The following is a 115,343-nucleotide window of genomic DNA, read 5'->3' as shown; positions in this document are numbered from 1 at the left end:
CATGTGCCCGTTAAGATGTTTTCGGCTACAGAGGATAAGGATATTTCCATGCGTTATATTCACAAGGAATGCGGAAGTCCGCTCAGTTATGTACGAAAGTGTCCCGTTTGTGACAAGGAGGTCGAATGGGAGGAAATTGGAAAAGGCTATGAATACGAAAAAGGGAAGTTTGTCATGTTCGATAAGGAGGAACTGGAGCAAATCAGCGGACAAGCGGATAAAAATATCGTTATTTTGGATTTTGTGGACTTGCAGGAGATTGATCCGATTTATTTTCAAAAAACGTATTATTTGTCCCCGGATCAGGCAGGCTCCAATGCTTACAAGCTTCTTATGAATGCGATGAAGGATACCGGAAAAATTGGCATTGCTCAAATCTCGATCCGATCCAAAAGCAGTCTGGCGGCTATTCGTGTGCTGGATGAATGCTTGGCGGTGGAGACGATGTTTTACCCGGATGAAATTCGCCCAGTGTCCCAGGTTCCTAATCTGCCGGGGCAGGAGGAAGTTAAAGAGAAGGAACTGACCATGGCAAAAATGCTCATTGAGCAGCTATCTACACCTTTTGATGCAGCAAAATATACGGACCAGTACCGCGAGCGGCTGCTGGATCTCATTCAGCATAAAGTGGCTGGAGAAGAGATCCGAATCGCCCCGTCGCAGCCGCAGACCAATGTCGTGGACCTGATGGCTGCACTTCAGGCCAGCATCGAGGCAGTGAAGCCTGTCGTTACTGATCCCGGCCCTGACGTAAAAAAACGCCCTGCGCGTAAAACAGCAGCCACAACAACACAACAAGCAGTGGCAGGAGATGTCGTTTCCCCAACCCCAATCAAAAAGAAAAGAAGCACGGCCAAACGCAAGGAAACCTGAGACTGTGCCCATTCCATATCCAGTAGGGAGCTAAGCATGGTCAACAGAACAGGCAGCTATGGGGTGGAGATCACACTGCTTTGGTATGACAGCAGTTGACTGAACGCCCCACGCTCCTCCTGCACCAATTGACGGTAATTCCCCTGCTGTATAATCTCGCCCTGCTCCATAACGACAATCTGATCGGCATGACGGATGGTCGACAGTCGATGGGCAATGACGATCAGCGTCATTTGGCCTTTCATCCGCTCCAGCGCCGCCTGAATATCGGCTTCATGCTCTCCATCCAGCGCACTTGTTGCCTCATCCAGAATGAGAACCGGAGGGCGATGCAGGACAGCCCTTGCCAACACTAGCCGCTGACGTTCCCCTCCTGACAAACGAATGCCGCGATCCCCGATTACCGTGTCCAGCCCTTTGGGCAATCTGGCAACAAACCCGTCTGCGGCTGCAAAATGTAACGCTTCCCATAACTGCTGCTCACTCGCATCCGCATCCGCCAGCTTTAAATTTTCACGGACGGTGGCATGGAATAAAAAAGGGTCCTGTGACACATAGCCAAACGATTGCCGCCACTGTGGCAACAGCTCGTCGTCCAGTACATGTCCGTCTATTTTAATCTGGCCCTGAGTTGATCGTAAAAATCCCATCAGAACGTCAACCATTGTACTTTTGCCTGCGCCCGATTTCCCCACAATAGCCGTCATTCCCCGAGCAGGGATAAACAGATTTATTTGGTGTAATGCAAGCGCTGCTGTACCCTCATACCGATAATCCAGACCACTGCATTCAATGCCCGTACGTAGATACAAGGGTTGGCGTACAGATGCTGATACAGCTTCATGGGTTGCCGATAAATCGCTTGAAACGCGAGTCTCAAAGGTTGTAAGTGCCGTTAGCGACGGATCTGAGAAAGCTTCGCATTCCTGCTGTACCTTGGTCACACTTTCAAAGGCAGACAGCATGGACATGATATATTCCAGACTCGCTTGAATTAGGGCAAACCTTGGCCATAAGCGGGAAAATATAAGGATGAGCACAATCAGCTTTTCAGGAGAGACATGTAGCCATTGCAGTGACACAAACATGATGCAAGCAACAAATACGGCAGCCGCTGTGCGATGAAAAAATTGTGTGGTTGCATTTTGCCGGACAAACTGGGTTGTATTGTCCTCCATCCGTTGGGTCAAGGAGCGAAACCAGTCTATATTCGCGGCTTCCAGCAGATTGCTTTTAATATCCTTCATCCCGTTCATATGGTCGGTAATTCCGGCAAAATAAACCTGCGAAAGCTCGGTGGTACGGTCGCCCAGTTGTTTAGCATTTTGAATGGATCTGCGAAACACGACAAACAGCCCCAATCCGCACAGAAACACCAGTCCGGTTAAAGAAGGAGACAGCCAAAAAGCCAGTGCAATCTGGATCAGCGTAAAAATAACGGCTGTGGTCAGCTGGAGAAGCAGGTTGGTTCCCTGACTGACACGCGCCAGCTCGGTTGTCATCACATGGCTGAAATCAGACTTCCGCTGACGCAAATAAAAAGTCCATTGGGCCTTCATAAAGGAGGTATATACCTCTATTCGAAGGGAACGCATGAACCGTTGCTGAATCCGCGAATTCAGAATGGACTGGTAACGCTGAAGCAGAGCCTGCCCTATGAGCAGCAACGCAAAAAGCAGCAGCATTCCCGGCAACAGCCAGCTTTTAGGGATGTTTAACAAGAAATGATCCAATCCGCCTGACAGGATGGCCATCCCTGCATGACCGCCAAATATGCCGATAGCCGCCAGCATGGGAACAAGCATGTAAATACCCAGCCCCTCCAGTACGCTGACGATGATCATACATCCAATATTGAGAAATAACGCACCGCCGTTCACGGCGTACAGCTTAGTCATATACAATCGCAGGTGGTACATAATGCACGCTCCTTATCAGGTCAGTGCTTTGAGAATCGCCGTTTTAGCCAGAAAAATGGACGTAGAGGGATGTACAGAAAATGAAGCTGGCGAGGCAGCGGTAAAACCGCCGGATCGCCCGTAGAAGGAAGCAAGCGGCTGATCAGGTACATCAATCGATGGCTCGGCCCCTTTAGGGAGAGCAAATAGGATCGACTGGTTGGCTGGTGGGTAGCTGGTTCGGCTACCGGGTACGCCGTGGGTACGCTGGCCTGAATGAAGTCCAGCGCGCTCAGCGCGAGCCTGTGCGCCAGCCGTGTAGCCGCTACCTGACGCAGCGGCTCCGGTATCGAGGTGCCCAGCAGCGCAGCGGCGAGCGCCCAAGCCTGCCCGCCCGCAGGCAGGCCCCCATATCGGCGCATCATCGGCAGAAGCGCCTCCCAATCGACGGCGCGTACCGCAAGCCTGTCGATGTCCACCAGCCAGCGCAGCCTGAACCAGCCGTGACGCGCCCCGTGTGCGCTAAGGTACAGAAACTGGTGCTCGCTGCCAAGCGTGTACACACAGGGTACTCCTGTGGCTGTGTCTTCACCGATTTGCCTGTGTTTCCACAGGTCCTCAAAAGAAGGTTCTCCGCCTGCATCCGGGTGGAGCCGCCAATGCAGCTCTATCTCTACCCGCTTATGCGGATGAAGAAAGGATGCATGATGGTCCTTCCATTTCCAACTGCCCAGGACACGCGCTTCTCCGCTTTTGGGTACATACCCGGCTTCCTGCATCCATTGCTCCGCCTGATCCATGTCGTCCGGGGCAATGAGTAAATCTACGTCCTTGGAGGTACGCAGGGAAACATCCCCGTACAATTGCTGCGCCAAGGCAGGACCCTTGAGCATAAGTACACGGATGCCTTGACTCATGAGTAGCCCGGTCACCCGCCCAGCTTCCGCTTGCAGGTGCAGCATACGTAAGGTGTTGCGGTGATATTGCGCTTGGAGGTTGCGCAGCAATTCAGCGGGGATGGCCGGATGATGTATTCTTTTCAGCTGGAGATATACCGCAGGTACCACCCGATGGTGTTCTGCCAGCCGCAGCAAGCGGGCCCAATCCAATCCATACAGATCAGCAGCAATGACTGTATCCAGCCTTGGCGTGGCGTCTTTTCGCAGTAAAAAGAGCAGCAGCGTTAATTCCTGATCCTCATTCCAGCGGTCAGGCTTCAGAACAGTATAGGTGGACTTGCTTTCAGCAATCTTCGTATTTGGGTCCGTCACAGCACGCCTGCCGAAGGTGCCCACCACGGTAAACGCCCCCATCTCCCGTTCGCCCGTAACATAAATCGATCCGCTCCGCACCCAGGCATGTGCCGCCAAACGTCCCGCAGCATTCTTGGCTGTGCCAAGATACAGTGTGCAGTCCAGCTTTCTGCGACCCAGCAATGTCATTGCGGCAGCAGCCTGCACAAGACAGCTACTGCGCCAAGGGGTATACCGGCTTGCCAGCTCCACCGCATGTGAAATATGCCGAACGGCTTGCTTCTGCCGGGCATCACACTCCCAAGAGGTTTCTTCCATCCGTATTCCCCAGCCGCGTGCATAATCTTCAAACGGACGATGCTGGTGAAGACGTGCCCAGCCCAGTTGCAGCCAGGCTTCCGGCAGGAGTCTCCTGACCTCCGGGGATAGACGACGAAGGCGTTGAAGCCACATTTTAAACCGTCTCCCGCAAAAGCTTGAGCAATCCTTCCCGCTCCAGTTCGGCCACAAAGGTATGTACCTGCTGTCTGCACCATTCCTCGTCCACTTCATATTCATCCGTCAGAGTAGCCACGATCTCCCCGAGTGAAGGGCAGGATTCCGCCAGCTCCCAGATTCGTCCTCCCGTGAAGCCGAGATTATAATATTTTCCTGTGTTGATGCTCATCATGACCTTTTCCCCGTCCATGTCACTGACATAGACTTCCTCACCGTGAATGACACGGTCATGATCCTTCATCGAATGAGTAGCTGCCATAGCTGTTTTCCTCCTTACGAATGATATCAAGTACCTGGTCTACAACCTCGGACGCGGTAAAAGCCGAGCTATCCCTCAGTAGTCGCCAGCCCTCCACCTGCCGGGCCATCCGGGCTGCCGTTCCAAAATGCCATTCACCCAGACTCATTCGCGGAATGATCACCCTGCGATATGTATGAAGCAATAACGTATGCAAGCACTCCAGCATGTTCAAAGGTTGCTCCGTAACCGCCGCCAACTCCCCTTGACGTTGGAACTCGCGATTTGGAGACTCTACCACCAACTCGAATATACCTCCTAAGGGAAGCGGTGTGTTGTGGAAGTAGTCCACTCTCGGCACGGCATATTTATTCAGCTCACCTGTAAGCTTACGCAAGTGTCCATATTGGAGCATCGCAGGATTGCCGTCCATTAAAACAAGCCCGTGATTGCTTTTGTGTGCATGCCTATTACCCTGTAAAGCCTCCAGTTGGAGCAAGCTTTCCAGACCCAATTTTTGCTGCGGGTAAGCCGGATAAACTATGGTTTCGGAAGCCGTAGCTTGCATAGCAATAACATCATCACTGACCATCCTATAGCCTGCCTGCGTAAAAGCAGCAGCCAGCGTCGATTTACCTGCTCCGGATTCGCCCACGAAAGCATAGGCCCTGCCTCCGATCACTATCGCACTCCCGTGAATAGGCAGTATCCGTCTCTGCATCAGAAGGACACCCATACATGTGCCCAGCACATACAACCGCACCGTGTCCGGATCAGCGCCAGAGTAAGAACATACTTCAATTTCCCTGCCTCCCCTGACGGCGTAAATGGCTGTGTCCGGTATATGGAACATAAAGCATTCATCCTGCATCACAAAATTAGTCTGCTCCAGCTGATCGCTCCATGCCGTCAAATCAGCCTGACGAATGACCACATCCTCCACCGCTCCCGGCGCTGCGGGTATCAATTCAGGCAGGTACAGCTCGCTGGCAAGCTTGAGTCCAAAGGCTGTATACATCGTCAGGTTAACATGGGTACTCCTGTCATGCACGATAGGACTCACTCCCTCTGCCCTTTAAAAATCCCGTCTTTATTTCTTCGAGCGAAGCCTCCAAGCCCCAAGAAATAAAGACGGCTGTGTATTGAATAATTACCATTTTCTAGCTTGGATTATACAGATCGGCATCGTGGTCAGATACCCAGTCAATCTGTTTCCAGCCCTTACCTGCCATCGTCTGGTTAATATCCAGCACCTCTATGGTTGGCTCTTGCCATTCTTTTTTACTCATGTCATCACCTCCCCTCCAACGAGCGACGTATCTGTCTGACCGGATAGGCTGGATCAGTTAAATCTGCGTATAAAACGATACACAATCAGACTGTGCATTAGCAGCCGTAGGCTGGGATCAGACGCCTGCTCCGGTCGCGGTTGACGAAACTTCGCCATGGCCGTTTTAATGACATCAATATTCAGAAATTCGGCGGCATGTAAATCATGGCACAGCAGCTGAAGCTCCCCCATAAACGTCTCCCAGCAGGGGAGCATACGGTGCAGCCAATCCGCAGGCTGTACACCGCGTACACGCTGGTTCAACCGGACATCATCGGGCAAATAATCCAGCATGGCTCCGCGAATGAGAGCGCGATCCCGACCCTTTTGTACGTATTGCTCAAAGGGCACCGACAGGCAAAAGCGGATCACCCGACTGTCTCCGGTCGGATCACGTTCCCACAGTCCGTAACGCAGCGACAGTTTGGTCGCAACCACACCATTTTTGTTCGCAATCGCCAAGTTCGTGAACTTCTCTTTTCTCGCCTGATCTGCATTCTTCATCCACCCGGTTCCACTCAAAGTCGGAATGTCCTCTACATTCATCCGTTTGGCAAACTCCGGGTGAATGAGGGAAGGAACCGGACTCCGATTACCGCCGCGTAACCAGGAACGAGAATCGAGCGAGGTCGCTTTTTTCAGCATCACGGGTAATAAATGCGATACTCGCCTTCCGGTTAGCTTGCTGTACTGCCACAATCCCTGAAAGGATTGCAGCCAGTGCATACGACGAAGCTGACGGGCATAATAGTCCAGCGCAGGCCCCCACGAAATGGTAAAATTCCCTCGCGCTCCGGTTAGCAGCACACCCACATTTTGTTCCTGTGCTTTTTCATAAAAGCCTCTGATCCAGAACGAGTTTTCAAAGTATTTATAGGGAGCTTCCATCAATTCCAGCCAGATATCAATTTCTGAAAATGGGCTTTTCCCTTCAAAATCCAGGTAATTTTCGTGAATATTGCCCACATATCGAGCCGTGGATTGGATATAAGCCCGTTCATTTGCCAGCAGTGTCGATGGTGTCCAATCCGTAAAATCCTGAACGGGCACATAGCTGTACGCATGAAGAGGCTTTTGCTGCAAACGCAGCGACGGTGCGGCAAAGCTGGCAACCGCACCGGAATCCAGACCGCCACTCAAGGCCGCTCCCACGCCACGATGCGTGCGCAATCTGGCATTCACCGCCTGTGAGAATACCTCGCGAAAAGCCTCCACGTACTCGCCGCCGGTTTTGAGCCGCAACGGCTCCACATCATCCAAAGAAGCATATTTATGGATGATTGACTTTCCCTCCTCCATGGTGAACCAATGGGCGGGCGGGAGCTGGTTTATATGCTTGTAGCCAGTCGTCCCAATATCGACGGATTCCTGCATGGCGCGGATCGACAGAAATTCCGCCAGCCACGGCTCATGCAATTCTTTTCGCAGGGAAGACAGCGTCAGAAGAGGGGCTACTACTGTACTGAATGCAAACCCTCGGTCATGTTGGTATGTATACAGCGTGCGGCTTCCTGCCATATCACGAGCGCCATATAATCTGTGCCGCCCGGCATCCCAAATGACAAAGGCAAAATCGCCTATCAGATAGCGGGCCGCGTCGAGCGCCCATTTGTCGTATGCCAGCAAAATCAACTCGCTGTCCGTGATGTCTTGCCGCCGTTCCTGTCCCACCCCCAGCCGTTCAAACAGCTCGGTACGATTGTCAATAATCGCATCCGCCGTGATTGCCAAATTCCGTTCCTCGTCATAGAAAGGGAGACGCTCATGGACGGATTCCGGTGTCACATGCTGCGCGTGGCAGCCCAAGAATATGGCCCCCTCACACCAGGCGCAAACGCGGTCGGCGGGATATTTTCGCAGAGCTTGCATCATTTTACCGCCTTCTTCGGTGCATACGGGCTCATGTCCGAAGCTGTATATTCCGGCAATCGCACTCACGTTTTCCCCCCTTTTTCTTTTTCCATACCCGATAACGCTACGGATGCCCAGCGACCCAGCTGACGGGCAAAGGGAATACGAGATCGGAGCCGTCTATCATTTACAACCTGTACAGCATCATTCTGTCGAGAATCTTGAAGTACAGGAAGCTGTCCTACTTTTATTATAAATCCCCTGTTATCCGAATCCTGCTTTTCCAGCATCCTGTAAGCGTCCTTCCACTCAAAGTGATTCCAGTTCCCTCATAGGGATGTGCTTGCGACTGGGGAAGATCATACAGGCTGAACAGAAACCACATTTCCTGCGTGGCGAACAGGCGGGTGTGGCTTTGCAAAATGGTAGTCACTAGCGAGCTTCCACTTCGGGGGACACTAAGCAGGAAAACCAGTCCCTCGCCTTGCTTATCAATCAAGGAAACTCCTCCCCTATCTCTGCTCAATACATTTAATAGATACATTACGTATTTTATTATAAATTTATGATACATATTGTATCTTGTCAATCCCTAAGACGGATAATTTCTGCACATGACGCTCATGTTAATCCATAACTACATCTACAGGTGCACCATTCCGTCTACTCCGTTTCCAAGTGCATTTTTTCGAGTTCAGCTTATAAGAGGTTAAAAGAAGGAGCGTAACACTATGGGACAAGCTGTTAAAGGCATCATTACCATCGAAGGTCTGGAAATTCCTATCACCAATCCGGATAAACCGCTGTGGCCCGAAGCTGGTATCACCAAAGCGCTGTATCTTCGCAAGCTTGCGGTGCTGGCCCCATTTCTGCTCAAATATAGCCACAACCGTTTGCTGACCGTCATCCGTTGGCCGCACGGCATTCACGGGGATTTTTTTTACCAGAAAAATGCCCCGCAGCCTCGGCCGGACTACATCGAAACCTTCCAGCATGACGGCATTGAATATATGGTGCTTGGTGCGCTACCGCAACTGCTATGGCTCGGCAATCAGGCGGCGCTGGAGTTTCACCCATCCCTGCATCAAGCGGGCAGCACGCTACCGTGTGAATGGATGATTGACCTTGATCCTTCTAGAGAAGTGGACCCACGCATTATGGAGGCGGCATCCATCGTCGGTGAAGTGCTGTCTTCGCTTGGTTTGGAATCTGTACCCAAAACGTCCGGGGCCACGGGTGTACAAATTATCGTCCCGATCCGCACAGGCATCACCTTCGACGAGCTTCGCAGCATCGGTCTGCTGGTGGGAAAGTTCGTGACCGAAAAGCACCCTCACCTGTTCACACTGGAACGGTTAAAAAAGGATCGGGGAACCGCTATCTATTTTGATTATTTGCAGCATTATCAAGGAAAAACCCTGGCCGCTCCCTATACCCCGCGGGCACGCCCCGGCGCTACGGTATCCACCCCACTGACATGGAACGAGGTACGAGAAGATGTATCACCGCTTAACTATCATTTGCTGAATATTGAGGAACGGCTAAATCAGATGGGCGACTTGATCGCCATGGTCCCTCCACAGCCCATTGAGGATGTTCTCAAGCATATGCGCGCCAAATAAAAAAGGGGACGAACTCCACAGCCGTAAAATCGGCCGAGGAATCGTCCCCTTGCGCTAGTGTATTCCTTTTTTCTTAAAGCGTCCGCCCTTCACATCATGAATGTTACCAATTGCCACAAAGGCTTGCGGGTCCCAATCCTCAACGATGTTCTTCAGCTTCGCTTCTTCCAGACGGGTGATGACGACGAAAATGACCTTCTTGCTTTCGCCTGTAAAGCCGCCCTCACCTTCCAGATAGGTTACGCCCCGTCCAAGACGGTCCGTCAGGGCATCCCCGATGTCGCGGTATTTTTCACTAATAATCCAGACCGATTTGGACTGATCCAGACCTTCGATGGTAATATCAATCATTTTCATCGCAATATAATAAGCAATCATGGAATACAGGGCATTCGGCCAACCGAATACAAAGCCTGCGCTGCCCAGAATGAAGATGTTAACAAAAAGTACGATCTCACCGACCGAAAAAGGAGTTTTTTCACTGACGAGAATAGCTACGATCTCTGTTCCATCCAGCGAGCCGCCGGACCGGATGACGAGACCTACCCCAACGCCGAGAATGACACCGCCAAAGATCGCGCCGAGCAGCGGTTCGCCAGGGGTCAACGCATTCACACTGTGAAGTAACGTGGTTCCGATGGACATCACGATAATGCCGAATAATGTGGATAAAGCGAAGGTTTTACCGATTTGCTTGTAACCGATAACCAAAAAGGGAAGGTTCAACAGGGTCAGGAAAATGCCGAGCGGGTAGCCAGTAATCTTGGAGGCCATAATGGAAATACCTGTGACCCCACCGTCGATAACGCCGTTAGGAACCAGGAATATTTCGAGGCCCACTGCCATAAGCGCCGCACCGAAAATAATCATGGCCGCACGCTGAAACAGGCGTTTTGCTTTGTTTTTAGGATTGGCTGGAATTTTGCTGATCTTGGTCAACTCTCCGGTCACATCTGTGATCTCAGACAGATTGTGGACTTCCTTGCTTACTACACTCATATATAAATCCCCCCGGTACAGTATGGTATTATTGGACCGAAAAAGGGGCTGCGATCCGCAGTCCCTTCTTCTTTACCGCGCTTGTGTTATATGAATACTATACCATAAAACTGTGATTTTGCGCAAAAAAGTTAGCAAAAAGCACATAAATCTCAATAAAGCGGGATTATATTGATAAAAACGGCGAAAACCGCCTTTAAAGGAGCGGAGAGAGCATACGAGCCAGAATTTCAGCTGTTTTCTGTGATCGTGGCCGTCTGCAGAACACCTTTAAATCAATGTGCGAGGAGTTGGACAGGTCCTCTTCAAAATCGGCTGAAAGGTGTTCCAGCGCTGACCGTGCAAAGAGTACAGCGGTCAACTCAAAATTATAGAAAAAGCTGCGCATGTCCATATTGGCGGTCCCGACCGAGCCGAGTAAATCATCCACAATGATGACTTTAGCGTGAATAAATCCTTTACGGTATTGATAGAACTCCACACCCGCCTCCAGCAGCTCTTGCACATAGGACAGGGACGCCAGATGTACCAGCTTAGAATCCGATTTGTATGGAATAATAATTCGCACATCTACGCCGCTGACCGCCGCCAGCTTAAGCGCTTCATAAATCCCCAAATCGGGAATAAAATACGGTGTGGTTATCCAAATCCGCTTCTTGGCAACCGCCAGCGCACCAAAGCACATTTCCTGAATCGTATCCCATACCTGATCGGGACCGCTGCTCAAAATCTGTACTTCCTCATCCCCTTCACAGGAATGCGGTGGAAATAAATTCTCATCCATCAGCCGTTCCCCAGAGGCCAGCTTCCAGTCGCTCAAAAAAGCATTTTGCAGAAAATAGACGCTATCTCCCTCAATCTGCAAATGCGTATCCCGCCAAAATCCCACCTTGGGGTATTTGCCGAGATAATCGTCGCCCACATTGATTCCTCCAACAAACCCGAGCAGTCCGTCCACCACTACGATTTTACGGTGGTTACGGTAGTTAATCCGGCGATCCAGCGTCGCGAAAAACGGGGGCAGAAAATAATGAAACTCTACACCTGCCTCACTACAGGCACGAATAAAAGAATAGGGCAGATTGTAGCTCCCCACGCCGTCCAACACGAATCGAACCTTCACACCCTCGCGCGCCTTGCGGATCATGACCTCCTGAAGCCGGGTACCGATGTCGTCCGCCCGGAATATGTAAAACTCTACATGGATATGATGCTGCGCCCGTTCCAGCGCTGTCAGCATCGCCTCGAAGGTTTCCTCCCCATTCGTTAGCACGCGTGTGCGATTGCAACCGGTCAACGGATTTTCCGACATACGGATGAGCTGGTTAAAGAGACGCTCTTGTTGCTTGAAATGAGGATTATGCATTTGTTCCACATTCTCAATCACCCTCGATTGCGACCATAGGCGCTCGCGGAATTCACGAAACAGCTGTGATCCCCCTTTTCGCACCATTTTGCGCTTCTTATAATCCTGAGCAACAAAGTAGTACACGACAAAGCCGATCAGCGGGAAGCAGAACAAAATAAATAGCCAGGCTACCGCCTTGGACGGCTTGCGAAATTCAAAGAGCAGGATCGTCCCGGTCTGAAAAATAAAAACAATTAAAACCAACAGCAACCACAGCATGTTTAAGCCTCCTTATACATCTACGTTTTATACCAAGCTCCAATATTTTTGACATGTTTGCCCCTAAATCTGAATAGATAGTAACCAAGCACTATAGGATAGGAGCGATGTCCAGAAAGGAGCGATTATGAAAAAAGGAAGCCTAAATCGCCGGATGACCTTGCTCGTCATTCGAGATGCACAGCAACCGCCCAAGCAGCTACAATGTTCTACAGCCGCTGTCATTCTCGTCCCGACCCTTGTGATCGCGTCCATCTCTACACTCGTGATCGGGCTGCAAATCCGTTCTTCCCATATGATCTCCCAAATGGAAACGAATCTTGCTGTCCAGAGCTTGCAGATGGAGGTTACGGTAGCAGACAAGGATGCGGCAATCGGGCGACTGCGCCGCGAAGTCATGGAGCTGACGAATCAGGCCACCAGTATTCGCGAACGCCTCCAGCGTGTAACGGAGCTGGAGCAGCAAATGCAACAATTTATCCGTAAATACGGAAAATCCTCTGCCACCAGTAGCAGCAAAGCAGCCGTGACCCCACTCTCCTGGGATGCCTCTGGCTATACCGGGGGCGAATTGATTACAGTACATGAAAATACAGCCATGCTTACTCGTCAAGCCATGGATGATTTTCAGGAAATCGAATCCCTGCTGGACACGGTAGAGCGCACGGTTCCCCGCTCTATTCAGCAGGCGAACGCCATACAGCAGAACCTTGAGCAGAAGCAAGCCGCACAGTTGCTCCAGACCCGCAGACTGGCACTTGCCGAGCAAGGCAAGCCTTCAGCGTGGCCTGTCAGCTCACGTCAGTTGACCTCCAGCTTCGGCTATCGCAGTGATCCGTTTACGGGCAAATCGGCTTTCCATTCGGGCATGGATATTGCCGGACAAACGGGTGATTCCGTTTATGCGGCAGGAGCGGGCACCGTGCTGGAGGCTGCCTCCAGCGGGGCACGGGGCAAGTGTATTATCATCCAGCATCCTGATGGATTCCAGTCCTGGTATATGCACCTGAGCGGTATGCAGGTGACTCCGGGGGAACGAGTCCGTAAAGGACAGACCATCGGCCTTCTGGGAAGTACGGGAAGAAGCACGGGGCCTCATCTTCATTTTCAAATTGTCAAGCATAGTCAGCCTGTCGATCCATTACTGTATGTACAATAAAGGATTGGAGGAAAACAACATGTTCAAGGACTCCAAAAAAAAGCTGGCCGCTCCTACGACCGATACGCTGTTGGCTAACGGCACCAGCTTTGAAGGTACAATTGAGGCTGAGGCCAATATTCGGATTGATGGCCATTTTCAGGGCGATATCCGCAGTACTCGCGCCGTCGTGATCGGGGAATCTGCTGTTGTGCGTTCGGATATCATCGCACAAGACGTCATCCTGGCCGGCAAGGTATTCGGCAGCATCACCACAGAGGGACGGCTGACGATCACGCCTACGGGCGAACTGTACGGCAAAGTAGTCGCCGCCGCGCTGGTCATCTCCGAAGGCGGCTTACTGGACGGTACGAGTCAGATGATCCGCACGAAAGACGCGGAATCGTCTGCATCAACTGACGTTTCTGATCTTAAAACACAATCAGAGACGGGATAATTCCATTTACTCCATCCTATCACTGCTATCTACCTCTTTAAACGCAAACGGTCCCTATTGATTGATTTTTGCTGAAAACAGGCTGCAATATACCCCGGCACGCAGAATCTGTCGTGGTCATTGTATAGTTACAGCGCCCAACAGCGCAAAAAGGACGTGCAAATGGGTAGCCATTTAACACGTCCTCTTTGTTGCTTTTAGTATATTGTAAAATCCTCATGTTATAAAAATCAGATCAAAGCAGAATGCTTGGGTTTAGGTTGAAACATCACGTTTTACAAAAACCACCCAGGCAATCGCGATAAAAACTACATAATAGATGGCCAACACGGTGAGCGAAAAGGTCAAATCGGAGCTTACTGTACCCGGCGGCATATCGAGATATTTTTTCAGGTCCATATGCGTAAACAGCACGTATTTGGTCCATTCATAACGATCTGTACTAAACAAACCGATGGAATTATAGATTGTTTTGGTGAACATCATGAACAGAGACAGGCCGATCGCCAAGGCGCTGGAACGAAAAACAGCGGACAGCATAAAAGCAAAGGCCATGGTCACGAATAAAGCAATATAACTGTACAAGAAATTCAGCGTTACATAAGATATCGGATCACTGAACGGTGGAATCGAACCAGCTGGCGCAGCTTTGGATAACATCAACCAAGAGGACAGCGTAACCATCGCAACTAAAATGAACGTTCCGAGCAGACTGAACAGAATGACCGATATATATTTGGACAACAGAATTTTGCTACGAGTCCAAGGTCGGATAAGCAAAAGCTTAATCGTTCCCCATGTAAATTCACCCGCCACTGAATCAGCCGCTACAATGACCGTAAACGTCGTGTTGAGAAAAAATGTAAACATCACTGTCAACACGATACCATCCCACACGCTGACCTGATCGGAAACCAGAGCAATCAGCATCGGAATCACAGCCGTAATGACCGCCAGCATTCCTAGCATAATCCACGTCCGTACGCGCAAATAAATTTTAAGATTTTCGTTATGTACCAGCTTGAAGAAGTCAGTCAATGAACCCGCCTCCCGTCACTTCCAAGAATTGATCTTCCAACGTACGGGCCACCGGGCGAATCGCATATACCTTGACTCCGTTTGCAGCCAGAAGGCTGTTCATCTCTGCTATTTGCTCTCGCTCCAGATGCAGCAGCAGTTGGTTGCCTTCGACGCGCCCTGCACCGGCAAGCGCATAGGCTTGCTGGGCATCATTCACTTCAAAAGCAATTTCCGCCGTCTGGGCTTCTTCACCTGTGCTCTTCAGCTGCTTGATGTCAATCAGCCGTCCGCTTTGGATAATGGCGACACGGTCGCACATCAGCTCCATTTCAGACAACAAATGACTCGATACGAATACTGTAATTCCCTCGCTCCGGCTCAACTGTCGCAAATAATCCCGCAGTTCGCGGATACCCTGCGGATCCAGACCGTTGGTCGGCTCGTCCAGCACGAGCAGCTTCGGCCGATGCAAGATCGCCTGTGCTACCCCGAGTCTCTGCCGCATTCCGAGCGAGTAGGTTTTGACTTTATCGTGAATCCGGTTTCCGAGTCCTACCAGGCGTATCGCTTCATCTATGCGCTCCTTCGTCACCCCCGGTGACATTCTCGCAAAATGCTGCAAATTTTGATAGCCGGTCAGAAACTTGTACATTTCCGGGTTCTCCACAATCGCACCGACGTGGGAAACCGCCTTTTCAAAATCGGTTTTGATGCTGTCTCCACAAATATGGATATCGCCCTTGCTGATCGAAATTAGGCCAACTATCATACGGATGGTGGTTGTTTTTCCCGCACCGTTCGGTCCGAGGAATCCAAATACCTGCCCCGCTGGAACCTCCAGCGTCAGATCATCCACAATCGCTTTTGAGGAAATGATTTTACTCACACCCTCCATACGTATGACGGGAAGCTGTCCTGTCGCTTGCTGCATGCTATGAAACTCCTTCCATCCGGAGTGAAGCTCTATTCTATTTTTCTGTTCATTTCCGGTTTTGGAAGTATTGTACCATATTTAACCTGTTAGAAACACCGCGTCCTATCTATTCCTTATCCTTGTATATCCAGAGCACCCGCCACTCTTCACTTTCCTGCGTCACATAACAAGGCTGTACGATATCAAAATGACCAAACCGGGTCTTATAATGCTGGGTAACCGTAATACGGTAAACCTTCCCCAGCTCGTCTCCACTCTGCTCTGTGCGAATATCATATTCAGCCTGCGGCTCTCCCAGCTCGAATGTGAATGTATCTGTCCCCATATCCTGCATAAACACATGCGCACGCTGCTGCACATACGTGGATTTTTCGAATTTCTTCTTCATTTGCGAATGAAAAAGCTCCCAGGAGCCTCCAAAATTACCTGACTGCTCCATCGTATAGAACTCATTCAGCGCTTCAACCGCCTGATCGCCCTCACCCGTAGACGTCACCCCACGCAGACCCAGCCACAGCAACCATAACAGCCCACATATCAATGCAAAATACAGCAGCTTGCGGACGAACGCGGAAGCCGCTCTTCTTCTGAACAGCACAAATCGCTCCTCCCCTCAGTTGCACCTTCTACTGGATACTACAGATGTATGTGGGACAAGCCTAAGGTGATATGGCTGTGGTGAGCAAATGCTTCTCCATCAGTCCACGGATACGCTGGCGTTCCTGATCATCCACGATGTAATAATACACTCCGTTAATTTTGGTTCCATGGCCCCTCAACTCAACCATATCCGTCTGCCGTAGAGACGGGCCGATCCGGGTCAGAAAGGTCGTCATATCGTCAAAGGTCATATCCGTGCGGATCTGCTCCCCCGCTGCCTGCAATATCGGTTTTACCTTTAACAGTCCTTCCTTGCTGATCCCCTGTGCGACAATTTGCTTGAGCAGCTCCCGCTGACGGGCATTTCTTCCGAGGTCCCCGCGCGGATCATCAAAACGCATCCGGGCATTGGCCAACGCCTCAGTCCCGTTCAGCTTCAAGCTGCCCTGTGTAAAATGATGTCCTTCATATTGAAAATCGAGCGGATTGTTAACCGCGACTCCCCCCAAAAGATCTACCATTTTCGCAAACCCTTCCATGTTCATTTGCACATAGTAATCCATCGGATGATTCAAGAAATGCTCTACCGAACGAATCGACATGTCCACCCCGCCAAAGGCAAAGGCAAAGGCATGATTGATTTTGTCCTCACGTCCCCTGCCGATCAGCTCCGTTCGCGTATCGCGCGGAATGTTGAACATCAATACAGAGCCTTCGGCGGGATTAACGGACAGGACGATCATCGTATCCGAACGCCCTCGATCATGGGGACGCTGGTCCACCCCCAACACAAGCACGGTGAACGGCTTGAATTGGGATATGGCCGCCGGATTGGGCATACCCGAACCGTTGCCTATAACTGCCGGGCGTCCCGCTCCGCCTGTTGCAAGGGTAGAAATCGCGGCGGGCTGCACGATACTGCGTGGATGGTACATGGCATTTGCCGCCGTTTGAACCGAATGATATACATAAGCGGTGTAAGCACCAGCACCTACCATCAATAATGCAGCGGCCCCTAATGTCATTTTCAGCCATCGTTTCATACAGAGCCTCCCCTTTACGGGTTCATTACAGACCGTTGACGAACCATATCCATATTGTTCATCTGCGGCCTGCCGACAGAATAGTATGCAAAGGCGGACTGTCTGATCTGCTCCTCACGGTACACATTGCGTCCGTCGATCATAATGGGATACTTCATAAGCTCGTTTAGCTCATCTAGCCCCACCTCACCAAATTCCTCCCACTCTGTCAGCAGACACAGCGCGTCGCATCCTTCTGCCGCTTCTCGTGCGCTATCCGCCCACGTTATTTCCGAGCTGTCCAGCATTCTGCGGAAGTTGGCGGTGGCGACTGGGTCATATGCACGTATTTGCGCCCCCGCTTCCAGAAGCGACTGCATAATATCCAGCGCTGGAGCATCTCTTACATCATCTGTATTTGGCTTGAACGCCAGCCCCCATATGCCTATCGTGGCTCCTTCCAGATCACCCAGCGCTTCTTCCAGCTTGCGTAGCACATTAAAGCGCTGCCCCTGATTCACTTCCACCACCGATTTCAGCAGCTTGAATTCATAATCCACATTGCCCGCAATCTGGATTAGCGCCTGTGTATCCTTAGGAAAACAAGATCCGCCATAGCCGATGCCTGCGGACAAAAAAGAAGAACCGATCCGCTGATCCAGCCCCATGCCGTGTGCCACGCGCGTAACGTCTGCACCCACTTTTTCACAGATATTTGCAATCTCATTAATAAACGAAATTTTAGTCGCCAAAAAAGCGTTCGACGCGTACTTGATCATCTCCGCTGAACGGATATCTGTGGTCAAAATATTTGTCGTCAGCGGCTCATGCAGCTTACATAGCACAGCGGCGACATGAGGGTCGGATGCCCCGATCACGATACGGTCCGGCTGGAGCGTATCTGCTACCGCCGAGCCTTCACGTAAAAATTCAGGAACCGAAGCCACGCCAAAAGAGTAGCTTGTGCGGCTCGCGATCAGGCTGTGAATACGATCATTGGTCCCGACAGGCACCGTGCTTTTGGTGACAATCACTTTGTAGCCGTTCATGGCGTCTGCCACCTCGCGTGCGGCTCCCTCAATATAGGACAGGTTCGCTTCCCCGCCCGGTAACGAAGGCGTTCCGACCGCCAAAATAACAATTTCCGCTCCCTCTACCGCAGATGCAGTATCTGTTGTAAAGGTCAGCCGACCTTGCTCGACATTATCCTGGATCAAGCCTTTTAAGCCCGGCTCATAAATCGGTACTTTTCCTTCATGAAGCTGGCTAATTTTGTCCTCATTCTGGTCAACACAGACGACCGTATTCCCGAGCGCGGCAAAACAGACTCCCGATACCAGTCCAACATACCCTGCACCAATTACACATAGCTTCAAAGCGGCTCCCCCTTTTACATACTGTCTCGCTGAATTACGCTTTTACCAGCTTCACTTCTCTATGCCTCTCCCTGCATGCCGACTATGATGGAGCGTAAGCCGTTTGTTCCGCCGATAGGATTTGAGAAATCGGTATACATACACCGGATTGTTATAGGCGTATCTCTTCCATAACCGTTTTGGCTCACTAATCAGGCGGTACAGCCATTCCAGCCCCAGCCTTTGTATCATTAGCGGCGGTCTGCGAACCTTTCCGGTGATATAATCAAAGGCCGCTCCTACACCAATCATCACGCCACGGATGCGGTCTTTGTTACGATACATCCATATTTCCTGCTTCGGGCAGCCCAAGCTGACAAAGATGATATGCGCGCCTGACGCATTGATGTCATGAACAATCTGCTCCTCCTCAGCGGGCCGAAGCTCCCGAAATGGCGGTGAAAACCCACCTGCAATTCGGATTCCTGGGTAGTCCTGCTTCATTCTTTCCTTCAGGCTGTCCAGCGCATCCGGCGTGCTGCCGTAAAAATAGATACTTAATCCTGTCTGCGGCGCGCGTTCGCACAGCTTGAGCATCAGACTGGGGCCGTCCACCCGGTCCTGATGCTCAAATCCATACAGCTTGAGCGCCCATACCAGCGGCATACCATCCGGGGTACACAAATCTGCACGCGCAAGTGCTTCATGGAACTCGGATTGATTTCCGGCTGTAACAATAGAATGCGTGTTGCAGATACATACATAGCTGTCCTTGCGTCCGACTGCCCATTGCTCCACCGTGTGTACGGTTTCCTGAAACGTAAGCGCCGCAATATCTGCGTCTGCAATCCTTCCGACTCTATACTGGGGCAGCTGCTTCATAATCACGCTCCTCTATCGCCTCGCTGTATATGGCCATCAGCTGCTCGTAATTCACTTCTTCCGTGTAGCGTGCAGCATATATTTCCGATACCTTCTGTCTCATAGCTGGATATTTTTCATAGGCTGTCGCACGACGGATTACGGCACTGATATGTTCCATATCATCCTGTTGAAAATGGAACCCGGTTACTCCATCCTCCACCACTTCCTCCAGCGCCCCGAGCCGACTGCACAACACCGGGGTTCCCACGGAATAGGACTCTACGATGGTCATGGGAAAGCCTTCATACCAAATGGAAGGAACCATGACATACATGGCCCGGCTCATGCAATCCAGCACCGTGTCTCCATCCTGCTTGCCGAGAAAACGGATGTCCTCCTGCGGATACGCGGCAGCCAGTTCAGCCTTTTCCGGGCCATCCCCGATGATGACCAGTCTCAAGTCGCCCCGATCTTCCACCTGTGTCCAGGCTTTCAGCAGATTACGCACCCCTTTTTCAGCCGAGATCCGCCCCACAAACAGCAAGTAACGATCATCCGGGTCATACACGGCTTTCACCTCTTTACGTTGGATGAAATTTGGCTTCACTGAGATACGATCCGGTGGAATGCCACTTTCAGCAAATTTCTCCCGCGCAAACTCGGTTAGCGCAATATAGCGACTTACTTTGTGCTGCCATGTGCCGATCAGATCGTTAAACTTGATCATCGCCGCCACTGGAATCGTCTGTAGCGGTGAGCCCCGGTAACACCCGTGGCGAATGGAATGCAGCAAGGTGCCATGCAGGCATTTTTCACAAACCTCATTCCCTCGCATAAAGGTCGCCGCCGGACAAATCAGCCTGTAGTTATGCAGCGTCTGGACGACCGGAATCCCCAGCCGTTCACAGGCATGATAGACGGAAGGAGAAATAACCGGAAAAAAGTTATGCACATGCACCACATCCGGCTTCACCCGCAGAAGCAGCTTTTTGATTCTTTTGAACTCCGGCAGGGACCAAGCCGCCTCCACCGCCAGCTTTGCCATGTTAGCCAGCCCTTTGCTTTGGATACTGTCGTTATGCACATAATAGTGTTCTGTCTCTATCCCTCTGGAGCGCAGCATAGCCAATTCCTGCTCGACAACCTTGTCTTCTCCCCCGCTTTGCTGATAAAAGTTGTGGATGACCAGCACCTTGCCCACCGTTTTTTGGTTATATTCACGTCGATGGACATGACTTGCTGTATCCGATGATGGTGATGATAGGTCGGACTGAGGGGCCTCTTTTTGAACATGATGATGATCTAGGTTTGAAGCCTGTAGATGTACTGGAGACCCCGACTGTATGTTGATCTGTTTGCTCACGTGGCGGTCCCTCGTTCCTGCGTAGATTGCATGGGGTGGTGCATGAGCTGCATCGGTTGTATCCGTGAGTGGCTTAGCATTTCCTCCGCAATACGATCCCACGACATACGCTCAACTGTAAGAAACGCCTGCTCCGCCATACTTTGTCTCAGCTCAGCATTGTCCAACAATTCAGAGACTCGACTCACCCATTCCTCCTCCGAAAAACTGCTCAGGATCACTCCGTTCACCCCGTCCTCGATCAAGGTAACCGAGCCGCCATTTACCGAAGAGATAATCGGGACGCGAAACAGCATACTTTCCAGCAGCACCATACCGAAAATATCGTAATGAGTCGGAAACAGCATCGCATCCGCTGCTCCGTAAACCTGCCATAGATGCCGCTGCTCCACTCTTGTAAAATGCAAAATACTGTCCGTCAGCCCAAGCTCACGGGCATAGGCCCAATAGCGATCCGTATCCGCCTTACGTCCATCCCCGACCATTAACAAAAGGCAACTGGGATGCTTTTGAAGTACCTTTTTGAACACGCCTAGCATAAAACGTATATTTCTCCGCTCCTCCAGCACGCCGACATACAGTAGCACCGGACGACCCCCAAGCCGCCTCAGCTCATCCGTGACCTCAGGATTTTTCTCCCGGCCTTCGCTTGCGTCGTTGCCCCGGTTGCCGCTGTTGTCATTGTTGAACGTTCCCTCCACCTTGCTGCGGTCCAGTCCGACTCCAAGGGTGACGACGTTGTGAAAGCCTTTATCCTCCAGATAGCGCTTGGCAAGATCGGATTTGACAAAGGTACAGCGTTGAGACTTTGTCACCTTCGGCAGTAGCAGGGTATCGTACAATCTTCGGATCAGCGCGTGTGTATCATCGCGGTACGGGCCGTGATACAGCACCAGCTTTTCCGGACATTTGCGAGAAAGCAGATAAGTCATGATCTGGTTGTATTCTGTGGAAATGACCCAATCATAAGCAGCCAAAAACGAATCCTCAAGGACATCCCTGTAGATGCTGTTGCTCAGGAACTTCAATCCGTGGAGCCAGATGATGCGCAATGTGCAGCCTTCGTGACGGTATACCTGCTCCAGATGGGTTTCCTTGTGGTCGTTGTAGTAGACAATGTCGCAATCGAAGCCTTTCCGAACGAGTGCCTTGCCCAAGCCGACTTCCTGCAAATTGTATGAGTCCCCGTTCACCTTGCTAGCAAAATTGCGAAGATACAATATTTTTTGAATCATCATTAGGCTCCTGCCATTTCATATTGGGTGAGTTATGGCGGGCGGAGGGTTTAGAGACCGCTGCGCGTTCCATTTGATCTTCCGATCGCTGTTGCCACTGAATTTTTGGATTAATATAAAACCTAATAAGGTTAAAATTCAGTGGCAAAGGCGAACGCTAGCGCTTCTTCAGATTCAAATGGACCGCTTCGCTGCTGACCGCCGTTTCCATAAAGTCACCCTAATTTTAAAAAAGAGAACTCAGGGCATGAAGTGCCCCGCTGCGCGGGTTACGCGGGCGGATGCACGCAGCCGTAGACTACGCTGGGATGCGTGTCCGAGAGAAGTTCACGGCGATAGGCGAAGCTATCGCCGGGCGGGCTCTACCTTCCCCCACCCTATGGGCTGGGGGAAATTCCTTTTGGCGGCGGCGGGAAGTAGCGGAGGATAGGATTTGAATCTGTAGAAGCGAAGCGTTCGCCTTTGACGTGGGATTCCGCCCCCTATAGGGGCTTATTCAATCAGGGAATCCCGCGTCAACAGCGATCGGAGGATCAAATCCGTCCCGAAGCGGCCTCCCCCCTCCAAACCGAATGCTCCCCCTGCCTCTGCTTTTCTTCCATCATCTGCATATTAAAATGATCTGCTCCTTTAAGCTGGGCAGCCGCCATATCCGCCACCAAGGTCACGCTCGACTCCATCGGGACAAAGCGGTATTTATAAGCCGTAAGCCGATGGTCCGTTTCGTGAAATAAAATATCCTGCGCGTAGTTGCCCCAACGATCCTTGGGCATCAAGTCAATCGTCATGCCGGCATGTGCGGAGGGCAGCAGCATATTGGAGCCGTGAATGCCGATCACCAATCGGCTGGCTGCATACACCTCGCATACCAGCAGCTCACTTTCCCGGTCGAAGCGTGCGACACGTTCGTCCGTAATCCATGCCGGGAAGCTCCCAGTGCGACCCAATCCGGCAACCGTAAAACGGTAATCCGGAAAGGATTCCTGCAACCTGCGGAACAACCGGATGATTTTGCGACGCTGATGATAAATCAGCGGTTTAAGCCAACGCTTGAGCTGCGGAAATTTCTGTACCGCTCGTGCGATATGATGGCTGCCGCTCCACAAGCGGTCTTCCCTCCATACGAAGGTAATGCGCGGCTCCGACTCACGGCCATCCTCATAACGCGGGACACCCGTAAACTGCTCAATATCGAACTGACTAGGGTGTGAATACGCCGGACTGACATAGACCTCATCAAAGCGTACCAGTTCCTCTATCATTCGATGATGCAGCACCGGATAAAAGTTGCGGGCCTTGCTGAATGGCACATCGACTGTCCAGATTTCAGCCACACCTGCGGGAACCATCCACTCCAGCGATTTTTGCACAATAACGACGATGCCCAGCTCCGGCAATTGTTTGTATTCCCGCTGCACATTCAGCAGCTTAAGCAAAGCGTGACCATACAAATAATCAATCGTATTGACGATGATGATGCGCTTAAAGGGTTTCATTTTATGCACAGTCATGCCAACTGCCAAATCATAGGAAGGACTGAGCAACGCTTGCCGCAAGGGCTCTCCGAGCCATTTTATCGATTTCGCATCTCCGGTTAGTGTATAGTTAGGCATTTCTACCCGATAGGGTGAATACGTGGCATGCCCGACCCGCATATCCTCGATATATTCACGTCCACAGCCCTCACACCAAGTGCTGACACATACATGAATTCCCTGCCACAGCACCTCTCCGCCCCGTACCTTACCTCCACAATGCGGACATTGTCCCTCATGCTGAACAAACGGTTTAATGGGTATCATGATTGTTCTCTCCAACTTTCGGTACTGTAATATGAACACGCCAGAAGGTCAGGATCGACTTCATCATCCAGCTCAAATTGGCTTTGACTTCCTTAAACAGCAAATCTAATAAAAATACAGATATCGTAAAAGACAAGATGGTCGCCACCAGCGAGCCTCGAACACCAAATAACGGGATAAGCGCATAATTTAAAGCCACATTCGTCACTGCACCTACGATTGAGGTCAACAGCGTATATTTAAACAAATTTTCATTCGTGATAAACAAGCTTTTAGCAACACTGAAATTAGTAAAAAACAGACGAATCGCAAACAGCGACAGCAACGAGCCTGCCTCGGTAAATTCCCGCCCATACAGCACGACCACCACCCATTGGGACAGAAAAAATAACGGTATTGAGGTCACCAGAAAGCAAATAAACATTAGCCGATATACGTTGGACAACGTCTGTCTGTATTCATCGCTCCCTTTCATCTTGGAACGGGTCACCACTGGGGCATATGCTGTGGTAAGAACGACCGGAATGAAGCCCAGCACTTCAATAAGACGGAGCGCAACAGAATATTGCCCCACCGCCGCATCCCCCAGCATCTCGCCGATAATGACCTGATCAATCCGTGCCTGTACATATACAGCGGAGGATGACAAAATAAGCGGCCAGCTGTGATTCATGATTCGTCGTGCTGTGGTTAGGCTGAACGTCCACTTGTGCATACGCCGTCCTTCCTTACGGAAGAAATACAGCAGAATCAGACTTCCGAGCAGAAACTCGCCATGAGCGCACAGCGCCACCACCCAGATGGGGACACCGGACAGCAATAAAATGATTTTAATGGTGGAGCTGAGGACAAAGGCTGTGTTCTTGGCAATGACGGTGTATTTGGACAACATTTGCGCCCGGAACCAGTAGTCGATGATATCAAACAACTGAAACACTGAGGCCATTGCCAGGATCAGATTGATCAATCGTACGGAACTATCCTCCGGTCTAAGCAGCGAAATGAAGGAGCATGACAAGACAATGGCTACCAAAGTACCCGCCAGCTTCAGCAGAATCGCCGTACCCAATAACTCCTGCTCATCCTTGGGGTCCTTGACGAGATCGCGCACCAATATGGAATCAAAGCCAAGCGTCGTGAAAATCAGAAACATTCCGAAAAAAGATTCCGCATAATTCCACTTCCCCAGTTCCTCCGGTCCGAGCACTCTCGCCATGATAATGCTGACCGCCAGACCAAACACCATGCGGATCATTTTGTCGCCGAATAGCCAAGACGTATTCACCAGCAGACTTCTGCGCGATTTGGCGTGATTTTTGACTAATGTCATAAGCTCTACTCCATCTTGAAAAATGACCTTTCGCACGGCTCCATAGCATGCTGTTCTGCCGATGCGACTACAATAATGTACAGCGAAGAGACCTCCCGGCAAGCGGGTGGCCCCTCCATGTCTTATACGACGACGGAAGCTTCGACCGCAGCCTGCCTTTTTACCCGCTCCAAGTCTGTGTCCACCATCATATGAATGAGCTGTTCGAAGCCTACTTCTACTTGCCAGTCCAGCTTTTCCTTCGCCTTGGCGCAATCGCCGAGCAGTAAATCCACCTCTGCCGGACGGACGAACTGAGGATCAATGACGACATAATCCTCATAGTTCAGACCTACATGGGAAAAGGCGATTTGCAGCAGTTCGCGGACGGAATGCATTTCTCCCGTAGAAATGACGTAATCATCCGGTTGATCCTGCTGGAGCATCATCCACATCGCCTTCACGTAATCCCCCGCAAAACCCCAATCCCGCAGCGAATCCAGATTCCCCATGCGCAGCTCCTGCTGCAAACCCAGCTTGATACGGGCTACAGCGTCCGTCACTTTGCGTGTTACAAACTCCAGCCCACGGCGGGGCGATTCATGATTGAACAAAATGCCGGAGCATGCAAACATATCAAAGCTCTCACGGTAGTTCACCGTGATCCAATGACCATACACTTTGGCGACACCGTAAGGGCTGCGCGGGTAAAATGGGGTCGTTTCTGTCTGTGGCGTCTCCAACACCTTGCCGAACATCTCACTACTCGACGCCTGATAAAAGCGCGTGTTCGGCTTGGCAATCCGAACCGCCTCCAGCATATTGGTGACGGATAGCGCTGTAATCTGCCCAGTAGCCAAGGGCTGCGGCCATGAGGCCGCGACGAAGGATTGGGCAGCCAGGTTATAGACCTCATCCGGGTCAGACTGACGCACGGCTTCGATGAGCGAGGCCAGATCGGTCATATCGCCGGAAAGCCAATGAATGTCATTCTGGATATGTGCCACATTTTCAAAGTTCGGCGTACTGGTGCGTCTGCGTACCCCGTACACCTCATAATCTTTGGACAGCAGCAACTCGGCCAGATAAGATCCGTCCTGTCCAGTAATCCCTGTGATCAGCGCTTTTTTCATTCCTATTCCCCCACCGTTTTTTATTGTTCAACCAGATCCAGACCTTGAAATGCCTGATACACAGACGTTAATCCCTCTTCCAGTGAAATGCGCGCCGACCAGCCCAGCCCGGAAATTCGGGACACATCCACCAGCTTGCGCGGTGTGCCATCGGGAGCGGACGTATTAAAGGTAATTTCCCCCTCATAACCGACGACTTCCTTCACCCGTTCAGCCAGCTCCCGGATGGAAATATCCTCCCCAACGCCGATGTTCACAATCTCATTTCCCTCATAGCTATTCATCAGGAACAGACAGGCTTCCGCCAAATCATCCGAATGAAGAAATTCACGACGTGGTGTGCCGGAGCCCCATACTTCGACTGTCGGGGACTGATTCAGCTTGGCTTCGTGAAACTTGCGGATGAGCGCAGGCAGCACATGAGAGGTCTGGAGATCAAAATTATCGCCTGGACCGTACAAATTCGTAGGCATCACCGAAATATAACGGGTTCCATATTGACGGTTGTAGGACTGGCACATTTTAATCCCGGCGATTTTAGCGATAGCATAGGCTTCATTCGTAGGCTCCAGCTCACCTGTAAGCAGATATTCCTCCCGCAATGGCTGTGGGGCAAATTTGGGATAAATACAGGTGGACCCAAGGAATAGCAGCTTGCTTATATTCGCCCGGTATGCCGCGTCTATCACATTCGTCTGGATGAGCAGGTTGTCACGGATAAAATCGGCCGGGTAATCGTTGTTCGCCAGAATCCCACCAACCTTGGCTGCTGCCAAAAATACATAGTCCACCGACTCAGTTTCGAAAAAGCGGTCTACAGCCTCCTTGTTGCGCAGATCCAGCTCGCTGCTTGTGCGGGTGATCAGGTTACGGTAGCCTTCTTTGCTCAACGCCCGAACAATGGCGGAACCCACCAGTCCGTTGTGTCCTGCTACATATATGTTGGAATGAAGATCCATGCTTTCCCCTACCCTTCCTGTTGGAGTGAATTTAATATGCATCGTTGGAGCCCAATAGCACCCGGAACGTTTTCAGCATGATGATAATATCCGTGCGTAAACTGCGTCTGGATATGTACTCCAGATCCAGCTCTACCATCTGGTTAAAGCTCAGATGATTACGACCGCTGACCTGCCATAGGCCGGTGCAGCCTGGCGTAACCGTCAGACGCAGCTTATCCCTAACCGTATAATCATCGACTTCTCTGGGCAGCGGGGGTCTGGGCCCTACCAGACTCATCTGCCCACGTAGTACATTCAGCAGTTGCGGCAGCTCATCAATGCTCGTTCTGCGGAGGAGGCGCCCAATACGGGTGATGCGTGGATCATCCCGCATTTTGAACATCGCACCTTCGATTTCATTTTCCAACAGCAGCGTGGACAATCTGTCCTCGGCATCGGACACCATGGAGCGAAATTTGATCATGCGAAACGGCCGTTCATTTTTACCAATACGAACTTGATAAAATAAAGCGCTTCCTCTCGGGTCTTCCAGCTTAATCAGCAAAATCACGAGCAGAAATACCGGGCACAGCACGATTAAACCAATGAACGACAGCACGATGTCCATACTTCGCTTCACGAACGGATATACGCTCAATCCTTGCCGGCGTTCAAGCCCATGAGCGGCCGAATACACTTCCACTGATGTACTCAAAGCTTCAGCCTCGTTCGAGTGGGAAGAAGACACTGCTCATCACCTCAGCTTCCGATTGATAAGTATTATTTATTCATTGTTAAGAGAATTTTTTTTAACTCCCATTTCCCTCCTTTCTGTTCATGTCAGGTTGCGTTCCTCCATGCCGCGCTCCGCACGAGTATCCGACCGTTTCACGTTGTTGAGCACCACGCCCAAAATACGTGCCTTTACTCTTTCCAAATTGGCTTTCGCTTTCTTGACGAGATCCTTTTTGACCTTCCCTGCCTGCACCACCAAAATCACTCCGTCACACATGGCGCTTATAATGAGGCCATCTGGAAAGGACAACAATGGCGGCGTATCCATTAAAATCACATCATAATGCTCCTTCAGCTCAGACATTAGAGCGTTCATTCTGCGGGAGCTGAGCATCTCGGACGGATTCGGCGGAGTCGGTCCGGCTGTAATGGCATACAGATGATCGATCCCTGTTTCCTGAACCACTTCCTGCCATGGCTGCTGGTTGGCAAGGACACGTGTCAGACCCGTATGATTACGCAAGCCGAACATGTGGTGCAAGGAAGAGCGGCGCAAATCCATGTCCATAACCAGCACCTTCTTCCCCTCTTGCGCATACGTTACAGCCAAATTGCTAATCGTGACCGTCCTACCTTCACCCGCCTGAGCTGATGCTACCATCATAACCTCAATCGGCTCATCTATAGAAGAAAACTGGATGTTCGTGCGAAGCATACGGTACTCCTCCGAGACAGGAGATTGGGCATGCAGGGATGTGACGAGCTGGTTATTGATTAGTCGCGGCATATTGGCCTTCACCTACCTGTTTGGGAGTTGTAGCTGAACCGTCGGAGCGTTTGTCTTCTTTTTTCATTTTCGTAATCAGGGACAGGGTAGGCAGGCCGAGTTCTTTTTCAACATCCTCTTCATTTTTAAAGGTATCATCCAGCACTTCCAGCAAAAACGCCAAGCCTATACCCAGCAACAAGGAGGTGAAAAAAGCAATAAGCATCTGTATAGCGGGATTACTGTTCACAGGAACAGCCGGTTCAGTCAGACTGGCTTCGCTTAGAATCGTGACGTTGTCCATTTTCATGATAGAGGGAATTTGTCGTTTGAATACTTTAGCTATCGCATTTACGGTTTTGACAGCCTTCGTATACGATAAATCACGGATTGTTAAATCCATGACCTGTGAATCACCTGCGGTGTTTACTCTTAGTTTTTGCGCCAGAACTGACGGAGTGACCTTGAGATCGGGGAAGCTGGCGACCACCTGGTCCATAATTGCCGAGGACATCATAATTTGCTTATAGGAGTTCGTTAAAGCTATATTCGTTTGAACGACACTGTAATCGACGACACCCGCACGATCCGGCCTTGGCGTTTGGTTGATAATAAGCTTCGCTGTCGCTTCATAAATCTGAAGGGTAAAATATACATTTTTCACGCCTACCACAGCACATACCAACAATACGATACCGCTAATCAACCATATTCTTTTTCGGATCATACGGATGTACTCTTTCAACTGCACAAGACCAGTCCTCTCTGATTGACTTGTTTTCGATGCAATGACGCTTGTACTGATCCTCTGCATAGCATGACCATATAATCTATAGTAAAATGTTGTATAATAGCGCATAGAAGGTCTAGCCAGCGAATTTGCACAAGTGCTAAACCATCCGTGGCCTCCCAGGGTATATGAACGATAGCATCTGGATAAAACTATAAAATAACGATACGTTATGTATCCTACATAACTAATTTATGATACAACTCGTATCTTGTCAAGCTTAAAATTGCTTTTTTTTACTTTCTCAACCTTGCATTCAGGAGGAAAATCAGATGAATTATGGCACCCGCATCGCTGAATTACGGGAATATAAGGGATTAAAACAAGAGGAACTAGCGCAATCCCTCGGAATTACGCGGGCGGCTCTTTCTCACTATGAAAAAAACCGGCGCAAGCCAGATTTTGAGATACTGACCAAACTTGCAGACATTTTCGGGGTATCCATTGATTACTTGGTAGGACGCACTAGCCATCCGGCAGCAATTTTGGATTCAGATGTGAGGGAATTTGTGGACCAGTTGGAGCTGTCCGATGAAGATATCCTGCAACGTTTTAATTTGACCATTGATGGACGAACTTTGTCTGAGGAAGAAGCCAAGCGTTTTATCGCGTTTGTCCGCATGGAACGAATGATGGAATAAAGAAGGGTGGGAGCCGGTTCACTCCTAATTTTAAGCAGTGCCGGCAACCGATATTTTACAAGCTCTTATCCTTTCGGTCCTTGGTTCCGTCAGCTTCGCTCTGTAGACAATGTGGCATCACAATGCCACATTGAAGCAAAATATCCCGGATGTCCAGGTGGACGACAGGTTTGTCTGCTTTCCGTTCGTTGTTTCGTAGAAGAGAGTTGTCCATCCCTGATTCAGTCTCCTTGTTCATTCGGCACTTACCTCACTTTATCATTCTTGGTCACCGGAAAGAGAATCTCCACAAACCATGTATGTATAGTTATGAGCAAAACCATTATATATGAATACATACCTGTAATGTTGTCGTCTTATGGCGAGGAAATTAAAGGATTTTTGGATTTTCTTCTGAAATATACGCAATGAACTGCCAAATCAGAACCATTTACAGATAAAAAAGAACCTGTCAGGTCCTAATTTCTCCTGATAGGTTCTTTGGCATTCTATTTTCGGTTGCATGTAAGGTATTCTTCAACGCTGGTCCTACTCTGTATCTGTCCTCATTAAGCGACCTCGGCTGCCGGGGACACTTGAGTGCCCCCAGTCGCTCGGACTTTGTAGGCGTAGTGACTTCCTGCCTTCACCGTGTGGTCCGTATACGTGCTTCCCGCTACTTCCGAGGCAATCACCTGATACGCCCCGTTTGTCCCGTCCGCACGCAGTACATCATAGGCGGATACGCCTTCTGCCTGAAGCCAATTGATCTTTACCGCGTCTTCCTGAACAGAGGCGGCCTTCACCTCTGTAGGGGCCGAAGCTGCGGTCTGATCTGTACTTTTCAGTTCCAGAATGTATTGTACCGACTCGCCAGGACCCAGCTTTTCTTCAAAATCAAGGGCAGGCGAAGCCTTGAGTCCGGATATGGAACGCTGTGCCTGGCTGTACGTAGAGCCAGCTCCGAAGCGTTCACCCGTGTACAAACCGGCTTTCGGCATCGTCACCCGTACGCGGATCGTCTGTGCTGTGGATTCGAAATTCACCAGATTCACCAGCAATTTGTCCGAGGTGGCCCCACTGCCAGCCAGCGGTTTCAGTTTAGCCGTATCCACTGCACGGACATAGACCATCTTATCCTTCGTTTCCTCCGGATTCAGGACCGTATAAGTCAATGGTTTCCCGTGTGTGGCATAAGCCAGACTCAAGCGTCTCATGATGTTTACACGGCTGTCCTGCCCTTGTCCGAACGGATACATTTCCGTATTCGCCGGATTGTGATTTTGCAGGTCAAAGCCGGTTTTAAACAGCGTGTAGTCCTTATAGAAAGCAGCATGCTGAATAAACATATCGGCAAAACCAATCTGCGAACGCATAATCCGGTCGAATGCGGCTGCCTGTGGCTGACTGGCCCCGTACTCAGGGTTGTCCCGATGCGTATCGTTCGTACCAAACTCCGTATTCAGCATCTTCTTCTCCAGCCCGTTACTTGAACCGCCGAACGTTTTCAGATTTTGAACAAAGCTGCCTCCTCCCTCTTCGTTATACGATTCGCCATAGGCATGTCCATTGGTCAGGTCAGTGACATCCTCCAGCTGTTTACGTTGTGCCGGGTCCCGCTCCCATCCATCCGGATCGCCGCATTTGGGCGTACCTCCGGTTTGGTTTTTGCATGCCTTGGTTGAATATGTCGGCCAGTAGGCCCAACCCGGCGCAACCGTTTTGAGATGCGGCGCCAATTGCTTACCTTCCGTATTCAGCCATTTGGCGACGGCCAAATTGACCGCTTTTGAGCGGTTAAACAATCCAGGTTCATTATCTACTTCGTAATAATGCAGGTATGAACCATATTTTTTTACATAATCGCGCAATTTCTGCTTAGCCGTCTCCGGCAGGGAGCCGTCTTTTTGCAGCTTGATATCGCCTGTATACAAATACAAAGCTGACGATTGCATATTATACTGCTTCAATGTTTGGTAGTAATCTCCCACGTCTGTGCAGGCCTTGTTTACATTACTGGCACAAGTGACTCTCATGACATTGCCGCTATACGCAATTCCCAGCCATTTGAGAACATATGGTAAATGTTTAACTGCACCCTCATCATAATAAAATTCTTTATTATTGACATTCGTTCCGGTCAATATATATTTACCGTGTATCGGCTCGGTTGCAGGTGAAGCTAACGTCTCCAAGCTCAAGTCATCCCAAGTCCACCACACATTTTTATCTTCAACAGAGGAGCAGTATAGGCAGCGCGCTGTCTTTAGCTTGAGTACGTTAACACCGCTTTGCAATTGCTCTTTGGGGATATATAGCTCGTAATTGCTTTTGAAATTATATGCACTGCCTGTGCCGGCAACCCCGGCAATCTGGATGATACCGGACAGCTGATGATTTGAAAATACAGCCATCTGGGGAACGGCTTTGCCCGCATCCAAAATTCGTACACGGAATATCATCCCGTTGGGAGGAACCTGATCCAGCTTGTACTGGAGGGACAGTTCAGGATTCGTGGACGCATTTAATCCGGAAGGGATATCTCCACTGCTGAGCAATATCGGAGCCGTTGTACTCCCCGCTATGGACATCGCTGACGATGTTCCTTTAGCAGACGACTCGGTAGAGGCCACCGAAATATTGATATTGTCCTTACCGACCACACCTCTAAATTCTACTGAAGAGTCATCCCGCTGACCAAGCTTCCATACCGGACTCGCCGCCGCTACTTTAATCGTCTGAAGTTCTTCACTCTTGGGAGGCGTATGAATAAACCAGGCAATCAGCGCTATAGCTGCGACCCCTAGCAGCCCGGCCAATACCACTATATACTTTTGGGTCAACCATTTTTTCATCATTGTGCTCCACCCTCTCTCTCCTCAAAATTTTTGGCGGGGAAAGAGTATATATCAAGGAAGAAACAAAGCGTTGCCGGGAATTACCGCTTTCGCTTCATGCTGACTTTCCCACATCAGACGTGCCATTGCGTCGCCCTTTTCATCATAATATTCAACCTTCAAATCTGCCATTTTGCCTGCTTGCAAGGAAATGCTGCCCTTGCGTTCTGTCCAGCTTTGTTTGAACCAGCTATCAATAATCAGCTTGCCATCTACCCATACACGAATGCCATCATCGGATATCGTGGTAAACGTATAGGCCTCACTATATTGCGGCTTGATTTTGCCCGTCCAACGGACTGAGAACTGATCAGCCTCCACCTTTGGATCAGGCGTGGCGGCACGCCAGTTATAATCCAGCTTACTGTCTGTGCGAACCAAAACAGCAGTGCCATCCAGATTCATGTCGTTAAAATATTCGCCCCGCAGCCCGTTTGCGTAGACCATATCCGGAACGGAAGGCGGGACTGGTTTACTTACCACTGGCGGAGCTGGAGTCGAGCCATTTTGTCCCGTGTCCGGTACGGTTGGTAGCTCCGTGTCAGGTTTTTTCATCGCAGCCAGCCCTTTTTTCACATCATCCCGCGTCAAGCTTGTCGAATCATTCATATAATCATGAATCTGATCCGTCGTGTTATTTTCGGTCAGCATCTTGCCCCAGGTCATGGAATACACCCATTTAGGCTGAGCCTTCATCACCTCGGGACTGGGCACCTCACCATGTTCCCCAATGGCAATCGGTTTATTTCGTGCCAGTCCGAGCAATCCTTCGTAATGGCTTTGCTTAAAATCATGGTTGTAAATGTCTACAGCCAAAATATCCACTTTGTCATCCCCCGGATATTTCGGGGTATATGGAGCAGTGTACGAATTAGGCGCATTCGGACTCCATACCCACAGCAGATTGTTCAGCTGATGCGTATTTACAAAACGGTCATACATGATATTCCATAGCTGATTGCAATTGTTTTTGTTTCCCCACCAGAACCAGTCGCCGTTCATTTCGTGGTAAGGTCTCCATAATACTGGAACCCCCGCATCACGAAGCTGCTTTAACGATACAGCGACCTTATCCAGATCGGCAATGAGAAGATTATACTGCGCAGTACCCGGCGTCACATATTTATTGAACTCCGCCTGGCTTACTTTCGCCTGCACATTGGCCCAAGTCAGTGGTTTACCCGGCAACGGTTCATGATAAGTCATCGTAACCATGCCGCCAGCTCTACTCCAACGTATCGCGCTATCGACGACATTTTTACGTTGTGCTGCCTCCGTAGCGGCGGACTGGCCGGAGATGGCTCCCATCTCGTAGCCATGTACACCAGCATACGCCTTACTGATTTTTTGGACCTTGTTGCTTAATTCATCCGGACTTTCCAAATAATCATGTTGACCTGTGACCATCTTTTTTCCCGAGATGCTGATCAAATAGTTGTATAGTTCACGGGCCTCAGCAGAAGCGTCCGAATTAACAGGCTGTAGTGTGGCAGCATTCGCCACGGACAGAGATTCACCAAAACCGACGGGCAACAAAGAAAAAAGCATAACAACGGGGAGTACACTGCGTATCCATCGATTCACAGGGGTAAAATAGGGACTCACTCTCGCTCTTCCTTTCGGTAGCCAGGCTGCCATCCTCACGGAAGGCCCTTTAGCTTTGCGTACCTGCCTTTCAACAGGGCTGCGTTTATCGTGGAAGGAGTTTGGATTCCTTCTTACCCTAAGTATCGACTTTTTTTTACCAAAATTTAATAGGTCATGTTCATGAATTTACAGATTTTCGCGTATTTTCGACAGTTCGGGATAAAAACTTCATAAATGAGTCATTTTTCATCCTTCAGGAATGTTGCATGATGCTCATTTATGAAATAAACTGGTGACGGGAAATTTCATCCCAATCCATGCAAAAACGGACAATATCCTCTTCGATCAACTCAGAACCTGTCTGTACCTCGATCAATTCCACATCGGTCACGGCCAAAATGCTATGCTTCGTCCCTTCTGGAATGCGAACCACATCACCCGCCTTCACCTTATGCAGCTTTTCATTCAAAATAATTTCCGCTTCACCGCTAATAATGGTCCAAATTTCACTCCGTTTGAAATGAAGCTGGTAGCTGATATTTTTGCCTTGCAGCACACGGATTCGCTTGGTCAATACCTCGTTGCCCTCGTCATACTTTACATAATCCACTACCCGATAATGCCCCCAACGTCGCTCTTCGTACATTGGACGCTGATTATGAGCCTTGAGCACTTCCTTGATGCGCGGACTTTCCGCCTTATTGGTCACAAGGATGCCATCCGGGCTGACAGCTACGATCAGATCATTCGTTCCAATGATTGCCACGGGGATATCCAGTTCGTTGATAAGGCTTGTATTGACGCAATCCTCCGTTACTACGCCTCTGCCCACTTGCTGATGGGACATTTCTTCCGTTAAGGTGTTCCAGGTACCTAAATCCTTCCAGAATCCATCATACGGAAGAACAACGATGTCCTGCTCCTTCTCGACTACCTCATAGTCAAAGCTGATTTTTTCCAGAGAAGAATATTGCTTTTGCATTTCTTCATAGTTCAGCGGCAAACCTTTGGATGCCAAGATATCGAGCAAGTAACCCAATTGGAATGCAAAAACCCCGCAGTTCCATAGAGCATTGCGTTCCATCAGACGCTCCGCCTGCTCCCGGTCGGGTTTCTCTTGAAAATGGCTCACTTCGCGGTAGCCTGTGCTACCTTGTGTGGCATCATTTTTCGGTATAATGTAACCATATTTCTCAGAAGGATAGGAAGGGACAACTCCGATTAACGCAAGCTTGCCTTCACTCTCCTGAAGAGTATGTTCCAACTGGGCAACTGTAGCAAAGAAAGCATCCTCTACATAGGGATCTACCGGCAATATTGCAACGATTTCATCGGGGGAAACTCCAACAATGGAATATAGATAAGTCGCTGTCAGCGCAATGGCAGGAAACGTATCTCTTCGTTCCGGCTCAACAATGATGCGCGTATCCTGCCCAACCTGACTCTGAATCATTTCAACCTGCGCTCTCCCTGTTGCAATAAACGAGGATTCGGACAAGCCGTTATCCCCCAGTTGTCTCCACACCCGCTGCACCATAGATTCCGAATTCCCCTCCGGACTCTCCAGCACCTTCAAAAATTGTTTGGAACGGGAATCGTTGGACAAAGGCCATAATCTCTTACCGGAACCACCAGACAAAAGTACGAGCTTCATAACTCTCCACTTCCTCTCTAATTTGGGTAGGTGATCGGATGGAGCACGGTTGAGTAGCCCGCTACGGGATGGATTTGATCTTACGATCGCTGTTGGACCGGGATTCACTCGATTGTATAAAATCGTGTAAAGGTTTGAATCCCGTTCCAAAGGCGAGCGCTATCGCTTCTCCAGATTCAAATCCATCCCTGCGCTACTCAAAAATGCATCATGCCGATCATACCGTGTATTGCAAAAGGCACGACCGGACGATTCATGTCCGGTCAGCCTGTAAAGGTGCTCGCGCGCCCGGCGCATGGCGCTTTGATCCGAAGGAGCGGTATCACCGCGCCGCTCCTTCCGATACGCCCTTCCTACCTCCCCCCATGAGGTGGGAGGTTAAAAATCGTGACTCCACGGCGGAAAGCAGCGGAGCGGGCAGAATTGTTCTGAAGAAGCGTCAGCGTTTGCCTTTATCCCCGGATTTTAACCTTTGAATGTTTTATACAATCAAGAAAATCCGGGGGTAACAGCAATCGGAAGAACAATCTGCACGCGTAGCGCCTCCACCACCACCACAGTCACTCTTTTAAGCTTCCACCTTATCCCGATTCCACCCACTCATCCGCGGACGACCCACGGAATAGTATTCCAACCCCGAGCCTTGAATCTGCTCCTCCGTAAATACGTTACGACCGTCAATCAGGACTGGCTTGTGCAGAATGGAAGACAATTGTAAGAGATTGACGTTTTTGAACTCTTCCCAATCGGTCAGCAGGCAGACCGCGTCGCTTCCCTCGGCAGCTTGCTGCGGGGATGAGCACCATACAATATTCGGATGATCCACGCGCTCCTTGAATTTTTCCATTGCAATCGGATCATACAGCTTCACAATAGCACCTGCCTGAACCAGCGTTTCAACGATTTCCAGTGCCGGAGCCTCGCGGATATCGTCTGTATTCGGCTTGAAGGCCAAGCCCCAAATGCCAATCGGCACGCCGTGCAGCTGACCCAGCGATTCGCGCAGCTTGGATACGATCATGAAACGCTGGTCGGTGTTCACCTCGACCACCGATTTTAACAGCTTAAATTCATAGTCCACATTACCCGCAATTTGGATGAGCGCATTCGTGTCTTTCGGGAAGCAAGAACCACCGTACCCGATCCCAGCTTGCAGAAAATAGGACCCGATTCGTTTGTCCATCCCCATACCGTCAGCCACACAGGTAACGTCCGCGCCTACCTTTTCGCAAATATTGGCGATTTCGTTGATAAACGAGATTTTGGTCGCCAGAAATGCGTTGGACGCGTATTTGATCATCTCTGCACTGCGGATATCCGTTACATAAATTTTATCCGTGAACACCTGATGCAGCGAAACCATCGTTTCACGCAGCCCTGTGTTGTCCAAGCCGATAATGATGCGATCTGGATGGAGTGTATCATTGATAGCAGAGCCTTCTCTCAGAAATTCCGGAGCGGATACAATATCGAAGGACAAACTCGTATGATGAGCCAGCACGTCCTTGATCTTTTCGTTCGTTCCGACAGGCACCGTGCTCTTGGTCATTATAATTTTATACCCGTTCATGGCCTTCCCGACATCAGCAGCAGCCTGCTCAATGTAGGACAGATTCGCTTCACCGTTAGCCAGAGACGGCGTACCCACCGCCAAAATAATGATATCCGAGCGGCGAACTGCGTCGGCCAAATCCGAAGTAAACTCCAAACGACCCGCTTCCAGATTTAGCGCGATCAGTTCCTCAATGCCAGGCTCATAAATAGGAGATTCCGCCCGGTTCAGCATATCGATTTTATGCTGCTCCAGATCGACACAAATCACCTCATTACCTTTATGTGCAAAACACACGCCCGAGACGAGTCCAACGTATCCAGTACCGATTACAGCCAGCTTCATTCCGTTCATCCTCCTTTTAGAAAGTTCACATAGGCTTGCTCTATATACTTTTTGAAATGATCCTTGAATGTATCTTCATCAAATTTGCGTGCATGGCTAATGATACCGTCCACATCCCATGCATGCTGCTCGACCTTGGCAACCGCCTCCAGCACATCCTCTACCTGATGTCTGCGGAAAAATACACCATTCACATGAGGAACGATGGTATCCAGCGCTCCCCCGCCCTGATAAGCGATAACAGGCCGTCCGGCTGCGTTCGCCTCCAGAGGCGTGATACCGAAATCCTCTTCCCCCGGAAAAACGAGCGCCCGGCATTCTGCCATCAGCTTGTTGACCTCTTCGTCTTCAAGTCTGCCAAGAAACTCAATGTTCGGGGAGGCCATGCCTTCCAGTCTTTTACGATCCGGTCCTTCACCGACAATGCGCAGCTTGAGACCATTGCGCTTGAATGCTTCAATCGCCAGATCCACGCGCTTGTAGGACACTAACCGGGATACGATCAGGTAATAGTCTCCGATGCTTGTAGCGCGTTGGAAACGGGAGGTATTCACAGGAGGGAAAATGACATCCGACTCCCGTTGGTAATAGTGCAGAATTCTCCGTTGGACGACCGAGGAATTGGCAACAAATTGGTTTACATTGCGAGAAGTTTTGGCATCCCATGTTTTCAACCGATTCATGTACAGCTTTAGCATGCTTTTGAGCAGGTTGGATTTGGACTGCCGGGCCATATATGTATCGTAATCCCAGGCAAACCGCATCGGTGTGTGACAGTAACAAATGTGAAACGTATGTTTAGGTACCTGGATGCTTTTCATAAATGCGCTGCTAGAGCTTAAAACAATGTCGAAATCCCTAAAATCAAAATCACGGATAGCGATGGGGTACAGCGGAAGCACTCCTTTGAAATTGTCCTTCACTCCCGGGATGTGCTGTAGCCAGGTGGCTCTAATATCTGCATCCTTCAAGTTATTCGACAGGCGGTCGTCGCTGAACACCGTTGTGAAGATTGGAGCCTCCGGGTACATATCGTGGAATACCTCTACCACCCTTTCCGCTCCGCCCATTTGGATTAAGTAATCGTGTGCTATCGCTATTTTCATCTGAATCATCCTTTAACGCGAATGTCGGTCAGACTCCTGCCAACAAACCCTTATAGTAATGAACTATATCCTTAACCGTGTTCTCGATAACAAAATGCTTCCTGACCCGTTCCATTCCTTTATCGCCCATGTGCTGGCGTTCCTGCGGATGCTCCAGCATCCAGCGGATGGCTTCTTCCAGCTTGGCCGGATCACCCGGTTCAATAAGTAGTCCGGTTTCGTTCGGTACGACGGTTTCCCTGGGTCCACCCTCATTCGAAGCAATCACCGGCAGCCCTGCGGCCATGCCTTCAATAATGACCTGCCCGAACGGCTCCGGTGTGATGGAGGTGTGAATCAGCAGATCACAACGCTGCATCAGGCCCTGAATGTCATCGACGTGTCCAAGTAAATTGACGTTGTCTAATCCGTATTCGCGCATCGTGGATTCCAGACGGCGTTTGTATTCCTCTTCGCCGAAGAGCGCATCTCCAGCCAGCCAAAATTTCACACGCTTATCCGGTAAAAAAGAGCGCGCCGCTTCCAGTAAAATGTGCTGTCCCTTCCACTCTGCCAGTCTGCCGACCAACACGACATTAAACGAGTCATCGTCACGTGAATTTGCGGTCACATCACGAGCCGTAATCGCTTTGGCAAATGCCGAGTAGACGACGAGTGTCTTTTTGTCCGGGGGCAGCTCCAGCGCACTCAGCGTGGACTTGGAATTGGCAATGACGCCGTTAGGCAAAAAGCGGGACATCAGCCGTATGCCTTTGGCCACAATCGGCTTCAGGTACGGCGGACCGATATGGTCACGGATATGCCAGATCAATGGCACCTTCGCTGACTTCGCGGCTACTGCGCCGTAGAACGCCGACTTGAGCGAGTTTGTGTGAACACACACGACCTTTTCCTCGCGCAGCAAAGGCGCAAGCTTTTTCCCATAAGCCAACAGCCGGTAGGCTGCCGCAGGCGCACCCAGATTGACGGCATTCCGCCCCCGATTGCGAATGGAATCATCCAGCGGAACGATACGCACATCAATGTTGCGCTGCCGAAGACGATCGGCCAAATCGCCTTCCTCCGCCAAAATCACGAGCGGGTCGATATGTTCCCCGATGTTCGTCAGTATGTTATACAACGCGACTTCGCCACCGCTCCATCTTGCCGTGTGGTCAATATAAGCTATTCTCAGCATTTTGCAGCCGCCTTTCTGTCAAGGACCTGCCGGAACACATCTTCCACCTGCTCCGCCACATGTCCCCACGTATATTTGCTCAGGACATGGTCCCTGCATTCCCGTGCGTCGGGAAGGGCTTCGCGGTTATCCAGCACACGCAGCAGTCCTTCCGCAATGGCTTCGCTGTCCGTTCCCCGGAACAACAGCTCCGGACGGAATCCACTTAAAATTTCCCTGTTGCCGCCTACACGAGTCGCCATCACTGGCAAACCCGAGGCCATCGCCTCCACCGTAATCAGGCCGAAGCCCTCCAGTGCCTGTGTCGGCACCACGAACATATTCGATGCCTGATGATACAGGGGGAGTTCCTCATCCGATACATATCCAAGCAATCTTACATGATTATGAAGATTGTATTCTACCACCTTGGAAGCCAGTTCCTCCATTAGAGGTCCCTTCCCCCCGATCAGCAGCAGATGATCAGGATGACGATCAATTACCCGCCGCCATGCTTCCAGCAGCTGTAGCAGTCCCATTCGGTTAACAAGACGACGGACGGTCAGCACAATCGTCGCATTCTGTGGCAAATTCAGCCGTTCCCGCACCGTCCCCCGATCCTCTGCCGGATGGAACCTCTCTACATTCGCCGCACCGGGAATGATATGGATTTTGCTGAGTGGAACCTTATAATGCTCATGCAGAATATCCCGAAAGGTTTCGCTCAGCACTACAAATTTGTCCGCCAGACCATAAGCCTTCATTTCAATGGATTTGGCCAACGTTGTTTTCAGCAGATGCTTGAGGCCTTGCCCTTCAATCTTCATTTCCTCCGTCCATGGGCCGTGGAAGGTGGTGACTACCGGAATTCCCCGTTTTTTCGCCTCCAGCGCCGGGCCGACACCATAGGGGGCAAAATGGGAGTACAGCACATCTATCGGCTGCTTGTCGAACAGCGTTGCTGCATATTTTTGCATCAGCTCTCGACGCTTCCAGATGGATTGCTGCTTGCTGCCAATCGAATGAATTCGGATATTTTCAGGTACTTGCGGCTTCTCATCGCTACAGATTAAAGCATCCAGCGTATTTTGTTCCGCCAGTTGCTCACAGATGGATTTGAAGTACGTGTTTAATCCGCCGGGCTGCAAGGACGGCCAGCTAAGCCCTGTTGCTGCAATGCGAAATCCGTTATTGTACGACATAGCTGGTTTCTCCTTTCTGCTCGGTCTGTCCGTCTTCCACAATTTCTATTTTTTTTCGCCGCTTCGTCAGCTCATAATGCTTGAAGCAGACCAGAAACTCGTACATCACCCAAAAGACGGCTACTGCAAAACCGGCCAAGCCCTTACGGTATAAGCCTTGGACAAAATACTTCTGCACAAAGCGGGCTGGAGGGCGCAACAACAGCCTGGAAATCCGAAAGGATCTGCCTTTATTAAAGGCCGTCTCTGCTTCAAGGTCCGTATACTTGTTAAAACGGGTCATATGATCACTGATACTGCGGAAGCCGTAGTGCCATAACACACCCTCCAGTTTAATGATCTGGGAAGAGGCTACATCCGGCATTTCATGAACAAGACTATTCGTAATGCCGTAAATACGCCGATTGTACAGACGAACCAAATGCTCGCCTTTGTTCATCCATTTGCCCAAAAAATCACCAATTCGAAACACAGAATATGCTTTGGCCGGATCATGGAGTGCTTCCTTGACCTTCAACAAATCTCCAAGAAGCTCCGCATCTACCACCTCGTCCGTATCAATCAGGAAAATCCAATCAAATTCGGCTTGTTCAACACCAAACATGCGCTGCTTCGCATAGCCGGGCCATGGGTTGGAAAACACCCGACAGCCCAATGATTCAGCTACCTGAATCGTATTGTCCTTGCTCCCTCCGTCAATGACGACGATATCGTCCGCAAAGGGCTTGCAGGATTTAATGGCGGCTGTGATTCGAGTGCCATCATCCTGAGCGATAATAACTACGGATATCCGGTTGTCCGCGGGAACGCTAGACATGTGGTTCATTAGGGGGTGCCTCCTTCTTTATCTAACCGTTAGCTGGCTTTTTCCGGATGTAGTGTGACATCGTTGATCGGAGCCATTGAATATCTTGTTTGGAAATAAGCAGTCTCGGAATTTTCATTTTCAGAACGAATTTAACATTGCATAAAATGAAAACGAACCGTAGAATCCCCGAAGACAGCATTGCTATCCCTGCACCCGTCAAGCCATACTTCGGAACGAGTATAGACAACAATGGTACGACGAGCGCCAATCCGACACCCTGTAGGATGGTAACCAGCTTGGGCTTACCCAGCGCCATGAATTGCTGTGCCAGCACCATGGTTCCTCCGCTGATAGCAACCTCAAGCACCAATAACCGGAACACCGTAAGCGCTTGTTTAAACTCCTGACCATATAGCAATGTAAATACGAACGGAGCAATCAGCATCAGCATCATGGCAGCCAGAATCGTTGCTGTTGAAGTCACTCGAAACGCCCGGAATGTTATTGCAACCGCGTCCTCCTTGTTTAACCCAGAGGCTTTGGGAAAGAGCACGACGATAATCGAGGTTGAAAATACATTCACCATCCGGGCCAAGCTGACCGCTACTGCATATAAACCGAGATCAGCCGGTCTGAGCAGACCCGCAATCAGGATCTGATCAATGTAAGTAGAAACCTGCCCCATGAGATCGTTGCCGTATGAACCCATACCGTAGGTAAAGAGATTTTTGAATTGCGTCCAGCTGTTCTTCACCTTCGGTTTGTACAGCCGAACCATTCGAATCGTGACACCGATATAAATCGGCAAGCCTGGCAGCAAATAGGCCAGGGCTGAGGTGTACGGATTCATATGACCCGTCAGGATCAGGATCGCCAGACCCAGCAGCGTACTTAGCGGCACCAGATACCGGAACAAATTGTACTGCTTGTATTCCGACCGGACCTGAAGCAATGCATTATTGATCTGCGAGATCGCGATAAGCGGACACATCATCATGGAGCATTGCGCGAACAGTATGACCGATGAAGAAAAGGAACGCAGCCAATAAGGAATCAGGAACACGCCGATGAGTGTCGCCAAGCCCCCGAACATCGTCGCCAGTAGCAAGGCGAGGCCATACAGCTTGCCTGTTTCCTCCGGGTTCTTTTTCGCATTGTAAATCAACGCAGACGGGACACCGAAGCTCATGCAGAAGGCGAGAAATTGGGACCAGTTCACCATCGCGGTCTGTTCCCCGCGTCCGGTAGGACCCAGGAATCGGGCCGTGAGCACGCCAGTCAGCATGTTCACGACGAGAATCAGCATGCTGAATATCATCGTTTTGACTGCTGCCGAGCTGCTATCCTTGCTTTTGGCAAAGCGAACCACCGTGGACCATAGTGTCCGGACAGGTGCGGATAATGTTTGTAAGTTTTGCACAGCCTTTACCTTCTTTCCACGATGACATCTTTCGCCCACAGTCCTATACCGATCATCATCCAGATCAGATAGCCGCGCATACCGGGAAAACCGTTATCCGATATGAGACTGGCTACAGCTCCGGCCCACGTAGCCAACGCCAGTCTAATATAAGGCTGGCTGGAATCTCGCTCGGCAATGCGGACAAGGAGGCGCTTGACGATAACGAACAGACCACCGAAGAAAAAGAATGCTCCGAAAATACCGAAGGTGAGAAAAATGGCAATATAGCCATTATCCATAATCCCAAGTTCACCGAGATCGCCGCCGTTATCTAGCTTGGTTCCAATTCCTACACTCCCGATCCCCTGCCCTACCGGATTACCGACAATGGCCGGAAGCATCGTATGCAACAGATCCAGGCGTTCATTGTACGAATGATCCTGTTGAATATCCGTCAACGTTTGCATACGGGCCACCAGACCTTCTGCTCCCGGCAGCTTCGGAACAATGATGTAGAGAAGGAGGCCAACGACAGCAAGTTGAAACAAGGTTTTCCACTTTCCCTTGGAGGATGAAGTGAGGATATATGCCAGTAGCATAACGAATGCAATCAACCAGGCTGAACGTACCAGCGTGATCAAAAGACAAACGACCGTCAGCAGGATTCCGATCCATCCCAAGGTGCCGCGCCACCGTTTTTCCATCAGCATGGGTACAAGCGCCATTGCCAGGAAAATAGCACAGGGACCAGGCGAGTTCATCAATGAGAAAACTCTGATTTGAAGCGGCTCTGGTATACCAATGGAATTCATCTCTACGTTATTCATCCAAAACGCATCCCATGGAGGCACCGTCAAATACTGAATAATGCCGTAAATCGCCACGAGAACGGCAATGTTGGCATAGGAATACAGCAGACGGTCCAGCTCCTTCGCTTTCATGGGCTTAATCGCAAAATAAGGCAGCAATAGCAAAGGAATCACATAGTTGGCCAAATCATAAGCAAAAACGATACCATTTTTGAACAAGCCGACTACACTTCCGTAGGCCAATTCAATACCAAAAAAAACAGCAATTCGGGTTAATGGCTTTTCCGCCTGATGAATGCCACGCAGCACGGGAATAATCAACATGCTGCTGACCAGCAACGGTGCCAAGCTCAATAAGGACACCGAGTGATATGTTCCCTCCAGCCAGTCTGCAATGCGCCGGATTTCCGGTCCTACTGCCCACACCATCAGTGTGTACGGAATCAGCATCCGCGATTGGATGATCGCCAGCAAAAAGGCTGGAAAAACGAGTGCCAGCAATATGGCTCCCTGCTGGCTCATGGTGGGATTCATCTTGGCGCTGACAAATCCGATGGCGAGTGGTAGCATACAAGCCAGCACTCCCATGCCGATCATGCCGATTCCACGCCGATTTCCTAACCAAACGGAAATCTGCTGATCTGCCAGCCGAGTCATATTTCTCACCCCTGACCTCCCTTCACCCGGTTCCGCTTGAATATTTCCTTAAACAGCAGAACGAGAAACTGGGAATCCTCAATCAAGTACCTTTTCCACAAACGTTTAGGCTCCTGAGACAACCGCCAAAACCATTCAAATCCCGTCTTCTGCATCAGCTCCGGGGCACGTTTCACATTTCCCGACAGAAAATCAAACGTAGCTCCTACCCCTATCGAAATCGGAGCGCGATATGTCTCGTAATATCTGTAAATCCATTTTTCCTGTTTAGGTGCGCCTACGCCGACAAAAACGATGTCCGGACGAGCCTCTTGCAGCAATTGGACAATGTGTCTGTTCTCTTCCTCATTTTTCTCAAAGCCATAGGAAGGAGAGTAGCAGCCCACTATATTCATGTTTGGGTACAACTCCTGAAGATTGAGCATCGCCTTCTCGGGAATACCGTCCGCCGCCCCCAGAAAAAACAACCGATAGCCTCGATCCTCAAAAGCCTCCCCCAGCCGGGTGAACAGATCGGAGCCTGACACCTTTTGCTTGAGGGGCTTTTTCAGCAATCTGGACGCCCATATAATGGGCATTCCATCGGCCACCACAGCTCCTGCATCGGAATATACCTTGCGGAATTCATCATCCTTGCGAAGCTTGATCACATGATCGACATTACAGGTTAAAATGTAGGAATGACGCTGATGCTCAATAGAAGTATCTATAAATTCGAGTAGATCGTTAAAATCATAATTATCAAAGTTGACATCGAACATGTTCACTCTGCTCATCGTATCACTTCTCTTTGCGAAAATCGGTTTGAGTAGATGTCTGGTATAAAGCGTTCAAATACCAGCAAAATGGAATAATCATCTGAACCGTCGACAACGTGTTATCTGAAAACGAATAAATCAGAAAGCCCGCAATCAAGCTTGCAAAATAAGGTTTGATTGGCTTGGCAAGCGACCGGTAAATGAGAACGAACACGACCAGCAATGAAAGCATCAATAACCCACAGCCGATATATCCCGTGTCAAAATAAAAGCGAATATACTCGTTATGCGGCACGACAAAGCCTTTGAATAACGTCCCGTCGTTCGCAACCGTCACCGCGCCAAGACCCCTGCCTGACCACGGATAATCCTGTACTCTGTTTAAGAAATATTCCCATGCCTCCGAGCGTCCCGACAGGTCAATTCCCGTATCGGTCTCCCGCTCGAAGGAGCGTTTTTTTAAATTGTTCCATTGCAGGGCCACCGCCCCCAGAGCAATCAAAAACGATCCGGCCAGCGGTAGCAAATAATTGACTTTCCCCTTGAGATACTGCCTGGCGATATCGAACAGATACACAGCAAACATGAGCAACAGTGCCAGAATCGGGCCGCGTGTGCCGGTGGCAATCAGAATCAAAAAATTCAGCGCCAGCACTGTATAATAAAAGGCAGCTTGCTGCGGCTTGCGTTTGACCTCAATCAGCGAGACGGCAATCCCGAGAAAGGAGAGCATCGCCAGATGCGGCGGAATGTTCGCCCCCTGTACTCTCACTGCTCCCGTAAATTCCACATCGGTAAACGAATGCAGCCCTACGACCTGTAAACCGAGTCCAACGACCACACTAATGATCGGCAGCAGGCTGATCAACCGGATATGCTTTTCCGCCACCTCCTTCTTCCACTGGATCAGTAAAAAAAAGAAGGGCAACGATAGTCCGACGAACGCCTTCACTGCAATCGAGTTCGTCAGCGTAGGCAGCCATGCTGAAAATCCAAATGTAATCCCCAGCATGATCACCAATGCCCAGATCGGATAGCTAAATTTAAGGCGTATGCCGTAAACGAGCATGCACGGTACCAGCAAGGCCAAAATCCCCAATTTGTATAATGACAAAATCTCGATACCGAATACGCCACCCTGATACAAGGAATCCACCGATACCGCCGTGCTCAGCAGAACTGCGTAGCTGATGCGCTCCGGATGATGGATAGAAACGGCCAGCAGAAGCAGTAAGCATACCGCCGCAATGCTGGCCACCGGCTGATAAGTAGCCGCAATTCCTACAGCAAGAGCGCCCAGAAGAAAAATGAAAACATGCTGTATTGTGTTTATTCTCGAAGTCCAAGGATAGTTGCTCATGATCAATCTTCACCCCGCAGCTGACTCGCTTTTCCGGTTGCGCAGCGTATCCAGGGTTCCCCGTATACTTTCAAATCTGCACCGGTTTAACAGCTTTCTGCCCTCAGTACGTGCCAGCAGGGAGTCCACCGTGTTGTATAGCCATTTGGCTGCCGTCTTCGCCATCAGCATCACGTTGCCGTGCAGGCCTGCGGCCTGAACTGCGTGAGACATGCCCTGACAGTAGTAACGATTCATGATCCATTCCTTCGTCAACCGTGCAGCCGGAACAAAATGCTTCACAGCCATGTGAGGATGATACATGATCGTTCCGCCATTTTTACGAATCTGCTCGAATACCCACGACTCTTCACCAGATAAGAGAATGTCTCCCTTTCTTCCCAAATGAAGCGGGAACATCACGGCAGCAAAAGCCGTTTTGCGCATGGCCATATTCGCTCCGAACGGATTCAGTCCCGCCGGATATTCGCGGATGGCTTTTCCCAAGTCAATAATCGTGTAAGGCAGCTCAAGCGGCCCTGTCAGCCAGCCCGGTCGTTCCGTTTCAAACAAAGGATCTATCTTCCCGCCCATGGCCGTCAGCTCGGGATTGTTCCCGAAGGTCGACATAATCGTTTGCAGCCATGTAACACACGGGATCGCATCATCATCCAGAAAAGCAATGACTTCTGCCCTCGATAACGTAATGCCCGCATTACGAGCGGCTGATAACCCTTGCTCGCGCTCAAAATGATACCGAAGGTGAATATCCTGACCGTGCTCGACATTAAATCTTTTGATCGTCGCCGCCGTATGATCGGTGGAGCGATTATCGACCACAATGATCTCAGCCAGCGCAAGGTCGTTCAGCTCCAGCAGGGACATTAGCGTTTTTTCCAGCAGGTCCGCCCGGTTATAGGTGCAAATAACGACGGACACTGCGGGACACCGCTTGAATGCATCCATCAGTAAGCATCCTTGGAGAACAGCATTTTAATGCCTGTTTTCATGATGATTTTCAGATCGAGCCACGTATTCCGAACATGGATATACTTCAAATCCATCTGCACCATTTCTTCGAAGCCTACACTGTTACGTGCGCTCACCTGCCAGTAGCCGGTACATCCCGGTGTGACAATCAGGCGTTGCTTGTCATAATCGGAGTATTGCTCAACCTCGCTCGGCAATGGCGGACGCGGACCCACTAACGTCATATCCCCGACCAGCACATTCCACAGCTGCGGAATCTCATCAATACTCGTCTTGCGCAAAAAGCTGCCAATCTTCGTAATCCGCGGATCGTTTTTAATTTTGAACATGGCGCCGCTCACTTCATTCAGCTCCATCAAGTCCTTTTTTAGCTCCTCGGCATTGGACACCATCGAACGGAATTTATACATGTTGAATAGCTTCTCGTTCTTGCCCACCCGAATTTGCTTGAAAAACACGCTTCCCTTCGGATCCTCGAGCCTGATCAAAACACCCACCACGATAAAAAGCGGCAGTAATACGATCAAACCCACGAAAGACAGCAACATGTCGAGCAATCGCTTGGTTACCAGGTAAGACGTTTTATCCTGAATTTGTGTATTTCCGTATGGCATGTAAAACGCTTTACCTGACATGACAGCCTCGCCGTCCTCCGGTAAATTTTCCATGCTCATGCTGACGTACCCCCTCTCAACCTGCCGTGGTTGCTTTCTCGGTCTTTTTCAGCCACTCGTGCATGGCCTCTATAACCGGATACTTCAAATCATCGCTAGCAAGTGCAAATTCAAGTGTGGTCAAAATATAACCAAGACGCTCACCCACGTCGTAGCGTGTTCCTTCAAAATCGTAGGCGTACACGCGCTCGCTTTGATTCAGCTTTTGGATGGCATCGGTCAACTGGATTTCGCCGCCCGCCCCTTTTTCCTGAAGATCAAGATATTTGAAAATTTTAGGTGAGAATACATAACGGCCCATAATAGCCAGATCGGAAGGCGCTGTGCCTGGAGCCGGTTTTTCTATAAAATTATTTACCCGATACAGACGTCCGTCCTGTTGATCCGGTTCAATGATGCCGTAGCGATTCGTGAATTCCTGCGGTACCCGCTGTACACCGATGACGGAATTTTGAGTTTCCTCATACTGATCCATCAGCTGACGCAGGCAAGGCTTCTGACCTGTTACGATATCATCACCCAGCAGTACGCCAAACGGCTCGTCCCCGATAAAGCGCCTTGCGCACCATACCGCATGTCCCAGACCTTTGGGTTCTTTCTGGCGAATGTAGTGAATTTCTACTCCCGAAGAACGCTGAACCTCTTCCAGAAGCTTCAGCTTGCCGTCCTCCAGCAGCTTCGATTCCAACTCAAATGCGTTGTCAAAGTGATCCTCAATCGCACGCTTGCCTTTGCCCGTTACGATAATAATGTCCTCAATACCGGAAGCAATTGCTTCTTCCACGATATATTGAATTGTGGGCTTATTGATAATCGGAAGCATTTCCTTAGGCATTGCCTTGGTCGCAGGAAGGAAGCGCGTACCCAACCCTGCTGCTGGAATAATGGCCTTTTTCACTCTTTTCGTCATCGCACTCATTCTCCTTGCTTCATCGAATTTTGGTGTTGCTTACTTCACCTGATTCATCACAATTCCAACCAGTGTCGCACCGGCCTGATCCATGAGTTGCTTTGTTTTGCGTAAATCTTCCCGTTTGGTCCGGGCGTGTCTGGCGACGAGAATCACACCATCCGTCAAGCTTGCGACCAGCCGGGCATCCGTGTAGTTCAGCGCCGGAGCCGAGTCGAGCAGTATGATGTCATATTCGCGTTTTAGCTCCTCAAGCAGCTCCACCATGCGTTCACTGCCGAGCAAGTCAGCCGCATTGTACAAGGTGTCTCCGCCGGGAATAATAGACAGCTCCGGCACGCCATGTCTGACGATGGACTTGGAAGCAGCTCCACCGCGCAAATAAGCCGTTAAACCTCCGGTATTCTCCAATCCGAATATCTCGTGCAACGCTGGTGTATGGAGATTGCAATCCACCAGAGCCACCCTCCTGCCTTCTTGTGCAAAGGAAACGCCGATGTTGGCGAGCAGCGTTGTTTTGCCCGCTCCACTTTCTGGCGAGGTCAGCAGCAGAACCGTCCCGCGGTCCGTCTGCGTGATGACCTGCTGCCGAATGTATGTACGGAGGGAACGGAAGGATTCCGAGACATACGATGAAGGGTTGCTTTCTGTAATCAACATGTCATTCAATCGCAGCATATTTACGCTCCCCTACCCGTTCTTTGGAATTTCCGGCTGCGCCGTCGATGTCCTTCTTACGAATGACCGGGATGGATGCAATCACCGGAATACCGATGTCCGCATCTGCCTCTTTATCCGTGCGCAGCGTACCGTTGATGCTTTCCAGAAACACAATCGTGCCCAGTGCAATCATCAGCGATACGAGAAAGCTAATCGCAATATTCATGAGCGGATTGCCATTGATCGGGTCAGGATTGGCCCGCGGGTCCGCCTCATTCAAGATTTTCACATTATTCAATTCCATCAGTCCCGGAACCGTCTGCACGAATTTCTGGGTTACCGCATTGACAACAGCGGCGGCCTGTGGATAACTCCCTGCCTCAAACGTCAAGCCGATGACCTGACTTTTATCCGAGGTTTTGACCTGTAGCTTTTCTGCCAGCTTTTGCTGCGTCAAGCCGAATTCGGGATGAGCCGTTACGACAGCCTCCATAATTTTGGGTGAAGTGAGAATTTGCTTGTAGCTTTCCACCAAATTAAGACTTGTGTTGACGTCGTTCAGATTGTTGCTTCCCTGCTTACCGGAAATATGGTTAACCAGCAGCTGACTTGAGGCGGAATAGACCGGTTTCACGACATTGTCGCTCACAAAGTAAGTCGTTACGCATGAGAGAATGACAAAAATCGCAATCAGCCACAATCTTTTTTTGATTAGGACCAGATAATCCAAAATGGTTTTCTCCACAAAAATCCTCCCTCCCATACTATTTTTCTTCTTATTTTAATGATGATCTAATTGTAACAAGCTGCTGTGGGAACGACATGGAACCGGACGGCACTTTCTCCATCACTACAGGGGGATGAGTTTGTATACTTTTGGCTACGGCATGGTATACTTTTGTACCAGTCTTAGTTGATTATGGAAAAATAAATCGAAAAAAAGCCCCAAAACCACCGAAGCTGGTGATTTTGAGGCTTCTTCTGTTACTCGGTATATAAACTGAACTGGAAAGCTACATGGGCGCACTGTCCAGTCGGACAGGCATTCCATCGCCACCTCCTTCAGCGGTTCACACGCTAGATGTCCTTGGCTCGTACTTCGCCAGCCCAATCGCATTGGCATACAACGCTGCCTGCGTCCGATCCGCCAGCCGCAGCTTGGCCAAAATCTGACTGACATGCTTTTTGACTGTAAATTCGCTGATGAATAACCGGGATGCAATTTCACGGTTGCAGGCTCCCTGTCCCAGCTCGACCAATACTTCCTTTTCCTTAGGTGTCAGGTCGTCTGTCAGATTGCCAGCATCCTCCCGCAGCTTGTTCTCCAGAATAGCAGGATCATAATATTTGCGTCCTTTGTTGACAAGATGAATCGCGTAAATTAGTTCCTCAGGCAAAGCCTCCTTGAGTACGTAGCCGTCCACAGAAGCTTCCTCCGCTTTCAGGAAGTCTTCTCGTGTGGCCGAGGATGTCAGCAAGATAAATTTGCTTCTGAACCCGCGTCCGCGTGCTATTTTGATAATATCCAGACCTGATTCGTCGGCAAGCTTCAAGTCCAGCAGCACCAGATCCGGGTCGGTTTCCTCGATAACCAGAAGTGCTTCCTGTTGATTCTGGGCCTCTCCCGCAAACTGAACATTGGGCTGCATGGATATAACCGCAGCGAGTCCTTTCCGTACTAAAGGATGATCATCGACAATGACAATTTTCATGATTCGGCCTCCTGTCTACAGTTCAGGATTTGCATAATCCCTATGTATCCGATTGTTACCGCAGATTTTTTGTATTGCAGGATGTTCACACATCTTTATTCATAAGCATTTACCGGAATGGACAATCGGATCTGTGTTCCCTCACCGATTCGACTAGAAATATCAAATTCACCTCCCATTGATTGAGCTAAATATTCCATATTCATCATGCCCAGGCCACTGCCTGCGCTGACCACCTCACCCCCTGCAACCATTCTCCCCGTCTCGAACCCTACACCATCATCATGAATAGACAGTCTAATCACTTGGGGCGTCAATTTTAACTTTACATCAATCCGTTTCGCCAGCCCATGCCGGATTGCGTTACCTGCGGCTTCGGATATGATACGAAATAAAGCCTTTTGATACAAGTACGGCAGTGAAAAATGATCCCCATGAATATCAAAGTCAATCTGTACATGATTCAGCTTGGACAGCGTATGCAGATGGCTTTTCACTGTTCCTAACCAAGTCGGGCCCCCGCTCTTTTTCGAGCTTAAGCTATGAATGGCCCCTTTTAGCTCTCTTACTGCCTGATTGGCGGATTGCTGAATCAGCTCAATTTGTTCCTCCACCTGCTCCTTCGACTGATCATGCCATGTCTGCCGAAGTGAATGCGTCGCGTACACAATGCCAAAAAGACTCTGTGATACATTATCATGCATTTCATTCGCAATCCGGTTCTGCTCATTCGTCACAATCAACTGATTTTCGATACGCTCCAGCTCATAGCGCTCCAAAAACACGGCGCTCAGCTCAGCGAGGAATATCAGTTGCTGAACGAGCCAGCGCCTTCCCGTCAGACTTTGATCCGGGCCCAGCTTGAGTCCGATGGTCGCTACAAAACGAGTCGTCATCGGTACCGTGATCATGAGAAAATCGCCCCATTCCGGCAGATGCCTGAAAAATGGCTCCCGCTCTTCCCTGAATTCCTCACGATAATTCCCCAGCTCCTCGAATAGCTGCTCCTCTTCCTCCACCGTCCAACCTGTCTGACTGCTCTCCGGCGCATCCTCCTCCTGACTGTCCAACCAGAAAAACGCGCGGCTCTGCTTCGTCAGCTTAACCGTGTAGTCCGAGATGACCTGCCCCAGATTCAATGCCTCGTTGTGGCTGGTCGTCTCCATGATGTGGTAAATCGACTTAATATGCTCCATCGTCTCATTAGCTTGCTCCTTCGCCATCTTCAACTCATTCTTCATGACACCGATCACCTGCATCGCCATCGTGGTCACAATCAGCACCAGAAATAAATTCGCATTTTGTAACACCATATCCCACAAAAAATATTGACCTGGTGTAAAAAAGATATAACAAAATGTGAGTACCAGGCCGATATAGGAAAGAAGGAGCGTCCAACTGTACCTCATAGAAAGATGAGCACAAGCCACCAACATAGGAGTAATCACATACCATTTGAACGGACTATCCATCCCTCCCGTCGGGAGCAGCAACAAAATGATCCCTGCGGTTTCCAGAGCAATGCAACATTTCAGTACCATATCATGAAGTCTGTACTTGCGGTAAATCCACGTAAATAATGTAACAGATAAAAATAGAAACACAATGAGTAATAACTTCTGCCACACGATTAATCCGGATGATTCGAACAGAAATACAAGCGACGTTAAAGATACTGATACATACCTGTACAAAAAAATCATTTGGTCTTCTGCTGACTTCTTCAACTTCATCCTGTCACCCTATTCTGTGTTTTGAAGTGACGATGGGCATACTAGATTTGCATGTGTACTCTAAAAAAATCATAACCAATCCAAAAATAAATAACAAGACATAAACTCTAACGTAAACGGTTACATTCCAAAAAAAATGACACTTTTTATAACATATTTACCGTTTCAGGAAAACATTTTGGGGGTAATGTCAGAAACTATAACGTTTGTCAAGGACATAAATCATGTTTTCAAGGAACTAAAAAAGGGACTTGCTGGTACTACCGTGATCTTAACAACGGTATTCAGCAAGTCCTTTTTTAGTGAATTTGGTGAGGGGCTTCATTAACCCCCGGCACGCGCCAGTTCACGCATATTGGCTTCAAATGCAGCCAGCAGAGCCTCATCCCCGCTCAAGCCGGTCGCCTCTTCTTTTTGTATCTGTTCTACCATACGCTTGTAATCCTTTGGAATCACCCGTACAAACTGCTGAATCGCAGTCTGCCAGTCATCCAAAATACGTTGTCCAGCTTCACTGCCTGTGTACGTGACGTGGCGCTGAATCAGACCGCGCAGATCCGCTGCTTCCGCAGGGTCTTCCACGCCTTCCAGCAACACCATTTCCAGGTTACAACGGCTCAGGAACGTCCCCTGAGGGTCATAGACGTATGCAATGCCTCCAGACATCCCGGCTCCAAAATTACGTCCAGTCTCGCCAAGTACAGCTACACGTCCGCCTGTCATATACTCACAGCCATGATCGCCGACACCCTCGACGACGATACGTGCGCCGGAGTTCCGAACGGCAAAGCGCTCTCCTGCAATTCCGCTAATATAAGCTTCCCCGCTGGTCGCTCCATACAAAGCCGTATTTCCGATAATAATGTTCTCTTCTGCCTTAAAGGTCGCTTTGTGAGATTTCTTCACAATAACCTTACCACCGGATAGCCCTTTACCTACATAGTCATTGCTGTCGCCTTCAACGCTCAGCGTGATGCCCTTCGGAATAAAAGCTCCGAAGCTCTGACCTGCTGATCCGATGAAGTTAAAGCGAATCGTATCCTCAGGCAAACCCGCCGCTCCGTACTTGCGGGTGACCTCGCTGCCCAGAATCGTGCCTACGGCCCGATTCACGTTCGTTATAGGCATGGTGGCCTCTACAGCTGTTCCGTTCTCCAACGCCCCAGCAGCCATCGGTACGAGCCTCTGCATATCGAGTGTTTCTTCCAGCCCGTGGTTTTGGCGTTGTACGCGGTAACGTACACTGCCGTCTTCCAGCTCAGGAACATGCAGCAGCAAGCTCAGATCGACGCCTTTCTTCTTCCAGTGCGAATCGGCGTTCACGGTATCCAGACAGTCCGTACGTCCGATCATTTCCTGAATCGTGCGGAAGCCCAGCTCCGCCATAATTTCGCGGACATCTTCTGCGATGAAACGCATAAAATTCACCACATGGGCAGGATCGCCCATATAATTTTTGCGCAGCTCCGGATTCTGTGTAGCCACACCAACCGGACAGGTGTCCATTTGGCATACCCGCATCATAATACAGCCTAACGCCACAAGCGGCGCTGTAGAGAAGCCATATTCTTCTGCACCCAGCAGGGCAGCTACCACCAGATCGCGGCCGGACAGCATCTTGCCGTCTGTCTCCAGCACTACACGGTCGCGCAGGTTGTTCAGCATCAGCGTCTGATGCGTTTCGGCCAGACCCAGCTCCCAAGGCATACCCGCATGGCGAATGGAGCCTTGCGGAGAAGCCCCTGTACCTCCGTCATAGCCGCTGACCAGAATAATGTCAGCACGGCCTTTAGCCACTCCTGTTGCAATCGTACCTACGCCCACCTCTGACACCAGCTTCACGTTAATGTCAGCACGCGGGTTGGCGTTTTTGAGATCGTAGATCAGCTCTGCCAAATCCTCGATAGAATAAATATCGTGATGCGGTGGCGGCGAAATCAGTCCCACGCCCGGCGTAGAACCACGTACCTCAGCCACCCAAGGATACACCTTGCGTCCTGGCAGCTGTCCGCCTTCGCCCGGCTTCGCGCCTTGCGCCATTTTGATCTGAATTTCGTCAGCGTTCACCAAATAATTCGACGTTACACCAAATCGACCTGATGCCACCTGCTTGATCGAGCTGCGGCGAGAATCGCCATTGGCATCCGGAATGAAACGTGCAGGGTTTTCCCCACCTTCACCTGTGTTGCTCTTGCCGCCGATACGGTTCATCGCAATCGCCATATCCTCATGCGCTTCCTGACTGATTGAGCCGAAGGACATAGCCCCCGTCTTAAAACGACGCATAATCGATGCAGCAGATTCCACTTCTTCCAGTGGCACAGACTTACCCGCAGGCTTCAACTGAAGCATGGAGCGGATCGTCAAATGCTGTTCCGTTTCACCCTGCACCAGCTTGGCGTATTTCTTGTACAGCTTATAGTCCCCCGAGCGAACCGACTGCTGGAGCAAATGTACCGTCTGCGGATTAAACAAATGCTCTTCTCCATCGTTACGCCATTGATATTCGCCACCTGAATCCAGCACCTTGTCGTTACCGTCCTTGTCAGTAAAAGCACGATTGTGGTGAGCCAGCGCTTCCACCGTGACTTCCTCCAGACCGATACCGCCAATGCGGGAAGGTGTCCAGGTGAAGTAGCGATCAACGAAATCCTGTTGGAGACCTACGGCCTCAAAAATTTGTGCTCCACGGTACGACTGAATCGTGGAAATACCCATTTTGGACAATATTTTAACGACACCCTTAGTGGCCGCTTTAATATAATTTTTAATTGCTTTTTCATGCGAGACACCGCGCAGCAAGCCCTGCTGAATCATGACATCCAGCGTTTCGAAAGCCAGATACGGATTAACCGCACTCACGCCGTAACCAAGCAGCACCGCGTAATGATGAATATCCCTCGGCTCACCGGACTCCAGCAAAATACTTACACGTGTGCGTGTACCCTGCTTGATCAAGTGGTGATGCAGGCTGGAGACAGCCAGCAACGCCGGAATGGCTGCATTCTCTGCATCCACTCCACGGTCGGACAGAATCAGGATGTTATGACCCTTGTCAATGACACGATCAGCCGCCTCAAACAGTCCTTCGAGTGCCTTACGCAAGCCTTCTGCGCCCTCCTTCGCTTCAAAGAAGATCGGAATCGTCATCGACTTAAAGCCTGGACGGTGTACGTGACGAATTTTGGCAAATTCCTCATTCGACAGCACCGGTGAATCCAGACGAATCTGACGGCAGCTTTCCGGTTCTGGATGCAGCAGATTGCGCTCAGGTCCAATCGTAGTTGCCGTGGACGTTACAATCTCTTCCCGAATGGCATCAATCGGCGGATTCGTGACTTGCGCAAACATTTGTTTAAAATAGTTGTACAAACGCTGCGGACGGTCAGACAGCACCGCCAGTGGAGCGTCATACCCCATCGAGCCAATCGGTTCCGCACCTGTGAGCGCCATCGGCTCCAGTATCTTGCGCAGCTCTTCAAACGTATAGCCAAAAGCGAGCTGAAGCTGGTTCACATTCTCATGCTTTGGCTCCGGCTGCTCCAGCGCTTCCGGCAACTCATCCAGATTGACCAGATGCTCATCCAGCCATTCCTGGTAAGGCTCCTCGGAAGCGATACGCTCCTTCAACTCTTCGTCGGAAATGATGCGGCCCTCCTGGGTATCGACCAGCAGCATCCGTCCCGGACGAAGACGATCCTTGTACAGTACATTTTCAGGAGCAATATCGAGTACACCCGCTTCTGAAGACAACGCGATCAGGTCATCCTTGGTTACATAGTAACGTGCAGGACGCAGGCCATTACGATCCAGAATCGCCCCGATCTGAACACCGTCTGTAAACGCCATCGCAGCCGGTCCGTCCCATGGCTCCATCATCGTGCTGTGATACTCATAAAATGCCCGTTTCTTCCCGTCCATCGTCTCGTGCTTGTTCCAAGGCTCCGGCACCATCATCATGGCTACATGAGGCAGGGAACGTCCACTTAGATACAGAAATTCCAGCGTATTATCAAACATGGCTGTATCTGAGCCATCCGGGTTAATGACCGGTTTTACCTTGCCGATATCTTCGCCAAACGCTTCACTTTCAAACTGGGCCTGACGTGCATGCATCCAGTTCACGTTGCCGCGCATCGTGTTAATTTCACCGTTGTGAATCATAAAACGATAAGGATGCGCACGATCCCAGCTCGGGAACGTGTTGGTACTGAAACGGGAATGGATCAGCGCAATCGCCGATGTCACCCGCTCATCCTGCAAATCCAGATAAAATTTGCCTACCTGCTCGGTTGTAAGCATACCCTTGTACACCACTTTGCGGCATGACAAACTTGGGATATAAAACGACTCACGGTTCTGGTCCTCTTCGTTATAGCGAATGGCAAGCTCCGCCCGTTTGCGAATAACATACAGTTTCCGTTCAAAATCCAGCTCTTCGTTCAAATCGCTGCTGCGACCGATGAACACCTGACGTACGCCCGGTTTGGCCGCTTTCGCCGATTTGCCCAGCATTTCGTCATAGGTCGGAACATCACGGAAGCCCAGACAGTTCTGACCCTCATCTACGATAATATCTCTCAGCTTCTGCTCATGAACTTCACGAACCTTTGGATCATTGGATACAAAAAGCATACCCACGCCGTAATGTCCGGCCTTTGGCAGCTTGAAGCCCAGTCGCTCCGCTTCCTCTTGAAAAAACTGATGCGGCACCTGAATCATAATCCCCGCTCCGTCACCGGAGTTCGGTTCACTTCCCTGACCGCCCCGGTGCTCCATATTGACGAGCATGGTCAAAGCCTGACTTACGATATCGTGCGATGGTTTTCCCTTGATGTGAGCAACAAAGCCCATGCCGCAGGCGTCTTTCTCGAATTGGGGATCGTATAATCCCTGTTTGGGTGGTAAACCTGTCTGTCTCATGGAACGCAACCTTTCTGTTATAAAGTCATGCTGGCCTGAAATACAGGCGACCGAATAGAAGACAGTGGCAACAAGAGGTAACTCAAAGAAAAAACTACGAGGATTGGAGGACAAAACATGTGACGTATTCAAGGCGGTACGGTCCGCCGAATGCGAATGCTTTTCAATAATTATGCACTAGCTTGACTTGAAAAACACGTCGGATCTACTGATGAATCTAATTAGTTCTATCATTTTATCATCGACCTACCATGTTAGCAATTCAAAGTTTTTATGATTGTGATAATAAATCTTTTACATTACAGCTTCAACGTGAAGTTGCAAGAATATACCGTTTTTGTGTATAAATATTCACTTCAAAAAAATCCAGCCTTTCCCATTCCCAAAGGAATAGAAAAGGCTGACAGAGGATATCTATTGAACATTCTGGCGCTCCGACATTTGCTCGCAATTTGGCAATGCGGGTTAAAATTCGAGGCTTTCGCCGGGATTCAGGGCTGTTCCCTTAATCCCTTCTTTGTTAAGACGGTCACAGAAGGCGTTACCGTCCTGCTCGATCCCCGGAAATGTATTGTAATGCACAGGTATTACGCGGCTTGCCCGGAGCCATTTGGCTGCCAGCAGTGCATCCTCCGGTCCCATGGTATAGCCGTCACCAATCGGTAATACCGCAGCATCTATCGAGTTGGTTTCACCAATGAGACGCATATCGCCAAACAGGGCCGTATCGCCAGCATGGAAAAATGTTTTGCCACCTATGGTCAATAAAATGCCCGCAGGCTCACCCATATATATCGTTTGTCCATCCACCGTTAAAGAGGAGCTGTGGAACGCAAGTGTGAATTTTACATGGAAGCCGTCAAATTGGTGACCGCCGCCCAGGTTCATACCGTGAGCCTTGGCTCCCTGAGATGAACAATAGTTAGCCAATTCCGCCACCGCGATTACAGGGCAATCGTTGTGCTTGGCAATTTCGATAGCATCACCAAAATGATCCGCATGACCATGCGTCAACAGCACTGCATCCACCTGAATATCCTCAGCTTTTACTACCGCTTTAGGATTCCCGGTCAAAAAAGGATCAATAATAATCCGTCTGCCCTCTTCCTCCACCAGCACAGCTGAATGCCCGTAATATGTGATTTTCATATCATCTGCCACCTCCATTTTCACTTTCAGAACCTAGGTACCTTTCCATTACCCATTATACCTCTTTTTGCATACAAGCTTCACCTGTACACGAAAAAATACGTTCACCAAGCTGAACCCAGTTGTTAGAAAGGGCTGTTATTCGTAGAAGTATTCCTTTATTTGTAAAAGGTATGATGACCGATTGTTTTCACCTTGGTACGCGAATGATGAACCGTAAGATCCTGAGCCAACGTCAGCGACAGGAAAAAACAGGTATTATCAGGCACGGCTTTATGGCCATTCAAAGCAGCCGTAACCGCACGAATGCTGTCCTGATTGGGCTGAACACGACGAAGACGCCCGTTCGCAACCGGACTAAATTGTGCTTTTTGATAAATCACTGCCTGAATCGTATCGGGAAATGGGGCTGACCGCAGCCGGTTTAAGACAACATTGGCAACTGCCACTTTGCCTTCGTACGGTTCGCCTTCTGCTTCTGCCATGACTATTTTTTGTAGCAGAAGCAGTTCTTTAGCGGAGACAGGGTAGCTCCAGGTAGACAACGCCTTGTCATCCTGAGAGAGCATCTGTGTCTTCGTAAAGTAGATGGTTGTAGGAGGGGTAAGAATTGCGGACTTGCTATGCTGGACTTCAGGCTTTTTCACACCGGTTGCAACATTGCTCCGGGCTTGTCCCGCCTGCTTCATCTGGGAAGCGGGTAACGGAGTCGGCATGATTTGTTTCCAGCTCGGCTGTCCATGAGCCTCAACAAAGATGGGACTTGTCCTGTTTGACCCCTTATGGGTCCCCATCCTGTCCCCGTGTGAAGAAGCCGAAAAATTCCCTGACCAGCTCAGAGATTGCATAGGTGCATTTTTATGATTTTTTTGTGTTTGTTGAACCTCAGCGTAGAGGCCTACCCCCAATATACAAACAAGCAGCACACTCAAAAGAGGTGCAAACCAACGATGTTCTTTAACAATTTCCATAATGTTCCTCCTGTTAACTTTAGGCACATTCTCAGATATGTAACCCAAAACGCGCCTTTTGAATAGCGCTGAAATACTATATCACTAAATTTGCTGATAGATCAAGGGTTTCACCTTAATAATGGGATCGTTTGAATTATTTGGTACATCGGTTTTTGGCCCATTCGGGTCGCGTACAAAACAAATTCTCCCACTTCCCACGGCTCGCCTATCCGGTCATTGGACTGAAACATAGACGCCGGAATAGGCTCCTGCCCTGTATACGAACGTGCTACTGTGATATGGGGCCTGTAAGGCCGTTCCTCGGGCTTAAAACCAAGTGGTTCGGTAGCCTCAACTATGGATTGATGGAGCTGGTTCAAAGAATCCTTCTGCCCCGTAACTCCCCTCCATAGCACACGCGGAAATCCATCTCGTCCAAAAGTCCCCGGTTCGCCAATGCCGAGAGTGAACGCGGAATGTGCAGCCGCCGCCTGAAATAAAGCCTGTTCCAGTTCCGATATATCTTTGGTCGCCACATCCCCCAGGAACTGAAGTGTCACGTGGTAATCCCTGAAATCGGTCCATTTGCGAAAAGAAAGCTCGTTAATATCCTGTTCCACCCAGCGGCTCAGCTCCTTCTTATGCTCGCTCGGGAGAGCAATCGCGGTAAAAAGTCTCTGTGTTTGTGCTATTTGTGGTACTACCGGCGGTACTCCATTCATCGTCATCGTCTTCCTTTCTCCCTAATCAGAGCTATAGTCATTTGTTGTTATCTATGGTGACACAGCAAACTCGTCTTTGCCCACATTTATGCAATCTTTCCGCCAATCTGTTATCCTTGAAGGGATGATTCATCAGAATATATTGGAAAGCTCCAAAGAATCAAAAGCCGAGGAGGTAATGAATCATGGGAAACATCGTCAGTTTACACCAGCTTACCGCAGAGCAAGAAAGGCAAGTTCGTGCAGCGGCTCCGGGCTATGAGCTGATCATTGGTAAAGCCCAAGAGCTGGAGCCTGAACAAATCCGACAGGCAGAGGTCATTTTAGGCTGGTCCAAGCATATTTCCGAAGCGGCTTTGCAGCCAGACAGCAAGCTGAAATGGATACAGACCTGGTCGGCGGGTATTGATAAGCTGCCACTAGCAGAGCTGGAAAAGCGTCATATTTTACTCACCAATACAAGCGGCGTTCATGCCATTCCGATTACGGAGCAAATCTTTGGGATGCTGCTGTCGCATACACGGTATTTGCAGCAAGCAGCTCTCTTGCAGCGTCAGAAAACATGGCAGCCACCGGAAGGCGACCTGACGGAATTACGCGGAAAAACGCTGCTGATTACGGGCGTGGGTGAAATCGGACGTGAAACGGCGCGGATTGCAGAAGCCTTCGGCATGCGAGTGATCGGGGTCCGGCGTACCGGCAAGGATGCCCCTCATGTGAAGCGCATGTATACAACTGAGCAATTACATGAAGCGCTGGGAGCAGCGGATATCGTGGTGAATATTTTGCCGTTCACCGAGGAAACCCGTCATTTCTTTGACGAAAAGGCATTTGCAGCCATGCGTAAGGGAGCCTTCTTCATTAATGTAGGTCGTGGCGGCACTGTCCATACGGATGCACTTGTACGCTCTCTGGAGCAAAAGCATATTGCCTTTGCCGGACTGGATGTATTCGAGGAAGAACCGCTACCCGTGTCGCACCCCCTGTGGAGTCTGGAAAATGTCCTGATCACGCCGCATATTGCAGGCGACACGGACCGCTACGCTGAACGGGCGGTAGATATTTTCCTCACCAATTTGAAAGCCTATGCAGCCGATCAGGAGCTGCCGCTGAATTTGGTCAACTATAAAACTCAGTATTAATAAACCAATTACTCACAGATCCATATTTCCCGGCTCATACCTGTCTTGTGTATACGGCATTGCTCCGTGAGGGTCCAGCCTGACTCGGACAGCAATGCTGCCATCGGCTCCGTGCTTACGACTACCACTCGTGCGGCCAAGCGCCTCAGGCTGCGCAGCATCTGCTTTTGCTCATCGGCAGGGAGCACGGAGCACAGGTTATAGGGCATATCCAATATGGCCGCATCATAGGTTCCCTCCAGCAGATTCATATCTCCCAGCTTCACCAGATCCTCTTCATATCCAAAATGACGCAAATTCACGCGTGCCCCGCGTACCGCCAGCGGATTGATATCACAACCGCGAATATCTTTTCCCATGCTCAATGCTTCAATCATCACATTACCCATGCCACAGCACGGGTCCAGCAACTTCAATCGGCCCCCATCTATATCCTGTGCTGCTATGTCATTCACTGCTAAATTCACAAGCGCTTTGGCTACCAGCACGGGGAGTCCGGTGGAATAGTTTTGCGGCTTATGACGGCGCTCCAGCCACGATCTGTCGCTGTATATGCACTTGCCGAGCAGCCACCGCTCTCCTACCCGTATGACACCCAGGGTGACATCCGGTTCTTTCATTTGCGCCTGTCCTCGAATACGTGCGCCAATGCGTCTTTCTATACCGCGACGCTCGTCATAGTCGACCACGTTGTCGCCTTCCTTGAGGCACAGGACCTTGAAGGTCTTCCCTTCTTCAAGATGAATTGCGGAAGCTGCTTCGCATAGCTCATCCAACGTACCCGCATCTGCGGTCACATCCAGCCGAAGATGGATGAACGGGCTGGTGCCCGGCTCCAACCGCCGATGGGACAGCAGCATGGAATCATGTGCAGGCGGCTGGCCGAACAAGCTTTTCAACTCCAAAAGACACAGCTCTCGCTCGGTTTCATGACACGCGTAGGTATATATGTATCTTTGCATATTCATAGCAGAACTATTTATTTCATATTTGTTCATGTCAGATCTCTTTTCATTTGGAATCACAGCTAGATTTTACGGCCTCCGCTATAAGACGGTAGGATTGAAGCCGTTGCTCATAATCGGGAATGGGTGTGACCAACAAAAATTCATCATTATCGTACTCAACCTGCAAGCCGCGCAACCGTTCGGCAACATCCGATGGTGTTCCCACCAGCCAATTAGCCCGCATCGTCGGGTCACCCATCGTAATCTGTGCAGCCCACCGCTGCGCCTGTTCATCCGTAGGGGCACATATGGCCCCTACAGCAACCATCGTACGAGGCTTATTCATTCGTTTGGACGACTGAAAGTCGGAACGGTACATGCTCAGCATTTCACCTGTATCCTGCTCACTCATAAATTGACCGAACACATAACCAGTTGAATACCGGGCGGCGTATTCGGCACTTTTACGATTTGTACCCAGCATCCACAGCGCAGGTGGCTGTTCAGGCATCGGGCGGGCAAACACGCGCACCTGCTCATACTCGTAGGTACCTTCCAGCAAAGCCAGCAGCGCTTCCATCGTCTGTGGCAGTTCAGCCACATGCTGGAGAAAGTTGCCGCTCAGCGCCATCGAAGCATGTGGTCCTCCACCGGGTGCTCTCCCGAGACCCAGCTCGACTCTGCCCGGATATAGAGCCGCCAGCAGATGAAACCATTCTGCGACCTTGGCCGGACTATAATGCGGAAGCAAAATAGCCCCTGCCCCCAGCTTGATTTTCCGGGTCACTGCCCCGATGTGAGCTAGCAGCACTTCCGGACTGGAGGAAGACAGCCCCTCCATATCATGATGCTCCGAGGTCCAGTAGCGCGTATAGCCCCACGCTTCCGCACGTCTCGCCAGCTCTCTCGCCCATTGAACGGCCTGCTCCGGTCGGTTTCCGGGCAATAACGGCACCATATCCAGTACCCCCAAATTCAGTGATTGGGCAGATACAGACTGAAAACCCATAGATATTCCCCCCTTCTTTTCCATACTTAAAAACCAGTTTCTTCTACTATATAGGGTTATGCATGAAATGTTAGTCCAGATCGTAAATGGAACCCACCTTCAAACCATACAGCTCATTATAGATTTTCTCGGCAAAAGCATCGGTCATCCCTGCAATATAATCAATGACCATATGCTCCCATGTCCAGATCGGCTTTGCCTTGCCCTGATCACGTTCAAAGCGTTGAAGCCAATCACTCGGAATAATGGACTTGGATGTCACTGGATCTAGAAAAGCCAGCCACAGCCGTCTGAGCATCCATTCACTCCGTTTTTGCAGCCGCTGCACGCGCAGATCACGAATCATCGTGACCCAGGCAAAGCTTTTCAGCACACTCACAGTGCGAAGCATGTCGAGATCCTCGCTTCCATCCCGTACAAAAGTAACCTTTTTCCAATTGCCTACATCAATTACACCCAGGCTGCTGACGAACAAACTAACCCAGTATGCTTTCACCTCACGCCGGGTGCGGGAATAATCGTGTTCACACATCGGCATCTTTCCATTCCATACCTTCAAAAATTCGCTAAGCACAGCCGCCACCTTCTGTTCGATCTGAGCCAGCTGCCAGCCTTGCCAGAAGCTATCCTCCAACGTGGTGATTTTTTCTGTAATTAGACGGATCAAGTACGGATCATACAAAAAATGCTCGTGCACCTCAATTTTCCCTGCCTTAATTCCGTCCTCCAGATCATGCGCGGAATAGGCAATATCGTCGCACAGGTCCATAAGCTGGGCCTCCAGCGTCTTTTGACCATCAGGAATTCCCCAATCCTCGCGAATGGAACGAATGTATTCCCACTCATGCAGATACATCCCTTTTTTATTCCAAATCCCCGGATACGGGTACTTGTTGATCCCCAGTAAAACAGCGTCCGACAAATTCAAGCCATCTACGTTCTCACGCTTCTCCAAAAACATAATGAGTCGGAAATTGTGTGCGTTCCCCTCAAAATGCTCATAGATTTGCCGCTCGCGTGCATATGCCTCCAGCCCCTGCTTGGAATCAGGCGTGAAGCCTCCAGCGGCCGCTATCTTTTCCACCTTCGTCTTAATCAACTGATCCAAAATGCCGTCCAGCACCTCTTCGCCCTTGTGTCCGAACGGTGGATGACCAAAATCATGTGCAATGGATGCACATTCCACCACCTCGGGATCAATAATCAGCCCGGCGTTATCCGCCTGCTCCAGCTCAACCTCGGGATGCCGCCGCAGTAAGCTGCGTGCCGCTTCCCGTGCAATCTGCGCCACCTCCAGCGAATGCGTCAGCCGTGTGCGATAATAATCGCCCGTGCCTGCGCCAAATACCTGAGATTTGCCTTGCAGCCGACGAAAGGTCGGTGAATGGATCAATCGGGAGTAATCCCGTTCATATGCTGCCCGTGAAGCGTCGCTTCGTATCTGTTCCGGAAACTGCCGATGCTCTCTCTTGTTTTGCCGTGTCATAAAGCCCACTCCCAACGTACTCAATTGGAGTGATTATACATTTTTTTCACGTCTTAGGAAAGGTGACATGATTTTAATGGAAAATATTGTATGTGATAGTTGAATGAATCGAGTTCATAACACGAAAAATGTCATATGAAAAAGGTGTTCCTCCAGCCATTAGGATTCAGGCCGGGGAACACCTTTTTTATTAATATTAGAAGCATATAAGCTAAACTACTTTTGTTCTAACGCTTCGCCCTCGGGTCCAGCACATCGCGCAAGCCGTCCCCCATCAGGTTAAAGCCCAATACGGTCAGCATAATGGATATACCGGGAAAAATAACAGTCCATGGCGCGTTCTGAATATATTGGCGTGAATCCGACAGCATTTTCCCCCACTCCGGCTGAGGAGGCTGTGCGCCCAAGCCGAGAAATCCAAGCGCTGCCGCTTCAATGATCGCCGTTCCAATTCCCAGCGTGCCCTGTACGATGATTGGTGTCAGGCTGTTCGGCAAAATATACCGGAGTATGATTCGCACATTATTCGCCCCAAGCGCTCTGGCAGAAGTGATGTATTCCTCGGTTTTGACACTAAGCACTTTGGAGCGGACCAACCGTCCGTATGTCGGCACGTTGACGATAGCAATAGCATACAGTGCATTTTCCAGGGAAGGTCCTAAAATAGCAACGATAGCAATCGCCAGCAGAATCCCCGGAAACGCCAGTAAAATGTCGAACAGCCGCGAGATGATCATATCTGCCCATTTTCCATAAAATCCCGCAACTAAACCTAAAGCCGTTCCTACGATCATCGAACCAATGACGGACAAAAAACCGACCCACAACGAGATTCTGGCCCCATACAGCGTACGAGTCAGCAGATCCCGGCCGAGATCGTCCGTCCCGAACCAATGCTCTGCGGAAGGAGGCTGCAAGCGCCCCACTAAATTCTGCGCTTTATAGTCAAACGGAGCAATCCACGGCGCGATCAAAGCGATAATGACAAAGAAGATAATAATGCTGAGGCCGACAAGCGCCATTTTATTGTGTTGGAAAGCCCTCCACGCGTCTCTCCAAGGGCCGGAAACGACAGGAACATGCGCCAGCGTATGGCGTGTCGTCGGTATATTGTTGGGTTCCATCGAAAATTGTGACATCGGACAAGCTCCCCCTTGACCCATTGACGACTTGATTACTGATAACGGATACGCCGATCCAGAACCGCGTACAGCAAATCGACAATCAGATTAATGATGACGAACAGGAACGCAATGATCAGAATCCCGCTTTGAATGACAGGATAGTCACGCGAGCTGATCGCTTCAAAAATGTACCGTCCGATGCCGGGCCATGCAAAAATGGTCTCTGTCAGCACCGCGCCACCCAGTAGCGAGCCGGTCTGAAGACCGATGACGGTAAGCACGGGGATGGCGGCATTTTTAAGTGCATGCTTGTACACGACTTGAAAAGATGCCAATCCCTTCGCCCGCGCCGTAAGGATATAATCCGAATCCATAACCTCCAGCATGCTGGAACGGGTAATACGCGCAATGACCGCCATCGGGATGGTTCCCAGTGCGATGCTGGGCAAAATTAAATGCTTGATGACCGTCCATACCTGCTCCATACGTCCACCAATCATTGCATCAATAACCGCCAAATGTGTCACCGCCTCCACCGGATCACGGGAATTCATGCGCCCGATGGAAGGTAGCCAATGCAGCTTATTGGCAAAAATCCACTGCTCCATCAAGCCCAGCCAAAAAATCGGCATCGACACCCCGACAAGGGCAATGACCATGCTGACATAGTCGAACCAGGAATTTCGCTTCCAGGCGCTCACGATACCCGCGTTCATTCCAACAACAATGGCAAAAAACATACTCGCCACCGTCAATTCCAATGTAGCCGCCAGATAAGGCAGCATTTCCCGGGCAATCGGTTGTCTGGTACGGATCGAATCACCCAAATCGCCATGGGCCAGCTCGCCCAGGTAAGTTCCATATTGCTGCAACCACGGCTTGTCCAGACCCAACTGCTCACGTAGGGCCTGCTTGGACTGCTCTGTGGCCTTGTCTCCCAGTATCGTTTCCGCCGGATCACCCGGAATGGCATGAATAATCGAAAAAACGATGAGCGTCATGCCCAGCAATACCGGAATCAATACGACCAGTCTTTTTACAATATATGAGTTCATACCAGAATCACCGCCTGCTTGCGCTTGAGCTATTTGGACTATTCAAAATAAACGCTGCTATACGATTCAATACCTCCCGGAGCAGGCACGAAGCCCTTGAGATTTACTTTACCTGCCATCAACGGTGTACTGTGAACCAGTGGAATCCATGGCGCATCCTGTTTAATAATGACCTGCGCTTGCTTGTACAGCTCAGCACGCTTGTCCTGATCGACCTCAACCTGTGCTTTTACCAATACTCTGTGCAGCTCCTCATTGACATAAAAGCTACGGTTATTGCCCGGAATCGTATCCTTGTCCAGCAGGGTGTACAGGAAGTTATCCGGGTCGCCATTATCCCCGTTCCATCCCAGCATATACAAATCATCTTTCTGGCCCGCCTTGACATCATCCAGATAAGTGGCCCATTCCGGCGATTGGATGTTCACTTTCACACCTATTTTTTCAAAATCAGCTTGAATGGCCTCCGCTACCTTTTTACCGTCAGGCATATACGGACGAGATACAGGCATCGCGTAAAAAGTTAACGGCTCGGTAAGTCCGTTAGGGTAGCCCGCTTCTGCCAGCAAGGATTTAGCCTTATCCAGATCGTAGGTATAATCCTGAATGCTATCGTTATACCCCCATAATGTAGGCGGCATTGGATTGACCGCAGGCTTGGCCTCTCCCGCAAACAATGCATCAATAATGGCCTGCTTGTTCACCGCATGATTAAGCGCCTGCCGCACCTTGGGATTATTGAATACCTTTTTCTTCAAATTAAATCCGATATACGCCACATTAAAGGATGGGCGTTCTATTTTTTGCAGTTCATTATTGCCTTCCAGCTGCTTCGCATCGTCCGGGTTCAGATCCTCCATCAGGTCAATTTCTCCATTTTGCAAAGCATTAAATCGCGCGGTATTGTCGGGAATAGAACGAACAATGATCTTGGCCAGCTTCGGCTGTCCCTCTTTCCAATAGTTTGGATTTTTCTCCAGCGTGATGGTATCGTTCCGCTTCCATTCCTTAAATATAAAGGGTCCCGTACCGACCGGATTGCTCTTGAAATCAGCCTTTTTTTCCTGAATAGCCTTAGGGCTGGCGATACTAAAGGATGGCATAGCGATATTTTGTAAAAAAGGCGCCTGCGGCTTGGTCAGTGTAAATTGAACCGTATTCGCATCTACCGCTTTGACCTCCTTGATCACCCGACTCCCTTCTGGGCCGAACATGGAATCATAATAATCATACGAGTCCCCTTCAAATTTGTATGGACTTTTCGGATCAGACCAACGGTTAAAGTTAAATGCAACGGCTTCTGCATTAAAGTCGCTTCCATCATGGAATTTTACACCTTGACGCAGCTTGAACGTATAAACTAGTCCGTCCGGTGATACTTCCCAGCTCTCTGCAAGCCCCGGCTGAATCTCCGTAGTGCTCTCCTTGTATTCCAGCAGGGTATCGAACACCTGCATCCCGATTTTTAGCGATTCACTTTCGGTCACAATCGCAGGGTCCAGCGCCACGGAATCGCCACCGCGTCCATAAATTAATGTATCCTGCGCGCCCTCTCCTGCGCCGCCTGGCGTTTTTCCTGCCTCCGGTTTTGCGCCTTCATTGGAACCTCCACAGCCGGAAAGTGCCAAAACAGCCCCCAATGCAAGCACCAGCAGGACGGTCCAGGCTTTGTTTTTTGCGTACTTTTTGCTCATACAGCAGACCCCTTTCACACCTCGTATATTGTTAGTTCGTTGATACCAGATGGATGTTTAGAAAACCTTTATGATCTAATGGACACAGCGTCCACATTAAACCTCATGACACACAGATACGTAAGCTGATACAGCAAATAGCTATCACCAATCGTAAGGTATAAGCGAATGATGGCGCTGTACAGCTAAAACGAATAATCCCTTTATATTCAGCAGAAAAAACTGCTTCCGGGTGGCATATGCATTATTTCGAGTAAGTCTAACGGAATCAATCTGATTTTCATCCTATTACCGAGTGATATCATTTTCTTGATGGAAGTTAATTCATTAGTTAGCATTTTGAATCATTCGATTCCCAACGCTCGAAAGTACAATAGATAGACGAACTAAACCGTTTCGATCTATATAGTGCTGATTTGAAATCGCTCATGGGATTGTTGCAAAATGCTCAAGTAGGAGGTGTGTAAGGTAATTTTATATGTAGAAGTAGATATCAACACCTGTGGTTCAATTCAATCGGCCTCCGTGCTGTATGCCTAAAGTTTCGTACCCGATGAGATAGTCTGTGAGGTTATGAGGAAGATTGCTGTCTCCAAGCATTCAGCTTTTGTTGAATCATAGTGAAAAATGTCATATATACTCACAGTATATACAACTGATTACATGAATGGAGAGTGATTACTGGTTACTTTACTATAAAATGAGATGGTAGACAAGAGCGTTTTCATAGATTTTTTTAAATTTCCGAACGTTTTCGGAGAGTAATGTTAGTTAATATAACAGGGAAATATATACAATTATATAAAAAAGAACGCGGCTATAACAGCTGCTCGCGTCCTCTTGGCAAGCTCCAATTCTTCCACCTGGTTCCTGTTTGTTCAGTAGTTTACGACGATTTCTTAAACACACCCAGACGGTTCAAGACGACAAGCAGGCGATAAAAATCATAGCTGCTCGGCTGCTTGGCATCCACAATCGGACTCGACGGATTAAAAGCAACGGCTGCGGCTACGGCTTCCTTGGCCCAAGCTGGCACTGGCATAGCCTGACGCGCCTCCAGGTCAGCTACTTGCTGATCCACTTTTTTAATATAAGCGGTCTGTTCGTTCAATGTCTGTTTGAGCACATCCTTGCTGTTTTCAAGTGCGGCAACCTGCTGCTGCAAGGCTTTAAATGCCGCTTTTTCCTCTGCTGTCATCGGCTCATCCCCCTCTTCTCCTGCAAAAACTTGGCGCAGCTCTGCCTCAGTTCCGGCGTATACATTCAGGTCAACTGGCCCTTGAATCCCATCAACTCGTCCACTGTCGCTGTATTGCCAGAAGTCCCACAGCTTCCATGCTGTGGTATCGTTGGGCACTTGTGTGCTGTAACGCGCGATCCATAGCTTGTAGGCTCCCAGCGACGCTTTGAAATGGGCTGCAAAAGCGTTTCCCGTATATACCATCGGCTTGCGACCACTTACCCTTTCAAATTCCATCAAAAACGCCATGGCTACATCATGGATCGCGGCAGAGCTAAGTCCACCCGGATTATTCTCATAATCCATTACTGCTGGAAAGTCTAGCGCTTTTGCACCTCCAACCCGATCCAGCACCTCGGCAAAATGTCTGGCCTCCGCTTTGGCCGCGTCAACGCTGGTTGCATCTACAAAATGGTAAGCTCCCAGCAATACCCCAGCTGCCTTGGCGCCTTTTGCGTTAGTGATAAATGTCGGATCGACGTAACGCTGCCCCTGACTCGCTTTAATAAAAGCAAACGATTTGCCATCGGCTCGTACACGTTTCCAATCAATATTTCCCTGGTATCGGGACACGTCAATGCCCTCGGCAGCGTTAGGACTGCGATTTTGCATAAGGCGATCCCTCCTTGTCATTCATAATGTTGTAACCGATGATGTTACTGTTATAACTATGCTTGGACCATTGAAGCGGTCCGGGCTTTTCCACCTTGATGCTGAAAATGGGGCAGAGATGCATTCTGCCCACCTTATGAAGCTTTATTTCCTTTGTCGGAGGGATCTGTTTTCTTTTTTTTCTTTTCCCCGACCGACTTGGATTCAAAAATGGCTACCGCATTTCGCAAAATATCCGGCATCGGCACTCCCATTCGGCCCACATTTTCAATAATCGACAATAGCTCGTTCGCCAAATAAAAGAAAACGACGGCATCCCGGAAATAATGTGCATCCCCCAGAATACCGTCGATCAGATGAGCTACCGTAATCATCAAAAACACCGTAACCTTGCGAAAAATACCGTAATAGCCCTCTCGGCTTTTCAATGCTCCATTAATCCAGGCCGCCGCCCAGCCCGTGAAAAAGTCGATAATAACCATCCATAACAACAACGTCAACATCATCGTCCACCCCCCGAAAAAATAACCGATCAAGGTCCCCGTGGAAAACCCCAGCCAAATCTGATCGACCTTTTCATGCATGCTTGTTCCCCCTTTTGAATCAACTTATCTAATGGATGCCCTTGGTTGGTTCAAGGGCATCATAGTATCACCTGCTGTGCGCTATGCTTTTCACTTTCTCTATAAAACCGAAATTTTTACAACGATGTCCTATAACGTCACCAGCACATCTATACAGTGGAATTTGTAGATTCGTGTATATATTTATTTTCCTAATCGTTATACTGTTTTCTTGCGAAAAATAGAGCTGTACCAAGGAACCGTTTCTTCCTGTTCATTCAAAATATCCTCAGATGACGAATCTTCTACGTTACCCTGCACTAGATCGGAACGTTTGGATAAAATAATCTCCATGACCTCGTCACGCTGTTGTTCATCCAAAACATAGCTTCCAATGATCGTAGCTACATCGCCCTCTCCGCGATCATAGCGGGTGATGCAGGCATGAGCGCAAATACGCAATTGAGCCTCTGTTAAAGCTGCCATGGTTATGATTTCACCTCTTTTATATAGATTTTTGCTACTGTATAGAATAGTCAGTACACGTTATTTTCCTGTGTTGCCAAGCATGAGTTGGGTCAGCGTTACTTCCAGATCTGCAATACGCTGCTTCAATTGGTCTGCCTCGCTTGGCTGTTGCTCCGTTTTTTGTGTCAGCTCCTTGATCTCTTCGTCACTTAATCCCTCACTCCAGAATGTCGTTGGGTCTTTTCGTTCTGGAGTTGTAAAATTTGGTGGAAAATATACGGGTTCTTCCCCACGTTTGTTTTCCGGCTTGCTTTGCCATTCATCATGGAGCTTCTGAAATGAAGCTTGTGATTCCTTGTTCAACTGCTCGTGCGCGTTTTGTGCTTCTAGCAGCTTTTGGCTATACTCTGCTTCATAGGTCAGCCAGCTTTGGATATCAAAACGAGGATGATATAGACCCGGTGGCACTGGAATACCGACGGTATAACCAACAGAGATGTTTTTTGAATTCGCTTCGTCTGTGGCACTCGAACTATCTGCAATAAGCTGATAGGTGTCTAACTGCTGGTCCGTATCAGATAGCGTGAGCGAAGATGGAGCATAAAAAGGGACAACGCCAGAAAAGGCATCGTCCACCAACTCGTCCTCCAGATAGAGGCCGTTTGTATTTACTTTAGGTACTGCTTTCATTTGTTGTCCTCCTTTATTTTTCAGCTAGGTATGAAAAATCAATGACCAGGAACGAGTTCCCGACACTCGAATTACATTGAAGGCTGCTGCTCCCTACGTACAGAGTAGATGGGGAGGCACCCGCACCGCTGCTGGATACAGCAATAACCTCGATAGGAGATTCAGGCTCATAACCTTTAGGAAAGCGGTATATGACTGAATTCGCCGTAGAAGTACCACTTTTTACGTAACCTTGAACGTGAACCCATCCCATCGAATCCTTGTAGTAGCCCATCGGCCTACGAGTAGTGTCATAGTTCACCCATCCATTTAACAACGTTGGCGTAATCCATGCAGGACTATCTTTGTCAGCTTTCCTATTCTCCAGTACCGACACCCTCGCCGTGTTCTGTTGTACACTATCTACCAAGTCCAGCAACAGCGCCTTCTCGTTGGCTGCGTAGGAGCCTGTGAACGGTACAACTGGCGACGACATGAAAGCCAGGTAAGACACTGTGTATGCTGTGGTAGCGTCATAGTTATAGTCCATTAACTGTGCCATAGCACCAGCCGTAGTTGTAGTGTTAGGGTATAGTATCCAGTTGTCACGCTGCGAGTTTCGGTAAATGCCTATAAACCTGTCAACCCTGTAGTTCAAAAGCGATGCCTGAAACTGTCCTGGGCTGCCGTTGTTAATGTTCCAGCGTTTTCCATCTAGCTCTTGATACATTTTTGCCTTTTCTCGTAACACGATCCCCGTACCTACTTCAACCTGATTATCTCCCTCGGTAAAGGTGAGCTGGCCCTCGCTGACAATGGTCTCCACAGTAGGCGTAGCGAGTTGGTATACGAGTTGGTACGGCGTGTACCCTGCATACGATGTCTGTGGTGTGGATTGTGTAAAGGCAGGTGAACCAACACGTTGCACCCAATACTTAGTACCCGTACCTGTCCATGTCGCCGTTGTTGCCGCTTGCGCTTGTGCAGGCGTTATGGTGTTAGCGTCATACGCCTTATACCCATAAAAGTAGGCTTTGATGTCGTCCAACGTCGGTGCGTAACTGTCGCCCCACCCACTGTCCGCGACAGAGACAGAAACGGCAAAATTGGATGCGGTCGCGTCTATAGCCCATCTGTCGGCTGTAGTGTCTTGCCCGCCCCACAACAATATTTTTCCATCAAATTTGACTGCCGTGCCATTGCCAACAAATGCATAATTTACATCGGGCACTACAGGATAGAGGACTTTGAAACCCGTTCCCGACACTACGTTATTCACTTTGGTGATTCTCCCGCCATCTAGTAGGATGCTTTCGAACCTTTTCACCTTAAAGTATTGCCCGTCGCGCTCAAATACCATATCTGCATTTGCACCTGTAACTGGATCGGCGTACAGGTCTGTTTGCAGCGCAAGCACGGAGTCTTCACGAGGCTTGAATGGTTTGGCTGTGCTACCGATATTGAGCATAGGGTTAGAAATAGTCACCGCTGTCGTTGACGTACCAAGTAATCTGACATTCACCGCCCGGCCCGCCGTAAACGTGACGCTCAATAGCCCAGAACCAGCCGCTTCGGCTATTACTGATGTCTCCGGTTCATCCGTGACCGTAATTCTACCAGTCGCTCCGCCGGATTGAACTGAGACAGTGTACTTTTGCCCAGGCACTAACGGTGATACGGTGTGTACTATTTTGTTATCCACCGTGACGGAAACGCTCTTTTCATCCGCTATGGTAGGTGTTCCCTGTTTGGCTGACCACTCATAAAACGATGGCAATAAATTTTCCCCATAACGAATCGCATACGGATTACGTGCAGGCATTATACTGTCCACATATGGGTACTTGGCAGCTATTTGCTCGCCTGTCATTGAAGCCAAAGCGGTATAATCAGCTGAAGAAATCTCATAGATGCGAACAGCCTCAAAATAAGAATACTGTCCTTGAGTCCCCTGTATTCTCAAATCAATATTTGAAGTCACATTGCTGGTAGGAGCCGCCCTGAACCAAGATGTAGTAAATTTAGTCTTATCTGTTACTGTCGTTCCTTCCTGAACGTTCGGGGCTGATATTCCCGCATTTGTAGAGTTTCCAACCTTCACCTTTGCGATTGCAACATAATACTTTCCGGCCAAAAATTTAAAATCGCTATAAAACCCAACTCCGACTGTATATCCCGATTTGATTGTTACTTTTAACGAATTAGACATCGTTCCCTTATTCGTTGTATCCAGCGCTATCTCGGATTGATAAGGTGTAATACCTGTTAAACTACTTAAATTCCCCCATCTACCCAACAAATTCACCAACGTACGCCCGCTCAGTCCCGTGAGCGAGAACGGCGAAGCCTTTTCCGCATGAACAATTTGCACCCCAGGTGACAGAGTAACCTCCTTACGCTCCGTCGTGTCCAACCGTTTCTTGATCGCATCCACACCATCATTCACATCACCTGCAAAATTATCTACAGCACGCCAGTTTTGATCCAAATACTTCTCCAGATCAAAATACGTTGTTTTAGGCGATGTACGGTCAATTTGATTTAAGCCCAGATTTGGTGTTTTTTCACTTGCCATGTTATGCGCCACCTCCTAAATATCTATCCTGTGTTGTATGTTCATTTTCATAGATGGTCATAGACTCGACTTCGGCAATGGTCAGGTAGCGTAGTTTATATTCTACCGTCAAATGAGCCGGCTTGATCTCCTCGATGGCTGCTTTAAGATCCTCCACATTGGGCGGAATCCCGATGGTATCTATAAATTTGACCGTGAATCCCCATTCGGCGGGATGAAAGGTAACATCTACCGTACCGCCGTCATATGCTTCAGCTACATTTTTGACAAGTCGGCCTGAAAAGGTCCCTGCTCCCCGTAGCTTCGACTCTACTACTGCACGACGCTGATCCAGCGGCTTGCCAAGGTCGGTTTCGATACCCAGCTCCATTTCCCAGCGTTCCAATCCCCAGGTAGCTGTACGGACAAAAAACTGAGCTACCGTCGCATCCATCGCCAGATACAAGGAATCCAGTTCACTGCCCTTCGCATCCATATCGGAGCGCATCACACGGGAAATTTCATAGTAGGCGGGTAAATAGGAAAACAGCTCGCGTCCCCGCAAGCTGCTCATGTGCCCCTCTTCACCCAAGGCTAGACGATTCGTTGGATTGTTCATGTTCATTCCATCATTATTCACTGACGCTCACCGTCCCCAGCACCGCCACCTGACCTGATCCAATCTCAATATTTTGATTGCTCTGTCCGTTGATTTTTAGCTCAGAGAAATCAATAATGATCGGAATGTCCAGCAAAACAGCAGAAATCCGGGTATACCGAACCAACGGGTCTTCCTTGTAAAAAGCAAGCTGCTTCAAATACGTCCGCACACCGCTTTCGATCAGCTTTTTGATCTCATCCAGGGTGGACGGCTTCTCCTTGGTACGCTGTACCTTGACCGAGATGTTAATTTCCACCTCTGTCGCAGGCATGATCGTCACCACGGGACCCGCAGGTGCCAACCCTTCTCCTTGTCCATCCTGGGTCGGATCAATGTACTTCTGTACCGCAGCGACGATATCTGGACTGGCAGCGCGTTTATCTGTGTCCAGCACATATAAAGCCACTGTACCCGGCCCTTTCCAGAGCGGAACAACCTCCACGCCGCCTACTCCAGCGATTTCATTCGCCCACTGCGTATACTGCGCCTTGTTGCCGCTCGTTCCCTGGTTGCGCACCTTGGCATAAAAACGCTCCAGCAACAGCTGGTCGCTCTCAATGTCCGTGCCGCTTTTGGTTTCCTCCGTATTGATAACGGAGGAAACACCATTGACCGCGCTAGCCATCACCTGAATGACGCCCGCGGGTACGTTACCGCTGCGACCGGGATTGACTGCCCGAATCACCGCTTCTCCTTTACCCTGCTCATCCAGCGTGACTGCTGCCGTGGTCGCATACTCAATGGAGGCTTCCCCCGATACATCATCTGCCGGGGTCGCCACCAACGTTCCCGCTGGAACGGTCGTTCCCGCTGTACCCGTGAATGTGACCATACCTGAGGCAGCAACCGCCTCCCGCCGTGTCACTCCATGCTCTGCTGTTCGCAGATCCAGCTCCGGCGAGCGAAAATCCGGGTTGTCGCTGGCTGCCGTGCTGGCAAAGCCCCGGCGCAGCAACTCCTGCGCCCAGATCGCCGCTTCGGAAAGCATAAACGCTACTGGCGCCTGCGCATCCCAAATAAAAGAACCCTCGGACTTATCAATATCCGAAGACACTTTTTCCAGCATACGACTCAAAATTTCCTCTTCCGTCTGGTTTACCAAATATTCTGGCAAGTCTGCCATTAGATCACCACACTTTCCACAATTTCTGTTTCATCTCGCACATTCGTAATCTGACAGCTAAAATGGCACGCCTCGCCTTCCCAGCTAAACGTGAACTGATCCACACTAGCCGTGCGAGCATCTGCCAGCAACGCTTCCGTGACCATGCGCTTGATTTCACTTTCCTGCACACCATGCCCATAGCTGCTGCCGATCAGTTCCTCCAACTCGCTACCATAGTCGGGAGAATAGATCACATGACGGTAGCGGGGGGTACGAATTGCTTTTTCGCACCACTGCACCCAGGCTTCTTTTTCACCTGTAGTCACGATTTTACGACTGGGACTCATGACAAATTCTCCGGCTTCAAAATCAAACCGCCAGCTTCGTCCAAATACCGCCCGGTTATCCTCCAGCACCTCCGGGTCCGTAATATCCGTCCAGAGCATATCATCCGTTTCGGGAAATAAATTAGCCACGTCCACTCACCACCTTGCACACCACAACCACATCGTTGCCGCTATTCACCCGAACCGCAAGTACGCGATCTCCGGGCTTCAGTCCTTTGTTCAGGCTCAGATTCACATCCTCCAGCTCGTCCTCCCCGATATAAAAGGAAGTCTTCAGCTCCTTGCCCTCCCAATTCTCCGACTCTACTGCGGTTGAGGTTCCTTTGTACATATGACGCGGTACAGACAGCAATCCCGGCAGCTCGGCGACCAAATAGTCCTGAAGCTCATGTTTAAAATCGTCCAGCTTGATTCCCGTGGAGGTAATCGTGCCCAGTACCGCGCCCACTCCGCTCAGCGCTTGCTTGGTTTGCTTGTGAAATGAGGATTGCAGAGCAGTGACCAAATGCCCGTAGGGGTCCTTATTCAAGGTAAAACCTCCTTTTCACATCGTCATACGTGCCCAGCTCCAGCGACATACTGCCGGGATTGCCCAATTCCCTGCTCACTGAAATTACCAGCAGCTTCATGGAACCCAGCATCACCGCGTCTCCTGCACGAATCGTGTTCATATCTGGCGCATTGACCGATATCGTTTGTTGTATGCCTCTCAGCTTACTTTTGGCCAACTCACGTGCCGCCGCACCCGATTTCACCTCGTCATCCTGCACGATCACCTGAAGTGTTCCGTATTTGGCGATATCCTTTTCCTCCAGCGCCATCACCTTGGAGGGAACCTCATTGCCCGTTTCACTGGCCGCCGTAGCCAGCACCTTGACTCTTGTGGCCGCGCCTTCGAGCGTACGGGATTGTGTCGTATCGGTCACTCTCTCCAAAACATACACATCCTTGTTCGTTCCCAGCTCGTATAGCTCCAAACCGGAGGTAATCATCCGTGGATGATACAGCTTGCCACCCGCCTTTGCCGTTTCACGCAGGTCGCCCAGCATCATGGAATAGATGGACTGTGTCCGGTATACGGCACGCCCCAGCAACTTTTTCGTGTCTGGCAATGAAGCGATTTTCAGCTTCCAATCCCTGGCATATTTCTGAAAACGCTGAGTAGCCGTCTGCTTCGCAGGGAGCAAATATTCATCCTCCGACTTGTCCAAATACACCGTGCGATCATACAAGGTCAACGTCATACGCTTGAGTCCACTGTTGGAGGTTTCCACTTCCCAAATCACCGCAGGAGAAAGCAAGGGGACATAGTCTTTTTTGCCATAAGGAATGCCACTAACCCGAATCGACATCCCTGGAGAAATGGGCGGCATATCCGGCGTAACAACCAGATTTACCGTGCCCTGATAGGCGATTTGCTCCAGCGAATCCCTCAAATTAATGTTCTCCACCAGCGGCGACACATCATATTTATCCTGTAAAATAACTTTATAGCTCATGACAGCACCAGCTTTTGCCCCGGTTCAATCGCATTCGGATTTTGACCAATAACCTTTTTGTTAAGCTGATAAATACGGCTCCATTGTGAGCTGTCCCCCAGCTCCAGCTTGGCAATTTTGGACAAGGAATCCCCCGATTTCACCGTGTAGGTTTTCTTCTTTTCTTTCATATCCGTGCGGGGCTTTTTGTTGACCGTAGCAGACTTCGTGCCACTGCCTGCTTTTTTGGATACCTTCATTTCACTCCAGGTCCGCAGCGAAAGATCAAAATTCACGTCCCCATAATCGCCGCCCCGAAAGGTGGAGTTATGAGATGCTACAATTACGGGTACATTTACAGCCGTCTCTGAAATAATGAAGCGTAATGGCTTTTGAGACAGCAAAAAACCATTCAACGTGTTCATGGCCTCCTGTGGATCGGGAATGTCCTGATATTTACAATACGATTCGTCGTATTCCTTGGGAAAAAAAGAAGAGAAGGAGATTTCCTTCACCTTCTCCCCTTGTGGAAAATCAAACTCCCCATAGGATAAAATCGTTGTCGTATCAAATCCCTTTTGCCGTGAGATTGTCACTTCCTCGGGATTCACCGGAAATACAAACTTAAATCCCTTGCCATCCGTTAAACTAAATTCCATCTCTTTCCTCCTTCCCCGTTACTCCCATCCTACTGCATTACATAGCTCCTCCGCTCGCAGGCTTGGTGTTCTGCGTCGCCCGCAGAATCTCGGCTTTGAGGCGGTAGCCAATTTGCGTAATAAGCCCCTCCACATCCAGCTTGTTTTCATGCACAGTTACCTGTACAGCCCCTGCTGGAAGATTGAATTGGTTCGTAGTTTCCGTCTTAAAATCCTTCAAAAAGCCGGAGAGTGTTCCCATTTGTTCTGGGCTAATCTGTACTACTTGAGGAGTCGGATTACCATTGGCTTTACCTTTAGCTTTGGCTCCGTTGTTCGCATGAGCCGCAGTATTCAATAGTGGATTAGGATTGACCCCTTGGTTAGCGATAGCCATTGGACCATAAGGATTAGGGACGCCTTTTGCACCTGATTGCGGAGGCACGTATGCAACTGCACTATATAAAGGCGGCATAGTTGCTAATGGCTTAAGGGAGGCACCTATAGTCGAATGAGGCGGGATTGCAGGTTTAGGAACTTCAGGTGGCTTAGCTGGCTCTTTCTTAGGTTCATCTTTCTTACCAAAAGAAAAGAAATCAGAAAAGCCTTTACCAAAGTCTCCAGCCTTATCCGAAATCCAGCCTGTGACCTGGGAAGCTTTTTCCCCAATAAATTTACCAGCGGACTTTGCTTTGTCCATAATAGCAGGACCATAATCTGAGACTACCCCCCCAATTTTTCCACCAAAAAAGCCTCCCGCTATACTTCCAAGTTGAGAACCAACCATAGTACCAATACCCGGAAGCAACATTGTGCCTATAGCTCCACCTAGCGCAGAACCAGCAGTCCCGCCTACAGTAGAACCAATAGCTTCTGCACGTTCTTTACCGGAGGTAGCCTGCGCGATGTTCACAATATCCATCCCATAGCTTAATGGCCCCAGCAATTTTTTTGCGCCGCCTTTTAAAAGGTTCTTAAATAAGCCTGACCCAGCTTCCTCAGTTGCACCAGCAACCGTGCTTGGGTTTACAATACTGGAGGCAGCACTAGAAGCCGCATCTGCAGCGGTACTTCCGCCGCCTTTAAAAACTCCAAACATCCCCTCTCCACCATCAAAGAGATCTGAGAACCCCCCTCCTACTTTTTGCATAAGATCTCCGCTATTTTTACTAAAAGAAAGGGTTTTTTTGGAGACATCTCTAAACTTCTCTTTAAAAGTTGTTCCAACAACCGGTTCCCTAAATAATTTCTTTCCGGCTTTAAAAACTTTGTTAGCTGCTGAAGGTGCTTCAGATAAACTTTTTATCCCCCCACCAATTTTCTTTAGATTACCAAAGAAATCCTTTGTTTTACCCCAAACCGTCTTAGGCTCCTCTTTTTTCTCTGCGGCTGGCGTCACAGAACCCAACTTAGTACTCAAATCCCCAATAGCGGCAGTATTGGCCTCCACAGCAGCAGTATTTGCTTGCAATACTGAACTCAGATTGTTATCTCCCTTAATGGGACCTGTTTTGGCAGCACCGCTGTTAGCTGGTGAGCTACCTTGAGAGACTGCCTTCACATTGACATTCCCCGAAGCGTTAATAATCTGGGATTTGACCCGGTTAATCTTGTTCAACAGATTATCCAAGCCTTTGGAGGCCATATCGTTCAGCACGATTTCCGGGGCCATGCGAGTGCGGCCTATTTTCATAACACGCCCTTGAATCCGCTCAAAATAGCGTTCCATTGCGCGCAATTCGCGGTTCGCCTTAATGACGTTTTTAGGATCAATTACGAGGTTCATGCGGTAATTTAATGCTTCTGCCATATTTCATGTTCACCTCCTTGTTCATGCTTTTGAAGAAACCATACTGTCCATTTCCTGTTCAGCAAACGCCAGCAGCAGCATGCGCTCGCCACGGGGAAGCCGCCAAAAGTCTCCGGGGCGGAGGTGGTGCCGAACCCACAAGTGGTACAGCATCGTCGTCATTCCCCCGGAGCCGATTAGTTTTTTAGGTCAGCAATTTCCACGCCAAAGCCGGACAGTTCCAGCACTTTGTCGCCTACGGCATCCAGTTCACCCGCCAACAGCATACGACGGACAGATTGTTCGCCACCGGACAGCTTCAAACGGCTTGTAATCCGGGGATCGCCCCAGCCGCTTAGGGACAAGCCCTTCACTTCCAGCTTTCCAGTAGCCTCCGAAATCAACAGGGCGTTGAACGTCTCGGTATCTACCTTTTCATCCACTGCACCCTTTACGGTACGGCGAATGGTACACCGTTCACGAATGCTGTCCACTTTGCTGGAGGTCAGGCCATGCAGCACAATTTTCATATCGAGGCGCTTGATACGCACCGTTTCCTCCGGCAATTTTTCAGCGGCTTCAAACAGGCTGTCCAAAATTTGTTCTTCTGTCATATTTTCATTCAAGCTCATAAGTCATTCTCCCTTATTATCAATTTGTTTTGGGGAACGGAACACCTTATGGCATCCCATCCCCCATGTTCATATTAGTTCGCTACAATCGGATCAAGCAGCTCATAGCCTTCGAAGGTGAAGGTCGTTTCTTCCTGTACTTCCTCACCCGCTGTCCAGTTGGCAAGCTGAATTTTGTCAGGAGTGCAACGGATAAGACGAATGCTCTCATGTCCAAAGGCTTCAGGGTCATCCAATTTAGTGATAATTTCAAAACGACTGAAACCACGACGAATCATATCGGACGTCACCTTGTAGCCACTCATCGTGCCCGTTCCTTTTTTAATACCGCGTTTGTGTACCTTCCAGTCGTTGCCGACGAGATTCAGCTCGCGTTTTTCCATTTCCACACTGGCTTCCAATTTATTGATATTGGTCTGCCATACTCCGTCCACATGCGCCTGACCATACGTACCTAAAATGACTCTTGAAGCATCCAACATTTATTTTTCCTCCTCAAAATGATCCATAATATAGTTTTGAATTTCTAATTTTCCGCGGCCTTCTTATTGCACGTAAAATGTACCGAACAGCTGCTCCATCACGTCGGTCAGCTTCACGTTCCATTGCAGGAACACTTGATCCGGCTCCGGTTTGATAACTGGCGCATCGCCGTAGTAAGCCGGGTCGAGAATGACATCGTAGCCATCTGCTTCGATCACGTTACTCAGCGACAGCTGTGCCAGGTATTCTTTGATCGCACCAATGAGTGCCAGACGGCCTTCCACGGTGTTGTTGATTTTGCCAATGTAAGTCTCTTCGGCTGCACGCTGCAAGTCAGCGTTAATAGCATCCATAACGCGGATGGAGCGGATTTTCTTCCATGCGTTGTTTTGCCCGGCAGCCGGGTTCACCAAGCTGTTGATACCGCGCAGCGCTTTGACCTGACGACCGTCGAAGAACAGCAGGAAGACACCATTGCGGACTGCCTGCTCCTGCTCGGAGCGTGTCCAGCGGCGGGTTACATCCTCAAAAGGCGTCACCGCATAGGTGGCGGATTGATTCAGACGTTGACCTGCGATCAGTCCGGCTACATAAGCAGCCGTTTGAGCGGAGCTATAGTCCGTACCTGCCAGACGTACGCCAGTACCGACGTTCACGATACCTTCATGGTTGAGCGCCAGAGAACGGGCAGAGGCCAGGCTGACAGCGGTTTTGGATACATCATCTGCCGCAGAACCACCGAACACGGCGATAACGCCCTTGCCTTCGCCCCGGACACGCTTGATCCACGCGGCAAAGCTTTGCAGCAAGGCCAGATCGGCTGCATAATCCAGCGCCAGCACGTTAAATTCCTGTCCTTCAAGCGCTTCCTGCATAGCGATGTAATCGGCATTAACCAGCTTGCTATTACCGCTGTTGCCGCCCGTGAGATGTACGCCGCTGACATCCGCCGGAATGCCGCCATTGCCGACAACCTCGGCTTTCACCCATACATTTTCGCTGTTCTTGTTCAATGCTTCGGCAATCGAAGCAGCCGTACCGTCGCTGCCTTTATACGTGCCCAGCAGCTTGGTGCCCTCATAGAGACGCACCTCACGGGCTTGCTCGTCACCCAAGGATGGCTGTACCGTTACGGCAAAGCCATTACCGCGGCTACCTGTGTACAAAGCCTGCAAGCGCAGCACATCGGTTGGTGCCTCACCGCCGCTTTTCAGCGTCACAGTTGCTTGAGCAGCCGTGTCATCTGCCAAACGGTAGGCCAACAGCTTTTTCGGTCCACCCAGCAGAGCCAGATACAGTGTAGAGTACGCTGTCGCACCATCCAGGCTGTCATTGGAAAAGATTTGGCTAATCGCCGTTTCACTGCCAATCTCTACAAACTCACGTACAGGTCCCCAGTTGGCTTTAACCGGCACAACAACCGTACCGCGTGAACCACCTTGAATCGCTGAAGCTGCTGCTGCCTGAAAATTCATATACAAACCCGGCAATACCGGTTTATTCGTGTTTTCCCATGTTCCGCCTGCCATAATTAGTCCACCTTCGCTTTCATAAATTGTTCGATTTTAGTGTGTGCTTCTGCTACCGTGAACAGCTTGTCCTGTGTGCCAAAAAAGGCGCCTGCCAGCACTTCTTCCTTCACGGAAAACAATTGCTCCGCGTGCTCCTTAAGCTCCTCCAGCGTATAGCGGGGGCCGCTTGCTTCCTGCCCGGCAATGACCGGGGCCTTCTTGTTGTTGTCCAAGGTCACTCGGACCACCTCATTTCAAAATAGGATGAATTTCCACTCTGCGGATTAACGCCGCTTCCTCAGCCGGACGCATACGCCGCTGTACCAGCGTCAGCCGGAGCTGACCGTCCAAAATCGCATCCGCCTGCAAATCTGCGGAAGCCTCAGCCATGGACATATAACGGGCCTTCTCCTGATCCAGAGGAAGCTGAATTTGAGCGCCAAAGCCCTCGACCAGCGCGGAAGCCGCGCGATTCTCTTCAGCAGTGTCCGGGGCAATAACGTGCCCAATGAACCGTTTGCGAAGTTCATACATGGAGGCTCCCGCCATCCTGGTCTCGCAGCCGCTAAGCCGCCATAGCACCGCGTGCCGTCCCGGCTGTGCGGGCCATGCATCGGCGTACACTGACCACGCTGCGCCCAGTTGCTTCTGCGTCCAGCGGGTCAGCGCCGCCAGCCATTCATCCGGCTGTGCAATACCGTTTGCCGGAGCGGCCGCCGGACTCCCTTCCGTTTCAGGCACGTATACGCCAAAACGTAGCGTTCTGTAGGCCTTGCCCGTGACGGTGTCCAGCTTTTCCGCATCCCGCACGCCCAAATAGTGCGCGGTAAAAGCCGACGTGTCCCCGCCTTGGCCTGTCACCGGCTCCCGGTGCAGACCGGCAATCAGGGCGTTCGCCCATACATCAGCCTGTGCCAGCCCGGCTTGTCCTGCGTACAGCTTGATGCGGACAACCTGCCGATATCCGGCCCAGGACGACTTCCAGATTTCCTCGCCCAGCGCCATAACGGCGTACGGCTCCTCTGCCGTCTGCGACGGTGGCTGAACATCGTATACGCGCCCTTGAAGTGCTGGAACAATGTCAATGAGCTTTTGTTTAAAGGCTTGTCTCATCCTGCGGCATGCCACCTTTGCGCATCCTGCACTCGCATGTTGTGGCTGCTTAGCCAGGCTTTTTTCCACTTCCGTGTTCTCATCCGGCGTAGCCTCAACCTCATGCATTGCAGCATCCATTGCTTAGGCAACACGACTCCTCCTTTCTGTAAAACAATTCCCGGGAATCGACAGGGACGACAACCGCATGAAAAAACCGGCCCTGATGGCCGGCTAACGTTTGACTGTGTGTGTCTTCGGTATGTCCTCTTGTCTTGATTCCCGATGATATAATCTTACACCCTTATAACGAATGCGTTGCCGGGGAAATGGACGATAAAAGGCGAGACTAGGGATGAAGTTGGGCGGATATTTGAGAACAAGTGTTCCTATATCTAAAAAAGACCTTGACCCCCGCCATTGCAGGAAATCAAAGCCTTTTAAGAAGCGATTTTAAAATATAAATGCGAACGAATGGATAATTATTACACTATCCCAGTTTCCGTTCCGCTCCCTTCTGTAAACCCGCCAGATTCAAAACACCTTGATCCGCCAGTGCAAGCGCCATTTTGTAAAAAGCACGCGTGCGTAGCTTCGTGTACGTATCTTTACTTACCGGCGGGTCAAGCACATAATTGTAAACCTTGTAGTCGAACACATCGTCATCCTTTAAATAGCGCTCACGGATGAGCAGCTGTTCGCGTACATTCAAGCGGCCGACTACGGCATCCACCATTTCGCAATAAGCCAAACGAGCCGCAGGAGCATCTACATTATATACAGCTGTCCGTGCCGTTGGATCGCTGGTCACATTCGTCGGTCCGTTCGGGCGATCCGTATATCCGGCAGTGATAAAACTTTCCCGGTCCATAAAGGTAATGGTTTTATAAATCCGATATTTTTCAAATACCCCCTCCAGTGCGTTCTGCGTTTTGCGTCTGTCCAATTCGGGTAGGTTATTTTTCATGTAAAGCAACACTCCTTATCTTATGCCTTTTGACAATGATGTATTTTTTAAATCGTACAACTCTTACATTTACAATTTGTTCCCCTTTTGTTCGTATTATGAGTATAACATAGCATTATTTAGGATAGCTATCCATCGGCAAAAAAAGCGGTATAGCTTCAAAAACTGCATATTCGCTTTATTTTCCTATACCTTTTGGCATATTACGTGCCTTTACTATTTACCTAATGGTATAATGGAACTAATCTTTTATTCTGTTGCAGAAGGGAGCCGTCATGGTGGAACAACCAGCATTTGGAACATACTTAAAGCACCAGCGTGAGCACAAGCAATGGAGCATTAACCAATTGGCAGAAGCGGCTGGCATCAGTAATTCACAAATTTCCCGCATTGAAAACGGGCTGAGGGGAGTACCCAAGCCCTCTACTCTACGCAAAATAGCGGACGCGCTCGGCGTATCGTATACCGAGATGATGAAGAACGCCGGATATTGGGGAGACGATGATTCAGCAGAGCAGCATTCACACGACTCCTATCGTTCCAGCGTACCGGAATGGGCTACTTCCCAGGACCGCCGGGATTTTAAAAAAATGCTGGAGGAAGACGGCGAATTGATGTTCGACGGCATTCCACTGGATAAAGAAGATCGTCAACGGATCAAGGATGTGCTGACAGGCCTGTTCTGGGAAGCCAAACAGATGAACAAGCATAAACCCAAATCGCCCCCAGCGGGCAGTGATCAGGAATAGCAGGTGAGCGCATGAACCAACTCATTCACAAACTCGTCCGAAAATACCGCACGAACTCCCCCTTCGATATTGCGGAAGCTCTGGGTATCCATATCCGTTACTGTGATCTGGGCCCCACAACCAAAGGACTGTATTACCGCAAGCTGCGCAGAAGATTCATCGTCATCCACAACGGGCTTACACCGGAATGGAAACGATTCATCTGTGCGCATGAATTGGGGCATGACCGACTTCATAAAGGCGTCAGCCGCTTTTTTATGGAGGAGCATTCCTACTTTTTTCCCGGCAAATTTGAGATGCAAGCCAATCGGTTCGCTGTGCTATTGCTCAGTGTAGGACAACCACCACTTACTGACGAAACGCAGGAGCACTATTTATCCCGGATTGGTCTGCCCAAGGAGACTGCCCTTTTTTTTAATCCTACAACGGAACATTAGTTCTCACATATAATTGCTTGTTTATTACTTCCTCTTCAATATAGGTAATTTCATGATGGCTTTAACAACCGATATACAAAAAATTTTCAGTGCTCTTATATAAAATAGAAGTTATTTTTACAATCTTCTGATAAAATGTGGACGTAAGCGGTTTCTCTAATTCATTCATTTTACAGGAGGTTGAAAGAACAACATGAACTCATGGAAAAAAATCTCGTCCATCTTGACGACCGCCGCGCTTCTGCTCGGATGTCTCGGTACAGCAGCAGCGGACCCGGCAGCTAGTACGGGAACAGCGGGAGCTGCAACTCCTCCCGGCAACGGGAAACACATCACCATCCTACATACGAACGATACTCATTCCCACGTGGTGTCTAACGACAAGGAAATGGGCTTCGCCAAGCTGGCAGGCATCATTGACCAGTACCGGGCTTCCAATCCCAATACGCTGCTGCTGGATGACGGAGATACGGTTCATGGAACGACCTTCGCTACTTTGGTCAACGGCGAGAGCATTGTAAAAGTGGTTAACAAGCTGGGCTATGATGCGATGGTACCAGGCAACCATGAGTTTAATTACGGCTGGAAGCATCTTGTCGAGCTGAGTAAGGAAATTCAATTCCCGGTACTCAGCGCCAATATTAAGCAAACGGATGGAACACGTTTGTTCCATCCTTATGTGATTAAAGAAGTCAATGGCGTTAAAATCGGCATTATCGGCCTGACCACACCCGAAACGGCATACAAAACCAATCCTAAAAATGTCGAGGGTATTCAATTCACTGATCCCGCGGCTGAAGCCAAAGCGGCTGTAGATGAAATCCGCAGTAAAGTGGACGTTGTTGTGGTCCTCGGTCATCTGGGACAAGATGCATCCAGCAAAGACACCAGCCTTAAGGTTGTCAAGGAAGTGCCCGGCATTGATATTTTCATTGATGGACACAGCCATACCGTACTGGAAAAAGGCTTGGTTGGTGACAATGGTACACTGATCGCAAGCGCGGGCGAATATACGAAGTATCTGGGCGTTGTAGATTTATGGGTCGACGGCGGTAAGGTTACGCAAAAACAAGCCAAGCTGATTGATTCGACGCAAGCAGTCGATGTTCAGCCCAATGCTGAAATCGCTACATTGATCGCCTCTATTCAGAAGGAACAGGAACCGATCCTCAAAGAGGTTGTAGTGCAAACAAGTGTGAACCTGGAAGGAGCGCGTGAAAAGGTACGTGCAGGTGAAACCAATCTCGGCGACCTGCTCACCGATGCCATGCGTGACATTTCGGGGGCAGATGTGGCCCTGACCAACGGCGGCGGCATTCGGGCGTCCATCAAGACGGGAACGGTAACCAAGGGAGACATCATCACTGTGCTGCCCTTCGGCAACCAAATTGTTACCTTGAAAGTGAAAGGCTCCGACATTCAGGCAGCACTTGAAAATGGTACAGCCGCCTATCCAGAGCCAAGCGGCGGGTTTCCACAAGTATCGGGTATCTCATTTAAAATAGATACATCGGCAGTCAAAGGAAGTCGTGTCCACTCCATCCTGATTGGCGGAAAAACGCTTGATCCTGATGCCACGTATACACTGGCAACGAATGACTTTACGGCTGTAGGCGGAGATCAGTATACAATGTTCGCCAAATATCCGCAGGCAGGTATGTTCGGATCGCTTGATGAGGCGCTGATTCGCTACATGCAAAAGGTTGGCTCCGCCAGCCTGCAAGTACAAGCAGACGGCCGCATTCAAGAAGCCAAAGCAGACGGCAAGACTTCCGTTCCTGCCGCGCAGCCTGTACCAGCTGCCTCAACCGCAACACCGGCACCCGTGCAGGAAGAACCGCAAGTGGTCTCTACCCCGTCTGCGAAACCTGCACCAGCCAAAGCTCAAACAGCGAAGCCACAGCAGACACCGGCTTCTGCACAAGCTACAAAAAGCCATGTGTATATTGTAAAGTCCGGGGATACACTGTATGACATTTCCCGCCAATATGGGTTCACCTGGCAACAGCTTCAAAAGCTGAACAAGCTGAAAAATCCTCACCGCATTTATCCGGGACAAAAGCTTGACCTCCCGGCCTAATTCAATAAGCTTGCAAAGGCAGCGTCCAGAATCCCAGTGGTTTCGGACGCTGCTGTATGTCAGGAGGTTATTTTTATGCGATAGTCCAAACTCATTTGGACATCGCATATTTTTTTTCAAAAGCCAGCCTTTTAGACGCTGACAAGTTGTGAACCGAGAGGTATGATGGAGAAGAGCCATTCGGGCAGAAAACATCCATTCCGTTCTCTAACGGGATCAGTTATATGTGTGGAAGGAGCACAAAAATGCAATATATTATTTATGATCTTGAGTTTACCGTTAGCCGTAACGCCAGATATTCCTCCGAGATCATTGATATCGGTGCCGTCAAAGTCATGAAGGGAGACGATGGCTTGTACGTTGCGGACACGTTTCACAGCTTTGTCAGACCCTCAAATCGGCCTGTGCTGTCTACAGATACCGTGCAGTTCACCGGTATTACTCAACGAGACATTGATGCGGCCCCGCTTTTCCCTGAAGCTGTGAAGCCATTTATCGCATGGCTTGGAACGGAGGACTCCCCTTATTACTTATGTGCTTGGGGGCCAGATGACCGTCAGAAGCTGGTATCTCATTGCCGCACCCATCATGTGGACCTCCATTGGATTCATAATACGAACGATATACAAAAACAAATCTCCCGTCTGTCCGGCTCCAATGGCAAATACCGTCAACTAAGCCTGTCTCAGGCGTTGGAGCTGTGCAACATTGACTTTGATGGTCAACAGCACCGTGCGCTGGACGATGCACTGAATACCGCTCAGGTTTTCATGCATCATTTTGATCGTATCACATTATCCAATAACGCTTCTGACGATGAGGAAAGCCGGGGTTCGAAGCTTGTATACTCCACACCGGAAGAAGAACAGGAGCAGTACAGTCCATTTGGCAATCTCGCCAACCTGTTTAAGGACCGTTAGGAGGATAGCACCCCGGCCCGTTCCGGGGGATCTATCACCCCTTGTCATTCTTGGTTCCCTGCCTTTTTATCGGAATAAAATGCCCCCCAGGTTCGCAGCATTTCCTGCATTCGCTTGCGGTATCGCAAAGGCTCCAAAATTTCTGCCTCCGCTCCATATTGAGTGAGCCAGTCCAGAAATTCACCATCATGATTCACCGTTACCTCAAACAATAGACTTCCATCCGGCAAATCCTTGAGAAAAGGCTTGATGAACAGCTCCTCTTCTTTGACCCGATATACAGATCCAGCAGAAAATTTTACCACAAAACGGATATTCTGGTTTCCTTTGGTAACTGACCAGGTTCCCTTAAAAAACATTTCCATTTCATAAGTATTCTTCTGAAACGTATACGGCAAAATCCTCATATTTCGAAAGCGACTGATCCGAAAGGTTCTCATGGCGGCTTGCTTGTGACAAAAACCAAGCATATAAAAACGCCGATCCTGTGGAACCAGACAGTAAGGATCAATCTGAACTAATGATACATCTTCATTTTGAGGCGAACTGTATTCCGCTTCAATTGTCTGCTGCGTAAGACTTGCCAAAACAATCAGCCTGAGCAGATAAGGCTGGTTTTCCCGCTCAAGTGTCGAGCCGAGCCGGACGATATTTTTCATTTCCTGCGCGAAGCTTGTCTGGTCCATCTTTTTTTTCTGACTAGAGGCCATCACTTTCTCATAAGCACTTTCAAAAGCTGGTGGTAAAAGAGGCTTTATAGTTTCCATGACATCCCCCAGCCTGGCAAAAGCTTGTGCCTCTTCTTCCGTCCAATTGAGCGGATACAAGGCGAAGTTACTAATAAATATGTATCCTTTGCCATGTCCCATATTGGCTATCGGAATATGCATAGCGCTCAGAGCCTCCATATCTCGGTAAATGGTGCGTTCTGATGTTTCACAACGTTCGGCAAGCTCTCTTGCCAATATCCCCGGATTTGCCTGAACAATAGTAATAATCCGCATTAACCGTATCAACCGATCAGTCAAGGAAGTCTCTCCTTTACAAAAAGATAGTAAATTAGACTCACTATAATACATAAATAAACTAGCATAATTGCCTACTTTAAAATATTAATTTCGGTAAAGCGAACATCCTCTACAGATATTTCATTATTAACATGGACTTTAGAACTATACGATTCGAATAATCCAAAAGTCCCATTCCATTTATTGCGTACGGCAAAGAGTAATTCAGCTTCCTCCAGATACTCCATGTCTCCTGTTCTCGCCGCCCGTATAAGCAGTTCATCTGCTTGTCTGGTAAGCGCAAACGCCCCTCGCTCCTGTTCCCCCTTCTCGTATATACGCAATGCTTTCTTCACAATTGGAGCCGTCTCATTCAGCTTTATGTATTTTTCCACCTTCGGGTTGATTGGAATGCTCAGCAGACCAAGATGATGCGTGTAATGGATATAGAGCTGATCCGTTCGAATCAGTGTCCTTTTTTCCTGAGTGGGCTTACACCAGCTCCACTCCATCAATCCAATGATATGCCTTCCGGAAGAGTGAACTGGTATAGAAAAGGACAAAATTGCCTGCTTATACTTCCCCCTCCGCATATCACCACAGTGAACAAGCATACACTCTCCGTCTTCCAAGCGATTGAAGCTGAGCCTGGCCCCATCCACTTTTAATAGATTTACCCCACTCTCTGGGATGAACCGGAGTTGCAGGTCACATCCAACTGTTTTCGGCATTAAAGTACCTTTTCTTTTACGTATAGCCCCATAGCCCCATTCTATCAGCAGATTTACTTGCTCGGACCTATTCGCAGATATAGACTCTTTGTCCCATGTGTACGTTACGTTAATCATTGGCTTCACCACTGGTAAATTCCCCCTAAAAGAACATGTAACTCTAAATTAACAGTGTTATCTGACACTATATTGTCAGGGAACGTATGTTCGTTAGCGAAAATTATACATGGTAATCTATAGGAAAGGGGAAGTACATCAACAAATAACATTTTAACCCATTGAAATTGCATGATTACGTAAAAAAAAGCCCGGCGTAAGCCGGGCTGCATTATAGTCTCGTTTCATAGTATAAAGTTAAGAAATCATAGTTTCTGTCAAAGAAACATTCGCTTTTGTGCAGATATCAGAAACAGGCGCAAAAGTTATACTGTCCACCACCAGTTCCTTCGACAAAGGCTTTCCGTTTACCGTTATTTTTAACGTTCTATAGGTCTGTTCTTTTTCGTTCATCGTTCATTTCTCCTTCTACATTCTTGCTTAATATATTTATACTCATTTCTGTTCCTCATCAAATAGGGTTGGCTCTTGTACATGCTTGCGAGAAAATTACCGGAATGTAGCTGCTTCCTTGATATACCCGTTTTGAGGTACACTTAAACTAAAATATCGACTTTTTTGTAAATATTTCTCCCGGATTTGTCATCCTGTTATTCTAAACTTTGAACCCTAATCATTACACTATGCGTAACCATAAGATATGGGTAATTATGCTTATCATTTAACATCTTGGTGCAACAGAAGGAGGAAGATCTCTTGGTACGACAAATTTCTCGCTTTGCTTTCTGCCGCCGTGTCGTCTGCGCTGCTGTAGCGCTTCTGTTTATTTTTGGCGGAACCGGAGTTCCGGGAGCACATGCCGCCTACTGGGATGATGTATACCAGGGCTTTGAGCAATTTTCCCGACTGCCTGGCGATGTATATCAGCTCAAGGAAAGCTATAAGCAAACGCAGGAAGAGCTGCAAAAGGCCCGTAGCAGCGTTGAGGCTTATCAGGAGCAAAACGCTCAACTATTACAGCAAAACGCCAAGCTAACCGACACCGTCACCGAACTGAAAAATCTTCAGGTTCAGCGCGATCAGGCTTCACACCGTAACAAGATGCTGATCCTCACAGCTGTCATTTTGCTGGCTGGTTATTTTATCGGTATTCGCCTGTTGCGTTACGGGATGCGTCGACGTTCGGGAAGATACTAGCCCCCTGAAAGGATGAAAGGCCAGAATGGACATACAAGCAGGACAACACCATGATGAAAGCGTCGGTTCTGTCGTAACACTTGATCTGGCGGAGGGCGAAAAGCTGCATGTTCTTCACCCGCAGCAGATCATCGCGTACCGCGGACCCAGCTCAGGCCGTAGTGACAAACTGATGAATATTAAAGGCATGTACCGCAAGCACAAGCTGATTCAGGCCGATTTTACAGGAGCTTGCCGCCTCATTGCCGCACTTCCTCCCGGCTTCAGTCTGAAAATGATTGAGCTGGATGGGGGCGACGATCTGCTATACGATTTTCGCAACCTGTTCTGGTACAGCTCCGGTATCCAGATGCGCACCAAGCTGCTGAGCATGAAAAACATGTTGTTCAGTCGGGATGTTATTAAAATGAAATTCGATGGCATCGGCCAGATCGGTCTATTGACTCAGGGACGGGTATGCCAGGAACAGCTTCATCCAACAGAGCCGATGTATGTCGATGCAAGCAGCGTCATTGCCTATCCCGAGAACGCCCAGCTGGAGCTGACAGTGTATGGCAACCATTTGGCCAGCCAGCATATGAATTATCATTTTAAAATGACCGGACACGGTACTGTGCTTTTTCATGCGGGTGAGCATCATCGACGGCTCCAGCAGGATATGAACGACGATGGCGTGATCAAACGCTTTTTAAGGGAAGTCATTCCATTTGGCGGAGTGTTTATCAAATAGCTCTGCCATGCTATAATGAAGGCGTCTGTCCTCTGTCGGACACCTAATGAAGAAAGTCCATGCTCCATGCATGGGAGAGGTTCGCGAACTCCCTCTATAAAAAACTAACGATGCTTTGTCCTCCGCATGAAAAAATAATCGCGGGGCCAGGCCTGTTTTTTGTTGAAGCTGGTTCAAGAACTCTCCTTCTTCCAAGTGACAAGACGCTGTGTCTTACACCATTCCAAGAAGATCGAGAGGTTTTTTTATGTTTGCCAACGAAAAAGCGGTCGTCGTATTTAGCGGCGGCCAAGACAGCACCACCTGTTTATTCTGGGCGAAAAAACATTTTGCCGAAGTAGAAACGGTGACGTTCGATTACGGTCAACGCCACAAGCAGGAAATCGAAGTAGCGGCCGGGATTGCCCACGAGCTGGGTGTTCCGCAATCGGTACTGGATATGAGCCTGCTCAATCAATTAGCCCCCAATGCCCTCACACGCACCGACATTGACATTACTCAGCAGGAAGGCGAGCTGCCCAGCACCTTTGTAGACGGTCGCAACCTGCTATTCCTCAGCTTCGCAGCCGTGCTCGCCAAACAAAAAGGAGCCCGTCACATGATCACAGGCGTCTGCGAGACGGATTTTAGCGGCTACCCCGATTGCCGGGATTCTTTTATCAAATCGCTGAACGTTACTTTACATCTTTCCATGGACTATCCCTTTGTCATTCATACCCCGCTCATGTGGTTGAATAAGGCCGAAACCTGGCAAATGGCCGATGAGCTGGAAGCCTTTGAATTTGTGAGAACCCGTACACTAACATGCTATAACGGCGTTATTGGCGATGGCTGTGGCGAATGCCCTGCCTGTAAACTGCGCCGCGCCGGGCTGGAACAGTATCTGGCTATACGCGGAGCTTCGTCGCCAGGAGTTGAAGGCCATGCGTGAGCCGGGCCCCTTTCGTATCGTCGACAAGCTCCAGCAGTTTGGGACGGACATTGAACGCTCCCAGCTGCGTTATCATCGCAAACGTGTACTGGTCAGCAAGCAATTTACGTTCGATGCAGCACACCATTTGCACTGCTACGAAGGCAAATGCAAAAATCTGCACGGACATACTTATATCGTCGTTTTCGGCATTAGCGGCATACCGGACGAAACCGGTCTGACCCTTGATTTTGGTGATATCAAAACGATCTGGAAGGAGCAGATTGAGCCTTATCTGGATCACCGCTATCTGAATGAGACGCTGCCCCCGATGAATACAACGGCGGAAAATATGGTCGTCTGGATCTTCGAACAAATGGAGTCTGCCCTAACCTCGGAAGCATACCACCATCGTGTGGAAGGCGGGCGCACTGAATTTGTACGGCTGTTCGAGACACCTACCAGCTATGCCGAATTCCGACGGGAGTGGATGCTGGATGAGTAATACTACGGCGACTCACCAAACAGCCGCACCTTCCCGGGGCCCAAAAACAGCCCCGATCCCTGTATTGGAGGTGTTTGGTCCTACCGTTCAGGGCGAAGGCATGGTCATTGGGCGCAAAACGATGTTTGTTCGTACCGCAGGCTGCGATTACCACTGCTCATGGTGCGATTCCGCCTTTACCTGGGACGGCAGCGCCAAGGATCAGATCCGTCGTCTCAGCGCCACAGACATTTGGCAGGAGCTTCAGGCCATCGGTGGCACACGGTTTTCACATGTGACCCTATCCGGGGGCAACCCGGCCCTGTTGCCGCAGCTTGGAGAGCTAATCACGCTGCTGCGCAGCCAAGGCATTGCCACCGCTGTCGAAACACAAGGCTCCCGCTGGCAGGAATGGCTGTATGATATCGACGAGGTAACCCTGTCGCCCAAGCCGCCCAGCTCTGGTATGACGACCAACTGGGACGTGCTGGATGACATCGTAGCCCGCCTGTCGAATCGGAAGATTACTGATTGGAAGGCGGCTGGAGAGCCCTCGTCAGTGTCCAGCTTCTCTACCGCAACGCGCACGAAGGAAGCCGCTAATGAATCAGTGAGCTGCTACCACGGAGCATGCAGCTTGAAGGTCGTCATATTCGATGACATTGATCTCGCATATGCACGCACCGTTCACGAGCGCTATCCACATATACCGCTGTTCCTCCAGACTGGCAACCCAGATGTGAACACAGAGAACACCGGACAGATTGCGGAATCCCTATTGCATCGTTATGAATGGCTTATTGACCGTGTCATGGACGATTCACGTCTGAATGACGTACGGGTACTCCCGCAGCTCCACACCCTCGTATGGGGCAACAAACGCGGCGTATAAGCACTGATAAGTAATATATTCCATATGAGCTGTATGTGATACAAAAGTTACACCCAATTCGTTGGATTATACCTTCGACATCCAAAGTTATAAAAAAGAGAAAGCCTCGTCTCTAAAGGCGGGCTTTCTCAAAGTGGCGCTCCTTTAATAAAGGAGCGAGCTTTATTCACTTCTGCCCAACCTCATGTAAACGAGTAGGGACTTTATGGTGTTGACAGTGGTCGGCAGCGGAGCGGAGGATTTGAAGCTGGAGAAGCGTTAGCGTTCGCCTTTGAAATGGGATTCTAACCTATATATCTTTCACATGATCAGAAAGAATCCCATTTCAACAGCGATCGGAAGCTCAAATCCTTCGCGGAGCGTCACCTAACCGAACCTCCATAACTCCCTATCCTTTTCACTAAAATAACTAAACTTAAGGAGCCTCACCACTATGACCGGAAGAACACCCGAAGAAATGACCGACGTTACCCTGCTTGGCAATCAAGGCACCCAATACACCTTTGCCTATGATCCCGCCATTCTGGAAAGCTTTGATAATAAGCATCCGTACCGTGACTATTTTGTAAAGTTTAATTGCCCGGAGTTCACCAGCCTGTGTCCAATTACAGGACAGCCGGATTTTGCCACCCTCTACATCAGCTACATTCCCGATATCAAAATGGTCGAAAGTAAGTCCCTCAAGCTGTACCTTTTCAGCTTCCGCAACCACGGCGATTTCCATGAGGACTGCGTCAACATCATCATGAACGACTTAATCAAGCTGATGGACCCGCGTTATATCGAAGTGTGGGGCAAGTTTACGCCGCGCGGTGGCATCTCCATTGATCCATATACAAACCACGGCAAACCAGGAACGAAGTATGAGGAAATGGCACAACAACGCCTATTCAACCATGATATGTACCCGGAGACGGTAGATAACCGTTAACATTTTACGAAATTTCACTACCAATGATTTGCTATTGTAAAGATATTTAAAACCTAATATCCACATCATTAAACAGTAAAGTGCACCCTTAGAATTGACATGGGAATAACCCTTCCGTTATCCGATGAATTCTAAAGGTGCACTTTAATTGTTGTATTCCGAGTTTGTTACTTTGTTACTTTGTAACTTTTAACTGAATACTGTCAGCTTTATAGACAACCTTCACTTTGTACTTGCTTGGCAATCCTGTGGTTTCAATGGATGTAAATGCTCCATTTCGTTTACCATAAGTCATGATCGTGGCACCGTTAGCTGGTACATATTTGTTTGAAAAATTCAGACGCAATTTCCCATTAGGTATTGCAGTGCCTTTAATTTTGAGCAAATCATTTTTACTCTGAAGGTTGAGCTCAAGCGTGCCCTTGGCAGATTGTTTGTAATTGCCGCCGATGATCAGCTTGCCAGCAACATTTTCAGTGAGGGTACCCCCGTTGTTCGTAACATCCCCATTTCCGAATGCCGTCTCCGAATTCCCCTCAAGTCTGCCTTGGTCGAGCTGTGTACCGCCGGAATACGTATTGTTGCCCAGCAGCTTCAATGTACCTGTTCCCTTTTTGGTCAGCTTTCCAACGCCGGAGATATTGTTGCGCCAGCGATCCAAAGCATTGAAACCGCCTTTGGAAGCGTCCATGGTCACGGTAACGTTATTGGCAAAAGCCCCATAACCATCTGCGGCGGAAAAGAGATCCAGTCGTCCCCATCCCTCAGCATCATCCAGTACAGGATAGCCGGAAGGTAGACCTGTAGTAGCCAAAACCCAACGGCGTTGTGTGCTGTCCAGGTAAGGCAGACGTGTTTCCAGCAGCACCTCAGCTCCCTTAGGCACCGTCATTGCAGTCGTGGTTGGATTCATTGGACTAAATCCGTAGGTCAATCGTTCAGTATAGCTTTTTTTATTGGCAGAATAATTGCTAAACCGATCCGAGGCTGTACCCGTTTGCGTTAACAATGTACTGTGAGCATCCTGATAAGCTGCTTTCTTTAAACTGCTATTGGCCGGATCAGACAGGATGGCAGCCGCCGTCGCAGTTGCCATGACACGCCCTCCCATAACATCAAATGGCGAATGCATACCGGCAACAATACGGTTGTTGCCCAGCTCCGAAGCTCGTGTCAGCAGCTCCTGGTAACGCTCTGGTACGGCATAGGCCATCGCAATAGCGCTAAGATACGCGGCATTGGTATGACCGCTAGGAAAGCCGCCATCCTTGCTCGGATCAGAATTTTGCGCGGGCAGCAGGGTTGGAACCACGACTGAATTATCGCTCCAGCGAAATGGACGAGGATAGCTAAAATAAGCCTTGGCCGAGCTTGTCGAAGAGTAATCACCACGCAAGGTATTGACTAAATTCACGATATTACCTAAAGTGGAGCTCGTACTGCCTGCATTGGTTCCAGCATCTTCATATTTTTTAGTCAAGGCATCTGCCGGAATGTCATTGATTGTTGTAGTTGCCCCTGCATTCTTTCGATATATATCGGTAAGCGAACCCAGACCGTCGATCACACTGTAGCTCTGATTTCTGCGATCATCCAAATAAGCCGCATCTGCCTCACTGGAAGTACGGCGAGCAGCAATATCAATAACTTTTTGAATATTGGCGTCCAGTACGCTGCTGTTCAGCTTGGTACCTGTATCCCAGGTGGTGCCGGGAGTCCAAAGCTTATTAAATCCGGAAAGCAACCCGAGTGTCGGATTTGAACTTTCCGTCTTATTACTAGAATTATTATTTTTGTAATGATCTACGAAATATCCCCAAGACGGCTCTGGCGCAGTTACCGTTGTGGGTAGGGTTGCCGCACTCGCATAACTTCCACCCAGGGAACCTATAAGTAAGGGTACAGACAATAAAGCAACTGATAATGGTTTCCTTAACAATTTCATTCTCAAATCATATCCTCTCTTGTGCTCTTCATGCGTTCTCTACAAAGCTATCACCTATACAACAAGTTGTATGATATAAAGAATCATATCTTTAGTTTGTTAAATGAGGAGCATGGTTTTGTTAATTTATTTTTGCTTATGTACATGATCATCCACTCCAGAAAACTTCCTCCCTTTGAAAAGAAGCGGCTATACTGATATCTTTATCAGTATGAAACTTTTATGAGGGGTGTTTTGGATTGACACAATTAGGAAGGAATGATCTCTGTCATTGCGGCAGTGGTAAAAAGTATAAGAAATGCTGTTTAGACCAGGATCAACAAGCGCAGCGGGAACAGCACAGCTCCTTTGCAAATCAGGAATCAGGAAACAGCACTCAGTGGCAGGAAAGAATTGAACACACAGAATCACCACAAAAATTCAGAAAGCTTATAGGCAAACTGAACTGGCCAACAGAAGCACAATATCAACTGGCTGACGAGCTTTTTATGGCCCTTTATGCGGAAAATAACTTAAAATCCCAAATCGTACGTGGATGCCTTATGGAGACATTACTGCTCTGGAATAACTTCTGTAACTTAAACAGCCCATCTTTCCGTAAACCTGGAGGTTATAAAGCTGCTCTTGAGTATTTTTTTCTAACTGAATTTGGCATGCTGGTTACTCAAGCTGATCTCGCAACCAAGCATGGAGTCTCCGTATCCAGTCTGTCTAATAATTTGCGAAAATTGGAGGATTTTTTTGAAGAATATGGGACGGAAAATGATAATCTGGCAGCTCTGACCTCGTCTAACAAAGTTGAAGAGATGACCACTTATTCCGAACTCGAACATGAAAAAATGCTGAGAAAAATTCAGAAATTAATGGAATCCCAGGATCATGAAGGCCTTGAGGATGCTCAGAATTTTCTGGCTTTGCAATTAAACAACTCTGAATTATTGAGAAACGATTCTCCAATAAGCTTGGAGGAAAAGGCCTACGAACTGATAATCAGGGCTGAATCAGAAACTTCCCTTGCCAAGAAAAAGAAACTCGTCAGCCAAGCGCAAGAGCTTGATCCTAACAATGTAGATGCTTTGCTTATACTTTCAAAACTAGCAACAGATATTTCAGAAGCCATTAAGCTGGCCAATTCTGCTATGACATATGCCCGAGATGAACTGGGTGAGGACTTTTTTGTGCAAAACAAAGAATATTTCTGGGGGATGGTCGAGACTCGCCCCTACATGCGCTCGAAGGAGTTGTATGCCAAACTGGTGTATACATCAGGCAGAATTAGTGCCGCGTGTGAACAATATGAGCAATTACTAGAATTAAATCCCAATGATAATCAGGGGATTCGGTATAGCCTGCTTCTTTGTTATTTGGAATTAGAACGCTTCGATCAAGCAGAACAGCTACTGCAATCCTATGCAAATGAAGGGTCAACGGAATTTAAATACGGTAAACTGGCTCTGGAGTACCTTCAAAATGGAGAAACTGCGAATCTGACTTTTTTGTATAAGCTGGCTCGTAAACAAAATCGCCATGTCCCGGCCTATCTGCTTGGGAAAAAAACTTTGCCTTCAACACAACCCCAGTACATGACACCCGGCGATATAAATGATGCCGTTCAGTATGTGGATTCTCATGAAAATCTTTGGGCTCGATTATATGGATTGGTCGAATGGATGAAAAAGCAAGCCTAGGCAACATATGAAAAGGATCTGCTCTCCAGGCTAAATAGAGGGTAGGTTCTTTACCATTTTGAAGCTATCGGTTTCAATCTGCCTATATGCAGACCACCTTTAGCTAAATCATGCAATTGCGAGTATGCAGCAGGATGGGAAAGAACCACCGAGTAAAAGCGGCCTTTATGCCCCTTTCAGCCATTTGCTGCAAACGGATCGCTTCCTATATCTTAAAATATACATACATAATCGGAGGTTGCCATGACTACTAAATCTGCTACAAAAAAAGAAGCGGGCCAATCGCTCCCCCTGCCGGGACCTCAAGCGAAGGGCACCGTTTTTGCGATTCTGATTGCCATCAGCTTCGTCCATCTGTTCAATGACTCGATTCAATCGGTCATTCCTGCGATCTTTCCGATCTTAAAAGAATCCATGAGCCTGAGCTACACGCAGATCGGCTGGATTTCATTCACCATCAATTTTACAGCTTCGATCATGCAGCCAGTCATTGGCTTGTTTTCGGATAAGAGACCTACGCCCGCGATCCTTCCGATCGGCATGGGCTTTACGCTGACAGGCATGCTGCTGCTCGCCTATGCTGCCGATTATAAAGCAGTGCTCATCGCGGTCATCTTCGTGGGTCTGGGCTCGGCTGCCTTTCACCCGGAAGGCTCGCGTGTATCCCATATGGCGGCCGGGCCACGTCGGGGGCTGGCTCAGTCCATTTTCCAGGTTGGCGGCAATGCGGGCCAATCGCTGGCACCCATGCTTACGAGCTGGATCTTTATCCCATTGGGGCAATTTGGCGCCATCTGGTTCACAGGTATTGCTGCGGCCGGGATTGTGGTTCAGTCGTTCATCGCCCGCTGGTATGGTAACGTCCTGCGTACAGAAGGCTATGCACGTAAAAAAGCGGCGGCACGCCAGATGAAGCCCGAAGTACGCAACCGTATTATGTTTGCGATGGTTGTTCTCATTCTGCTGGTATTTGTCCGTTCGTGGTATTCGACCTCGGTCGGAAGCTACTATTCGTTTTACCTGATGGAAGTGTTTAAAATGCCACTGGCTGATGCACAATTGTACATTTTCCTGTTTTTAGGAGCTGGAGCGCTTGGCACCTTCTTTGGCGGTCCACTGGCGGACCGTTTTGGTAAACGCAATATGATTTTCCTGTCCATGGTATTGGCTGCGCCTCTCGCGCTATTGTTGCCTTACGCCAACCAATTCTGGACGGCTATCCTGTTGCCGATTATCGGATTTATCATGCTGTCGAGCTTTTCGATTACGGTCGTATATGCTCAAATGCTCGTACCCGGCAAAATCGGAACCGTCTCCGGTCTGATCACGGGCCTCGCTTTTGGCCTTGGTGGGGTAGGTGCGCTTGTGCTCGGCAACTGGATCGACAAAGTAGGCATCACGAACATCATGTTCCTGTGTGGCTTTTTGCCGTTGCTAGGCATTTTAACGTTCCTGCTTCCTACAGATAAAACCCTGAACCGCTGGGCGGAAGAAAACGGAGCCGACGTGTAACAGGCAAGCGTGTGGCGGCCATCCCGGCCGCTTCACACCTTTGTAATTGCCTAACCTGATTCCCCTAGTAAGCCAAGAAACATCCCCTCTTGTATCCCGAATCATCCAGTCAGCTCTCTTCTTCCACCAAACGCATCAAAATACGGCGCTTTCTGTATAGTATTTTACCCGCCTCAGCTATCGTGATTACGGCTGCCGGAAGACCCGTTGGATTTTTCATTTTGTACGATGGAGATGAGTTAGCGGATTATACGAATACTACCGAAGCTCTGCTGCTGCATGCCTTCTCTATCCATTACACAGATCAGGGACAAGGGTACGCCAAAAAAGGGCTGCTTCTACTGCCACATTTTATCTCCAGGCATTTCCCGAATATTCGTGAAGTCGTGCTGGGTGTCAACGCCCGTAATCTGCCTGCTCAAAGTCTGTATCTCCAATGCGGCTTTAAGGATGAGAGCGACACCAAGATGGGATCGCACGGCTTGCAGCATATTTTAAAAATGAGCCTGCATAGCTAACTCCCTTGCGTCCTTTCTAACAAAAAAGCTCCCAGCAGCACCGGGAGCTTAAATCATTTTAGTTCTCCTAATGAAAAGCTTAGCTTGTAATTGCCGTACTGCGTCAGTTCATCAAGCATGGTATTCAGCTCTTCCTGTGAGGACATGCGCAAGCGCATCCAGTAACAGCCCTCCCCACTAACCCGATGAATCTCAATAATAGAGGGATGCTTCCGTGCGAATGCCTGAAAAGCACTATGAACGGTTCCCGAATTCAAAAACACCGTAATAAAGGCATGAATGGTCTGCCCCATTTTTTCAGGATTCCAGCGTAGAGTATAGCCTTCGATGATGCCCGCATCCTGCATTTTTCGAACACGCGCTCCTACCGCTTGGCCCGTAAGATGTACAAGCAGACCGATTTCCTTGTGTGATAAAGAGCTGTCCTCAACCAGATGATGAAGAATGCGCAGATCAGTGTCATCGGGTACGAATAGTTCCATAGCCATATTTCCTTTCATGATGAAACGAGAATTCTTGTTTTCCTTTCAGCAGGCCGTAGCCTGTAGCTTCTTGCATCAGATATGATTGTAACAGAAACAAACAACTGCCGAACATATTCGGCTACAAATTAATCTGTCCAACTAAAAGGAGATTCCAAATATGAAAATCACACTGATCCGCAATGCAACCCTATGGTTAGAATATGGTGGAGTAAAATTCCTGATCGACCCGATGCTGAGCGAGCCTGGCGTAAATCCGCCTATCCCGAATACGGAGAACGACCGTCGCAATCCGTTGGTTCCCTTGCCGCCACAATGGGAAACGCTCGGACAGCCTGACGTTGTTATCGTTACGCATTTGCACCCGGATCACTGGGACCCGGCAGCAGCGCAATGGCTGGACAAACAGCTCCCTGTCCTCTGCCAGCCCGGAAATGAAGATCAGATCGCCGCTGACGGTTTTACGCAGGTGACTCCGATTTGGGTGGTTGGTTCTGTGGGAGAAATTGAGATCATCCGCACAACCGGGCATCATGGTACTGGTGAAATCGGCGAACAGATGGGCCCCGTATCGGGCTTTGTATTCCAGGCTCCGGGCGAGCCTGTTGTCTATTTGGCAGGGGACACAATCTGGTGCAGTGAAGTGGCAGAAGCTCTCGACAAGTACCATCCGGAGTGGACGATTGTGAATGCCGGAGGAGCGCGGTTCACAGTGGGTGATCCAATTACGATGACTGCGCAGGATGTGACGACGGTTGCGCAATACGCCCCATATACACAAGTAGTGGCTGTCCACATGGAGGCGATCAATCATTGTCTGCTCACCCGAACTGAGCTATCCGAACATATACGCAACGAAGGACTGAGTGAGCGTGTGCATATTCCGGTAGATGGAGAAAGCTTGTCTGATAAATAAGAACCGCTAGCCTCAAAAACGAACCCATAAAGAACCTCCAGCATCCACATTTCAAGTGGGACTGGGGGTTCTTGGTGTACAAGCATGAAATATGAAGCTTAGGCTGATCTTTTGTTTTTGTTGTAAATATCGAAGGCAACCGCCAGCAGCAGCACCAAACCCTTGATACCTTGCTGCCAGTCAATACCCAAACCAATCAGGGACATGCCGTTATTCAGTACGCCCATGACCAGACCACCGATAATCGCTCCAAAAACGGTTCCGATCCCACCGGATGCGGAAGCCCCGCCGATAAAGCAAGCCGCGATGGCATCCAGCTCAAAGTTCGTGCCTGCTCTCGGAGTAGCCGCGTTCAGACGTGCAGCGAAGATTAGACCGGAAATGGCGGCCAGCACGCCCATGTTCACGAATACCCAGAACGTTACTTTTTTCGTTTTGACACCGGACAGACCCGCTGCCTTTTCATTTCCACCCAATGCATACACATGGCGGCCCATAATCGTGCGGTTCATGACGAAGGAGTATACAACGATCAGAATAAACAGCAATACGAGAATGTTCGGAATCCCCGCATAACTCGCCAGCATAAAGGTGAACAGATTGATGACAGCAGCGACCACAATCAGCTTGAGTACAAATAGAGTCTGTGACGGAACCTCAAAACCGTATTTAAGCTGGGAACGGCGTTCGCGAAGCTCATTGACGATAAACCAAACTGTGAGCGCAATGCCCACAATGATGGATACCAGGTTATAACCTGAGGATGCAAAGTCCGGCAGGAAGCCTGAACTGATTTTCTGAAAGCCACCCGGAAAAGGAGAGATGGATTGACCTTTCAGCACGATCATCGTCAAGCCGCGAAAGAGCAGCATTCCCGCCAACGTAACGATAAACGCCGGAATCCGCACATAGGCGACCCAGAACCCTTGCCATGCGCCGATTAGCGCTCCGACTACCAAAGATGCAATCACGGCGATCCACGCCGGAAGCTGCCAATCCACCATCATGATGGCGGCAACCGCACCGACAAAAGCGGCTATCGAGCCGACAGACAAATCAATATGCCCCGTGATGATGACCAGCACCATCCCGATAGCGAGCACGAGAATGTAGCTGTTTTGCAGAATCAGATTTGTAATATTAATCGGCTTCAGCAGCAGACCGCCCGTCAGTACCTCGAACAAGATCATAATGACGACCAGCGCAATCATCATGCCATATTGGCGGATGTTATTTTTAAATAATTTAGTTATGGTTTCCATGCTTCACGCCTCCCGACTTGGTCATATATCTCATCAATGTTTCCTGCGACGCGTCCTCACGGCTAACCTCTCCGGTAATCCGCCCGGCGTTCATGACGTACATCCGATCACACAAGCCCAGTACCTCTGGCAGCTCGGACGAAATAACCAGCACACCCTTGCCTTCGGCGGCAAGTCGATGAATAATCGTATAAATTTCATATTTGGCGCCCACATCAATGCCGCGCGTCGGCTCATCCAGAATCAGAATATCCGGCTCGGCAAAAATCCATTTGCTCAGTACCACCTTCTGCTGATTGCCGCCGCTCAGATTGCCCGTTTTCTGTAAAATGCTCGGCGCTTTGATGTTCATGCTCTTCTTCATTTCCTCAGCAACAACGACTTCCTCCTGCTCATTGACGACAGCGCCCTTCGTCAGCTTGTTCAGGCCAGTCAGCGAAATATTGCGCTTGATATCGTCCATCAGAATAAGGCCAAACTCCTTGCGATCCTCCGTGACATAGGCAAAACCGTTGTTGATCGCGTCTGTTACCGTGTTGTTCTGGATCGGCTTGCCGTCCTTGATCAGTTGACCGGAAATATTGCGTCCATACGATTTGCCGAAAATGCTCATCGCCAGCTCCGTCCGTCCCGCTCCCATCAGTCCGGCAATGCCGACAATTTCACCTCGACGGATGTTCAAATTCACCTGATCCAGCACCTTGCGCTCCGCATGATGCTCGTGATACACCGTCCAGTCCTTCACTTCCAAAATGACTTTGCCAATCTCCGCATGGCGCTCCGGGTAACGACTGGTCAGATCACGTCCAACCATCCCGCTAATAATCCGGTCCTCCGTGACCTGATCTTTTTTCATATCCAGCGTCTCAATCGTCTTCCCGTCCCGCAAAATCGTGATCGAATCGGATACCTTGGCGACCTCATTCAGCTTGTGAGAGATGAGAATGCAGGAAATGCCCTGCCTTTTAAATTCCAGCATCAAATTTAGCAGGTTTTCGCTGTCGTCCTCATTCAACGCCGCTGTCGGTTCATCGAGAATGAGCAGCTTTACCTTTTTAGAGAGCGCTTTTGCAATTTCAACCAGCTGCTGCTTCCCGACCCCGATGTTCGTAACTAAGGTATTGGGATTTTCGCTCAGACCCACCTTGGACAGCAGCTCGCGGGTGCCGACAAAAGTCTCTTTCCAATCAATCACGCCGCCGCTGGCGCGTTCGTTGCCCAGATAAATATTTTCGGCAATCGAGAGATACGGGATCAACGCCAGCTCCTGATGGATAATGACGATCCCTAATTCCTCGCTCTGCTTGATGTCCTTGAACTCGCATGTTTTACCCTGGAAAACAATATCCCCTTCGTAGGTTCCATGCGGATACACACCACTCAGTACCTTCATCAGCGTCGATTTGCCCGCACCGTTCTCACCACACAGGGAATGGATCTCGCCTTCCTTGACCTTGAGGTTTACATTTTCCAACGCCTTCACGCCGGGAAAGGTCTTGGTCATTCCCTTCATTTCCAAAATGATTCCAGTCATGGGATACACTCCTTTCGGTTTGAATAGCCTGCTCTTATTTCAGTCCGATCTGCTCCTTGGTGTAATAATGACTCCCCACAATATCCTTCTCGACATTCGTCCGGTCCACCGAGATCGGGTCAAGCAAATAAGCAGGAACCACCTTTATTCCGTTGTTATATGATTTGGCATCATTCACTTCTGCTTGTTTGCCCTGTAAAATGCTGTTGGCCATCACAACCGTCTGCTCTGCCAGCTTGCGGGTATCCTTGAACACGGTTTGCGTCTGCTCCCCGGCCACAATCGACTTGATCGAAGCCAGCTCCGCATCCTGCCCCGTAATGATCGGCAGCGGCCTGTTCGCTGATCCGTAGCCAACCCCTTTGAGGGATGAAATAATACCGATGCTAATCCCATCATACGGGGATAACACCGCGTCCAGATTGGCTCCCGAATAGTAGGCACTCAGCAAATTATCCATCCGCGACTGAGCCAAGGCTCCGTCCCACCGCAGCGTAGCAATTTGCGACATCGTCATTTGCTTGCTGCGCACAACCAGTTTTCCCGAATCAATGTATGGCTTGAGGACGGACATCGCGCCGTTAAAGAAAAAATACGCGTTGTTGTCATCCGGTGAACCGCCGAACAGTTCTACATTGAAGGGGCCTTTGCCTTCCTGGAGTCCCAGCTTTTTCTCAATATACGCCGCCTGTAGCACGCCCACCTGAAAGTTGTCGAAGGTCGCATAATACGTCAGATACGGCGTGTTCCGAATCAGACGGTCATAGGAAATGACCTGAATTCCCCGGTCGTGCGCCTTCTGGATGACATCCGTCAGCGTGTTCCCATCCACGGAAGCAACCACCATGACATTCACGCCCTTGGTAATCATATTTTCGATTTGGGCGATCTGGTTTTCGACCACGTCCTCGGCGTACTGCAAATCTGTTTTATAGCCTTGCTCCTGAAACAGCCGGACCATATTCTCTCCGTCCCCTACCCAACGCTCGGACGATTTGGTCGGCATGGAAATGCCCACATAGCCTTTTTCCTTGCTGCCCGTTCCACTCTCCGCCAAATTACAGGCCGAAAGCATCAAGGCCAAAACCAGAAGCCAGACGACAACAGCTCCTTTTTTCATATGAAGCTCCCCTTTCCTCATGTGATGCGGGTCATTTAGTGCTGATTAGAGTAGATGTTAGATAGCGCTTACAATAGAGTGGCGATGAACGCCTCTCCTTTTTTTATGTGCAACCACATGGTATCATTCCAAGCCGGGAAAGGTCTTTGCTGGTTTTGAACTTTTTTTATAAAATTTTAACCTTTGTGTGGGGGAGTGATTTGAGGAGGAATACAGATTGTCGGGAGATCGCTCTTATATTTTGAAAACACAAAAAGACTTTAGCCTTATCACGATTGGCAAAGTCTCCATTTGTATACTCAAACTCTTTAATATCTGATCAATTTTGTAACCTACAACATTAATCATACAAAACCTCAATCATTTGCCTTGTCTTCGCTAGCTGCTCCACAGTAAAATCATGCTGAGCAGAAGCATATGCGCTAAAGACAATATCGAGCACAAATAATTGAGCAAATCTAGAGCTTGTTGCCGCACTACGAAGCTGTGCTTCTGGCGCACGTGATGTAAATAATGAAACATCGGCAAGCTGAGAGAGCTTGTTATTACCAGGACGAGTGAGGCTAATTGTTTTTATCCCCTGCTCCTTAGCTCGCTTTATTAATTGAATAACCTCTCTCGTCTCACCGCTGTACGAAATTCCCCAGAAGACGGCGTTCTCTGATTTCGTAGCCATAGCCGCTGCTAATAAATGACGATCTGAAATCGCATATACATTTTTACCAAGCCGAAGCCATTTTTGTGCTGCATCTTCTGCAATAATAAAAGAGGCACCTATCCCATAAGCATAAATAACTTCTGCCTGCTGTAACAGGCTCACTGCCTGCTCAATAGATTGCGCGTCCAGTTGACTGGCCGTATTCTGAAAGGTCAGTATTGTGTTCGACAACATTTTATCAATGATAGAATGCACCGTTTCATTCGATTCAACATCAAAGAAGCCAACATACTGCGTATTTTCTACTTCCGCTGATAAACGAATTTTCAGAGCAGGGAAACCATCTATTCCCAGCGATCTGCAAAAACGAACTACCGCCGCACTACTTGCCTCCGCTTTCGTCGCTAACTCATGTATGGTCATATGCAGCACTTCTTTAGCATTTGCAAGAATGTACTCAGCTACTTTTTTTTCGGATTCTGGCAGTTCATTTAATACTAGTTCAATTTGAGAAATCATATTTCCTACTACCAAGTCCTTATCTCCCCTACTTAATCTATTTTACTTATTGTAACAAAATAGACGGGAGTAATCACATTAACGCCCTCATGTGCCGACAGATCCGTTGATGTGATCTGTAACTCATGTTCATAGCGGCCATACAAATAATTATCGACCGTAATCGATCCTTATGGCCGCTTGTTCGTATGCATAGGCGCAATATTTTTATTTCTGATCAGTTATTCCTGTTCTGCCATTGCCTCTTTTGGTGTACCGAATAAATAAGTAGCTATAAAACCACCAGCATAAGCTGCAATTAACCCTATTACATATTTCAACCATAATCCATTCGCAATCAATGGAATTAACGCAACTCCAGATGGCCCAATGGCAATCGCTCCAACGTTACCAAATAAACCAATGACCGCACCACCAATACCTCCGCCAATACAAGCTGTAATAAAAGGACGTCCTAGCGGTAAAGTAACCCCATAGATCAATGGCTCGCCGATTCCTAGAATACCAACTGGAAGCGCACCTTTAATCATGTTTATTAATGATTTATTCTTCTTACAACGAATCCATAATGCAATGGATGCCCCTACTTGACCGGCACCAGCCATAGCAAGCATCGGAAGTAATAACGTCATCCCTGAGCTATTGATCATCTCAATATGAATCGGCGTCAATACCTGATGCAGCCCTAACATAACAAGTGGTAAAAACGCTGTCCCTAATACAAAACCTGAGAATGCACCACCAACTTCTATCGTCCAGTTAATCGCTCCGATTAAGTTATTAGAAATAAATCCAGCGAATGGCATGATGAAAAATATAGTTATCAGCCCCACGACTAGTAAGGCTATTGTAGGTGTAACGATAATATCAACGGCATCTGGAATAACTTTACGCAAATATTTTTCAACGATTGATAAAATCCATACTGCGATTAGAACACCAATAACTCCTCCTTGCCCAGGCGTTAAAGGCGCACCCGTAAATATATTATTAATGGACAAGTCAGCTGTAACACCTGTTAAAAGCGTTACCCCACCGATCACTCCACCAAGCGCAGGAGTAGCTCCAAATTCTTTAGCTGCATTAATGCCGACATAAATCACTAAGTAACTAAAAATCGCATTTTTAATTACATTTAATATCGTTACATATTGCTGCCACGTTGTGGCGTCTAAGTTGCCTGCTGTAATATTGTTCGCTAGAATCGAGCCAATACCCGCAATTAAACCAGCTCCAACGAATGCAGGAATTAGGGGTATGAAAATATTTCCTATTTTCCGCAAAAAGTTTTTGAACGGTGTATCATTTTTCTTTTTGAGTTGTGCTTTCATTTCTGCGCCTTTTGCTTGTAATTGTTCAGCCGAAGCTGAACTTTTACCCTCTGAGACACTTCCTTCTAACACTTTACCAAATTCTTCAGCTACTTTGGTCACGACCCCTGGTCCGAGAATGATTTGATACGTTTCATCATCCACTACACCTAGAACCCCATCAATCTTCTTCAATTCCGCTTCAGCGATTCGACTGCGATCAACTACAGTTACACGAAGACGAGTCATGCAATGAGTATATTCGGATACATTTGAACTGCCACCAATAGCCCCTAATATTTTGACAGCTAAATCATGATATTTACTCATGTTTATGCCCCCTTCTTACTTTCGCATTATTTTATCGCTTGACGTACAAACCCTTGTGATTCCTCCAAACGTTGTACAGAAGCTTCTTTCGAAAGCCCGGCAAGAAGCATCACAATTGCAATTTTCGGTTTATGATCTGCCTTTTTCAAATAATCTTCTGCTGTTTCCGCATCACAATCTGTCGCATCCATAACAATACGTTTAGCACGTTCTACAAGTTTTTCATTAGTTAACTGTACATCTACCATTAAATTCCCATATACTTTCCCCGTGCCAATCATCGAAGCTGTGGAAAGCATATTGCAAATTAATTTTTGAGAGCTCCCAGCTTTTAAACGTGTTGAGCCAGTTAACACTTCCGGTCCGTTCACGACTTCAATCGCAATCTTGGCAACTTTACCAATCGCTGAATCTTTGTTGCAACTCACGGCTACAGTAGGCGTTCCAATAGAATTGGCATATTCTAATCCACCGATAACATAAGGCGTGCGTCCGCTAGCGGCAATTCCTACAACAACATCTTTGGCTGTTAGCTTAATATCTTGTAAATCTTGCGCCCCTAATTGTTCATTGTCCTCTGCACCTTCGACCGCTTTAATAAACGCTCTCTCTCCTCCAGCAATTAGTCCAACTACCTCTTCAGGTGCTGTTCCAAAGGTCGGTGGACATTCAACCGCATCTAGCAAGCCGATACGTCCACTTGTTCCAGCCCCCATGTAAATTAAGCGTCCACCTTGTTTGATCGCCATTGTTATTACTGCAACAGCTTTGGAAATTTGCGGAATTTCTTGCTTAACCGCCTGTGCGACCTTTTGGTCTTCTTCATTCATCACTTCCAAAAGTTCAAGAGGTGTTAATTCATCCAAGTTCATTGTCTTCTTATTGCGAGTCTCTGTTGTCAAATGCTCTAACATGATTTTCATCATCATCCTTTTCCGTATATGAAATCGCTTTCTAATCGAAGGATAACATTTCTGAAATATTATTTCAATATTATTTTGTTTTATCTAAAACAAAATGTCAAAATTCTGAAATGAATTTTTTGCGAAAGAATCTATTTTTTCATTCCTATTTGGAGTAGGTCTATACATTTTCGCTTCAAGAGCCGAAAGTCGGGGAGATAAACCAAGATGGCGTATGGCTAGACGTTTACTAATGCTCTTGCTGCTGGGATTCATTCATGTGTTTATCTTTTGGGGAACCATTCTATACGCATACGCCATTATCGGATTGTTTCTAATCCCTTTTTATCACACAACGGTTTCTACACTTAAAAAGTGGCTTATGGGTATGACATCCATTCACATCATTTCCTTGGTGGCAAAAATATTTTTACCCTCTCTAGGGGTAATATCCTCTATCCTTAATATTTTTTCTAATGACGCTTCACTAATTTTCATTATGTTTTTTGCTGGTTTTTTAACCGCGAAGTCAGGTTGGCTGACACACATAAAAGAATTATCTAAACCAATTAGATGGATTCAAATGGTATCATTTCTTTTATTCGTTGGTTTCTCACTATGGATTTGGAATGCTTCTCAAAGTGAGAGCACCAATTTAAATTCAGTTACGGGCTTAGGAGCACTTCCAACCACTTTGTTTTACTTAACAACATTATTTCTACTATTAGAAAACAAACACATTGTGAAATTCCTAACACCCATATCACGGGTTGGTCAAATGGCATTTACAAATTATGTAGCACAAAGCATTATAGGGACGGCAATCATTTCAATTATAGGTCTCGAAGTCGTTTCACCAAAAGATATTCTCTACATCGCAGTTCTGATCTATATTATTCAAATCATTTTAGCACCATCTGGTTCAAGTTCTTTTCCATGGGACCCTTAGAAAAGGTTTGGCGGTTGATGACCTATGGAACAAAGCATGCAATAAAACGATAAAAGACTCCTGCTAGCTTATTACCTAACACTTGAAAGTGTTTAAAGGTTGCTCTTCTATACTCCCTTTCTGTGGTGTTTAGGGTGTACTGCTATGCAGGATAGACATTTTGCAAATGTACTATAGTGCTCAATCGGAAGTTTTCTTTAGTCTTACATCTCTCGGTATAAAAAGAAAAAAGAGTCTGAACAATAAGGATTTCTCCTTTATCGCTCAGACTCTTTACTTAATTATATATCCTATCACTTTCCAAATAAGAAAGTTAAATTCAGTAATTTCTACTAGAATTGTTTCACACGAACATCCCATCAATGAGAGGTACGTGTGGGTCAATAACTAGCTATAAACAATAGAAAGGATAGATTTGTTGTCGCGCTTGGCGATTTCAAAAGCTTCTTCCGACCAAGGAAACCAGTTCACCGGATTATGTGCGTGTTGCAGCAGACACGGTGATTTTTCCTTGGCTAATCTATTGGGTACTTTGTGAGTTGTCATTGGGCATCACTAGGGTTAGTTTACCCAAAAAGGTGAGGGAAGGCGCAGAATATGAAAAAGAAGAACGACATCTCTGTCGTTCCACTAAATGATCGAGTAGCACAAAATTAATTACTCTTATCAATTAATAATATTCAGAGTTTCATCTAAATAAACTTCCATGCTACCATCATATTGAGTTAAAAAAGCGCGTTCTCTTACCCCTTCTCCTATACAAATCAATTTAGCCATTCCATTAAAATATTTTTCATTATATTCATGTATGCTTTTTTCATTTTCTTTAGTTTCTGCAATTGACAGTAATAATTGAGTATCATTCGGTTTATTTTTCCCAATAAACTCAATGATAGCATTTTTATTTGATTGCTCAATATCTTCCTTAAAAATTGCATCAAGCATAAAGGGAAAACGATGTATACCATCAGTCTTTTCTATTAATTTATTTAAAGCAAAGTTATATGCAAGTACTGTTTTATGAAGCTCAACCCCTTGAGAAGGAAATGCTGAAATGTTATATAACGATATATATCTATCTTCCTTTAAGGTCTTTACACCTAAATCATCAATATATCCTAGGAATAAACGCTCAAATTCTTTACTTTTGGATATTCTGGATTTTTGGACTTCTTCTTCTGTTTTAAACCCTTTGAGGCTATTCTCAATAGTAATTTTTTCGTTACTTAATACCCCAAGTTTATATCTAATGTCATGAATTAACTGTATATTCACTTTATTATTCAACCAACTATCAAAAGAAATATTATGCTTAAACACGCCTGTTGATTAACCA

At 48.9% G+C, this 115,343-nt stretch carries 108 protein-coding genes, 3 pseudogenes and 2 riboswitches (1 of these 113 running past the window's edge); of the genes and pseudogenes, 23 read left to right on the top strand and 88 right to left on the bottom strand.

The window, feature by feature from the left end; translation table 11 throughout:
• A protein-coding gene (locus ACIFQM_RS09570) for a Ku protein (protein ID WP_430037347.1) crosses the window boundary here: on the top strand, positions 1–873 show its 3' portion. Its footprint begins 42 nt before the window's first position; the window shows 873 of its 915 coding nt (coding positions 43–915); the start codon falls outside the window, past its left edge; the stop codon is at positions 871–873.
• A gap of 56 nt (positions 874–929) precedes the next feature.
• Here the strand turns inward: ACIFQM_RS09570 and ACIFQM_RS09565 are convergent, their stop codons facing one another.
• The 8 genes and pseudogenes from ACIFQM_RS09565 to ACIFQM_RS09530 all read right to left on the bottom strand — a co-directional run bounded on the left by ACIFQM_RS09565 (position 930) and on the right by ACIFQM_RS09530 (position 8,440).
• On the bottom strand, positions 930–2,792 hold the full coding sequence (locus tag ACIFQM_RS09565; RefSeq protein ID WP_430065367.1) for an ABC transporter ATP-binding protein: 1,863 nt from the start codon (positions 2,790–2,792) through the stop codon (positions 930–932).
• A 20-nt stretch (positions 2,793–2,812) separates the two neighbouring features.
• Complete coding sequence (locus ACIFQM_RS09560) at positions 2,813–4,042, bottom strand: nucleotidyltransferase domain-containing protein (RefSeq protein ID WP_430037414.1); 1,230 nt, start codon at positions 4,040–4,042, stop codon at positions 2,813–2,815.
• Positions 4,016–4,477 (bottom strand): annotated as a pseudogene (locus ACIFQM_RS09555) (lasso peptide biosynthesis B2 protein); the annotation flags it as partial. The pseudogene ACIFQM_RS09555 and the gene ACIFQM_RS09560, both read right to left, overlap by 27 nt.
• Before the next feature lies 1 nt (position 4,478).
• The gene (locus tag ACIFQM_RS09550; protein ID WP_430065364.1) at positions 4,479–4,781 is read right to left on the bottom strand and encodes a lasso peptide biosynthesis PqqD family chaperone; all 303 of its coding nucleotides are present in this window, start codon (positions 4,779–4,781) and stop codon (positions 4,479–4,481) included.
• Positions 4,750–5,811 carry a serine kinase gene (locus ACIFQM_RS09545; RefSeq protein ID WP_430037340.1) on the bottom strand — a complete coding sequence of 354 codons (1,062 nt, stop codon included), beginning with the start codon at positions 5,809–5,811 and terminating at the stop codon, positions 4,750–4,752. The genes ACIFQM_RS09550 and ACIFQM_RS09545 overlap by 32 nt, the downstream gene beginning before the upstream one ends.
• 109 nt (positions 5,812–5,920) lie before the next feature.
• A complete protein-coding gene (locus tag ACIFQM_RS09540; protein WP_013369856.1) occupies positions 5,921–6,049 on the bottom strand; it encodes a paeninodin family lasso peptide in 129 nt (42 codons plus the stop codon).
• A gap of 53 nt (positions 6,050–6,102) precedes the next feature.
• Positions 6,103–8,028 (bottom strand): asparagine synthase-related protein, encoded by a 1,926-nt coding sequence (locus ACIFQM_RS09535; RefSeq protein WP_430048828.1) that lies wholly within the window; start codon positions 8,026–8,028, stop codon positions 6,103–6,105.
• A gap of 163 nt (positions 8,029–8,191) precedes the next feature.
• Positions 8,192–8,440: a sulfotransferase gene (locus ACIFQM_RS09530; RefSeq protein ID WP_430037336.1), complete on the bottom strand. Its 249-nt coding sequence runs from the start codon at positions 8,438–8,440 to the stop codon at positions 8,192–8,194.
• A gap of 232 nt (positions 8,441–8,672) precedes the next feature.
• Between ACIFQM_RS09530 and ligD the strand changes: the two genes are divergently transcribed.
• Positions 8,673–9,563, top strand: coding sequence for a non-homologous end-joining DNA ligase (ligD, locus tag ACIFQM_RS09525; RefSeq protein ID WP_430037334.1), 891 nt, complete (start codon positions 8,673–8,675; stop codon positions 9,561–9,563).
• A gap of 54 nt (positions 9,564–9,617) precedes the next feature.
• Here ligD and ACIFQM_RS09520 read toward each other — a convergent pair whose 3' ends face one another.
• A complete protein-coding gene (locus tag ACIFQM_RS09520) occupies positions 9,618–10,562 on the bottom strand; it encodes a YitT family protein (RefSeq protein ID WP_430037332.1) in 945 nt (314 codons plus the stop codon).
• A gap of 196 nt (positions 10,563–10,758) precedes the next feature.
• Positions 10,759–12,189, bottom strand: a complete 1,431-nt coding sequence (cls, locus tag ACIFQM_RS09515) for a cardiolipin synthase (protein WP_430037330.1) — start codon at positions 12,187–12,189, stop codon at positions 10,759–10,761.
• A gap of 127 nt (positions 12,190–12,316) precedes the next feature.
• On the opposite strand from cls, the gene ACIFQM_RS09510 reads away from it, so the two are divergent.
• Positions 12,317–13,348 (top strand): M23 family metallopeptidase, encoded by a 1,032-nt coding sequence (locus ACIFQM_RS09510; RefSeq protein WP_430037328.1) that lies wholly within the window; start codon positions 12,317–12,319, stop codon positions 13,346–13,348.
• A 19-nt stretch (positions 13,349–13,367) separates the two neighbouring features.
• Positions 13,368–13,784, top strand: a complete 417-nt coding sequence (locus tag ACIFQM_RS09505) for a bactofilin family protein (RefSeq protein ID WP_430037326.1) — start codon at positions 13,368–13,370, stop codon at positions 13,782–13,784.
• Positions 13,785–14,039: 255 nt separating this feature from the next.
• On the opposite strand, the gene ACIFQM_RS09500 is transcribed toward ACIFQM_RS09505, so the two are convergent.
• The 8 genes from ACIFQM_RS09500 to ACIFQM_RS09465 all read right to left on the bottom strand — a co-directional run bounded on the left by ACIFQM_RS09500 (position 14,040) and on the right by ACIFQM_RS09465 (position 22,177).
• The gene (locus ACIFQM_RS09500) at positions 14,040–14,822 is read right to left on the bottom strand and encodes an ABC transporter permease (protein ID WP_430037323.1); all 783 of its coding nucleotides are present in this window, start codon (positions 14,820–14,822) and stop codon (positions 14,040–14,042) included.
• On the bottom strand, positions 14,815–15,735 hold the full coding sequence (locus tag ACIFQM_RS09495) for an ABC transporter ATP-binding protein (RefSeq protein WP_430037320.1): 921 nt from the start codon (positions 15,733–15,735) through the stop codon (positions 14,815–14,817). Before ACIFQM_RS09495 ends, ACIFQM_RS09500 begins: the two co-directional genes overlap by 8 nt.
• A 109-nt stretch (positions 15,736–15,844) precedes the next feature.
• Entirely contained in the window at positions 15,845–16,336 is a 492-nt protein-coding gene (locus tag ACIFQM_RS09490) for a hypothetical protein (protein WP_430037317.1), read from the bottom strand.
• Between the two features lie 61 nt (positions 16,337–16,397).
• Positions 16,398–17,381: an LCP family protein gene (locus ACIFQM_RS09485; RefSeq protein WP_430065361.1), complete on the bottom strand. Its 984-nt coding sequence runs from the start codon at positions 17,379–17,381 to the stop codon at positions 16,398–16,400.
• 14 nt (positions 17,382–17,395) lie between these two features.
• A complete protein-coding gene (locus ACIFQM_RS09480; RefSeq protein WP_430037311.1) occupies positions 17,396–18,736 on the bottom strand; it encodes a UDP-glucose dehydrogenase family protein in 1,341 nt (446 codons plus the stop codon).
• A 51-nt stretch (positions 18,737–18,787) separates the two neighbouring features.
• On the bottom strand, positions 18,788–19,597 hold the full coding sequence (locus tag ACIFQM_RS09475) for a WecB/TagA/CpsF family glycosyltransferase (protein WP_430065359.1): 810 nt from the start codon (positions 19,595–19,597) through the stop codon (positions 18,788–18,790).
• Positions 19,575–20,780, bottom strand: coding sequence for a glycosyltransferase family 4 protein (locus ACIFQM_RS09470; RefSeq protein ID WP_430065383.1), 1,206 nt, complete (start codon positions 20,778–20,780; stop codon positions 19,575–19,577). The genes ACIFQM_RS09475 and ACIFQM_RS09470 overlap by 23 nt, the downstream gene beginning before the upstream one ends.
• A 158-nt stretch (positions 20,781–20,938) precedes the next feature.
• Positions 20,939–22,177, bottom strand: a complete 1,239-nt coding sequence (locus tag ACIFQM_RS09465) for a glycosyltransferase family 4 protein (RefSeq protein ID WP_430037305.1) — start codon at positions 22,175–22,177, stop codon at positions 20,939–20,941.
• Between the two features lie 247 nt (positions 22,178–22,424).
• On the opposite strand from ACIFQM_RS09465, the gene ACIFQM_RS09460 reads away from it, so the two are divergent.
• A complete protein-coding gene (locus ACIFQM_RS09460) occupies positions 22,425–22,607 on the top strand; it encodes a hypothetical protein (RefSeq protein ID WP_430037302.1) in 183 nt (60 codons plus the stop codon).
• A 103-nt stretch (positions 22,608–22,710) separates the two neighbouring features.
• Here ACIFQM_RS09460 and ACIFQM_RS09455 read toward each other — a convergent pair whose 3' ends face one another.
• From ACIFQM_RS09455 to ACIFQM_RS09425, 7 genes are all read right to left on the bottom strand, one after another.
• On the bottom strand, positions 22,711–23,979 hold the full coding sequence (locus tag ACIFQM_RS09455) for a hypothetical protein (protein WP_430037299.1): 1,269 nt from the start codon (positions 23,977–23,979) through the stop codon (positions 22,711–22,713).
• The gene (locus ACIFQM_RS09450; protein WP_430037296.1) at positions 23,966–25,309 is read right to left on the bottom strand and encodes a flippase; all 1,344 of its coding nucleotides are present in this window, start codon (positions 25,307–25,309) and stop codon (positions 23,966–23,968) included. The genes ACIFQM_RS09455 and ACIFQM_RS09450 overlap by 14 nt, the downstream gene beginning before the upstream one ends.
• 122 nt (positions 25,310–25,431) lie before the next feature.
• On the bottom strand, positions 25,432–26,421 hold the full coding sequence (gene gmd / locus ACIFQM_RS09445) for a GDP-mannose 4,6-dehydratase (protein WP_430037293.1): 990 nt from the start codon (positions 26,419–26,421) through the stop codon (positions 25,432–25,434).
• Positions 26,422–26,441: 20 nt separating this feature from the next.
• Positions 26,442–27,380 carry a GDP-L-fucose synthase gene (gene fcl, locus ACIFQM_RS09440; RefSeq protein WP_430037291.1) on the bottom strand — a complete coding sequence of 313 codons (939 nt, stop codon included), beginning with the start codon at positions 27,378–27,380 and terminating at the stop codon, positions 26,442–26,444.
• Positions 27,381–27,411: 31 nt separating this feature from the next.
• Positions 27,412–28,110: a sugar transferase gene (locus ACIFQM_RS09435; RefSeq protein ID WP_430037288.1), complete on the bottom strand. Its 699-nt coding sequence runs from the start codon at positions 28,108–28,110 to the stop codon at positions 27,412–27,414.
• Between the two features lie 87 nt (positions 28,111–28,197).
• Positions 28,198–28,884, bottom strand: a complete 687-nt coding sequence (locus ACIFQM_RS09430; RefSeq protein WP_430037285.1) for a CpsD/CapB family tyrosine-protein kinase — start codon at positions 28,882–28,884, stop codon at positions 28,198–28,200.
• The gene (locus ACIFQM_RS09425; RefSeq protein ID WP_430037282.1) at positions 28,865–29,614 is read right to left on the bottom strand and encodes a YveK family protein; all 750 of its coding nucleotides are present in this window, start codon (positions 29,612–29,614) and stop codon (positions 28,865–28,867) included. Before ACIFQM_RS09425 ends, ACIFQM_RS09430 begins: the two co-directional genes overlap by 20 nt.
• Positions 29,615–29,925: 311 nt before the next feature.
• On the opposite strand from ACIFQM_RS09425, the gene ACIFQM_RS09420 reads away from it, so the two are divergent.
• A complete protein-coding gene (locus ACIFQM_RS09420; RefSeq protein WP_430037279.1) occupies positions 29,926–30,294 on the top strand; it encodes a helix-turn-helix domain-containing protein in 369 nt (122 codons plus the stop codon).
• A gap of 55 nt (positions 30,295–30,349) precedes the next feature.
• Here ACIFQM_RS09420 and ACIFQM_RS09415 read toward each other — a convergent pair whose 3' ends face one another.
• The 4 genes from ACIFQM_RS09415 to ACIFQM_RS09400 all read right to left on the bottom strand — a co-directional run bounded on the left by ACIFQM_RS09415 (position 30,350) and on the right by ACIFQM_RS09400 (position 36,411).
• Positions 30,350–30,532, bottom strand: a complete 183-nt coding sequence (locus ACIFQM_RS09415; protein WP_430037276.1) for a hypothetical protein — start codon at positions 30,530–30,532, stop codon at positions 30,350–30,352.
• Between the two features lie 310 nt (positions 30,533–30,842).
• On the bottom strand, positions 30,843–33,131 hold the full coding sequence (locus ACIFQM_RS09410) for a hypothetical protein (protein ID WP_430065357.1): 2,289 nt from the start codon (positions 33,129–33,131) through the stop codon (positions 30,843–30,845).
• Between the two features lie 51 nt (positions 33,132–33,182).
• On the bottom strand, positions 33,183–34,808 hold the full coding sequence (locus ACIFQM_RS09405) for a glycosyl hydrolase (protein WP_430065355.1): 1,626 nt from the start codon (positions 34,806–34,808) through the stop codon (positions 33,183–33,185).
• Positions 34,789–34,869, bottom strand: a riboswitch (cyclic di-GMP riboswitch). Its footprint overlaps the gene before it by 20 nt.
• 165 nt (positions 34,870–35,034) lie before the next feature.
• Positions 35,035–36,411, bottom strand: a complete 1,377-nt coding sequence (locus ACIFQM_RS09400; protein ID WP_430045711.1) for a sugar phosphate nucleotidyltransferase — start codon at positions 36,409–36,411, stop codon at positions 35,035–35,037.
• A gap of 74 nt (positions 36,412–36,485) precedes the next feature.
• On the opposite strand from ACIFQM_RS09400, the gene ACIFQM_RS09395 reads away from it, so the two are divergent.
• Positions 36,486–36,887 carry a hypothetical protein gene (locus ACIFQM_RS09395; RefSeq protein ID WP_430065353.1) on the top strand — a complete coding sequence of 134 codons (402 nt, stop codon included), beginning with the start codon at positions 36,486–36,488 and terminating at the stop codon, positions 36,885–36,887.
• Between the two features lie 92 nt (positions 36,888–36,979).
• Here the strand turns inward: ACIFQM_RS09395 and ACIFQM_RS09390 are convergent, their stop codons facing one another.
• The 20 genes from ACIFQM_RS09390 to thpR all read right to left on the bottom strand — a co-directional run bounded on the left by ACIFQM_RS09390 (position 36,980) and on the right by thpR (position 61,971).
• Positions 36,980–38,308: a UDP-glucose dehydrogenase family protein gene (locus ACIFQM_RS09390; RefSeq protein ID WP_430065351.1), complete on the bottom strand. Its 1,329-nt coding sequence runs from the start codon at positions 38,306–38,308 to the stop codon at positions 36,980–36,982.
• A 5-nt stretch (positions 38,309–38,313) separates the two neighbouring features.
• Positions 38,314–39,414: a glycosyltransferase gene (locus tag ACIFQM_RS09385; RefSeq protein ID WP_430037261.1), complete on the bottom strand. Its 1,101-nt coding sequence runs from the start codon at positions 39,412–39,414 to the stop codon at positions 38,314–38,316.
• A gap of 28 nt (positions 39,415–39,442) precedes the next feature.
• Positions 39,443–40,591 (bottom strand): glycosyltransferase family 4 protein, encoded by a 1,149-nt coding sequence (locus ACIFQM_RS09380; RefSeq protein ID WP_430037258.1) that lies wholly within the window; start codon positions 40,589–40,591, stop codon positions 39,443–39,445.
• Positions 40,585–41,772 carry a glycosyltransferase family 4 protein gene (locus tag ACIFQM_RS09375; RefSeq protein WP_430065349.1) on the bottom strand — a complete coding sequence of 396 codons (1,188 nt, stop codon included), beginning with the start codon at positions 41,770–41,772 and terminating at the stop codon, positions 40,585–40,587. The genes ACIFQM_RS09380 and ACIFQM_RS09375 overlap by 7 nt, the downstream gene beginning before the upstream one ends.
• Positions 41,759–42,598, bottom strand: a complete 840-nt coding sequence (locus ACIFQM_RS09370; RefSeq protein ID WP_430065346.1) for a glycosyltransferase family 2 protein — start codon at positions 42,596–42,598, stop codon at positions 41,759–41,761. The genes ACIFQM_RS09375 and ACIFQM_RS09370 overlap by 14 nt, the downstream gene beginning before the upstream one ends.
• 22 nt (positions 42,599–42,620) lie before the next feature.
• On the bottom strand, positions 42,621–44,000 hold the full coding sequence (locus tag ACIFQM_RS09365; RefSeq protein WP_430037249.1) for a lipopolysaccharide biosynthesis protein: 1,380 nt from the start codon (positions 43,998–44,000) through the stop codon (positions 42,621–42,623).
• Positions 44,001–44,005: 5 nt separating this feature from the next.
• Entirely contained in the window at positions 44,006–45,448 is a 1,443-nt protein-coding gene (locus ACIFQM_RS09360; RefSeq protein ID WP_430065381.1) for an O-antigen ligase family protein, read from the bottom strand.
• 5 nt (positions 45,449–45,453) lie between these two features.
• A complete protein-coding gene (locus ACIFQM_RS09355; protein WP_430037246.1) occupies positions 45,454–46,224 on the bottom strand; it encodes a WecB/TagA/CpsF family glycosyltransferase in 771 nt (256 codons plus the stop codon).
• Positions 46,225–46,228: 4 nt separating this feature from the next.
• Positions 46,229–47,566 (bottom strand): O-antigen ligase family protein, encoded by a 1,338-nt coding sequence (locus tag ACIFQM_RS09350; protein ID WP_430037245.1) that lies wholly within the window; start codon positions 47,564–47,566, stop codon positions 46,229–46,231.
• A gap of 9 nt (positions 47,567–47,575) precedes the next feature.
• Positions 47,576–48,511 (bottom strand): glycosyltransferase, encoded by a 936-nt coding sequence (locus ACIFQM_RS09345; RefSeq protein WP_430045709.1) that lies wholly within the window; start codon positions 48,509–48,511, stop codon positions 47,576–47,578.
• Positions 48,511–49,209: a sugar transferase gene (locus ACIFQM_RS09340; protein ID WP_430037240.1), complete on the bottom strand. Its 699-nt coding sequence runs from the start codon at positions 49,207–49,209 to the stop codon at positions 48,511–48,513. The genes ACIFQM_RS09345 and ACIFQM_RS09340 overlap by 1 nt, the downstream gene beginning before the upstream one ends.
• A 16-nt stretch (positions 49,210–49,225) precedes the next feature.
• Positions 49,226–50,119, bottom strand: coding sequence for a UTP--glucose-1-phosphate uridylyltransferase GalU (galU, locus tag ACIFQM_RS09335; protein WP_014280252.1), 894 nt, complete (start codon positions 50,117–50,119; stop codon positions 49,226–49,228).
• A 39-nt stretch (positions 50,120–50,158) separates the two neighbouring features.
• Positions 50,159–50,797 (bottom strand): CpsD/CapB family tyrosine-protein kinase, encoded by a 639-nt coding sequence (locus ACIFQM_RS09330; RefSeq protein WP_430037238.1) that lies wholly within the window; start codon positions 50,795–50,797, stop codon positions 50,159–50,161.
• Positions 50,781–51,524: a YveK family protein gene (locus ACIFQM_RS09325; protein WP_430065344.1), complete on the bottom strand. Its 744-nt coding sequence runs from the start codon at positions 51,522–51,524 to the stop codon at positions 50,781–50,783. The genes ACIFQM_RS09330 and ACIFQM_RS09325 overlap by 17 nt, the downstream gene beginning before the upstream one ends.
• 325 nt (positions 51,525–51,849) lie before the next feature.
• Complete coding sequence (locus tag ACIFQM_RS09320) at positions 51,850–52,491, bottom strand: response regulator (protein WP_430037233.1); 642 nt, start codon at positions 52,489–52,491, stop codon at positions 51,850–51,852.
• A gap of 95 nt (positions 52,492–52,586) precedes the next feature.
• Positions 52,587–54,224, bottom strand: a complete 1,638-nt coding sequence (locus tag ACIFQM_RS09315; protein ID WP_430037231.1) for a sensor histidine kinase — start codon at positions 54,222–54,224, stop codon at positions 52,587–52,589.
• Positions 54,225–54,548: 324 nt separating this feature from the next.
• Positions 54,549–59,147 carry a glutamate synthase large subunit gene (gene gltB / locus ACIFQM_RS09310; protein WP_430065342.1) on the bottom strand — a complete coding sequence of 1,533 codons (4,599 nt, stop codon included), beginning with the start codon at positions 59,145–59,147 and terminating at the stop codon, positions 54,549–54,551.
• Positions 59,148–59,612: 465 nt separating this feature from the next.
• Positions 59,613–60,296 carry a metal-dependent hydrolase gene (locus ACIFQM_RS09305; protein WP_430037226.1) on the bottom strand — a complete coding sequence of 228 codons (684 nt, stop codon included), beginning with the start codon at positions 60,294–60,296 and terminating at the stop codon, positions 59,613–59,615.
• A 158-nt stretch (positions 60,297–60,454) separates the two neighbouring features.
• Positions 60,455–61,267 carry a cell wall hydrolase gene (locus ACIFQM_RS09300; protein ID WP_430037224.1) on the bottom strand — a complete coding sequence of 271 codons (813 nt, stop codon included), beginning with the start codon at positions 61,265–61,267 and terminating at the stop codon, positions 60,455–60,457.
• A gap of 110 nt (positions 61,268–61,377) precedes the next feature.
• Entirely contained in the window at positions 61,378–61,971 is a 594-nt protein-coding gene (gene thpR / locus ACIFQM_RS09295) for an RNA 2',3'-cyclic phosphodiesterase (protein ID WP_430037405.1), read from the bottom strand.
• A 185-nt stretch (positions 61,972–62,156) separates the two neighbouring features.
• Here thpR and ACIFQM_RS09290 point away from each other — a divergent pair, with 185 nt between their 5' ends.
• Positions 62,157–63,113, top strand: coding sequence for a D-2-hydroxyacid dehydrogenase (locus ACIFQM_RS09290; protein WP_430065340.1), 957 nt, complete (start codon positions 62,157–62,159; stop codon positions 63,111–63,113).
• An 8-nt stretch (positions 63,114–63,121) separates the two neighbouring features.
• On the opposite strand, the gene ACIFQM_RS09285 is transcribed toward ACIFQM_RS09290, so the two are convergent.
• From ACIFQM_RS09285 to ACIFQM_RS09165, 25 genes are all read right to left on the bottom strand, one after another.
• The gene (locus ACIFQM_RS09285) at positions 63,122–64,111 is read right to left on the bottom strand and encodes an RNA methyltransferase (RefSeq protein WP_430065338.1); all 990 of its coding nucleotides are present in this window, start codon (positions 64,109–64,111) and stop codon (positions 63,122–63,124) included.
• Positions 64,112–64,124: 13 nt separating this feature from the next.
• Positions 64,125–65,069, bottom strand: coding sequence for an MsnO8 family LLM class oxidoreductase (locus tag ACIFQM_RS09280; RefSeq protein ID WP_430037216.1), 945 nt, complete (start codon positions 65,067–65,069; stop codon positions 64,125–64,127).
• A gap of 70 nt (positions 65,070–65,139) precedes the next feature.
• Positions 65,140–66,555, bottom strand: coding sequence for a deoxyguanosinetriphosphate triphosphohydrolase family protein (locus ACIFQM_RS09275; protein WP_430037213.1), 1,416 nt, complete (start codon positions 66,553–66,555; stop codon positions 65,140–65,142).
• Between the two features lie 227 nt (positions 66,556–66,782).
• Entirely contained in the window at positions 66,783–67,694 is a 912-nt protein-coding gene (nikC, locus tag ACIFQM_RS09270) for a nickel transporter permease (RefSeq protein WP_430037211.1), read from the bottom strand.
• A 35-nt stretch (positions 67,695–67,729) separates the two neighbouring features.
• Positions 67,730–68,734 (bottom strand): ABC transporter permease, encoded by a 1,005-nt coding sequence (locus ACIFQM_RS09265; RefSeq protein ID WP_430037210.1) that lies wholly within the window; start codon positions 68,732–68,734, stop codon positions 67,730–67,732.
• A gap of 38 nt (positions 68,735–68,772) precedes the next feature.
• On the bottom strand, positions 68,773–70,428 hold the full coding sequence (locus ACIFQM_RS09260; RefSeq protein ID WP_430037208.1) for an ABC transporter substrate-binding protein: 1,656 nt from the start codon (positions 70,426–70,428) through the stop codon (positions 68,773–68,775).
• 886 nt (positions 70,429–71,314) lie between these two features.
• Complete coding sequence (locus ACIFQM_RS09255; RefSeq protein ID WP_430045699.1) at positions 71,315–72,280, bottom strand: glycoside hydrolase family 25 protein; 966 nt, start codon at positions 72,278–72,280, stop codon at positions 71,315–71,317.
• A 134-nt stretch (positions 72,281–72,414) separates the two neighbouring features.
• Positions 72,415–72,864, bottom strand: a complete 450-nt coding sequence (locus ACIFQM_RS09250) for a phage holin family protein (protein WP_430045697.1) — start codon at positions 72,862–72,864, stop codon at positions 72,415–72,417.
• Between the two features lie 198 nt (positions 72,865–73,062).
• Complete coding sequence (locus tag ACIFQM_RS09245; protein ID WP_430045695.1) at positions 73,063–73,329, bottom strand: hypothetical protein; 267 nt, start codon at positions 73,327–73,329, stop codon at positions 73,063–73,065.
• A gap of 60 nt (positions 73,330–73,389) precedes the next feature.
• Positions 73,390–74,001, bottom strand: coding sequence for a hypothetical protein (locus ACIFQM_RS09240; RefSeq protein WP_430065336.1), 612 nt, complete (start codon positions 73,999–74,001; stop codon positions 73,390–73,392).
• A 13-nt stretch (positions 74,002–74,014) separates the two neighbouring features.
• A complete protein-coding gene (locus ACIFQM_RS09235) occupies positions 74,015–76,555 on the bottom strand; it encodes a hypothetical protein (RefSeq protein ID WP_430065334.1) in 2,541 nt (846 codons plus the stop codon).
• 1 nt (position 76,556) lies between these two features.
• Complete coding sequence (locus tag ACIFQM_RS09230; RefSeq protein WP_430065331.1) at positions 76,557–77,153, bottom strand: YmfQ family protein; 597 nt, start codon at positions 77,151–77,153, stop codon at positions 76,557–76,559.
• A 13-nt stretch (positions 77,154–77,166) separates the two neighbouring features.
• Positions 77,167–78,318: a baseplate J/gp47 family protein gene (locus ACIFQM_RS09225; RefSeq protein WP_430065329.1), complete on the bottom strand. Its 1,152-nt coding sequence runs from the start codon at positions 78,316–78,318 to the stop codon at positions 77,167–77,169.
• Positions 78,318–78,776 carry a DUF2634 domain-containing protein gene (locus tag ACIFQM_RS09220; RefSeq protein ID WP_430045687.1) on the bottom strand — a complete coding sequence of 153 codons (459 nt, stop codon included), beginning with the start codon at positions 78,774–78,776 and terminating at the stop codon, positions 78,318–78,320. The genes ACIFQM_RS09225 and ACIFQM_RS09220 overlap by 1 nt, the downstream gene beginning before the upstream one ends.
• Entirely contained in the window at positions 78,769–79,176 is a 408-nt protein-coding gene (locus tag ACIFQM_RS09215) for a hypothetical protein (RefSeq protein ID WP_430045685.1), read from the bottom strand. The genes ACIFQM_RS09220 and ACIFQM_RS09215 overlap by 8 nt, the downstream gene beginning before the upstream one ends.
• Positions 79,169–80,146: an XkdQ/YqbQ family protein gene (locus ACIFQM_RS09210; RefSeq protein ID WP_430045683.1), complete on the bottom strand. Its 978-nt coding sequence runs from the start codon at positions 80,144–80,146 to the stop codon at positions 79,169–79,171. The genes ACIFQM_RS09215 and ACIFQM_RS09210 overlap by 8 nt, the downstream gene beginning before the upstream one ends.
• Positions 80,143–80,784, bottom strand: coding sequence for a LysM peptidoglycan-binding domain-containing protein (locus tag ACIFQM_RS09205; RefSeq protein WP_430045681.1), 642 nt, complete (start codon positions 80,782–80,784; stop codon positions 80,143–80,145). The genes ACIFQM_RS09210 and ACIFQM_RS09205 overlap by 4 nt, the downstream gene beginning before the upstream one ends.
• A gap of 37 nt (positions 80,785–80,821) precedes the next feature.
• Entirely contained in the window at positions 80,822–82,573 is a 1,752-nt protein-coding gene (locus ACIFQM_RS09200; protein WP_430037189.1) for a hypothetical protein, read from the bottom strand.
• A gap of 21 nt (positions 82,574–82,594) precedes the next feature.
• A complete protein-coding gene (locus ACIFQM_RS09195; RefSeq protein ID WP_268794229.1) occupies positions 82,595–82,726 on the bottom strand; it encodes a hypothetical protein in 132 nt (43 codons plus the stop codon).
• Between the two features lie 23 nt (positions 82,727–82,749).
• Positions 82,750–83,184 (bottom strand): phage tail assembly chaperone, encoded by a 435-nt coding sequence (locus tag ACIFQM_RS09190; RefSeq protein ID WP_044645253.1) that lies wholly within the window; start codon positions 83,182–83,184, stop codon positions 82,750–82,752.
• Between the two features lie 74 nt (positions 83,185–83,258).
• Entirely contained in the window at positions 83,259–83,666 is a 408-nt protein-coding gene (locus ACIFQM_RS09185) for a phage tail tube protein (RefSeq protein WP_014280216.1), read from the bottom strand.
• Positions 83,667–83,729: 63 nt separating this feature from the next.
• Positions 83,730–85,196 carry a phage tail sheath family protein gene (locus tag ACIFQM_RS09180; RefSeq protein WP_430037186.1) on the bottom strand — a complete coding sequence of 489 codons (1,467 nt, stop codon included), beginning with the start codon at positions 85,194–85,196 and terminating at the stop codon, positions 83,730–83,732.
• A 2-nt stretch (positions 85,197–85,198) separates the two neighbouring features.
• Positions 85,199–85,411, bottom strand: coding sequence for a hypothetical protein (locus ACIFQM_RS09175; protein ID WP_430037184.1), 213 nt, complete (start codon positions 85,409–85,411; stop codon positions 85,199–85,201).
• 16 nt (positions 85,412–85,427) lie between these two features.
• Positions 85,428–86,399 carry a hypothetical protein gene (locus ACIFQM_RS09170; RefSeq protein ID WP_430037402.1) on the bottom strand — a complete coding sequence of 324 codons (972 nt, stop codon included), beginning with the start codon at positions 86,397–86,399 and terminating at the stop codon, positions 85,428–85,430.
• 361 nt (positions 86,400–86,760) lie between these two features.
• On the bottom strand, positions 86,761–87,237 hold the full coding sequence (locus tag ACIFQM_RS09165; RefSeq protein ID WP_430037183.1) for an ArpU family phage packaging/lysis transcriptional regulator: 477 nt from the start codon (positions 87,235–87,237) through the stop codon (positions 86,761–86,763).
• Between the two features lie 278 nt (positions 87,238–87,515).
• Here ACIFQM_RS09165 and ACIFQM_RS09160 point away from each other — a divergent pair, with 278 nt between their 5' ends.
• The 4 genes from ACIFQM_RS09160 to ACIFQM_RS09145 all read left to right on the top strand — a co-directional run bounded on the left by ACIFQM_RS09160 (position 87,516) and on the right by ACIFQM_RS09145 (position 91,423).
• The gene (locus ACIFQM_RS09160; protein WP_430037400.1) at positions 87,516–87,986 is read left to right on the top strand and encodes a helix-turn-helix domain-containing protein; all 471 of its coding nucleotides are present in this window, start codon (positions 87,516–87,518) and stop codon (positions 87,984–87,986) included.
• A gap of 11 nt (positions 87,987–87,997) precedes the next feature.
• Positions 87,998–88,423, top strand: a complete 426-nt coding sequence (locus ACIFQM_RS09155) for an ImmA/IrrE family metallo-endopeptidase (RefSeq protein WP_430037181.1) — start codon at positions 87,998–88,000, stop codon at positions 88,421–88,423.
• A 193-nt stretch (positions 88,424–88,616) separates the two neighbouring features.
• A complete protein-coding gene (locus ACIFQM_RS09150) occupies positions 88,617–90,503 on the top strand; it encodes a 5'-nucleotidase C-terminal domain-containing protein (RefSeq protein ID WP_430037178.1) in 1,887 nt (628 codons plus the stop codon).
• Positions 90,504–90,748: 245 nt separating this feature from the next.
• The gene (locus ACIFQM_RS09145) at positions 90,749–91,423 is read left to right on the top strand and encodes an exonuclease domain-containing protein (RefSeq protein WP_430037175.1); all 675 of its coding nucleotides are present in this window, start codon (positions 90,749–90,751) and stop codon (positions 91,421–91,423) included.
• A gap of 44 nt (positions 91,424–91,467) precedes the next feature.
• On the opposite strand, the gene ACIFQM_RS09140 is transcribed toward ACIFQM_RS09145, so the two are convergent.
• From ACIFQM_RS09140 to ACIFQM_RS09130, 3 genes are all read right to left on the bottom strand, one after another.
• Entirely contained in the window at positions 91,468–92,451 is a 984-nt protein-coding gene (locus tag ACIFQM_RS09140; RefSeq protein ID WP_430037173.1) for a helix-turn-helix transcriptional regulator, read from the bottom strand.
• 71 nt (positions 92,452–92,522) lie between these two features.
• Positions 92,523–93,290: a hypothetical protein gene (locus tag ACIFQM_RS09135; RefSeq protein WP_430037171.1), complete on the bottom strand. Its 768-nt coding sequence runs from the start codon at positions 93,288–93,290 to the stop codon at positions 92,523–92,525.
• Positions 93,291–93,515: 225 nt separating this feature from the next.
• Positions 93,516–93,671, bottom strand: a complete 156-nt coding sequence (locus ACIFQM_RS09130; RefSeq protein ID WP_430037169.1) for a hypothetical protein — start codon at positions 93,669–93,671, stop codon at positions 93,516–93,518.
• 303 nt (positions 93,672–93,974) lie between these two features.
• On the opposite strand from ACIFQM_RS09130, the gene ACIFQM_RS09125 reads away from it, so the two are divergent.
• The 6 genes from ACIFQM_RS09125 (at position 93,975) to queF (ending at position 98,362) form a co-directional block, all read left to right on the top strand.
• Positions 93,975–94,415 (top strand): hypothetical protein, encoded by a 441-nt coding sequence (locus ACIFQM_RS09125; protein ID WP_430037166.1) that lies wholly within the window; start codon positions 93,975–93,977, stop codon positions 94,413–94,415.
• 25 nt (positions 94,416–94,440) lie between these two features.
• Positions 94,441–95,145: an AIM24 family protein gene (locus ACIFQM_RS09120; protein WP_430037164.1), complete on the top strand. Its 705-nt coding sequence runs from the start codon at positions 94,441–94,443 to the stop codon at positions 95,143–95,145.
• A gap of 70 nt (positions 95,146–95,215) precedes the next feature.
• Positions 95,216–95,259: riboswitch (PreQ1 riboswitch) on the top strand.
• A 133-nt stretch (positions 95,260–95,392) separates the two neighbouring features.
• The gene (gene queC, locus ACIFQM_RS09115; protein ID WP_430045717.1) at positions 95,393–96,076 is read left to right on the top strand and encodes a 7-cyano-7-deazaguanine synthase QueC; all 684 of its coding nucleotides are present in this window, start codon (positions 95,393–95,395) and stop codon (positions 96,074–96,076) included.
• A complete protein-coding gene (gene queD, locus ACIFQM_RS09110) occupies positions 96,069–96,560 on the top strand; it encodes a 6-carboxytetrahydropterin synthase QueD (RefSeq protein WP_430037163.1) in 492 nt (163 codons plus the stop codon). Before queC ends, queD begins: the two co-directional genes overlap by 8 nt.
• Positions 96,553–97,431 carry a 7-carboxy-7-deazaguanine synthase QueE gene (gene queE / locus ACIFQM_RS09105; RefSeq protein ID WP_430037161.1) on the top strand — a complete coding sequence of 293 codons (879 nt, stop codon included), beginning with the start codon at positions 96,553–96,555 and terminating at the stop codon, positions 97,429–97,431. Before queD ends, queE begins: the two co-directional genes overlap by 8 nt.
• A gap of 433 nt (positions 97,432–97,864) precedes the next feature.
• A complete protein-coding gene (queF, locus tag ACIFQM_RS09100) occupies positions 97,865–98,362 on the top strand; it encodes a preQ(1) synthase (protein WP_430037159.1) in 498 nt (165 codons plus the stop codon).
• A gap of 175 nt (positions 98,363–98,537) precedes the next feature.
• Here queF and ACIFQM_RS09095 read toward each other — a convergent pair whose 3' ends face one another.
• On the bottom strand, positions 98,538–100,307 hold the full coding sequence (locus ACIFQM_RS09095) for a phosphatase PAP2 family protein (protein ID WP_430037157.1): 1,770 nt from the start codon (positions 100,305–100,307) through the stop codon (positions 98,538–98,540).
• Between the two features lie 239 nt (positions 100,308–100,546).
• On the opposite strand from ACIFQM_RS09095, the gene ACIFQM_RS09090 reads away from it, so the two are divergent.
• From ACIFQM_RS09090 to ACIFQM_RS09080, 3 genes are all read left to right on the top strand, one after another.
• Positions 100,547–101,995, top strand: a complete 1,449-nt coding sequence (locus ACIFQM_RS09090) for an SEC-C metal-binding domain-containing protein (protein WP_430037154.1) — start codon at positions 100,547–100,549, stop codon at positions 101,993–101,995.
• 243 nt (positions 101,996–102,238) lie between these two features.
• Positions 102,239–103,507, top strand: coding sequence for an MFS transporter (locus ACIFQM_RS09085; RefSeq protein WP_430037152.1), 1,269 nt, complete (start codon positions 102,239–102,241; stop codon positions 103,505–103,507).
• 134 nt (positions 103,508–103,641) lie between these two features.
• Positions 103,642–104,025, top strand: a complete 384-nt coding sequence (locus ACIFQM_RS09080) for a GNAT family N-acetyltransferase (RefSeq protein WP_430037395.1) — start codon at positions 103,642–103,644, stop codon at positions 104,023–104,025.
• Positions 104,026–104,078: 53 nt separating this feature from the next.
• Here ACIFQM_RS09080 and ACIFQM_RS09075 read toward each other — a convergent pair whose 3' ends face one another.
• Positions 104,079–104,507 carry an Lrp/AsnC family transcriptional regulator gene (locus ACIFQM_RS09075; protein ID WP_430037149.1) on the bottom strand — a complete coding sequence of 143 codons (429 nt, stop codon included), beginning with the start codon at positions 104,505–104,507 and terminating at the stop codon, positions 104,079–104,081.
• Positions 104,508–104,667: 160 nt separating this feature from the next.
• Here ACIFQM_RS09075 and ACIFQM_RS09070 point away from each other — a divergent pair, with 160 nt between their 5' ends.
• Entirely contained in the window at positions 104,668–105,423 is a 756-nt protein-coding gene (locus ACIFQM_RS09070; protein WP_430037147.1) for an MBL fold metallo-hydrolase, read from the top strand.
• 98 nt (positions 105,424–105,521) lie between these two features.
• Here ACIFQM_RS09070 and mmsB read toward each other — a convergent pair whose 3' ends face one another.
• From mmsB to murQ, 7 genes are all read right to left on the bottom strand, one after another.
• Complete coding sequence (gene mmsB / locus ACIFQM_RS09065; protein ID WP_430037145.1) at positions 105,522–106,685, bottom strand: multiple monosaccharide ABC transporter permease; 1,164 nt, start codon at positions 106,683–106,685, stop codon at positions 105,522–105,524.
• Positions 106,669–108,219, bottom strand: a complete 1,551-nt coding sequence (gene mmsA, locus ACIFQM_RS09060; protein ID WP_430065327.1) for a multiple monosaccharide ABC transporter ATP-binding protein — start codon at positions 108,217–108,219, stop codon at positions 106,669–106,671. Before mmsA ends, mmsB begins: the two co-directional genes overlap by 17 nt.
• A 34-nt stretch (positions 108,220–108,253) precedes the next feature.
• The gene (gene chvE / locus ACIFQM_RS09055) at positions 108,254–109,339 is read right to left on the bottom strand and encodes a multiple monosaccharide ABC transporter substrate-binding protein (protein ID WP_430037140.1); all 1,086 of its coding nucleotides are present in this window, start codon (positions 109,337–109,339) and stop codon (positions 108,254–108,256) included.
• A 340-nt stretch (positions 109,340–109,679) separates the two neighbouring features.
• Positions 109,680–110,516, bottom strand: coding sequence for a MurR/RpiR family transcriptional regulator (locus ACIFQM_RS09050; RefSeq protein WP_430037393.1), 837 nt, complete (start codon positions 110,514–110,516; stop codon positions 109,680–109,682).
• 32 nt (positions 110,517–110,548) lie between these two features.
• Complete coding sequence (locus ACIFQM_RS09045) at positions 110,549–110,680, bottom strand: phospho-sugar glycosidase domain-containing protein (protein WP_430037391.1); 132 nt, start codon at positions 110,678–110,680, stop codon at positions 110,549–110,551.
• 57 nt (positions 110,681–110,737) lie between these two features.
• Positions 110,738–112,156: a PTS transporter subunit EIIC gene (locus ACIFQM_RS09040; protein ID WP_430037138.1), complete on the bottom strand. Its 1,419-nt coding sequence runs from the start codon at positions 112,154–112,156 to the stop codon at positions 110,738–110,740.
• Positions 112,157–112,182: 26 nt separating this feature from the next.
• The gene (murQ, locus tag ACIFQM_RS09035) at positions 112,183–113,070 is read right to left on the bottom strand and encodes an N-acetylmuramic acid 6-phosphate etherase (protein ID WP_430037135.1); all 888 of its coding nucleotides are present in this window, start codon (positions 113,068–113,070) and stop codon (positions 112,183–112,185) included.
• A 223-nt stretch (positions 113,071–113,293) separates the two neighbouring features.
• On the opposite strand from murQ, the pseudogene ACIFQM_RS09030 reads away from it, so the two are divergent.
• Positions 113,294–114,060: pseudogene (locus ACIFQM_RS09030) on the top strand (DUF418 domain-containing protein).
• 337 nt (positions 114,061–114,397) lie between these two features.
• On the opposite strand, the pseudogene ACIFQM_RS09025 reads toward ACIFQM_RS09030, so the two are convergent.
• Together ACIFQM_RS09025 and ACIFQM_RS09020 are read right to left on the bottom strand one after the other, a co-directional pair.
• Positions 114,398–114,553 (bottom strand): annotated as a pseudogene (locus ACIFQM_RS09025) (DUF255 domain-containing protein); the annotation flags it as partial.
• 120 nt (positions 114,554–114,673) lie between these two features.
• On the bottom strand, positions 114,674–115,327 hold the full coding sequence (locus tag ACIFQM_RS09020) for a hypothetical protein (RefSeq protein WP_430065325.1): 654 nt from the start codon (positions 115,325–115,327) through the stop codon (positions 114,674–114,676).
• Between the last annotated feature and the right edge of the window lie 16 nt (positions 115,328–115,343).

It is taken from the genome of Paenibacillus sp. NRS-1782, assembly GCF_050467685.1.
Taxonomy (GTDB): domain Bacteria; phylum Bacillota; class Bacilli; order Paenibacillales; family Paenibacillaceae; genus Paenibacillus; species Paenibacillus terrae_A.
The sequence above is the reverse complement of the archived record's forward strand: the minus strand, read 5'-3'. Positions and strand labels throughout refer to the sequence as shown.

What these genes read in the sequence shown, in the direction of transcription:
- ACIFQM_RS09370 (WP_430065346.1), bottom strand. Translation starts at nt 42,598, where the DNA reads ATGAACCACATGTCTAGCGTTCCCGCGGACAACCGGATATCCGTAGTT.
- ACIFQM_RS09185 (WP_014280216.1), bottom strand. Translation starts at nt 83,666, where the DNA reads ATGTTGGATGCTTCAAGAGTCATTTTAGGTACGTATGGTCAGGCGCAT.
- ACIFQM_RS09210 (WP_430045683.1), bottom strand. Translation starts at nt 80,146, where the DNA reads ATGAGCTATAAAGTTATTTTACAGGATAAATATGATGTGTCGCCGCTG.
- ACIFQM_RS09415 (WP_430037276.1), bottom strand. Translation starts at nt 30,532, where the DNA reads ATGAACAAGGAGACTGAATCAGGGATGGACAACTCTCTTCTACGAAAC.
- ACIFQM_RS09205 (WP_430045681.1), bottom strand. Translation starts at nt 80,784, where the DNA reads ATGGAATTTAGTTTAACGGATGGCAAGGGATTTAAGTTTGTATTTCCG.
- ACIFQM_RS09240 (WP_430065336.1), bottom strand. Translation starts at nt 74,001, where the DNA reads ATGAAAGCAGTACCTAAAGTAAATACAAACGGCCTCTATCTGGAGGAC.
- ACIFQM_RS09360 (WP_430065381.1), bottom strand. Translation starts at nt 45,448, where the DNA reads ATGACTCGGCTGGCAGATCAGCAGATTTCCGTTTGGTTAGGAAATCGG.
- ACIFQM_RS09540 (WP_013369856.1), bottom strand. Translation starts at nt 6,049, where the DNA reads ATGAGTAAAAAAGAATGGCAAGAGCCAACCATAGAGGTGCTGGATATT.
- ACIFQM_RS09375 (WP_430065349.1), bottom strand. Translation starts at nt 41,772, where the DNA reads ATGTCGTACAATAACGGATTTCGCATTGCAGCAACAGGGCTTAGCTGG.
- chvE (WP_430037140.1), bottom strand. Translation starts at nt 109,339, where the DNA reads ATGAAAAAAGGAGCTGTTGTCGTCTGGCTTCTGGTTTTGGCCTTGATG.
- ACIFQM_RS09120 (WP_430037164.1), top strand. Translation starts at nt 94,441, where the DNA reads ATGGACATACAAGCAGGACAACACCATGATGAAAGCGTCGGTTCTGTC.
- ACIFQM_RS09190 (WP_044645253.1), bottom strand. Translation starts at nt 83,184, where the DNA reads ATGAGCTTGAATGAAAATATGACAGAAGAACAAATTTTGGACAGCCTG.
- nikC (WP_430037211.1), bottom strand. Translation starts at nt 67,694, where the DNA reads ATGTCACAATTTTCGATGGAACCCAACAATATACCGACGACACGCCAT.
- ACIFQM_RS09320 (WP_430037233.1), bottom strand. Translation starts at nt 52,491, where the DNA reads ATGAAAATTGTCATTGTCGATGATCATCCTTTAGTACGGAAAGGACTC.
- ACIFQM_RS09095 (WP_430037157.1), bottom strand. Translation starts at nt 100,307, where the DNA reads ATGAAATTGTTAAGGAAACCATTATCAGTTGCTTTATTGTCTGTACCC.
- ACIFQM_RS09350 (WP_430037245.1), bottom strand. Translation starts at nt 47,566, where the DNA reads ATGAGCAACTATCCTTGGACTTCGAGAATAAACACAATACAGCATGTT.
- fcl (WP_430037291.1), bottom strand. Translation starts at nt 27,380, where the DNA reads ATGGATCTTCATTCCAACATATATGTAGCAGGACACAACGGACTGGTG.
- queD (WP_430037163.1), top strand. Translation starts at nt 96,069, where the DNA reads ATGCGTGAGCCGGGCCCCTTTCGTATCGTCGACAAGCTCCAGCAGTTT.
- cls (WP_430037330.1), bottom strand. Translation starts at nt 12,189, where the DNA reads ATGCTGTGGTTGCTGTTGGTTTTAATTGTTTTTATTTTTCAGACCGGG.
- ACIFQM_RS09130 (WP_430037169.1), bottom strand. Translation starts at nt 93,671, where the DNA reads ATGAACGAAAAAGAACAGACCTATAGAACGTTAAAAATAACGGTAAAC.
- ACIFQM_RS09050 (WP_430037393.1), bottom strand. Translation starts at nt 110,516, where the DNA reads ATGATTTCTCAAATTGAACTAGTATTAAATGAACTGCCAGAATCCGAA.
- ACIFQM_RS09520 (WP_430037332.1), bottom strand. Translation starts at nt 10,562, where the DNA reads ATGAGTGTAGTAAGCAAGGAAGTCCACAATCTGTCTGAGATCACAGAT.
- ACIFQM_RS09315 (WP_430037231.1), bottom strand. Translation starts at nt 54,224, where the DNA reads ATGAAGTTGAAGAAGTCAGCAGAAGACCAAATGATTTTTTTGTACAGG.
- mmsB (WP_430037145.1), bottom strand. Translation starts at nt 106,685, where the DNA reads ATGGAAACCATAACTAAATTATTTAAAAATAACATCCGCCAATATGGC.
- ACIFQM_RS09300 (WP_430037224.1), bottom strand. Translation starts at nt 61,267, where the DNA reads ATGGAAATTGTTAAAGAACATCGTTGGTTTGCACCTCTTTTGAGTGTG.
- ACIFQM_RS09450 (WP_430037296.1), bottom strand. Translation starts at nt 25,309, where the DNA reads ATGACATTAGTCAAAAATCACGCCAAATCGCGCAGAAGTCTGCTGGTG.
- ACIFQM_RS09235 (WP_430065334.1), bottom strand. Translation starts at nt 76,555, where the DNA reads ATGGCAAGTGAAAAAACACCAAATCTGGGCTTAAATCAAATTGACCGT.
- queC (WP_430045717.1), top strand. Translation starts at nt 95,393, where the DNA reads ATGTTTGCCAACGAAAAAGCGGTCGTCGTATTTAGCGGCGGCCAAGAC.
- ACIFQM_RS09085 (WP_430037152.1), top strand. Translation starts at nt 102,239, where the DNA reads ATGACTACTAAATCTGCTACAAAAAAAGAAGCGGGCCAATCGCTCCCC.
- ACIFQM_RS09250 (WP_430045697.1), bottom strand. Translation starts at nt 72,864, where the DNA reads ATGCATGAAAAGGTCGATCAGATTTGGCTGGGGTTTTCCACGGGGACC.
- ACIFQM_RS09070 (WP_430037147.1), top strand. Translation starts at nt 104,668, where the DNA reads ATGAAAATCACACTGATCCGCAATGCAACCCTATGGTTAGAATATGGT.
- ACIFQM_RS09195 (WP_268794229.1), bottom strand. Translation starts at nt 82,726, where the DNA reads ATGCTGTACCACTTGTGGGTTCGGCACCACCTCCGCCCCGGAGACTTT.
- ACIFQM_RS09265 (WP_430037210.1), bottom strand. Translation starts at nt 68,734, where the DNA reads ATGAACTCATATATTGTAAAAAGACTGGTCGTATTGATTCCGGTATTG.
- mmsA (WP_430065327.1), bottom strand. Translation starts at nt 108,219, where the DNA reads ATGACTGGAATCATTTTGGAAATGAAGGGAATGACCAAGACCTTTCCC.
- ACIFQM_RS09145 (WP_430037175.1), top strand. Translation starts at nt 90,749, where the DNA reads ATGCAATATATTATTTATGATCTTGAGTTTACCGTTAGCCGTAACGCC.
- ACIFQM_RS09405 (WP_430065355.1), bottom strand. Translation starts at nt 34,808, where the DNA reads ATGGCAGCCTGGCTACCGAAAGGAAGAGCGAGAGTGAGTCCCTATTTT.
- ACIFQM_RS09410 (WP_430065357.1), bottom strand. Translation starts at nt 33,131, where the DNA reads ATGATGAAAAAATGGTTGACCCAAAAGTATATAGTGGTATTGGCCGGG.
- ACIFQM_RS09150 (WP_430037178.1), top strand. Translation starts at nt 88,617, where the DNA reads ATGAACTCATGGAAAAAAATCTCGTCCATCTTGACGACCGCCGCGCTT.
- ACIFQM_RS09225 (WP_430065329.1), bottom strand. Translation starts at nt 78,318, where the DNA reads ATGGCAGACTTGCCAGAATATTTGGTAAACCAGACGGAAGAGGAAATT.
- ACIFQM_RS09245 (WP_430045695.1), bottom strand. Translation starts at nt 73,329, where the DNA reads ATGGCAGCTTTAACAGAGGCTCAATTGCGTATTTGCGCTCATGCCTGC.
- ACIFQM_RS09455 (WP_430037299.1), bottom strand. Translation starts at nt 23,979, where the DNA reads ATGATACCCATTAAACCGTTTGTTCAGCATGAGGGACAATGTCCGCAT.
- ACIFQM_RS09180 (WP_430037186.1), bottom strand. Translation starts at nt 85,196, where the DNA reads ATGGCAGGCGGAACATGGGAAAACACGAATAAACCGGTATTGCCGGGT.
- ACIFQM_RS09075 (WP_430037149.1), bottom strand. Translation starts at nt 104,507, where the DNA reads ATGGAACTATTCGTACCCGATGACACTGATCTGCGCATTCTTCATCAT.
- ACIFQM_RS09275 (WP_430037213.1), bottom strand. Translation starts at nt 66,555, where the DNA reads ATGACACGGCAAAACAAGAGAGAGCATCGGCAGTTTCCGGAACAGATA.
- ACIFQM_RS09155 (WP_430037181.1), top strand. Translation starts at nt 87,998, where the DNA reads ATGAACCAACTCATTCACAAACTCGTCCGAAAATACCGCACGAACTCC.
- thpR (WP_430037405.1), bottom strand. Translation starts at nt 61,971, where the DNA reads ATGAATGGAGTACCGCCGGTAGTACCACAAATAGCACAAACACAGAGA.
- ACIFQM_RS09040 (WP_430037138.1), bottom strand. Translation starts at nt 112,156, where the DNA reads ATGAGTAAATATCATGATTTAGCTGTCAAAATATTAGGGGCTATTGGT.
- ACIFQM_RS09330 (WP_430037238.1), bottom strand. Translation starts at nt 50,797, where the DNA reads ATGCTGCGATTGAATGACATGTTGATTACAGAAAGCAACCCTTCATCG.
- ACIFQM_RS09420 (WP_430037279.1), top strand. Translation starts at nt 29,926, where the DNA reads ATGAATTATGGCACCCGCATCGCTGAATTACGGGAATATAAGGGATTA.
- gltB (WP_430065342.1), bottom strand. Translation starts at nt 59,147, where the DNA reads ATGAGACAGACAGGTTTACCACCCAAACAGGGATTATACGATCCCCAA.
- galU (WP_014280252.1), bottom strand. Translation starts at nt 50,119, where the DNA reads ATGACGAAAAGAGTGAAAAAGGCCATTATTCCAGCAGCAGGGTTGGGT.
- ACIFQM_RS09260 (WP_430037208.1), bottom strand. Translation starts at nt 70,428, where the DNA reads ATGAGCAAAAAGTACGCAAAAAACAAAGCCTGGACCGTCCTGCTGGTG.
- ACIFQM_RS09345 (WP_430045709.1), bottom strand. Translation starts at nt 48,511, where the DNA reads ATGGATGCATTCAAGCGGTGTCCCGCAGTGTCCGTCGTTATTTGCACC.
- ACIFQM_RS09200 (WP_430037189.1), bottom strand. Translation starts at nt 82,573, where the DNA reads ATGGCAGAAGCATTAAATTACCGCATGAACCTCGTAATTGATCCTAAA.
- ACIFQM_RS09505 (WP_430037326.1), top strand. Translation starts at nt 13,368, where the DNA reads ATGTTCAAGGACTCCAAAAAAAAGCTGGCCGCTCCTACGACCGATACG.
- ACIFQM_RS09170 (WP_430037402.1), bottom strand. Translation starts at nt 86,399, where the DNA reads ATGCATGAGGTTGAGGCTACGCCGGATGAGAACACGGAAGTGGAAAAA.
- ACIFQM_RS09465 (WP_430037305.1), bottom strand. Translation starts at nt 22,177, where the DNA reads ATGATTCAAAAAATATTGTATCTTCGCAATTTTGCTAGCAAGGTGAAC.
- queE (WP_430037161.1), top strand. Translation starts at nt 96,553, where the DNA reads ATGAGTAATACTACGGCGACTCACCAAACAGCCGCACCTTCCCGGGGC.
- ACIFQM_RS09385 (WP_430037261.1), bottom strand. Translation starts at nt 39,414, where the DNA reads ATGAAAATAGCGATAGCACACGATTACTTAATCCAAATGGGCGGAGCG.
- gmd (WP_430037293.1), bottom strand. Translation starts at nt 26,421, where the DNA reads ATGAAAAAAGCGCTGATCACAGGGATTACTGGACAGGACGGATCTTAT.
- ACIFQM_RS09280 (WP_430037216.1), bottom strand. Translation starts at nt 65,069, where the DNA reads ATGGGTTTTCAGTCTGTATCTGCCCAATCACTGAATTTGGGGGTACTG.
- ACIFQM_RS09495 (WP_430037320.1), bottom strand. Translation starts at nt 15,735, where the DNA reads ATGCAGCAAGCGACAGGACAGCTTCCCGTCATACGTATGGAGGGTGTG.
- ACIFQM_RS09305 (WP_430037226.1), bottom strand. Translation starts at nt 60,296, where the DNA reads ATGAAAATCACATATTACGGGCATTCAGCTGTGCTGGTGGAGGAAGAG.
- ACIFQM_RS09255 (WP_430045699.1), bottom strand. Translation starts at nt 72,280, where the DNA reads ATGCAAAATCGCAGTCCTAACGCTGCCGAGGGCATTGACGTGTCCCGA.
- ligD (WP_430037334.1), top strand. Translation starts at nt 8,673, where the DNA reads ATGGGACAAGCTGTTAAAGGCATCATTACCATCGAAGGTCTGGAAATT.
- ACIFQM_RS09390 (WP_430065351.1), bottom strand. Translation starts at nt 38,308, where the DNA reads ATGAAGCTGGCTGTAATCGGTACTGGATACGTTGGACTCGTCTCGGGC.
- ACIFQM_RS09430 (WP_430037285.1), bottom strand. Translation starts at nt 28,884, where the DNA reads ATGCCGCGACTAATCAATAACCAGCTCGTCACATCCCTGCATGCCCAA.
- ACIFQM_RS09475 (WP_430065359.1), bottom strand. Translation starts at nt 19,597, where the DNA reads ATGAAGCAGCTGCCCCAGTATAGAGTCGGAAGGATTGCAGACGCAGAT.
- ACIFQM_RS09380 (WP_430037258.1), bottom strand. Translation starts at nt 40,591, where the DNA reads ATGCTGAGAATAGCTTATATTGACCACACGGCAAGATGGAGCGGTGGC.
- ACIFQM_RS09485 (WP_430065361.1), bottom strand. Translation starts at nt 17,381, where the DNA reads ATGAAACGATGGCTGAAAATGACATTAGGGGCCGCTGCATTATTGATG.
- ACIFQM_RS09550 (WP_430065364.1), bottom strand. Translation starts at nt 4,781, where the DNA reads ATGGCAGCTACTCATTCGATGAAGGATCATGACCGTGTCATTCACGGT.
- ACIFQM_RS09340 (WP_430037240.1), bottom strand. Translation starts at nt 49,209, where the DNA reads ATGAGCATGGAAAATTTACCGGAGGACGGCGAGGCTGTCATGTCAGGT.
- ACIFQM_RS09400 (WP_430045711.1), bottom strand. Translation starts at nt 36,411, where the DNA reads ATGAAGCTCGTACTTTTGTCTGGTGGTTCCGGTAAGAGATTATGGCCT.
- ACIFQM_RS09355 (WP_430037246.1), bottom strand. Translation starts at nt 46,224, where the DNA reads ATGAGCAGAGTGAACATGTTCGATGTCAACTTTGATAATTATGATTTT.
- ACIFQM_RS09285 (WP_430065338.1), bottom strand. Translation starts at nt 64,111, where the DNA reads ATGAACAAATATGAAATAAATAGTTCTGCTATGAATATGCAAAGATAC.
- ACIFQM_RS09165 (WP_430037183.1), bottom strand. Translation starts at nt 87,237, where the DNA reads ATGAAAAATAACCTACCCGAATTGGACAGACGCAAAACGCAGAACGCA.
- queF (WP_430037159.1), top strand. Translation starts at nt 97,865, where the DNA reads ATGACCGGAAGAACACCCGAAGAAATGACCGACGTTACCCTGCTTGGC.
- ACIFQM_RS09565 (WP_430065367.1), bottom strand. Translation starts at nt 2,792, where the DNA reads ATGTACCACCTGCGATTGTATATGACTAAGCTGTACGCCGTGAACGGC.
- ACIFQM_RS09460 (WP_430037302.1), top strand. Translation starts at nt 22,425, where the DNA reads ATGAAGTGCCCCGCTGCGCGGGTTACGCGGGCGGATGCACGCAGCCGT.
- ACIFQM_RS09230 (WP_430065331.1), bottom strand. Translation starts at nt 77,153, where the DNA reads ATGAACAATCCAACGAATCGTCTAGCCTTGGGTGAAGAGGGGCACATG.
- murQ (WP_430037135.1), bottom strand. Translation starts at nt 113,070, where the DNA reads ATGTTAGAGCATTTGACAACAGAGACTCGCAATAAGAAGACAATGAAC.
- ACIFQM_RS09290 (WP_430065340.1), top strand. Translation starts at nt 62,157, where the DNA reads ATGGGAAACATCGTCAGTTTACACCAGCTTACCGCAGAGCAAGAAAGG.
- ACIFQM_RS09510 (WP_430037328.1), top strand. Translation starts at nt 12,317, where the DNA reads ATGAAAAAAGGAAGCCTAAATCGCCGGATGACCTTGCTCGTCATTCGA.